The organism is Venenivibrio stagnispumantis (genome assembly GCF_900182795.1).
In the GTDB taxonomy this organism is placed as follows: Bacteria; Aquificota; Aquificia; order Aquificales; family Hydrogenothermaceae; genus Venenivibrio; species Venenivibrio stagnispumantis.
Genome location: NZ_FXTX01000001.1, coordinates 57672 through 173014, shown reverse-complemented (window position 1 = coordinate 173014; position 115343 = coordinate 57672). Strand labels below are relative to the sequence as shown.

116 protein-coding genes and 1 tRNA gene (2 of these 117 cut by a window edge) are annotated in these 115343 nt (G+C 28.8%); 63 read left to right on the top strand and 54 right to left on the bottom strand.

The features are described from left to right. The 11 genes from QOR43_RS00850 to QOR43_RS00805 form a co-directional block, all read right to left on the bottom strand. Positions 1 to 463: the 5' portion of a citryl-CoA lyase gene (locus QOR43_RS00850; RefSeq protein WP_265133626.1), read on the bottom strand. It extends 323 nt beyond the left edge of the window; only the first 463 of its 786 coding nucleotides appear in the window; it begins with the start codon at positions 461 to 463; its stop codon lies off the left edge, out of view. Next, positions 436 to 1101 (bottom strand): HAD family hydrolase, encoded by a 666-nt coding sequence (locus QOR43_RS00845; RefSeq protein ID WP_265133625.1) that lies wholly within the window; start codon positions 1099 to 1101, stop codon positions 436 to 438. Before QOR43_RS00845 ends, QOR43_RS00850 begins: the two co-directional genes overlap by 28 nt. A gap of 2 nt (positions 1102 to 1103) precedes the next feature. Continuing rightward, positions 1104 to 1523, bottom strand: a complete 420-nt coding sequence (locus QOR43_RS00840) for an FtsB family cell division protein (protein WP_265133623.1) — start codon at positions 1521 to 1523, stop codon at positions 1104 to 1106. Further along, a complete protein-coding gene (gene eno / locus QOR43_RS00835; RefSeq protein WP_265133622.1) occupies positions 1477 to 2754 on the bottom strand; it encodes a phosphopyruvate hydratase in 1278 nt (425 codons plus the stop codon). The genes QOR43_RS00840 and eno overlap by 47 nt, the downstream gene beginning before the upstream one ends. Positions 2755 to 2767: 13 nt before the next feature. Beyond that, positions 2768 to 4189, bottom strand: a complete 1422-nt coding sequence (gene accC / locus QOR43_RS00830; RefSeq protein WP_265133621.1) for an acetyl-CoA carboxylase biotin carboxylase subunit — start codon at positions 4187 to 4189, stop codon at positions 2768 to 2770. Beyond that, a complete protein-coding gene (locus QOR43_RS00825; RefSeq protein WP_265133620.1) occupies positions 4182 to 5417 on the bottom strand; it encodes an aspartate kinase in 1236 nt (411 codons plus the stop codon). Before QOR43_RS00825 ends, accC begins: the two co-directional genes overlap by 8 nt. A 53-nt stretch (positions 5418 to 5470) precedes the next feature. Further along, positions 5471 to 6883 (bottom strand): amidophosphoribosyltransferase, encoded by a 1413-nt coding sequence (gene purF / locus QOR43_RS00820; RefSeq protein WP_265133619.1) that lies wholly within the window; start codon positions 6881 to 6883, stop codon positions 5471 to 5473. A 355-nt stretch (positions 6884 to 7238) separates the two neighbouring features. Then, positions 7239 to 7364: a zinc ribbon domain-containing protein gene (locus tag QOR43_RS08585; protein ID WP_425609129.1), complete on the bottom strand. Its 126-nt coding sequence runs from the start codon at positions 7362 to 7364 to the stop codon at positions 7239 to 7241. A 97-nt stretch (positions 7365 to 7461) separates the two neighbouring features. Beyond that, entirely contained in the window at positions 7462 to 8247 is a 786-nt protein-coding gene (locus QOR43_RS00815; RefSeq protein WP_425609128.1) for an inositol monophosphatase family protein, read from the bottom strand. A 1-nt stretch (position 8248) separates the two neighbouring features. Further along, positions 8249 to 9448, bottom strand: coding sequence for a phosphoglycerate kinase (locus tag QOR43_RS00810; protein WP_265133618.1), 1200 nt, complete (start codon positions 9446 to 9448; stop codon positions 8249 to 8251). A gap of 12 nt (positions 9449 to 9460) precedes the next feature. Continuing rightward, the gene (locus tag QOR43_RS00805; protein WP_265133617.1) at positions 9461 to 9808 is read right to left on the bottom strand and encodes a hypothetical protein; all 348 of its coding nucleotides are present in this window, start codon (positions 9806 to 9808) and stop codon (positions 9461 to 9463) included. A gap of 127 nt (positions 9809 to 9935) precedes the next feature. Between QOR43_RS00805 and dnaX the strand changes: the two genes are divergently transcribed. From dnaX to rodA, 29 genes are all read left to right on the top strand, one after another. Then, a complete protein-coding gene (gene dnaX, locus QOR43_RS00800; protein WP_265133616.1) occupies positions 9936 to 11372 on the top strand; it encodes a DNA polymerase III subunit gamma/tau in 1437 nt (478 codons plus the stop codon). 12 nt (positions 11373 to 11384) lie between these two features. Continuing rightward, positions 11385 to 11717 carry a YbaB/EbfC family nucleoid-associated protein gene (locus QOR43_RS00795; RefSeq protein ID WP_265133615.1) on the top strand — a complete coding sequence of 111 codons (333 nt, stop codon included), beginning with the start codon at positions 11385 to 11387 and terminating at the stop codon, positions 11715 to 11717. Next, on the top strand, positions 11717 to 12316 hold the full coding sequence (recR, locus tag QOR43_RS00790; RefSeq protein WP_265133613.1) for a recombination mediator RecR: 600 nt from the start codon (positions 11717 to 11719) through the stop codon (positions 12314 to 12316). Before QOR43_RS00795 ends, recR begins: the two co-directional genes overlap by 1 nt. Before the next feature lie 79 nt (positions 12317 to 12395). Next, positions 12396 to 12992, top strand: coding sequence for a 2-oxoacid:acceptor oxidoreductase family protein (locus QOR43_RS00785; RefSeq protein WP_265133612.1), 597 nt, complete (start codon positions 12396 to 12398; stop codon positions 12990 to 12992). Between the two features lie 20 nt (positions 12993 to 13012). Further along, positions 13013 to 13318 (top strand): 4Fe-4S binding protein, encoded by a 306-nt coding sequence (locus tag QOR43_RS00780; RefSeq protein ID WP_265133611.1) that lies wholly within the window; start codon positions 13013 to 13015, stop codon positions 13316 to 13318. A 17-nt stretch (positions 13319 to 13335) separates the two neighbouring features. After that, positions 13336 to 14526 carry a thiamine pyrophosphate-binding protein gene (locus QOR43_RS00775; protein ID WP_265133610.1) on the top strand — a complete coding sequence of 397 codons (1191 nt, stop codon included), beginning with the start codon at positions 13336 to 13338 and terminating at the stop codon, positions 14524 to 14526. A gap of 3 nt (positions 14527 to 14529) precedes the next feature. Then, on the top strand, positions 14530 to 15561 hold the full coding sequence (locus QOR43_RS00770) for a thiamine pyrophosphate-dependent enzyme (RefSeq protein WP_265133609.1): 1032 nt from the start codon (positions 14530 to 14532) through the stop codon (positions 15559 to 15561). A gap of 88 nt (positions 15562 to 15649) precedes the next feature. Continuing rightward, positions 15650 to 16276, top strand: a complete 627-nt coding sequence (locus QOR43_RS00765; RefSeq protein ID WP_265133608.1) for a sigma-70 family RNA polymerase sigma factor — start codon at positions 15650 to 15652, stop codon at positions 16274 to 16276. A gap of 36 nt (positions 16277 to 16312) precedes the next feature. Continuing rightward, positions 16313 to 17905: a tetratricopeptide repeat protein gene (locus QOR43_RS00760; RefSeq protein WP_265133607.1), complete on the top strand. Its 1593-nt coding sequence runs from the start codon at positions 16313 to 16315 to the stop codon at positions 17903 to 17905. Then, on the top strand, positions 17902 to 18660 hold the full coding sequence (locus QOR43_RS00755) for a hypothetical protein (RefSeq protein ID WP_265133606.1): 759 nt from the start codon (positions 17902 to 17904) through the stop codon (positions 18658 to 18660). The genes QOR43_RS00760 and QOR43_RS00755 overlap by 4 nt, the downstream gene beginning before the upstream one ends. Continuing rightward, positions 18611 to 18970: a hypothetical protein gene (locus QOR43_RS00750; protein ID WP_265133605.1), complete on the top strand. Its 360-nt coding sequence runs from the start codon at positions 18611 to 18613 to the stop codon at positions 18968 to 18970. Before QOR43_RS00755 ends, QOR43_RS00750 begins: the two co-directional genes overlap by 50 nt. Beyond that, the gene (locus tag QOR43_RS00745) at positions 18971 to 19228 is read left to right on the top strand and encodes a hypothetical protein (protein WP_265133604.1); all 258 of its coding nucleotides are present in this window, start codon (positions 18971 to 18973) and stop codon (positions 19226 to 19228) included. Next, positions 19219 to 20646 (top strand): hypothetical protein, encoded by a 1428-nt coding sequence (locus tag QOR43_RS00740; RefSeq protein ID WP_265133603.1) that lies wholly within the window; start codon positions 19219 to 19221, stop codon positions 20644 to 20646. The genes QOR43_RS00745 and QOR43_RS00740 overlap by 10 nt, the downstream gene beginning before the upstream one ends. Positions 20647 to 20677: 31 nt before the next feature. Further along, on the top strand, positions 20678 to 22531 hold the full coding sequence (locus tag QOR43_RS00735; RefSeq protein WP_283571397.1) for a tetratricopeptide repeat protein: 1854 nt from the start codon (positions 20678 to 20680) through the stop codon (positions 22529 to 22531). After that, positions 22531 to 22899, top strand: a complete 369-nt coding sequence (flgB, locus tag QOR43_RS00730; protein ID WP_265133600.1) for a flagellar basal body rod protein FlgB — start codon at positions 22531 to 22533, stop codon at positions 22897 to 22899. The genes QOR43_RS00735 and flgB overlap by 1 nt, the downstream gene beginning before the upstream one ends. Positions 22900 to 22913: 14 nt before the next feature. Further along, positions 22914 to 23312, top strand: a complete 399-nt coding sequence (flgC, locus tag QOR43_RS00725; protein ID WP_265133598.1) for a flagellar basal body rod protein FlgC — start codon at positions 22914 to 22916, stop codon at positions 23310 to 23312. A gap of 14 nt (positions 23313 to 23326) precedes the next feature. Next, positions 23327 to 23623 carry a flagellar hook-basal body complex protein FliE gene (fliE, locus tag QOR43_RS00720; RefSeq protein WP_265133597.1) on the top strand — a complete coding sequence of 99 codons (297 nt, stop codon included), beginning with the start codon at positions 23327 to 23329 and terminating at the stop codon, positions 23621 to 23623. A gap of 16 nt (positions 23624 to 23639) precedes the next feature. Continuing rightward, complete coding sequence (gene fliF / locus QOR43_RS00715; RefSeq protein WP_265133596.1) at positions 23640 to 25265, top strand: flagellar basal-body MS-ring/collar protein FliF; 1626 nt, start codon at positions 23640 to 23642, stop codon at positions 25263 to 25265. Position 25266: 1 nt separating this feature from the next. After that, entirely contained in the window at positions 25267 to 25944 is a 678-nt protein-coding gene (locus QOR43_RS00710) for a V-type ATP synthase subunit I domain-containing protein (RefSeq protein WP_265133595.1), read from the top strand. Next, positions 25904 to 27205, top strand: coding sequence for a FliI/YscN family ATPase (locus QOR43_RS00705; RefSeq protein WP_265133594.1), 1302 nt, complete (start codon positions 25904 to 25906; stop codon positions 27203 to 27205). Before QOR43_RS00710 ends, QOR43_RS00705 begins: the two co-directional genes overlap by 41 nt. A 36-nt stretch (positions 27206 to 27241) precedes the next feature. After that, entirely contained in the window at positions 27242 to 27901 is a 660-nt protein-coding gene (locus tag QOR43_RS00700; RefSeq protein WP_265133593.1) for a flagellar hook assembly protein FlgD, read from the top strand. Between the two features lie 5 nt (positions 27902 to 27906). Beyond that, positions 27907 to 29766 carry a flagellar hook protein FlgE gene (locus tag QOR43_RS00695; protein WP_265133592.1) on the top strand — a complete coding sequence of 620 codons (1860 nt, stop codon included), beginning with the start codon at positions 27907 to 27909 and terminating at the stop codon, positions 29764 to 29766. A 20-nt stretch (positions 29767 to 29786) separates the two neighbouring features. Further along, a complete protein-coding gene (locus QOR43_RS00690; protein WP_265133591.1) occupies positions 29787 to 30290 on the top strand; it encodes a flagellar basal body-associated FliL family protein in 504 nt (167 codons plus the stop codon). Between the two features lie 6 nt (positions 30291 to 30296). Then, a complete protein-coding gene (locus QOR43_RS00685; RefSeq protein WP_283571396.1) occupies positions 30297 to 30572 on the top strand; it encodes a FliM/FliN family flagellar motor switch protein in 276 nt (91 codons plus the stop codon). After that, the gene (locus QOR43_RS00680; protein ID WP_265133589.1) at positions 30569 to 30832 is read left to right on the top strand and encodes a hypothetical protein; all 264 of its coding nucleotides are present in this window, start codon (positions 30569 to 30571) and stop codon (positions 30830 to 30832) included. Before QOR43_RS00685 ends, QOR43_RS00680 begins: the two co-directional genes overlap by 4 nt. After that, on the top strand, positions 30822 to 31538 hold the full coding sequence (gene fliP, locus QOR43_RS00675) for a flagellar type III secretion system pore protein FliP (RefSeq protein ID WP_265133588.1): 717 nt from the start codon (positions 30822 to 30824) through the stop codon (positions 31536 to 31538). The genes QOR43_RS00680 and fliP overlap by 11 nt, the downstream gene beginning before the upstream one ends. Before the next feature lie 14 nt (positions 31539 to 31552). Beyond that, the gene (gene fliQ, locus QOR43_RS00670) at positions 31553 to 31822 is read left to right on the top strand and encodes a flagellar biosynthesis protein FliQ (protein WP_265133587.1); all 270 of its coding nucleotides are present in this window, start codon (positions 31553 to 31555) and stop codon (positions 31820 to 31822) included. Positions 31823 to 32290: 468 nt separating this feature from the next. Continuing rightward, positions 32291 to 34084: a penicillin-binding protein 2 gene (gene mrdA / locus QOR43_RS00665; RefSeq protein ID WP_265133585.1), complete on the top strand. Its 1794-nt coding sequence runs from the start codon at positions 32291 to 32293 to the stop codon at positions 34082 to 34084. Beyond that, positions 34081 to 35178, top strand: coding sequence for a rod shape-determining protein RodA (rodA, locus tag QOR43_RS00660; RefSeq protein WP_265133584.1), 1098 nt, complete (start codon positions 34081 to 34083; stop codon positions 35176 to 35178). The genes mrdA and rodA overlap by 4 nt, the downstream gene beginning before the upstream one ends. On the opposite strand, the gene QOR43_RS00655 is transcribed toward rodA, so the two are convergent. Both QOR43_RS00655 and QOR43_RS00650 read right to left on the bottom strand, forming a co-directional pair. Continuing rightward, complete coding sequence (locus QOR43_RS00655; protein WP_265133583.1) at positions 35179 to 36966, bottom strand: putative Ig domain-containing protein; 1788 nt, start codon at positions 36964 to 36966, stop codon at positions 35179 to 35181. Between the two features lie 50 nt (positions 36967 to 37016). Continuing rightward, positions 37017 to 37688 carry a prepilin-type N-terminal cleavage/methylation domain-containing protein gene (locus QOR43_RS00650; RefSeq protein WP_265133582.1) on the bottom strand — a complete coding sequence of 224 codons (672 nt, stop codon included), beginning with the start codon at positions 37686 to 37688 and terminating at the stop codon, positions 37017 to 37019. A gap of 74 nt (positions 37689 to 37762) precedes the next feature. Between QOR43_RS00650 and QOR43_RS00645 the strand changes: the two genes are divergently transcribed. The 6 genes from QOR43_RS00645 to QOR43_RS00620 are packed head-to-tail and all read left to right on the top strand — an operon-like array spanning position 37763 to position 44487. Continuing rightward, positions 37763 to 39073, top strand: coding sequence for a hypothetical protein (locus QOR43_RS00645; protein WP_265133581.1), 1311 nt, complete (start codon positions 37763 to 37765; stop codon positions 39071 to 39073). Continuing rightward, entirely contained in the window at positions 39054 to 39533 is a 480-nt protein-coding gene (locus QOR43_RS00640) for a hypothetical protein (protein ID WP_265133580.1), read from the top strand. The genes QOR43_RS00645 and QOR43_RS00640 overlap by 20 nt, the downstream gene beginning before the upstream one ends. Beyond that, positions 39533 to 40069, top strand: a complete 537-nt coding sequence (locus tag QOR43_RS00635; protein ID WP_265133579.1) for a hypothetical protein — start codon at positions 39533 to 39535, stop codon at positions 40067 to 40069. The genes QOR43_RS00640 and QOR43_RS00635 overlap by 1 nt, the downstream gene beginning before the upstream one ends. Next, entirely contained in the window at positions 40048 to 41565 is a 1518-nt protein-coding gene (locus QOR43_RS00630; RefSeq protein ID WP_265133578.1) for a secretin and TonB N-terminal domain-containing protein, read from the top strand. Before QOR43_RS00635 ends, QOR43_RS00630 begins: the two co-directional genes overlap by 22 nt. A gap of 5 nt (positions 41566 to 41570) precedes the next feature. Next, entirely contained in the window at positions 41571 to 43241 is a 1671-nt protein-coding gene (locus QOR43_RS00625; RefSeq protein ID WP_283571395.1) for a GspE/PulE family protein, read from the top strand. Between the two features lie 19 nt (positions 43242 to 43260). Next, positions 43261 to 44487, top strand: a complete 1227-nt coding sequence (locus QOR43_RS00620) for a type II secretion system F family protein (protein ID WP_265133576.1) — start codon at positions 43261 to 43263, stop codon at positions 44485 to 44487. Here the strand turns inward: QOR43_RS00620 and coaBC are convergent. From coaBC to bcp, 9 genes are all read right to left on the bottom strand, one after another. Beyond that, positions 44462 to 45640, bottom strand: a complete 1179-nt coding sequence (coaBC, locus tag QOR43_RS00615; protein ID WP_265133575.1) for a bifunctional phosphopantothenoylcysteine decarboxylase/phosphopantothenate--cysteine ligase CoaBC — start codon at positions 45638 to 45640, stop codon at positions 44462 to 44464. The two genes, QOR43_RS00620 and coaBC, sit on opposite strands and share 26 nt — an antisense overlap. Before the next feature lies 1 nt (position 45641). Continuing rightward, complete coding sequence (gene amrS, locus QOR43_RS00610) at positions 45642 to 46664, bottom strand: AmmeMemoRadiSam system radical SAM enzyme (protein WP_265133574.1); 1023 nt, start codon at positions 46662 to 46664, stop codon at positions 45642 to 45644. Between the two features lie 165 nt (positions 46665 to 46829). Continuing rightward, positions 46830 to 47129, bottom strand: a complete 300-nt coding sequence (locus tag QOR43_RS00605; protein WP_265133573.1) for an HU family DNA-binding protein — start codon at positions 47127 to 47129, stop codon at positions 46830 to 46832. Continuing rightward, positions 47116 to 47277, bottom strand: coding sequence for a hypothetical protein (locus QOR43_RS00600; protein ID WP_265133572.1), 162 nt, complete (start codon positions 47275 to 47277; stop codon positions 47116 to 47118). Before QOR43_RS00600 ends, QOR43_RS00605 begins: the two co-directional genes overlap by 14 nt. After that, on the bottom strand, positions 47270 to 47794 hold the full coding sequence (locus QOR43_RS00595; protein ID WP_265133571.1) for a gamma carbonic anhydrase family protein: 525 nt from the start codon (positions 47792 to 47794) through the stop codon (positions 47270 to 47272). The genes QOR43_RS00600 and QOR43_RS00595 overlap by 8 nt, the downstream gene beginning before the upstream one ends. Continuing rightward, positions 47772 to 47897, bottom strand: a complete 126-nt coding sequence (locus QOR43_RS00590; protein ID WP_265133570.1) for a hypothetical protein — start codon at positions 47895 to 47897, stop codon at positions 47772 to 47774. Before QOR43_RS00590 ends, QOR43_RS00595 begins: the two co-directional genes overlap by 23 nt. Continuing rightward, positions 47890 to 48375 (bottom strand): 6-pyruvoyl trahydropterin synthase family protein, encoded by a 486-nt coding sequence (locus QOR43_RS00585; protein ID WP_265133569.1) that lies wholly within the window; start codon positions 48373 to 48375, stop codon positions 47890 to 47892. The genes QOR43_RS00590 and QOR43_RS00585 overlap by 8 nt, the downstream gene beginning before the upstream one ends. A gap of 10 nt (positions 48376 to 48385) precedes the next feature. Further along, the gene (locus QOR43_RS00580) at positions 48386 to 49174 is read right to left on the bottom strand and encodes a dihydroorotate dehydrogenase electron transfer subunit (RefSeq protein WP_265133567.1); all 789 of its coding nucleotides are present in this window, start codon (positions 49172 to 49174) and stop codon (positions 48386 to 48388) included. A 4-nt stretch (positions 49175 to 49178) separates the two neighbouring features. Further along, positions 49179 to 49658, bottom strand: a complete 480-nt coding sequence (gene bcp, locus QOR43_RS00575) for a thioredoxin-dependent thiol peroxidase (protein WP_265133566.1) — start codon at positions 49656 to 49658, stop codon at positions 49179 to 49181. A gap of 61 nt (positions 49659 to 49719) precedes the next feature. Here bcp and trpS point away from each other — a divergent pair, with 61 nt between their 5' ends. The 4 genes from trpS to QOR43_RS00555 all read left to right on the top strand — a co-directional run bounded on the left by trpS (position 49720) and on the right by QOR43_RS00555 (position 55202). After that, positions 49720 to 50895, top strand: a complete 1176-nt coding sequence (trpS, locus tag QOR43_RS00570) for a tryptophan--tRNA ligase (RefSeq protein ID WP_265133565.1) — start codon at positions 49720 to 49722, stop codon at positions 50893 to 50895. Further along, a complete protein-coding gene (locus QOR43_RS00565) occupies positions 50883 to 52415 on the top strand; it encodes an ion transporter (protein WP_265133564.1) in 1533 nt (510 codons plus the stop codon). The genes trpS and QOR43_RS00565 overlap by 13 nt, the downstream gene beginning before the upstream one ends. Beyond that, positions 52412 to 53101: a uroporphyrinogen-III synthase gene (locus QOR43_RS00560; protein WP_265133563.1), complete on the top strand. Its 690-nt coding sequence runs from the start codon at positions 52412 to 52414 to the stop codon at positions 53099 to 53101. Before QOR43_RS00565 ends, QOR43_RS00560 begins: the two co-directional genes overlap by 4 nt. A 148-nt stretch (positions 53102 to 53249) precedes the next feature. Then, on the top strand, positions 53250 to 55202 hold the full coding sequence (locus tag QOR43_RS00555; RefSeq protein ID WP_265133562.1) for a DUF505 domain-containing protein: 1953 nt from the start codon (positions 53250 to 53252) through the stop codon (positions 55200 to 55202). 157 nt (positions 55203 to 55359) lie between these two features. On the opposite strand, the gene QOR43_RS00550 is transcribed toward QOR43_RS00555, so the two are convergent. The 6 genes from QOR43_RS00550 to QOR43_RS00525 all read right to left on the bottom strand — a co-directional run bounded on the left by QOR43_RS00550 (position 55360) and on the right by QOR43_RS00525 (position 60741). After that, complete coding sequence (locus QOR43_RS00550; RefSeq protein ID WP_265133561.1) at positions 55360 to 55602, bottom strand: type II toxin-antitoxin system PemK/MazF family toxin; 243 nt, start codon at positions 55600 to 55602, stop codon at positions 55360 to 55362. Further along, complete coding sequence (locus tag QOR43_RS00545; protein WP_265133560.1) at positions 55596 to 55835, bottom strand: AbrB/MazE/SpoVT family DNA-binding domain-containing protein; 240 nt, start codon at positions 55833 to 55835, stop codon at positions 55596 to 55598. The genes QOR43_RS00550 and QOR43_RS00545 overlap by 7 nt, the downstream gene beginning before the upstream one ends. A 93-nt stretch (positions 55836 to 55928) precedes the next feature. Beyond that, positions 55929 to 58307: an ATP-dependent DNA helicase RecG gene (gene recG, locus QOR43_RS00540; RefSeq protein ID WP_265133559.1), complete on the bottom strand. Its 2379-nt coding sequence runs from the start codon at positions 58305 to 58307 to the stop codon at positions 55929 to 55931. Beyond that, positions 58285 to 58503: a DUF1858 domain-containing protein gene (locus tag QOR43_RS00535; RefSeq protein WP_265133558.1), complete on the bottom strand. Its 219-nt coding sequence runs from the start codon at positions 58501 to 58503 to the stop codon at positions 58285 to 58287. Before QOR43_RS00535 ends, recG begins: the two co-directional genes overlap by 23 nt. A gap of 1 nt (position 58504) precedes the next feature. Beyond that, positions 58505 to 58984: a 2-C-methyl-D-erythritol 2,4-cyclodiphosphate synthase gene (ispF, locus tag QOR43_RS00530; RefSeq protein WP_265133557.1), complete on the bottom strand. Its 480-nt coding sequence runs from the start codon at positions 58982 to 58984 to the stop codon at positions 58505 to 58507. A gap of 86 nt (positions 58985 to 59070) precedes the next feature. Then, positions 59071 to 60741, bottom strand: a complete 1671-nt coding sequence (locus tag QOR43_RS00525; protein WP_265133556.1) for a transposase — start codon at positions 60739 to 60741, stop codon at positions 59071 to 59073. Positions 60742 to 60872: 131 nt separating this feature from the next. Here QOR43_RS00525 and QOR43_RS00520 point away from each other — a divergent pair, with 131 nt between their 5' ends. The 5 genes from QOR43_RS00520 (at position 60873) to mqnE (ending at position 67055) form a co-directional block, all read left to right on the top strand. Beyond that, on the top strand, positions 60873 to 61331 hold the full coding sequence (locus QOR43_RS00520) for a DnaJ domain-containing protein (RefSeq protein ID WP_283571394.1): 459 nt from the start codon (positions 60873 to 60875) through the stop codon (positions 61329 to 61331). Beyond that, on the top strand, positions 61328 to 62203 hold the full coding sequence (metF, locus tag QOR43_RS00515; protein WP_265133554.1) for a methylenetetrahydrofolate reductase [NAD(P)H]: 876 nt from the start codon (positions 61328 to 61330) through the stop codon (positions 62201 to 62203). The genes QOR43_RS00520 and metF overlap by 4 nt, the downstream gene beginning before the upstream one ends. 26 nt (positions 62204 to 62229) lie before the next feature. Then, complete coding sequence (smc, locus tag QOR43_RS00510) at positions 62230 to 65745, top strand: chromosome segregation protein SMC (protein WP_265133553.1); 3516 nt, start codon at positions 62230 to 62232, stop codon at positions 65743 to 65745. Beyond that, positions 65736 to 65808, top strand: a tRNA-Ala gene (locus tag QOR43_RS00505). The genes smc and QOR43_RS00505 overlap by 10 nt, the downstream gene beginning before the upstream one ends. Before the next feature lie 128 nt (positions 65809 to 65936). Beyond that, a complete protein-coding gene (mqnE, locus tag QOR43_RS00500) occupies positions 65937 to 67055 on the top strand; it encodes an aminofutalosine synthase MqnE (RefSeq protein WP_265133552.1) in 1119 nt (372 codons plus the stop codon). A gap of 4 nt (positions 67056 to 67059) precedes the next feature. Here mqnE and der read toward each other — a convergent pair whose 3' ends face one another. After that, entirely contained in the window at positions 67060 to 68409 is a 1350-nt protein-coding gene (der, locus tag QOR43_RS00495) for a ribosome biogenesis GTPase Der (protein WP_265133551.1), read from the bottom strand. 51 nt (positions 68410 to 68460) lie between these two features. On the opposite strand from der, the gene QOR43_RS00490 reads away from it, so the two are divergent. Both QOR43_RS00490 and QOR43_RS00485 read left to right on the top strand, forming a co-directional pair. Continuing rightward, on the top strand, positions 68461 to 69117 hold the full coding sequence (locus QOR43_RS00490) for an alpha/beta fold hydrolase (RefSeq protein WP_265133550.1): 657 nt from the start codon (positions 68461 to 68463) through the stop codon (positions 69115 to 69117). Then, complete coding sequence (locus QOR43_RS00485) at positions 69110 to 69817, top strand: methyltransferase domain-containing protein (RefSeq protein ID WP_265133549.1); 708 nt, start codon at positions 69110 to 69112, stop codon at positions 69815 to 69817. Before QOR43_RS00490 ends, QOR43_RS00485 begins: the two co-directional genes overlap by 8 nt. On the opposite strand, the gene QOR43_RS00480 is transcribed toward QOR43_RS00485, so the two are convergent. After that, entirely contained in the window at positions 69798 to 70223 is a 426-nt protein-coding gene (locus QOR43_RS00480) for a DUF2203 domain-containing protein (protein WP_265133548.1), read from the bottom strand. The genes QOR43_RS00485 and QOR43_RS00480 overlap by 20 nt on opposite strands. Before the next feature lie 226 nt (positions 70224 to 70449). Between QOR43_RS00480 and QOR43_RS00475 the strand changes: the two genes are divergently transcribed. From QOR43_RS00475 to QOR43_RS00455, 5 genes are all read left to right on the top strand, one after another. After that, positions 70450 to 70596, top strand: coding sequence for a hypothetical protein (locus tag QOR43_RS00475; RefSeq protein ID WP_265133547.1), 147 nt, complete (start codon positions 70450 to 70452; stop codon positions 70594 to 70596). A gap of 84 nt (positions 70597 to 70680) precedes the next feature. Then, positions 70681 to 71445 (top strand): flagellar motor stator protein MotA, encoded by a 765-nt coding sequence (gene motA / locus QOR43_RS00470; protein WP_265133546.1) that lies wholly within the window; start codon positions 70681 to 70683, stop codon positions 71443 to 71445. Between the two features lies 1 nt (position 71446). Next, on the top strand, positions 71447 to 72211 hold the full coding sequence (locus QOR43_RS00465; RefSeq protein ID WP_265133545.1) for an OmpA/MotB family protein: 765 nt from the start codon (positions 71447 to 71449) through the stop codon (positions 72209 to 72211). Then, positions 72189 to 72599, top strand: a complete 411-nt coding sequence (locus QOR43_RS00460; protein ID WP_265133544.1) for a hypothetical protein — start codon at positions 72189 to 72191, stop codon at positions 72597 to 72599. Before QOR43_RS00465 ends, QOR43_RS00460 begins: the two co-directional genes overlap by 23 nt. Beyond that, positions 72565 to 73002: a MotE family protein gene (locus QOR43_RS00455; RefSeq protein WP_265133543.1), complete on the top strand. Its 438-nt coding sequence runs from the start codon at positions 72565 to 72567 to the stop codon at positions 73000 to 73002. Before QOR43_RS00460 ends, QOR43_RS00455 begins: the two co-directional genes overlap by 35 nt. Here the strand turns inward: QOR43_RS00455 and QOR43_RS00450 are convergent. Next, on the bottom strand, positions 72999 to 74516 hold the full coding sequence (locus QOR43_RS00450; RefSeq protein ID WP_265133542.1) for a YifB family Mg chelatase-like AAA ATPase: 1518 nt from the start codon (positions 74514 to 74516) through the stop codon (positions 72999 to 73001). The two genes, QOR43_RS00455 and QOR43_RS00450, sit on opposite strands and share 4 nt — an antisense overlap. A gap of 92 nt (positions 74517 to 74608) precedes the next feature. Here QOR43_RS00450 and QOR43_RS00445 point away from each other — a divergent pair, with 92 nt between their 5' ends. Further along, positions 74609 to 75391, top strand: coding sequence for a cytochrome c biogenesis protein (locus tag QOR43_RS00445; protein WP_265133541.1), 783 nt, complete (start codon positions 74609 to 74611; stop codon positions 75389 to 75391). On the opposite strand, the gene pyrE is transcribed toward QOR43_RS00445, so the two are convergent. From pyrE to QOR43_RS00425, 4 genes are read right to left on the bottom strand one after another with little or no spacing between them, the layout of a single operon-like run. After that, on the bottom strand, positions 75381 to 75932 hold the full coding sequence (gene pyrE / locus QOR43_RS00440) for an orotate phosphoribosyltransferase (RefSeq protein WP_265133540.1): 552 nt from the start codon (positions 75930 to 75932) through the stop codon (positions 75381 to 75383). The genes QOR43_RS00445 and pyrE overlap by 11 nt on opposite strands. Position 75933: 1 nt before the next feature. After that, positions 75934 to 76677: a nitrilase-related carbon-nitrogen hydrolase gene (locus tag QOR43_RS00435; protein ID WP_265133539.1), complete on the bottom strand. Its 744-nt coding sequence runs from the start codon at positions 76675 to 76677 to the stop codon at positions 75934 to 75936. Continuing rightward, on the bottom strand, positions 76674 to 77468 hold the full coding sequence (locus QOR43_RS00430; RefSeq protein WP_345782834.1) for an ABC transporter ATP-binding protein: 795 nt from the start codon (positions 77466 to 77468) through the stop codon (positions 76674 to 76676). Before QOR43_RS00430 ends, QOR43_RS00435 begins: the two co-directional genes overlap by 4 nt. 3 nt (positions 77469 to 77471) lie before the next feature. Further along, positions 77472 to 78359 (bottom strand): DsbC family protein, encoded by an 888-nt coding sequence (locus QOR43_RS00425; RefSeq protein WP_265133538.1) that lies wholly within the window; start codon positions 78357 to 78359, stop codon positions 77472 to 77474. A 162-nt stretch (positions 78360 to 78521) separates the two neighbouring features. On the opposite strand from QOR43_RS00425, the gene speD reads away from it, so the two are divergent. Beyond that, a complete protein-coding gene (speD, locus tag QOR43_RS00420; protein ID WP_265133537.1) occupies positions 78522 to 78947 on the top strand; it encodes an adenosylmethionine decarboxylase in 426 nt (141 codons plus the stop codon). 23 nt (positions 78948 to 78970) lie between these two features. Here speD and QOR43_RS00415 read toward each other — a convergent pair whose 3' ends face one another. The 4 genes from QOR43_RS00415 to QOR43_RS00400 are packed head-to-tail and all read right to left on the bottom strand — an operon-like array spanning position 78971 to position 83926. Beyond that, the gene (locus QOR43_RS00415; protein ID WP_265133536.1) at positions 78971 to 79366 is read right to left on the bottom strand and encodes a CdaR family protein; all 396 of its coding nucleotides are present in this window, start codon (positions 79364 to 79366) and stop codon (positions 78971 to 78973) included. Beyond that, positions 79335 to 80174 carry a diadenylate cyclase CdaA gene (gene cdaA, locus QOR43_RS00410; RefSeq protein ID WP_265133535.1) on the bottom strand — a complete coding sequence of 280 codons (840 nt, stop codon included), beginning with the start codon at positions 80172 to 80174 and terminating at the stop codon, positions 79335 to 79337. Before cdaA ends, QOR43_RS00415 begins: the two co-directional genes overlap by 32 nt. Continuing rightward, positions 80167 to 81243 carry a dihydropteroate synthase gene (gene folP, locus QOR43_RS00405; RefSeq protein WP_265133534.1) on the bottom strand — a complete coding sequence of 359 codons (1077 nt, stop codon included), beginning with the start codon at positions 81241 to 81243 and terminating at the stop codon, positions 80167 to 80169. The genes cdaA and folP overlap by 8 nt, the downstream gene beginning before the upstream one ends. A 16-nt stretch (positions 81244 to 81259) precedes the next feature. Then, entirely contained in the window at positions 81260 to 83926 is a 2667-nt protein-coding gene (locus tag QOR43_RS00400; RefSeq protein ID WP_283571393.1) for an AAA family ATPase, read from the bottom strand. A 103-nt stretch (positions 83927 to 84029) separates the two neighbouring features. On the opposite strand from QOR43_RS00400, the gene QOR43_RS00395 reads away from it, so the two are divergent. The 4 genes from QOR43_RS00395 to QOR43_RS00380 all read left to right on the top strand — a co-directional run bounded on the left by QOR43_RS00395 (position 84030) and on the right by QOR43_RS00380 (position 89296). Then, on the top strand, positions 84030 to 84569 hold the full coding sequence (locus QOR43_RS00395; protein WP_265133533.1) for a Uma2 family endonuclease: 540 nt from the start codon (positions 84030 to 84032) through the stop codon (positions 84567 to 84569). Between the two features lie 85 nt (positions 84570 to 84654). Beyond that, the gene (gene mnmG, locus QOR43_RS00390) at positions 84655 to 86514 is read left to right on the top strand and encodes a tRNA uridine-5-carboxymethylaminomethyl(34) synthesis enzyme MnmG (protein ID WP_265133532.1); all 1860 of its coding nucleotides are present in this window, start codon (positions 84655 to 84657) and stop codon (positions 86512 to 86514) included. 108 nt (positions 86515 to 86622) lie between these two features. Further along, a complete protein-coding gene (locus QOR43_RS00385) occupies positions 86623 to 88680 on the top strand; it encodes an EAL domain-containing protein (protein WP_265133531.1) in 2058 nt (685 codons plus the stop codon). 79 nt (positions 88681 to 88759) lie between these two features. Then, complete coding sequence (locus QOR43_RS00380; RefSeq protein ID WP_265133529.1) at positions 88760 to 89296, top strand: hypothetical protein; 537 nt, start codon at positions 88760 to 88762, stop codon at positions 89294 to 89296. A gap of 142 nt (positions 89297 to 89438) precedes the next feature. On the opposite strand, the gene QOR43_RS00375 is transcribed toward QOR43_RS00380, so the two are convergent. The 10 genes from QOR43_RS00375 to QOR43_RS00330 all read right to left on the bottom strand — a co-directional run bounded on the left by QOR43_RS00375 (position 89439) and on the right by QOR43_RS00330 (position 103300). Beyond that, positions 89439 to 92690, bottom strand: a complete 3252-nt coding sequence (locus QOR43_RS00375; protein WP_265133528.1) for an efflux RND transporter permease subunit — start codon at positions 92688 to 92690, stop codon at positions 89439 to 89441. A gap of 3 nt (positions 92691 to 92693) precedes the next feature. Next, on the bottom strand, positions 92694 to 93869 hold the full coding sequence (locus tag QOR43_RS00370; RefSeq protein ID WP_265133527.1) for an efflux RND transporter periplasmic adaptor subunit: 1176 nt from the start codon (positions 93867 to 93869) through the stop codon (positions 92694 to 92696). Beyond that, on the bottom strand, positions 93866 to 95254 hold the full coding sequence (locus tag QOR43_RS00365; protein WP_265133526.1) for a TolC family protein: 1389 nt from the start codon (positions 95252 to 95254) through the stop codon (positions 93866 to 93868). The genes QOR43_RS00370 and QOR43_RS00365 overlap by 4 nt, the downstream gene beginning before the upstream one ends. An 88-nt stretch (positions 95255 to 95342) precedes the next feature. Next, entirely contained in the window at positions 95343 to 96026 is a 684-nt protein-coding gene (locus QOR43_RS00360; protein WP_265133525.1) for a Crp/Fnr family transcriptional regulator, read from the bottom strand. Positions 96027 to 96036: 10 nt separating this feature from the next. Continuing rightward, positions 96037 to 97584, bottom strand: coding sequence for an MlaD family protein (locus tag QOR43_RS00355; RefSeq protein WP_265133524.1), 1548 nt, complete (start codon positions 97582 to 97584; stop codon positions 96037 to 96039). A 1-nt stretch (position 97585) separates the two neighbouring features. Continuing rightward, positions 97586 to 98581 carry a 3-dehydroquinate synthase II gene (locus QOR43_RS00350; protein ID WP_265133523.1) on the bottom strand — a complete coding sequence of 332 codons (996 nt, stop codon included), beginning with the start codon at positions 98579 to 98581 and terminating at the stop codon, positions 97586 to 97588. A gap of 62 nt (positions 98582 to 98643) precedes the next feature. Then, on the bottom strand, positions 98644 to 100116 hold the full coding sequence (locus tag QOR43_RS00345) for an RNA-guided endonuclease InsQ/TnpB family protein (RefSeq protein ID WP_283571392.1): 1473 nt from the start codon (positions 100114 to 100116) through the stop codon (positions 98644 to 98646). Positions 100117 to 100236: 120 nt separating this feature from the next. Next, positions 100237 to 100902 carry a class I SAM-dependent methyltransferase gene (locus QOR43_RS00340; protein ID WP_265133759.1) on the bottom strand — a complete coding sequence of 222 codons (666 nt, stop codon included), beginning with the start codon at positions 100900 to 100902 and terminating at the stop codon, positions 100237 to 100239. Next, on the bottom strand, positions 100887 to 102350 hold the full coding sequence (gene cysS / locus QOR43_RS00335; protein ID WP_265133758.1) for a cysteine--tRNA ligase: 1464 nt from the start codon (positions 102348 to 102350) through the stop codon (positions 100887 to 100889). The genes QOR43_RS00340 and cysS overlap by 16 nt, the downstream gene beginning before the upstream one ends. After that, a complete protein-coding gene (locus QOR43_RS00330) occupies positions 102347 to 103300 on the bottom strand; it encodes a dihydroorotate dehydrogenase (RefSeq protein WP_265133757.1) in 954 nt (317 codons plus the stop codon). Before QOR43_RS00330 ends, cysS begins: the two co-directional genes overlap by 4 nt. A 67-nt stretch (positions 103301 to 103367) precedes the next feature. Here QOR43_RS00330 and QOR43_RS00325 point away from each other — a divergent pair, with 67 nt between their 5' ends. Next, entirely contained in the window at positions 103368 to 104339 is a 972-nt protein-coding gene (locus QOR43_RS00325) for a GDP-mannose 4,6-dehydratase (protein ID WP_265133756.1), read from the top strand. Here QOR43_RS00325 and QOR43_RS00320 read toward each other — a convergent pair. Both QOR43_RS00320 and QOR43_RS00315 read right to left on the bottom strand, forming a co-directional pair. Continuing rightward, positions 104336 to 105262, bottom strand: a complete 927-nt coding sequence (locus QOR43_RS00320) for a cytochrome c family protein (protein ID WP_265133755.1) — start codon at positions 105260 to 105262, stop codon at positions 104336 to 104338. The genes QOR43_RS00325 and QOR43_RS00320 overlap by 4 nt on opposite strands. After that, the gene (locus tag QOR43_RS00315) at positions 105235 to 106488 is read right to left on the bottom strand and encodes a bifunctional 3,4-dihydroxy-2-butanone-4-phosphate synthase/GTP cyclohydrolase II (protein ID WP_265133754.1); all 1254 of its coding nucleotides are present in this window, start codon (positions 106486 to 106488) and stop codon (positions 105235 to 105237) included. Before QOR43_RS00315 ends, QOR43_RS00320 begins: the two co-directional genes overlap by 28 nt. A 118-nt stretch (positions 106489 to 106606) precedes the next feature. Here QOR43_RS00315 and QOR43_RS00310 point away from each other — a divergent pair, with 118 nt between their 5' ends. The 5 genes from QOR43_RS00310 (at position 106607) to purD (ending at position 111120) form a co-directional block, all read left to right on the top strand. Beyond that, positions 106607 to 107983, top strand: coding sequence for an amino acid permease (locus tag QOR43_RS00310; RefSeq protein WP_265133753.1), 1377 nt, complete (start codon positions 106607 to 106609; stop codon positions 107981 to 107983). A 3-nt stretch (positions 107984 to 107986) separates the two neighbouring features. Continuing rightward, positions 107987 to 108121, top strand: coding sequence for a hypothetical protein (locus tag QOR43_RS00305; RefSeq protein WP_265133752.1), 135 nt, complete (start codon positions 107987 to 107989; stop codon positions 108119 to 108121). 32 nt (positions 108122 to 108153) lie between these two features. Next, positions 108154 to 108312: a hypothetical protein gene (locus QOR43_RS00300; RefSeq protein WP_265133751.1), complete on the top strand. Its 159-nt coding sequence runs from the start codon at positions 108154 to 108156 to the stop codon at positions 108310 to 108312. Positions 108313 to 108577: 265 nt separating this feature from the next. Next, entirely contained in the window at positions 108578 to 109849 is a 1272-nt protein-coding gene (lysA, locus tag QOR43_RS00295; RefSeq protein ID WP_265133750.1) for a diaminopimelate decarboxylase, read from the top strand. Then, positions 109846 to 111120: a phosphoribosylamine--glycine ligase gene (purD, locus tag QOR43_RS00290; RefSeq protein WP_265133749.1), complete on the top strand. Its 1275-nt coding sequence runs from the start codon at positions 109846 to 109848 to the stop codon at positions 111118 to 111120. Before lysA ends, purD begins: the two co-directional genes overlap by 4 nt. Before the next feature lie 34 nt (positions 111121 to 111154). On the opposite strand, the gene QOR43_RS00285 is transcribed toward purD, so the two are convergent. The 3 genes from QOR43_RS00285 to QOR43_RS00275 all read right to left on the bottom strand — a co-directional run. Next, positions 111155 to 111481 carry a (2Fe-2S) ferredoxin domain-containing protein gene (locus QOR43_RS00285; RefSeq protein WP_265133748.1) on the bottom strand — a complete coding sequence of 109 codons (327 nt, stop codon included), beginning with the start codon at positions 111479 to 111481 and terminating at the stop codon, positions 111155 to 111157. An 85-nt stretch (positions 111482 to 111566) separates the two neighbouring features. Continuing rightward, positions 111567 to 114428, bottom strand: a complete 2862-nt coding sequence (locus QOR43_RS00280; RefSeq protein WP_283571391.1) for a tetratricopeptide repeat protein — start codon at positions 114426 to 114428, stop codon at positions 111567 to 111569. Beyond that, a protein-coding gene (locus QOR43_RS00275) for a tetratricopeptide repeat protein (protein ID WP_265133746.1) crosses the window boundary here: on the bottom strand, positions 114425 to 115343 show its 3' portion. The gene runs 41 nt beyond the window's last position; 919 of the gene's 960 nt are visible here — the last part of the coding sequence; its start codon lies off the right edge, out of view; it ends in the stop codon at positions 114425 to 114427. Before QOR43_RS00275 ends, QOR43_RS00280 begins: the two co-directional genes overlap by 4 nt.

Genomic DNA, 115343 nt, shown 5'->3' with positions numbered 1-115343 from the left:
TTAATCTTTTTGCTCTTGGGTCAAAATCTTTATAGTATCTATGTCCAAAACCTGCAAGCAACATTTTTTCTTTTATTGCTTTTTCTACCAACTCTTTTGCAGTTTCCCTTAAATTATCCGATTTATTAGCCCATTCCTGTAATAATCTCATTGCATCTTCCAAAGCTCCGCCGTGATAATCACCAAAAGTTAAAACTCCTGCAGCCACACCAACATGAAGTTTATTACCACCGGATATAACATTTCTTAAAGCCATTACTGAAGGCACTGCTATACCATGGTCTACAATAGATGTAAATATAGCATCAAGCATTTTAACTTCTTTTTCTGAAGGAAACTCTCCTTTTAATGTTAAATATATTGCCTCTGTAAAAGATATTTTTCCAACAAGCTCCAATAAATTATATCCTCTAAGATATATCTCATTTCCTTTGTTTAAAGTGATAGCTGTTTTCCATTCCATTTTTTCACCTCACTTAATAAATCTTTAAAATCTTTAAATATATAATCAGGATTTAGATTTTTAGCTAACTCTTTATTTCCATATCCGTGAAGTAATAAAGCAGTTTTTATTCCGGCATTTTTTCCGGTTAAAACATCTACTTCACTATCTCCTATCAAGATACTTTCTTCTTTATTTTTTTCTAAAACTTTTAATATAAAATAAACACCATCAGGCTCAGGTTTTCTTGTATCTAAGGTATCTGCTCCTACAACTAAATCTATATATTCCCAAAGCCCTATATCTTTTAGTATATCTTTTGATATTTTTTCATATTTATTTGTTAAAACTGCTATATTTTTATTATTTTCTTTAAGATATTCAAGAACTTCTTTAACATAAGGATATGGTTTAGTATGGACGGAAGGATTTTGGTTATAATACTCTCTGAATAAATTTAAACTTTCTTCCCAATAATCCTGTTTGTCAGGGATTAAATCTTCAATTAATTTTCTTGCTCCGTATCCTACATATTTTACAATTTCTTCTTCCGGAAATTTGTTTAATCTTAATTTTTCAAAAGCATAATTTACTGCTTTTGCTATATCTTTTGAAGAATCAATAATTGTTCCGTCTAAATCAAAAATATAAAGTTCCATTTTTATTCCCTGACGGCTTTATATAGCTTGATTATTTTATCTATCCATCTTTCTTCTGTTTTTTGCTGAGAAATATTATTTTTTTGATTTTGGTTTTTATCTACTATAACATAAATATCTTCATTATCCATAGCAAGTCCTAAATCTTCTCTTGCTTTTTTTTCTATATAAAATGGGTCTGTTTCAAGGTAATATTTTTGATTACTCAGTAATCTGTTTTCTTCTTTTAATGCTTTTACATCTTTTTCAAGGGATTCTTTAACCTGTAATTTTTGAAAAATAGATTGGATATTATTTTCACTGAATAAAACAATATAAACACCATAAATAAAAAAAATGCCGGTAATTACCGGCAAAAATTTTTCAATATTTATATCAAACTTTAAATGCTTGTTTTCCTTTAAAGATTGCTGTTTCTTCAAGTTCTTCCTCTATTCTCAGTAATTGGTTATATTTTGCAGTTCTATCTGTTCTTGATGCAGAACCGGTTTTAATCTGTCCTGCATTTACTGCAACTGCCAAATCTGCTATAAATGTATCTTCAGTTTCACCTGACCTATGGGATATTATAGTTGTATATCCTGCATTTTTTGCCATTTCTATTGCATCTAAGGTTTCGGTCAATGTGCCTATTTGGTTTAATTTAATTAAAACGGAATTTGCAATATTTTCTTTTATGCCCCTTTCTATTATTTTCGGATTTGTTGTAAATAAATCATCTCCTACAAGCTGAACTTTTTTTCCAATTGCCTCTGTTAATTTTTTCCAACCTTCCCAATCATTTTCTGCAAGTCCATCTTCTATGGATATAACAGGATATGTTCCGATAATTTCTTCATATAAAATTATCATATCTTCAGAAGATAATTTTCTACCTTCAAAGGTATATAATTTTTCTTCTTCATCATAAAGCTCAGAAGATGCACAATCAAGGGCTATTAATATATCTTCTCCTGGTGTATAACCTGCTTTATCTATTGCAAGCATCAATAAATCTAATGCTTCTTTTGTAGAGTTTAATGCAGGAGCAAATCCACCTTCATCGCCTACATTTGTTGCAAGCCCTTTTTCTTGTAAAACTTTTTTCAATGTATGGAATGTTTCAACACCAGCTCTCAATGCTTCTTTAAATGAACCACCGCAAACAGGCACAATCATAAACTCTTGGAAATCAAGACCATTGTCTGCATGGGCACCACCATTTATAACATTCATTAACGGAACCGGTAAAACTTTTGCATTTATGCCACCGATATATCTATAAAGAGGTATCCCAAGCTCTAATGCTGTTGCTCTTGCTACTGCTAAACTTACTGCAAGGATTGCATTTGCTCCAAGATTTGATTTATTTTCTGTTCCGTCTGCTTCTATCATTAATTTATCTATTCTTACTTGATTTTCAGAATCTTCACCGATTAATAAATCTGCAATTTTTTCATTAATATTATTTACAGCTTTTAAAACTCCTTTTCCGAGAAATCTTTTTTTATCTCCATCTCTTAATTCAAGGGCTTCATTTTCTCCGGTTGAAGCACCGCTTGGAACGATTGCAGAAGCAACTACTCCACTTTCAAGTAAAACCTCTGCTTCTACTGTAGGATTTCCTCTTGAATCTAAGACTTCTCTTGCTCTAATATCTACTATTGTAGACATAACTACCTCCTTTTTATAATTTATGATAAGCTGCCAATGCAGCTGATATTGCTACTGCTAAATCTTCTAAATTTTTTTCTTCTGCTAATATTTTAAACGTAGGTAATTTTTCATCTAAATATTTTGTTGTAAATTTACCTTCCCTGAAATCTTTGTCTCTTACTATAGCTCTAAGTAATGGTAAATTAGTAGGTACACCCCTTACAATAAATTCATCTAATGCTCTTTGGGCTCTGTTTACCACCTGATCCCATGTTAAAGCCCAAACTACAAGTTTTGCTATCATTGAATCATAATAAGGTGGAATTACATAATCTTTATAAACTGCTCCATCTATTCTTACTCCAGGTCCTCCAGGTGAATAGTATGAGGTTATCTTTCCAACAGATGGTGCAAAATTTTTGGTAGGGTCTTCTGCATTTATTCTAAATTCTATTGCATATCCTCTTGTTGTTATATCTTCTTGTAAAAATCCAAGCTTTTCACCTTCTGCTATCTCAATCATTCTCTGAACTATATCTACTCCGGTTATCATCTCTGTAACCGTATGCTCAACCTGAATCCTTGTATTCATTTCTATAAAATAAAAATTATTGTTTTCATCAACTATATACTCTATGGTTCCGACATTTTCGTATCCTATCTTAAACATTGCTTTAACCGATGTCCTGAGTATCTCTCTTCTTAAATCAGAATCAAGATTTGGAGATGGAGCTATCTCTACAACTTTTTGATGTCTTCTTTGGATTGAGCAATCTCTTTCACCAAGATGTATAACATTTCCATATTTATCTGCCATTATCTGAACTTCTATATGTCTTGGATTTTCTATATATTTTTCTATAAATACATCACCTTTGCCGAAAAATTTTTTAGCTTCTCCATAAGCAGATTTAAATGCATCTTCAAAATCTTTTTCTTCTCTTACAATTCTCATTCCTCTACCGCCACCACCATAGGCAGCTTTTATAATAACCGGATAACCTATATCTTTTGCTATTTTTTTTGCTTCGTTTAAATCAGAAATTGGACCATCACTTCCTGGCAAAACTGGAACACCAAGCTTTTTCATGGCTTTTTTAGAAGCCATTTTATCACCGAATAAAGCAATATGTTCCGGTTTTGGCCCTACAAGGATTATTCCTTGTTTCTGACAATATCTTGCAAAATCTGGATTTTCTGATAAAAATCCATATCCGGGATGTATAGCATCACATTTTGTTGCTTTTGCTATATCTACTATTCTAAAATAATTTAGATATGCCTGAATAGGGTCTCCAGGTATAAGATAAGATTCATCTGCTTTTTTTACATAGATACTTTTTGCATCTGCTTCCGAGTATATAGCAACTGTTTTTATACCAAGCTCTTTGCATGCTCTTATTATTCTTGTTGCTATCTCTCCCCTATTTGCAATAAGTAGCTTTCTAATCATACTGTATCTCCGTTTCCATATTCTCTATAAATGCTTCATGTAATGCTCTTACTGCAAGCTCTGCATATTTTTCATCTATTAAGCAAGAAATTTTTATCTCTGATGTAGATATTGCATATATATTTATTCCTTCTTTATATAATGTTTCAAACATTTTTGCAGCTACACCGGCATGGGTTTTCATACCAAGTCCTACAACGGAGATTTTTGCAATTTTATCATTTCTTTCAACATCTTTTGCACCTACTTCTTTTGCAACTTCCCTTGCTATCTCTTCTGCATAATCAGCATCAGTTTTATTTACCGTAAAAGATATATCTGTAAAGCCTTGATGGGATACATTCTGAACAATCATATCCACAACAATATTTTTATCTCCAAGAGCTTTAAATAATTTGGCAGCTATTCCCGGCTTATCCGGAACACCTACCACTGTTATTTTAGATTCTTTTAATTCATGGCTTATTCCTCTAACTGCAACTCTTTCCATCTCTTCATTTTCCTCCATTATCCAAGTTCCTTCTTCATCTACAAAAGAAGACCTTACATGTATTTTAACACCATATTTAGCTCCAAACTCAACAGAGCGTATCTGCATTACTTTGGAGCCAAGGGATGCCATTTCCATCATCTCTTCATAAGAGATAACCGGTATTTTTTTTGCTGATGAAACAATTCTCGGGTCTGCTGTAAATACACCGGTAACATCTGTATAGATTTCACAAACATCTGCTTTTAATGCAGCAGCAAGTGCTACTGCCGTAGTATCAGAACCACCTCTTCCAAGGGTTGTTATATCACCATATTCTGTAACACCTTGAAATCCGGCTACTATTACAACTTTACCTTCATCAAGCTCTTTATGTATTCTATGGGTATCTATTTTTAATATTCTTGCTTTTGTGTAAGCATTATCTGTAATTATAGGCACCTGCCATCCTGTTAAACTTACTGCATTTATCCCAAGTTCTTTTAAAGCTATTGCAAGTAATCCTATTGCCACCTGTTCTCCGGTAGATACAACCATATCCTGTTCTCTTGGGTCTGGTCTGTTTGATAACTCCCTTGTAAGTGATATTAATCTATCTGTTTCCCCTGTCATTGCAGAAGAAACTACAACAACTTTATTTCCTTCATCTACTGCTTTTTTCACTTTTTTAGCAACATTTTTTATTCTTTCTATATTTCCAACTGATGTTCCACCGAATTTTTGAACAATTAAAGGCAATGCTTCCTCCTTTTAACAATTCCAATTTTTATAATAAAAATTTTAACATATATTTAAATATCTTTTTTCTCAGATAAAACTAACTCTTCTTCATCTAAAACAGGATAAATACCGGTAAAACATGCGGTGCAGTAGCCTTTTGTTTTATCTGCTGCATCAAGCATTCCTTCTAAGGATAGATAATTTAGGCCATCTGCTCCTATGAAATTTTTTATCTCTTCTATACTCATATTATTTGCAATGAGCTCTTCTTTTGTTGGTGTGTCTATACCATAATAACATGGACTTATAACAGGTGGTGAGCTAATTAACATATGGATTTCTTTTGCTCCGGCTCTTCGTAGCATATTAACTATTTTTTTACTTGTAGTTCCTCTAACAAGTGAATCATCTATAACTATTATTCTTTTTCCCTCTATTGCCTGTCTAACCGGATTTAATTTTAATTTAACACTTAAATCCCTTATTTCTTGAGTAGGTTGGATAAAGCTTCTTCCTACATAATGATTTCTGATTATTCCTATCTCAAGTGGAATGCCACTTTCTTCTGAATATCCCATTGCTGCAACTAAACCTGAATCCAATACAGGTACTACACAATCAGCATCTATTGGATATTCTTTTGCAAGATTTCTTCCCATATTTTTTCTTATTTCATATACATAATCTTTAAATATTATGCTATCAGGTCTTGCAAAATATACAAACTCAAATATACATTTTTTAAGATTTTGTGGATATTCAAAAGGATAATAAGAGCGAATACCTGCATCATCTATAACAACCACTTCTCCCGGATTAATATCTCTTAGATATTCTGCATCTACTATATCAAATGCACAACTTTCAGAAGCAAAAAAATAACTTCCTGATTTATTTTTTCCAAGAGAAAGAGGTCTAAATCCAAAAGGGTCCCTTACTGCTATAAGTTGTTTTTCTCTTAAAATAAGTAAAGAGTATGCTCCTTTAACTTTTCCCATTGCTTCAAATACAAGAGGTAAAAATTCTGTATCATTTTTATGAAGATTAATATGGGATGGTGGTGGATTCTTAGAGCGAGCGATGAGATGAACAAATATCTCTGTATCCGATGTAGACCTGAAAATTGCTCCCTCTTTTTCTAACTTTGTCCTTAAACTATTTGCATTAACAAGATTGCCGTTATGGGCTATGGCAAAACTTCCGCCGTAAAAATGAGCAAAAAATGGTTGGATATTCTTAGGATTAGAACCACCGGCTGTTGAATATCTAACATGACCGATAGCAATATCTCCTTTTAACTCTTTTAAATCTTCATCTGATATTGCTTTTGTAACAAGACCCTGTCCAAGTCTAACATTTATATCATATCCATCTGATACAGCTATTCCGGCAGATTCCTGTCCTCTGTGTTGTAATGCATGAAGACCAAGGAATGTAAGCTCTGCTGCAGATTTATTATTAAAAACTCCAAATATTCCACACATTTTTAAAATACCTCATAAAAAAATAAGTTTTGATAATAAATAATATAAAATAAAAAAGAGAAAAAAGGTAGGCTTTTAAACCTACCTGCTATATTATTCTATTATTATTCTATTGTTTGAACCCAGACAACAACTTTAACAGGATTTTTCATATCTTTATATTTGTAAGCTAATGCTTTTATTGGTTTTATACCGGCTGCAAAATTTCCATCGTGGTGTCAACAGTTGCCAAAAAACATATTCAAGCATTAACAACTGCTGACTTTCGGGAACTCCCCTTAGATTTTGTCCATCTTTTTGAAGAACTTTTCAGGGAAACTCCCAACGGCACCACTGAGCCGTCTTCCCTACCTGCTTATTGACACCCAAATAATGCAGTAGAGCTATTAGGCGAAAACATTTCACAGATAGCTCCACATTTACTGCATCTTTGTGATGTGTATCGTGGATATATATCATCTACAGCATATCCTTTCTTTATTTTGAACCTCTATAAAAAGGGGAAACTATTTGCTAACATATTTATATCACAAATATTATGAGCTTTATCAGATTTAATTTAACATTAATTTAACGAATTAATAATATTTTTTTATGATTTCCATTAATTGATTATAAATCATAGGATTTCCGGCTATAACATCTCCATCTGTCATATCTTTTGTCCCTTGAAAATTAGAATATATTCCCCCTGCCTCTTCTATAAGAAGCAAACCGGCAGATATATCCCATGTGGATAATTTCATCTCAAAAAATCCATCAAAAACTCCTTCTGCTACTAAAGCTAAATCAATAGCAGCAGCTCCCGGTCTTCGGACTCCTGAAAAGGTTATCATAGCTTCCTTAAGAGCAAGTAGATAATTATCAAGCTCTGCCACAGACCTATAAGGAAATCCTGTTGCTACTATTGCAGATTCAATATCTCTATTTGAAACATATATCTTTTCACCGTTTAGATAAGCACCTTTTCCTTTTTCTGCCCAATATAATTTATCAAGCATCGGAATATATATTGCTCCGACTATAATCTCTTCATTTTTTTTTAGGGCAACAGATACAGCAAAAATTTCAAACCCTGCAATATAATTTTTAGTTCCATCTAATGGGTCTACTATCCATATATACTCACTATTTGGATTACCTACTTTTCCGTCCTCTTCTCCAAGAAATGCATGTTCCGGAAAACAAGATAATATAAAAGTTCTTATTCTTTCTTCAGAGTATTTATCAACATATGTAACAAAATCTTTTATTCCTTTTTCTTGTATATCAGATTTTTTTATCTTTTTAAAATTTTCCTTTAAAACTAATCCTCCGATGATTGCAGCTTCTTTTGCAACATCTAAAAAATTATTTTGTATCAATTTATTTCTCCATTTTTGTGATTGCTTGTAAGCAAGGAAGCTCTTTTCCTTCTAAGAGTTCTAAGAAAGCTCCTCCACCGGTAGATATATAACTTATCTTATCTACAACACCCGCTTTATGAATTGCATAATCTGTATCACCACCACCGGCTATTGATAATGCCGGAGATTCTGCAATTGCATGGGCAAGTGAAAATGTTCCCATTTTAAATTTATCTATCTCAAAAACACCCATTGGCCCATTCCATACAATTGTTTGGGCATCTTTTATTATCTCTTTTATTAATATTATTGAAGCATGTCCTATATCTAATCCCATCCAACCTTTTGGTATTTCTTGCCAAGCAACTTCAATAACAGCTGTTTGGTCAGATATTGCCTGACCACATACAAAATCAACAGGTAGATAAAATTTAACTCCTTTTTCTTTTGCTTTTTCTATTATAGAAACGGCTTCTTCAATCATCTCTTCTTCAACAAGAGAACTACCAACATTGTATCCAAGGGCTTTTATAAAGGTAAAAGCCATAGCTCCGCCGATAAATATTTTATCTACTTTATCTATAAGATATTTTATAACTCCAAGTTTTGATGAAACCTTAGAACCACCCAAAAATGCTACTACCGGTCTTTGAGGATTAAGTAAGGCTTTTTCAAAATATTCAAGTTCTCTTTCAAGTAAAAATCCCATAACTATTGGCTGTATAAAATCTTTTACACCATAAACAGAAGCATGTTTTCTATGACAGGTGCCAAAAGCATCTATAACATATATTTCCGCTAATTTTGCTAACTGTTTTGAAAATTCAGGGTCGTTATTTTCTTCTTCCGGATGAAATCTTAAATTTTCTAAAAGAATAATATCTCCTTCTTTCATATTAAAAACTTCTTCTTCTACTGCACTACCTACACAATCCGGCAAAAATTTTACTTCTTTGTTTAACAATCTTTCTAATCTTTTTGCTACAGGAAGTAAAGAATATTTTGGATTTGGCTTTCCTTTTGGTCTTCCAAGATGTGATGCAAGAATAATTTTTGCCTTTTTATCAAGAAGATAATTTATCGTTGGTATGGTTTCTCTTATTCTTATATCATCTTCTATATTCCCATACTCATCAAGTGGAACATTATAATCAACCCTTACAAAAACTCTTTTTCCTGTAACATCAACATCTTTCAAAGTAAGAAAGCCGTTAAACATCTCTACCTCCTCTTAAAATTCTATTTCATCATCATCTTCAATACTATCAAAAATATCCCAGTTATCTGACGATACTCCTTTTAATCTTAAAGCAGTTTCTCTAAGCAGTTCTAAATAAGATGCTATCTCTCTATAACTGTCAAGAACAGCCTGCAATTTAGCTATCTCTTCTTCCGGTAATTTTCCTTTATATATTTTTAATGCTTTTTTTATGGCTGCTTTTGTAATAACTATCTGACCGGCTTTTTCTTGCCACTGACTCCAAAACTCATTTGTTCCAAGAGGTGCTTTGATGATAAATCTGTCTAAATTTGTGATTTCTTGTGTTAATAACATTTGAAAATCATTTATTTTTTTCATTTAAACCTCTCAATGAAAAATTTTCATATATTATTATAACATCATTATCAATGGACAATTTTAATTTGAATATTAAATCAAAACTGCTTATAATATAGATAATTAATTAAATTTTGAGGATAAGTATTTGGCATATCAAGCCCTTTCAAGAAAATATAGACCGCAAAAATTTAGTCAGGTTATAGGGCAGGATTTTGTTGTTAAAACATTAAAAAATGCAATAAAGCTAAATAGAATTTCCCATGCATATATATTTGCCGGTTCAAGGGGAATAGGTAAAACAACCATTGCAAGAATATTGACAAAAGTATTAAACTGTAAAAATCCCCAAGATTTTGAACCTTGCAATGAATGTGAAAACTGTATTCAAATAAATAAAGGAGCATTTCCGGATTTATATGAGATAGATGCAGCATCAAACAGAGGTATAGATGATATAAGAAATATAAAAGAAAATATCAATTATGCACCGGTAAAAGGCAATTATAAAGTTTATATAATAGATGAAGCTCATATGCTTACAAGAGAAGCATTTAATGCCCTTTTAAAAACCTTGGAAGAACCACCGCCAAGAAATATATTTATACTTGCAACAACAGAACTTCACAAAATACCCGAAACAATAAAATCAAGATGCCAGATATTTTTATTCAAACCACCTACAATAAATCAAATAAAAGATTATCTGAGAAAAATCTTAGAAAATGAAAATATACCTTATGAAGAAGAAGCATTAAATATAATTGCTCAGGCAAGTGAAGGTGGTGTAAGGGATTCTGCAAGCTTATTAGACCAAGCAATAACATTTTCCGAAGGAAAATTAACAACAAAAGCAGTAGAACAGATGCTCGGTATCATTCCAACCAATATATTAAATGAGGTTGTAGAAAATTTACATAATCTAAAAGCAGAAGAAGTTATAAAAACCATAGAAAATCTTGATAGAGAAGGATATGATTTAAACTTATTTTTTAAACAACTTATATCAAAATTTGAAGAAATATTGATAGATATTGCTACCAGAAAAGAAACAAACTTTAATATTGATACTGTTATATATATTCAAAATATCTTAACACGGGCATATATAGAAGCAAGAAATTTTATAAATCCAAAGCCAATTTATAATTTGAATATAGCAAAACTAAAATATATCAATAACCTAAAGAGCATATCAGAGGTTATAGATAAAGGTATAGATAAAACCGTTGAAAAACAGAAAATAAATCAAGAGATAAATCAAGTAGAAACTAAACCGGAAGAAAAATTTAATCTACAAGCAGTTTTAACAAAAATAGCAAAAGAAGAACCTGTAATAGGGCATCTGATAAAGAAAATAAATATTGAAGAAAAAGAAGACAGATTTATCTTTCATTTAGATGAGACAACAGATTTAATTAAAGAAAAATTAGACAAGATTCAAACATATTTTCCTAAGAAAATAGAGATTATTTATAAAAAAGAAGAAAAGAAAGAAAAAAAGAAAAAAGAAGAAAGAGATGAAGCAGTTAGTAAAATACTTAATTTATTTCCCGGTTCAAAAATAATAAAAGAAGATAGATAGGAGGTTTTTCAGGTGTTTAATTTTGGAAATATTGCAGAGATGATGAAACAACTTAAGACGATGCAGGAAAATATAGAAAAAGCAAAAGAAGAATTAAAGAAAGAAAATATTGAGGTAGAAGTAGGAACCGGAATGGTAAAAGTTATTGCTAATGGTATAGGAGAAGTTGTAGATATTAATATAGACAAATCTCTTTTAAATGAAGAAAATGCAGAAGTCCTAAAAGATTTACTTATATCTGCTATCAATGAAGCTCAAGAAAGAGCAAGAGAAATGATGACTAAAAAAATGGCAGAAGCTTCCGGACTTGGTTTTGATATATCAAAACTCGGTGGTCTGTTTTAATGGATGTTATTCCGGAAATTTTAAAAAATGTAATTGAAGATATATCATCTTTACCGGGATATGGAGAAAAATCAGCTCAAAGGTTTGCCGTAAACCTTCTTAAAATGCCAAGAAAAGATGCAATCAATATAATAAAAGATTTATCCTTAATGCTTGAAAAAATACATCCCTGTAAAGAATGCGGTATCTTTTCAGAAGAAGAGATATGCCCTATATGTAACTCTGAAGAAAGAGATAAGAGTATAATTTGTGTTGTTGAAGAATCTTTTGATGCTTTTGCTATAGAAAAAACAGGCAAATATAATGGACTTTATCATATCCTTGGTGGAAGATTATCACCACTTGAAGGAATTACAGAAGAAGATTTAAATATCAGCTCTTTATTACAAAGGGTAGAAAAATTAAAAATAAAAGAAATTTTACTTGCCACCAATCCAACAGTAGAAGGCGAAGCAACAGCTTTATATATTGCCAATTTATTAAAGAATAAAGATATAACTATCTCAAGATTAGCTTATGGACTTCCTTTCGGTGCTATCTTAGAGAATGCAGATGAATTTACCTTAACAAAAGCAATTGAGCTTAAAGTTAAGATTTAACTTGTTTTTTTATTAATTTAGTGTTATATTTATATAACAATGTTTTAATATTTTTTAATATTTTAGGAGGTAAAATCTCATGGCAGTAGCATCAGAAAAGGCTCAAAAAGAAATTAGATGGCATGGTAGAGGTGGTCAAGGTACAGTTACAGCAGCGAAGATGTTAGCATCTGCTGCTATTATCCGTGGAAAATACGGTCAGGCTATGCCGGAATTTGGATTGGAAAGGTCAGGAACTCCGGTTAAAGTATCTACAAGAATTTCAGATAAAGAAATACATACAAGGGCTCCGGTAGAACATCCGGAAATAGTAATTATAACAGACCCATCACTTATGTTTACTATAAGGGATATCATAGTAAAAGGAACAGATGAAAATACAATATTTATAGTTAATACAAATTTCCCACCTGAAAAGGTAAGAAAAATACTTGGCATACCCAGTAATGAGCTTTGGATAGTAGATGCTTCTAAAATAGCTATGGAAGAATTTGGAAGAAATATTCCAAATACAGCTGTTCTCGGTGCTGTAGCTAAAGCAACAGGAGTTGTTGATTTAGAAGCCCTTGAACAAGAAATTACGGAAGCTTTCGGAGCAAGCTCTAAATTAAGAGCTGTTTTAGAGCAAAATTTAAAAGCATTAAGAAGAGGATATGAAGAAGTTTATAAAGCTTAATTTAATAGGAGGTAATATATATGTATGAGTTAAAAAAATGGTTTGAGATTCCTATAGGTTCAATAGTGCCGGAAGCCGGTTCCAGTATGATAAATAATACAGGTTCTTGGAGAATGCTTAGACCTGTATTAAATACTGATAAATGTACAAATTGTTTAATCTGCTGGATTTTCTGCCCTGATGATTCTATTCCGGTAAATAGGGAGCAAAGATTTGAAACAGATTTCCATTATTGTAAAGGATGCGGTATCTGTGCCGTAGAATGTCCATACGACGCATTAGAAATGGTTCCTGAAATGGAAATCAAATTAAAAGAGATTGAATAAATTAGGAGGTTTAAAATATGGCCGGTAAAGTTATTGCATTAACAGGTAATCAAGCAGCTGCAGAAGCAATGAGACAGATAAATTTTGATGTTGCAGCTGTATATCCTATATCTCCACAAACAGAATTAATGGGATTTTTTGCAGAATATGTTGCAAATGGTGAAGTTGATACAGATATGGTTTCGGTGGAAGGTGAGCATTCTGCTATGGCGGCATGTATCGGAGCAGCAGCTGCCGGTGCAAGAGTTATTACTGCATCTGCAGGTCCAGGTATAGCATATATGGTAGAAAATTTATATGTTGCTTCCGGTATGAGACTTCCAATCGTTTTATTAGATGTTAATAGAGCATTATCTGCTCCTTTAAATATACATTGTGACCATAGCGATTCTATGCTGACAAGAGATTCTGGCTGGATATCTTTATTTTCAGAAAATGCTCAAGAAGCTTATCATAACATTATCCAAGCAGTAAAGATTTCAGAAAAAGCTCTTATTCCGGTTATGGTAAATTATGATGGATATATTGTTTCCCACTCCATAGAAAATGTTGAGATTTTAGATGACCAAGTTGTTAGAGATTTTGTAGGTCCTTCTGGAATTCATAGAATACCTTATCCATTACTTGATTTCAAAAAACCTGTTACTTACGGTGCTACTGCTCAACCGGATTATTATACAGAATGTAGATATCAACAACATGTTGATATGTTAAAAGCTTATGATATTGTAAGAGAAGTAGCAGAAGAATTTGAAGCTATTTCAGGAAAACTTTATGGATTTATAGAAGAATACAAAACAGATGATGCAGAATATATAGCAATCTCAATGGGTTCATCTTTTGGGACATTGAGAGAAGCAGTTGATATTATGAGAGAACAAGGAAGAAAATTTGGAGCAATAAAAATAAGATTATACAGACCTTTCCCTCTAAAAGAAATAGCTCAGGCATTATCAAAAGCAAAAGGTGTTGTTGTCCTTGATAGAGCTGATTCTTTTGATGGAATCGGTGGTCCATTATTTAAAGATGTTGCAACAGCTTTATTCAATAATCCAAACAGACCATATATTCACAACTTTATCTATGGTCTTGGTGGAAGAGAGATTTTAACAGAAGAATTTGTTAGAGCCTTAGATAGATTAGAAAGATTAGAAAAAGGTATTGAAACAAGAGAAAATTTAGTAGAATACTTACAAGTGAGGTCATAAGCCATGGCAAAAAAAGTAACTATTCAAGTATTAGCAGATTTAGCTCAAGAAAGAGAAGAAAAGTTCCATTCACACAACCCACTTGCTCCAGGACATAGAATGTGTATTGGTTGTGGAATACCACCTATTGTTAATGAAGTATTACTTGCTATAGATAAGCCAACTGTTGTAGCAACTGGTACAGGCTGTCTTGAAGTTACAACCGGTGTTTATCCTTACACTGCTTGGAATACTCCATGGATTCATGTAAATTTCCAATCAACAGGTGCAGTAATAAGTGGAGTAGAAGCTGCTTATAAAGTATTAAAGAAAAAAGGATTATATAATGAAGATGTGGCATTCGTAGCTTTTGCTGGTGATGGTGGTAGTTATGATATTGGACTTCAAGCATTATCAGCAGCAGTAGAAAGAGGACATGATTTCCTTTATGTATGCTATAACAATGAAGGATATCAAAATACAGGTTATCAAAGGTCATCTGCTACTCCACTTGGAGTTTATACTAAAACAACACCGGTAGGCTCTGCCCATATAGGAAAAGAAGAACCAAGAAAAGACTTAACAATGATAATGGCAGCCCATGGAATACCATATGTAGCTCAGGCTTCTCCTCATATATACAGAGATTTAACAAGAAAAGTTAAAAAAGCAATGACCTTTAAAGGACCTAAATTTATAAATGCTCTTCAACCTTGCACTCTTTCTTGGAGATTTGCACCGGAAGATACAATGAGACTTGCTAAACTTGCAGTTGAAACAAGATACTGGCCGGTTTATGAAGTTATAAATGGAAAATATTGGAAAGTTAATGTTAAACCAAAAAGACCAAAACCAATAGAAGAATATATTTCAGCCCAGCCAAGATGGAAACATGTATTAAAATACCCTGAAATTGTTGCAAAAATTCAGAAAGAAGTTGATGACAGATGGAATTATCTCTTAGCTCTTGAAGAAATGTCTAAAAAGTTGGCAGAACAAGAAGGAATAGATTACGAAGCACTCTTTGCACTCCCTAAAGGCGAAGATAAAGAATAAATTCATACAAGAGGTGGCTTAAACCACCTCTCCTTTATTTTCTTAAATCTCAATTTTATTCTCTTTTTTTCTTGTTATAATATTCTCTATGGATAAGAAAGAAAAAGAAAAAATTGTATTGGAAAATTTTCCTTTAATAAAAAAAGTGGCAAGTAAGATTTATTATAAATTGCCAGATAGTTGTGATGTAGAATTTGATGACCTTGTAAATGTTGGAGTTATTGGTCTACTTAAAGCAATAGAAAATTATGATGAAAAAAAAGCAAAATTTTCCACTTATGCATATATAAGGATAAGAGGGGAGATATTAGATTATCTTCGCTCACTTCAAATAGTGCCCAGAACTATGAAAGATTATATAACAGAAGAAGAAAATCAGGAATTAGATATACCAATATCCAACTCAGCTATACTACTAAGTATAGACAGGGCTATTTCTGAGAATGAAGAAGACGGAAGTTTTGCAGATTATCTTATTTCTTATGAAAAAACACCGGAAGAACATTTTTTTATAAAATATCAGAAAGAATATTTAGAAAAGATATTGGATACTTTAAACGAATCCGAAAAAACGATAATACATATGCTATATTTTGAAGAGAAAGAACCAAAGGAGATAGCTGAAAAATTAGGTATTTCCTTAGGAAGAATATCACAAATAAAAGCTAATGCATTAAAAAAATTAAAAGAAATTCTGATTAAAATTGATTTATAATAATTTAAAAATTTCAACAGATTGATGGAGGAAAAAATGGATACAAAAAAATTAATATTCTCTACAATGTTAGCTGTAAATTTTGCTTTTGCTTCAGAAGTAGACCAATATATAAAATCCGGTTTAAGAAATTATCAAATAGGTAATTTAAAACAGGCTGCTTCAGATTTCCAAAAAGTATTAGAAAAAGACCCTAATAATCCTTTGGCTTTATCAAACATAGGATTTATTTATTACAAAATGGGAGAATATGACAAAGCAGAAGAATATTTTGACAAGTTATTAAAAGTAGATGCAGAAGATAAAGATATAAGAGCATTAACTTATTATGCATTAGCATCTATTTCCAAAAAGAAAAAAGATTTTGCAAAATATGAAGATTATCTAAATAAAACCTTAGAAACCGATCCGGAATTTAAAGATGCTTTTGAAGAGTTATTTACATATTACAAAGAAAACAAAAATTATCAGGCAATTGTTAAATTATTAGAAAATAGAAAAAATCTTTCTGAAGATAAACTTTTGGTTTTAGCAGAAAGCTATATCCATTTAGATGAAAAAAATCCAAATGAAAGATATAGACAAAATGCTATAAATCTACTTACAGAATTGAAAAAATCTAAAAACAAACATATAACCAAAGAGGCAGAAAAATTACTTGCATCCTTAGAAAAAAATAAATCTGAAGTTAAGGGAACAAAAGATAATAAAAAAGTTGCTTTAGAAAACCCTGAAAAGAAAATAGCTGCAAAGAAAATATCAAATATTCAAGGAAATGCAGAAAATATAACGTTAGCAACTTCTGAAAATATTGAAGTCTTGGAGAAAAAACAGCCAAAAGATGTGAAAATATATAATGAGCTTGGAATTTTATATCTTAAAGAAGGAAAAATAGATAAAGCAAAAGAAAATCTTTTAAAAGCTATCAAATTAGATCCGGATTATGCAGAAAGCTATAACAATCTTGGTGTGCTCTATTTTAATTTAAAAGATTATGAAAATGCTATAAAATTCTTTAATGAAGCAATAAAAAGAGACCCTGATTTAGAAAAAGCATATTACAATCTTGCTAATACTTATTTTGAACTTGGAAAAATCTACAAAAATAGGGAATATTTTACTAAAGCTATACAAAACTATCAAAAAGCTATAAAACTTAATCCAAATAATAAATATGCTTATTATAACTTAGCAAATAGCTATTTTTATATAGAAGATTATGAAAATGCTATAAATAATTATAAAAAAGCATTACCTGTAGAAGATAAAGATTTAGAAAATAAAATAAAACAAAATATATCGGTTGCATATTATAATCTTGCTGTTATAACCACTGATGATAACCAAGCTATATCTTTCCTAAAAGAAGCATTATCTTATAATCCAAGTTTAAAAGAAGCTAATTTATTACTTGGTAAAAAATTATACGAAGTTGGAAAAATAGATGAAGCAATTACATATTTAGAAAAAGTATTAACTTTTGAACCAAACAATGCAGAAAGCATCTATCTTCTTGGTTTAGCTTATGCATACAAAGGGAATGCAGATAAAGCATTGAGCTATTATAAAACTTTAAAAACTATATCCCCTGAACTTGCAGATAAATTATTTGAATCTATTTATAGATGAAAAAACGGATAATTTTTAAAGAAAAATTTTATGCCGGAAAGATAAAGATAGATGAAGATAGATTATTAGAATATTTAGAAGGAATAGCCTATACAGAACTTGGTGCTAAAAATAAAGATTTTTATTATTGTTATTTTAAGCAAAAAGATACTATTTTTTATTTTATAGTTTTGTCTGATGATTATATAGACGGTTCTTTATTTATTTTCTTTCCGGCTTTATTTTCAGAAGGCAAATATTTTTACAAAAAAGATGATGAGTTTTATATCATAATTAGGGATGCAGAAAATATTTATATAGAAAAATCTCAAAATATAGAGCCGGATTATCAGGATATTCAGCAGATTGCTATAAAACTATCTCAAAACAAATCTTTGCCATCTTCTTTATATCTTAAATGGGCTTTAAAAAAAGATAGAAATTTATTATTAAAAATTTCTTTTATTATCTTTTCTTTCTCTCTTTTAATTTTTACAATAAAAAAAATATTTTTTCCTCAGCAAAAAAATGATACTAAGCTGATTTATATTAAATCCGAAAATAAATTACCAAATTTAGCTATAATTCTAAAAGATGTATCAAAATTAATAAAAGATAAAGGTTTGGTAGAAAAGGTTGAGTTAATAAATGATAAATTACAATTTATTATACAATTTGAAAATAAGAAAGATGCAGAAGAATTTGTAAAAAAATACGGGGGACAGTATGAAAATAATAAGGTTATATATTCTACCAATATTTTTATTGGTAATTAGTTCATTTTTATTAATAAAAAGTTTTGAAACACCCAAAAATAATAAAATAATATGCACATATAAAATAGAGGAAATAGAAAATAATATAAAAGAGATAATAAATTTTTTAAATTTACAAAATGATATTTATATTAACCATAATAAAAACCAAATCTCTATATATTCAAAAGATTACACCGTATTAGCTAAAATAGACAGTATTTATATTCTGCTTGCTACATTATCTTTTTTACATTATAATTTAGAATATAAAGAATTCTATATAGGAAAAAGTTGTAATGGTTTAAGAATTATAGTGGAGGCTAAATAGATGAGATTTTTTGTATTAATATTGCTGATATTATTTTCATTTAGTTTTGCTTCGGATGGTGGTAATCCTTTTCTTAAAATCAATAAACAAACAGAAAAAGTAGAAAAGAAAAATCATAAATCTAAGTATCAAAAGTATGATAGAAAATATAGCAAAAAATTAGATATAAAACAGATTGACTATAATGACAAAAATATGTATCTTATTTATAGAGAATATAAGAAACATAAAAGAAGATATCATAAATCATGGAAATAATTGAAGCAAAAATTCAGCTTCTTAATAAGATAGGTAATTCCAAAAAAAATAAAAATAAATCTTCTGCTTTGTCTATTTTTGATGAAATATTTAAGCAATTTGATTTAAAAGATAAATCTAAAAAAGAGCGAAAAAACTCTAATATTATTTCAGATGCTAACACTATAAATAATTTATTTAATTTACAAAATATGATAGTTTTAGATAATAAACTTCAATTAAATTCAAACATTAAAAAACAAAAATTAGAAAATGTCTCTATATCTTCAGAAAAACCTGAAAAAAAATCAAAATATTTATTAAAGCAAAATACAGAAAACGATAAAATTAATTTTCAAAATACACCCGATATCTTAAAGAAAGATATTAAATTATCAAAAGCTAATTCTAATAATAGTTTAGAGGGAAGTCAAAATCTAAACGTTAAAAATAAGCAAACATTAAAATCTTTACAGGAAAATGAGAGTTTTCATAATATAGATATCAAAAGTTTAAAAGATGTAAAATCAGCTAATAAAACAGATTTATATTTCGTTGAGAAAACGCTACAAAATATAGAAAATCAAAGTCTTGATATTAAAAATGGACAGATATTAAAATCTCTACCGGAAAATGATAAAATTAATTTTCAAAATATACCTGATAGCTTAAAGAAAGATATAAAATTATCAAAAGTTAATGCTAATAATAATTTATCAAGTTTTGTATCAAACTTTAAGGAAGGAAATCTTAATAATTTAGAAAATATAACAGATAATATAGGAAAAATCAAAAATTTAAAACAAAATGAAAATAAAAATATTAACCATATTTTTAATAGTAATCAAAACCAAAAATTAATAACTCATAATATTAATGTTAGTGAAGCATATAAGGAAACAGAAATAAAGCAAAATATAAATGATAAAAATAAAATAATCGAAAATGGTTTAATTTTTAAATCTTATTTTTCTGATAAATTAGAATATAATGATGGGTCAAGAAATTTTATGGCTTTAAATTCAGATAGTTCAAATAATAGTAGTAGTATTGATAATATTGGAACAAACTCTTACCTTTACAATTATCAAAATATTAATAATATTTCTGACAGTAGTTCGTATAATTCAAACAATCAAAATCAGCAAAATCATACTGATTTAGAAAATAATAACAACAATAATTATTTAGTAAAATTTGAAATGGAAAATATAAATATAAATGCTTCATTGAAAAATCAAGTTGTAAATCTTTATATAGGTTTAAATGATATCGCTATTTCTGATGCTTTATCTAACCAAATTAGAAATATTTTAATAGAAAATGGTTTTGATAGGTTCAATATAGTCATAAAAGATAAAGATAAAAAAACAGTAATAAATTCTTATAAACAAAATTTTGTAGAAAAAGATGAGAGAAAAATTAGCATTGCGATATAAAAATCTTTTTGTTTTTATAATATCTTTTTTTTTGCTTTTTTTAACATCTTATGCTGTTAATAAACCGGAAAATGAAGATTTAAAATTATTAAAAGAAGGTATAGAAGATTATAAAAATGGAGATTACTATACAGCTGTAGATGTTTTCTCAAAACTGACTACCAACACAAATTCTCCATATTATAAAGATGCTTTATTTATGCTTTCCAAGACATATTTACAAATAGGGAAGAAAACCGGATTAAAAAAATATTTATGGGCAGCTGTTTATTCAATTAATTATTATGTTGGAGCCGGTGGAAAAAGAGATTGGGATTTTTATTATACTAAAGCTTCTATTTATGAAGCACTTGGATTTTTTGAAAGAGCCCAGCCTTTATATAAAATAGCTTCTTTTGAGGCTAAAAATGAAGAAGAATATAATAAATCATTAATTGGATTGCTAAGAGTTTCAGCTTTAAATGGTAAAATGGATGAAATATCTAAAAATCTTATTTATATTGCTTCTTCAAATCCAGAAATTCGTAAAGAACAGGATATACTTAATGGAATGATTGCTTTTCAAAAGGGAGATTATGAAGAAGCTTTTAAATATTTTTCTGAAAATTACAGAAAATTTGAATCTTATTTTATAGAAAATCCTTATTATTATTATCTTGTAGGAGAAACAGCTTATAGGTTAAAAAATTATGAATTTGCTAAAAATATTTTTAGAAAAATTGTATCTACTGTAAAAGATGATGAGATTATAAGGAAGGCAATACTTAGACTTGCAGATATAGAAGTTATTGAAAAGAATAAAAAATTAGCTTTTGATAATTATTATTATATAATAATAAAATATCCGGATAGCGATGAGGCGACAATAGCAAAGCTTAAAATAATATCTTTATCAAGAGAATATGCAGAAAAAGCCGGCATTGATGACATTATATCCTTTACTGTAAAAACATTGATATCAAACAGGACTAATAATATAGGTAGATATGCCCTTGCTAATTTTGGAGCTTTAATATTTGAAAATCCAACACCATATTTGATAGATAGGTTATCTTGGGAAATATCCTTATTTTCTCCTTCCGGATTTAATTTTGAGCAAAGAGAGTATATAAATAATTTATGGAAACCATATCTTTTAAAAGTAAAGACGGATAATCTTTGTAAATTATATAATGCAAATCCAAATTTTTTTAATGAGCTTTTTGAAAAAGATGTTTTAGAACATATCTTAAATAACTGTAAAGATATAAATATCCAGATAGAGTTAATCAAATATCTTGTCCAAAAATATAATCAAGACCAAGATAAAATTAAATTAGTTAATTTATTAATAAACAAAAAAGATTTCAAAAAAGCAGAAGAGATATTACAAACTATTTCTAATAAAGATTGTGATTATTATCTTTTATTATTCAAAATAAAATTACTTTCTAAGCAGGATTATAAAGGATTATTTCAAAATATCAAAAATTCTTGTAAAGAAAATAAAGATACAGCATCTATCTTGGCTTATGAATATCTAATAAAAAATCAGCCTTTAAAAGCTTATGAAACAATTATTCCATGGATGAGAGATTTGGCTATGGAATATAATGAAAATCCATTCTCCAAGGAAATTTTAAATCAGCTGATTGATAAACTGATGCTTAAAGATGAGTATAATAAAGTGATAAAAATAACTGAGCTGATTATAAAAAATAAAGAAATTGAAGAAAAAGATTACTGTTATATAAATGCAATATCTTTAATAAGTTATGTAAGATTAAATAATCTATCTAATGCAGAAATCAGTTATAATAATATAGTAAAATGTAAAGATGATTTTTCAGAATTTGCAAAAAAAGTATATGAAAATGAAAAGATAATCAAGGAGGTGAAGAAATAATGTTTGAAGATATTAACCTTCTAAATAAGATGGCTTCTTTTTTCTTTCAAAGAACAAAAACTATACAAAGTAATATAGCTAATGCAGATACACCTTTTTACAAACCTATGGATTTAAAATTTGAAAAAGTTTTAAAAGATAAAATTAATATGAAATTAACCGACCCGAAACATATAAATCCAAATCCGGAAGAAGATATAAAAATAGAAAGTTATGAAACAGGATATATAAATGGATATGATTTAAATAAAGTAAATATAGAAGAAGAAATGGCAAAACTTGCAGAAAGTAGTATCATGCATCAGGCAATTGTAGAGATGATGAAAAAAGAGATGGCAAAATTAAAATATGCAATCAGTGGTAAATAAAGGAGGGAAAAGTCATGATTTTTGAAGGATTAGAAATATCAGTTACAGGAATGCAAGCCCAAAGGGTTAGAATGGATTTATCTGCTTCAAATCTTGCAAATATAAATTCAAAAGAAAATGGAGAGCCTTACAGAAGAAAAGTTCCTTTATTTGAAGCTATTTTAAATAATGAAACAAAAACAGCAAAAGTAAAAGTAAAAGATATACTTACAGATAATTCACCTTTTAAAATGAAATATGACCCTACAAATCCGGATGCAGACCAAAATGGTTATGTCAGGATGTCAAATGTTGACCCGATTAGAGAAATGGTAGATATGATGTCTGCAATGAGAACTTACGAAGCCAACCTTACTGCATTTAATACCCATAAAAGCATGATACTAAAAACAATAGAAATGATTAAAGTATAAACAAGGAGGTAACGATGGAAATAAAAAATATATCCGGTATTAATGGATTACCTTTAAAAATAGATAATGAAGAAAGTATAAAAACATCAAAGAAAAATTTTTCCGATATTTTGAAAGAGTTTATAGCAGATGTAAATAATGATTTAATTACTGCAAAAGATGCAGAAAAAGCATTAGCTATGGGTGAAACAAATGATATTCAGCAAGTAATGTATCTGATAGAAAAAGCAGATATATCATTTAGATTAATTACAGAAATAAGAAATAAAGCATTAGAAGCTTACCAAGAAATAATGAGAATGCAAGTTTAAAGGAGATATTTAAGAAGTGAATGGAGAGGAACAGATAGAAAAACAGAATTATATAGAAAAAATAAAAGCTTTTTTTCAAGATAAGCAGAAAGTTAAATATCTTTTAATTGGACTTGGTGGTTTATTTTTGGCAGTTATTTTATTTATAGTTGCATCAAATTTTATAAAAAATAAAGATTATGCCGTATTATATTCCAATTTATCACCGGATGATGCAGGAAATGTTTTAACAGTATTATCGCAAGAAAATATTCCTTACAAATTAGAGGGAAATGGAACAATTATATTAGTCCCAAAAGATAAAGTTTATGACACAAGATTAAAACTTGCAGCAAAAGGATTGCCATCAGGAAAAGTTGTTGGTTTTGAGATATTTGAAGAACCAAAAATGGGAACAACCCAATTTCAGGAAAATGTAAATTATATCAGAGCCATAGAAGGAGAACTTGTTAGAACAATCAAACAAATAGATGCAGTAATGGATGCAAAAGTAAATATAGCAATGCCTAAGGATTCAATCTTTGTAAGAGAAGAAGACCAACCAAAAGCATCTGTGATTATAAAATTATATCCGGATAAAGATTTAACAAAAGAGCAAGTTAAAGCAATAGTTTTTCTCGTATCTCATGCTGTTCCAAAACTCACACCTGAAAATGTAACCGTTGTAGACAATAGAGGAAGAGTTCTTTCTGATTTAATAGATGAAAATAAAGATATAGAATCCGGAAACAGTATAGCAGATATTAAAAGAAAATTAGAAAAACAGATAGAAAAAGATATCCAATCTATGCTTGCAAAAGCAGTAGGACCGGAAAGAGTAGTAGTCAAAGCATCTGTAGAGCTTGAAACCGGAAAAATGGCTCAAAAAGATGAAATATACGATCCGGATAAAGTAGCAGTTGTAAGTGAAAGAAAGATAAAAGAGTCAGAAACAGAAAATCCACAAACTATAAATGCACCACCCGGGACACCTACAAATGTTCCGCCTGTTATGAATGTGCCGGTATTTTCAGGAGGAACAAAACAAAAGGAAAAAAGTGATATAACAACAAATTATGATGTATCAAAATCTGTAATAGAATCAAAAAAGCCTATTTTTAATATAAAGAAAATTAGTGTTGGAGTAATGATAGATGGAAGATATAAAGAAGTAAAAGACCAGAATGGAAATATAACTTTACAATTTGAACCAAGAACTCAGCAAGAATTACAATCTTACGAAAATCTTATAAAAAGTGCAATAGGATTTGACCAAAACAGAGGAGACCAAGTAACAGTAATATCAGTTCCTTTTGAAGCAGAAAAACCTGCCATTGTAAAAGAAGAAACATCAAAAACATTATGGTTTTTATTAGCTGGCGTAGGATTATTATTCTTAGTTTTAATTGGTTTAATTATATTCTTACTTAGAGCTAAAAAGAAAAAAGAACAACCAACAACAATATTAGCACAACAACAACTTTTAGAAGAACAGCTTGAAACTCTAAGAAAAGAAGAAAAAGAAATAGTATCTTTTGAAACAGAGCCTAACTATATTAAATTAATAGAAGTTGCAAAAGAAAATCCACAACTAATAGCAAATTTAATATCTAAATGGCTAAAAGAAGAACCAAAACCGGCAACAGAAAGAGGTAAAAAATAAAATGAAACTTGATATAGAAGATTTTTCATTTCTTTTATACAAAGAAGAAAAAAAAGAAGAAGAAAAAGATAAAGAAAAAGATTTTGAAAATCAAATAAAATCTCTTATCCAAAAATATGAAAATCAGATTAAAGAATTGGTAAATCAATTTAATCAAGAAAAAGAAAATATATATAAAACAGCATTTGAAGAAGGATATAAAAAAGCAGAAAATGAGCTAAAAAAACAATATGAAGAGAAATTAAATCAATTAATATCAGAAGAAAGAGAAAGGGAAAAACAAGAGATTGAACAAATCAATCAATTTGTAAAAAATTTTGAAGAAAAATTAAAAATGGAATACAAGGAAAAGATAGATAAAATCAATCAAACAATAGTGGATAGTATAAATGAGATATTTCAGTTTTTATATCTAAAAGATACAGATATAGAAAAAATCAAGCATGATATACAGGAATATATAAGAAGTTTTGAAAATATAAATTATCAGTTAAAAGTAGGAAAAGGATTAAAAATTTTAGAAAATTATTTTGAAAAAGTTGTAATAGATGAAAATTTACAGGATTTTGATTTTATTATAGATTTTTCTGATTTTAAAATAGAAAGTTTAGCAAAAGATAAATTGGAAGTGATAAAAGATGAGATTGAAAGAGAGATTAAAAAAATTACCGAAGATTAATATTGAAGGAAGAATATTATCTATAAAAGGAAATATAATAGAAGCTGTTTTACCTATAGAAACTGCAATATCTGATATGTTTATAACACCAAATGGTGCTATTGCAGAAGTTATAGGCTTTAAAAATAACAAAGCAATACTTATGAGTTATCAAGATTTATCTGATATAAAAATAGGAAGTTTTTTGAAAAAACTTTATAAATCTGCAACTGTAGGTGTAGGGGAAGAGCTTCTTGGAACAGTATTAGACCCATTTGGAAATCCATTAAATAAAGAAAAAATAGTATATTCTAATTATTACTATCTTAAAAATGATTATATAAACCCATTAAAAAGAGGAAGGATTAAAGATGTATTTGATACAGGCATAAGGGCTATAAATGCTTTATTTACCATAGGAAAAGGACAAAAAATAGGTATATTAGCCGGTGCAGGTGTTGGCAAAAGCACATTGCTTGGTATGATTGCAAGATTTTCTAATGCAGATGTAAATGTAATTGCATTAATAGGTGAAAGGGGAAGAGAAGTTAGGGAGTTTATAGAAGATAATTTGTCAGAAGAAGGGCTGAAAAAATCTGTTGTTATAACTGCAACATCTGATATGCCCGCCCTTACCAAATTAAGAGCTATATATTCTGCTATAGCTATTGCGAAATATTTTTCCAATAGAGGTAAAGATGTTTTATTTTTAGTAGATTCTCTTACCAGGATAGCAATGGCTCAAAGGGAGATAGGATTATCTGCCGGAGAACCCCCAACATCAAAAGGCTATACACCATCTGTTTTTACATTGCTACCTAAGATTACTGAAGCATCAGGAGTTTTTGAAGGTAAAGGAAGCATTACCGGAATATTTACCGTTTTAATAGAAGGAGATGATATATCTTTAGATCCGGTAGCAGATGCAGCAGTATCTTTCTTAGATGGTCATATAGTATTATCAAGAGAGCAAGCTAATAAAAGAATATATCCGGCAATAGATATATTAAAAAGCATAAGCAGATTAATGCCCCAATTACTTTCTCAAGAATATATAGATTATGCATCAAAAATAATATATCTTTATTCAAAATATAAAGAAGCAGAAGATATGATAAATCTCGGATTGTACAAAGAAGGAAACTCAAAAGAGATAGATTTGGCTATTGAACTAGCTCCATATATAGAAGAATTTATAAAACAAGGAATAGATGAAAAAATAGATTTTAAAAAGAGTTTAGAGGATGTAAAAAAACTTGCTTTATTGACGAAAAAGGTTTAAAATTATTTTTGAATTTAAAAATATGAGGGGAAAATCATGATAGATAATAGATATGAGTATGCATCTTCTATATATAATACAACTCCAAAACCTACTGTTGTAGATGCAAATTATGACAACGCTCAAATGAGCAATTCAGATTTTCTGAAAGTCTTACTTGCAGATTTACAATGGCAAAATCCCTTAGATGCAAAAGATATTACAGATACAATTAATAATACTATTAAATTAAGAGAAATAGAATTAATGGATAAATTTTCAAAAGCTCTTGATAGCTTATCTAATGGTGGAAACTCTCTTTTATCAGCAGCAAATCTAATAGGTAAAAAAATTATGTATGAAGGTAATCAAACATATTTTCAAAATGGAAAATCGGATATTCAGATTAATTTAGACTCTCCGGCTTCTTCTATATCTATAAATATTTTAGACCAAAATGGAAATTTGGTAGATAGTAAAGAATTGACAAATATAGGTAATCAGACAAATATAAATTATACTTTACAAAATAGCTCACTTCCTGATGGATATTATACAGTTAAGATAACAGCAAAAGATAGCAATGGAAATAATATAAATGCAAATTTATTATCATCAGCAGTTGTAGAAAAAATTTCAAAACAAAATAATACTATTATGATAGGATTTAATAACAATTTCATATCCTTAGATAAAATAATGGAAATAGGAGGTTAAAAACCATGATTCAGGCGATGTGGACAGGTAATACGGGACTTAATGCAGACCAATATTGGCTATCAGTAATTTCCGATAATATTGCTAATGTAAATACAATTGGTTATAAATATGAAAGGGCTTCTTTTGAAGATATGATAACAAGTAGTTTAACAACATTTAGTAATAATGTTCCTAAGAATATGGAAATAGGCGGTGGTGCAATCGTTGCAAATACACAGAAAATATTCACACAAGGAAATTTTTCACAAACAAATGTGCCAACTGACCTTGCATTAGAAGGACAGGGCTTTTTTATGGTTGCAGATAATAATGGTACAATATATTACACAAGAAATGGACAATTTAGATTAAATGCAGATGGAGATTTAGTTAATACTCTTGGATTAAAATTGCAAGGTTGGACACTTGATGATAATGGTAATATGGTAGGAGCTATAGGAAGTATAAATATTCCATATTCACAACCACCTAAGACAACAACAAAAATATCTGTTGACTCACCATCTAATTTAGACTCAAGGTCAAATATTATAACAGCCACTTTTAACCCTGCAGACTCAACTACATTTAACTATGTCAATACTATGACTGTTTATGATTCTCTTGGAAATCCTCATAAAGCACAGTTTTATTTCGTCCGTACAGGTGGAAATCAATGGAGAGTTTTCGGACTCTTAGATGATGAACCAATTCAATTTACAGTTCCAGGTGATACTAACACTTATGACGCTTTGTTATTAGAATTTAATGGAACTGGGCAAATAAGTTCTATAAAGGGATATGGTAAGGATATGAACTGTTTAGATAATTGTCATGGAACAACTTTAAATGAGGATAGTGGGGATGCTGGAGAGTATCAACTTCCCTATTATCCAGTAATTCCAGGTTCTGTATTAATTTCAAATTATAATGGTACAACTGTAAATTGGATTGATGATGGAAATGGTAATATAATTGATTTAATTACTAACAATTCAATTGGAACTATTGATTATAATACTGGGAAAATAACTATAAATCAATCTGCAGGAACTTCAAGTTCTGAAAATATACAAGTTGCTTATAGAACAAAAGTTTACGAAAGTGGAGATACCGGAGAGTATACACTTGTTAATACACCAATACTTCCTGGTTCTGTATCAATTTCACAATATAATGGTACAACTGTAAATTGGATAGATGACGGAGCCGGTAATATAATTGATTTAAAAAATAACAATCAAATAGTAGGAAGTATTAATTATACTACTGGAAAAATAACTATAAATCAGTCTGCAGGGACTTCAAGTTCTGAAAATATACAAGTTGCTTATAAAATATACTTTACTACTATATCTACAAATACTATCCAACCGGATCAAATTTCCATTTTGCCAATCTCTGCAAATAACCCTAACTCAGTCGGATTAAATACAGGTGCTAATCCAATTCAATTTAGTTTAAATTTACAAAATCTCAGACAATTAGCATCAGATTTCTTATTTACTGGCAATCAAGACGGATATTCAAAAGGTGATTTATTATCTGTATTTATCTCAGAAGACGGAGTTATAAAAGGATCTTATTCTAATGGAACTACAAAAAATATAGCAAGACTTGCTACAGCAGTATTTAAAGATACAGAAATGCTTGTTAGAAAAGGGACATTCCTCTATTTACCTAATCAACAAACACCTACACCTATAGTGGCTCCGGGAGGAGTTTTAAACAAAATAAGAAGTGGAATGCTTGAGATGTCTAATGTAGATATAAGTAGAGAATTTATAAATCTTATAGTAGCCCAAAGGGCATATCAAGCAAATGCAAGAGTTATAACAACATCTGACCAAGTACTTCAAGAAGCTATGAATATTAAAAGATAATAAAAAATAAGGAGAAGGTAGTGGCTGAAGAAAAAGAGATACAGGAAGGTCAGGAAGAGAAAAAAGGTAGTAAATTAAAATTACTTTTGATTATAGTTATTGCTTTACTTATAGCAGCTATAGTTGGATTTTTTGTATATACAAAATTTTTCCATAAAGAAGAGGAAAAATCTCCATCAGAAAAAATTACAAAAGAGATAAAATCAGTAGAAGAAAAAGGTGTAGAAGTAGAAGCAGGCACTTATATTGTAAATTTAGCAGACAAAGATGCAGATAGATATATTAAAGTTACTATAGTTCTTGAAGTTCAGGATGATAAAGTAAAAGAAGAAGCTACACAAAGAATGCCACAAATAAAAGATACAATAAATACTTTACTTTTTACCAAAACATCTACAGAACTTAAATCTCCTGAGGGTGTAGAAAAGTTAAAAGAAGATATAATAAGAAGAGTAAATGCCATATTACCAATTGGTGGTGTGAAAAATGTTTATTTCACAGAGTTTGTAATACAAACATCTTAGAAGAGCATGTTAAAAGGTAAGGTTATTATGACAGATAATGAAAATTTTGATATAGATTTAAGATTTTTAGCAGATGTAAATCTTAATATTACAGTAGAAATTGGAAAAATAACTAAATTGTTTAAATATATTTATAATTTAAAAGAAGGAGATATAATTGATTTAAAAAAACCAACAGAAAGTTTAGTAGATATTTATCTAAATAAAGAACCTTTTGCACAAGGTGAAATTGTAGTAATAAATGAAAAATATGGAGTAAGGATTATATCTTTGGCAGGATGATAGATTTTTTTTATATTATAAAGCTTTTAATCTCTCTTGGAATAGTTGTAGCATTAATATATGGTTTATATTTTTTCTTAAATAGATATGGTAGAAATTTTTTGCAACAAAGTTCTGATAATATCAAAATAGAAGAAATAAAATTTATAACAAAAAATAAAGGCTTTATTTTGGTAAAATTTGAAAAATCAAAATTTTTTATTGCTTTTGATGAATCCGGATTTAAAATATTAAAAGAGATTAACGAAAATGAAGATTAAGATAATTTTTATCTTATTATTTTTACCATTTTTTGCTTATGCTGATGCTCTTTCAGATACTTTATCGGCTTTTAATAGATTAGATACAGCTTTAAAAATATTGCTCCTTATAACAGTTTTAAGCATTGCTCCTTCTATATTGCTAACTTTAACATCTTTTACAAGAATAGTAATTGTCTTATCTTTGCTCAGACAGGCTATAGGAACACCTACAGCACCACCAAATCAGGTCATTATAGCCCTTTCTTTGTTTTTAACATTCTTTATAATGAAACCGGTTTTTGAAAAAATAAATGATACAAGTATTCAACCTTATCTGAGAAAAGAGATAACAGATGTTCAGGCAATAGAAAGAGCAAAAGAGCCGATAAAAGAATTTATGATTAGAAATACCAGAAAAGAAGATTTAAAATTATTTTTAGATATAGCAAAAGAAAAACCTGTTTCTGTAAATGATATATCAATGACAACTTTAATACCGGCATTTATGATAAGTGAAATAAAAACTGCATTTGAGATAGTATTTATCATCTATCTACCTTTTTTAGTAATAGATTTTATAATTGCAAGTATATTAATGTCTATGGGTATGATGATGATACCACCTATGATAATCTCTTTACCTTTCAAATTGATACTTTTTATATTAGCTGACGGATGGGAACTTCTTGCTAAAGCATTGATAGAAAGCTATAAATATCAATAAGAGGTAAAAATCAAATGAATATAGATACGGCTATTAATCTGATGAGCCAGATGTTTATGACAACTTTATTTGTAGGTGGGCCGGTAATATTGATAACATTCATAGTAGGGTTAATTATAAGTATTTTTCAAGCAGCTACCCAGATAAATGAGATGACACTTACATTTATTCCTAAGATTGTAGCTACCGTTATAGGATTGATTATTCTTGGTTCATGGATGTTTACAAAACTTGTTGATTATACCAAAGAAACTCTCACCATAATTCTTAGCTTAATTCAATGAAAAAAGAATATAAAATTTTTATTTTTGGTTTATTTTTGCTTTTTATACAATCTTCTTTTATTTTGAGAGATATAACCTTTATAATACCGGATTTTATAACTGTATATATTATTGCTTTATTTTTCTGGATTTACCAACAAGATTTGAAAAAAGCATTAATATTTTCATTTATTTTTTCCATTCTCCAAGATATGATGCTTCCGAACATAAATTTTTTTAACTTTTTCTCAAAAACTCTTATAATATTATTCATTCTTTCTATAAAGAATAAATTTTTGTTTAAGAATATATATTTAAAATCCTTAGTTGCTTTGGTTTGCTTTATTATAGAAATTGTAGCAAAGGATATATTTATATTTTTTAGAACATCACTATTTGAGTTTCCATTTACAGAGCATATTTTATATATTCTGCTTAATTTATTGGTTTTTTATGCTTTTTATATTTTTAACAAAGGTTTAGGAGAAATTGGAAAGGGTTAGATTAGTTATTGTTTTAGCATTTTTTATAATATTTAGTATTGTAATTATTGGCAGGCTTGCATATTTACAGATTTATAAAGGTGAGTATTTTAAAGAGTTGTCAGATAGAAATTATATAAAGATATTTGTAATAAACCCACCAAGAGGGAGAATTTTTGATAGAAATGGAGTTCTCCTTGCTTATGATGTACCTACATTTAATTTAGTTGCTTTTCCATATATTGTAAAACAAAATGAGGATATTAACCGGCTTAGTATAAGATTAAAAGAAATTTTAGGTATTGATTTAGATGAAAAAACAAAAGAGATTATAGAAAAAAATATTTATCAAAAAGTGGTTATAAAAAAGATGCTTACAGAAGAACAGATTCAAAAATTTTATAACTACTCTTATTTATTTAAAGGATTCTATATAGATGTAGTTCCAAGAAGAAAATATACAGAGTATGCAAATTATTTATCTCATATTATAGGTTATGTTGGTTATCCTACTAAAAAAGATTTAGAAGAGGATAAAAGATTATCACCGGATATGCTTGTAGGAAAAACCGGTGTTGAAAAGATATATGATAAATATCTTCGTGGTAAAGCCGGAATAAAAGCTGTTTTGGTTGATGCATTTGGAAGACAAAAAGAAGTGCTATGGGAAATAGAGCCGGAAAAAGGTAATGATATTTACCTAACGGTAGATATAAGAATGCAAAAAATAGCTTATGATGTTATTAAGATGCACAATAAAGAGTCGGCAGCAGTAGTAATATTAAATCCATCTAATTTTGATATATTAACAATTTTAAGTTATCCTACTTATGATTTACAAAAATTTAATGATGGATATACACAGGAAGAATGGAAAGCTTTACATGAAGATAAATATAAGCCTCTTTTTAATAAAGCTTTGAATGGACTTTATCCTCCCGGTTCTATTTTTAAGCCTTTGGTAGGTATAGCAGCGATAAATGAAAATGTTATAACCTCTGACACGAGAATATCAAGTGGTGCAGAGTTTTCTATAGGCAGTTATACATACAGGAACTGGGATCCAAGGGGTTGTGGATATATTAATTTGGCTCAGGCTCTTGAAATGTCTTGTGATACATTTTTTTATCAAGTTGGTTTAAAACTCGGTGTTGATAATATATATAAATATGCTAAATTATTCGGATTGGGTGAAAAATTAAATCCGGATATAGAACAAAAAGTTTCGGTTATACCAAATAGAGAATGGAAAAGAAAACGATTAAAACAAGGATGGTATCATGGAGATACTGTAAACCTAAGTATAGGACAGGGTTTTTTAAATATGACTCCATTTGATGCAGTAAAGATACCGGCAGTAATAGCAAATGGTGGATATGTTTATAAACCAAATCTTTTAAAAGGATATTTTGATACAAAACAACAAAAAATAATACATATACAGCCAGAGCTTATAAGAAAGATTAAAATTAAAAAAGATGCATTAGATGCTGTTAGATATGGAATGTATCTTGTTGTTTATGGTGGATATGGAACTGCCCAAGTTTGTAGAGAGGCAGGTGTAGTTAATGCCGGAAAAACCGGAACAGCACAGGTTTATAGATATCTTGAAAGACATAAAAAACATGCAAAATGGGAACTTAGAGACCATGCATGGTTTATAGATTTTGCTCCGTATGATAATCCTAAAATTGCTATGGTTGTATTTATAGAGCATGGAGAAAGTGGTGGTAAAGTAGCTGCACCGGTAGCAAAAGATATTTTAAAATTAATGAAAATACAAGGAATGTTTGAAGAATGATAGATATAAAAAGTAGTTTGAAAAATATTGATTATATAATACTTGGATTAGTTTTGATTTTAATGTTTTGGGGAGTTTTAAATATATATAGTGCATCTTTTCATGAATATAAAAATCTTTATTTAAAACAGCTTTTTTATGTCTTTCTTTCTATCTTTATTATGTTATCTATCTCATTTTTAGATTATAGAAAATTTATCCATTTCTCAATTGTTTTTTATGTTATTGGTTTGCTATTACTTATCGCAGTTAAATTATTTGGTGTTACTATACTTGGTGCTAAAAGATGGATTAATATTGGATTTATGGTTTTGCAACCTTCCGAATTTTTTAAATTTATAATGATTGCTCTTGTGTCGGAATACTTAGGAAATAAAGAATTACCCATAAAATTGAAAGATATATTTATAATATTGATACTTTTAGCCATACCTTTTATTTTAATAAAATCTCAACCGGATTTGGGAACTGCTTTATCTGTTGCTTTTCCAGTTTTGTTTATTTTATTTTTAGCCGGAATAAATAGATGGATTATTATCGTTGGAATATTATCTATTATCATTCTTTCACCATTTGTCTGGTTTCATCTTGCCGATTATCAAAAAGATAGAATTAAAGCTTTCTTAAATCCTGAAAGTGACCCACTTGGCAGTGCTTATCATATTATCCAATCCAAAATAGCTGTTGGCTCAGGACAATTATTCGGTAAAGGATTTTTAGAAGGAACCCAATCAAAATATTATTTTTTACCGGAGCAACATACAGATTTTATATTTGCAACCATAGGTGAAGAATGGGGATTTGTTATTTCTTCTATTTTAGTTTTAATTTATCTTATCCTTGGGCTTAGAATTTTTTATTTTGGATATTTGGTTAAAGATAAAACTGCTAAATTTTTCTGTTATGGAACGGCTTCTCTTATATTAATGCAAAGTTTTATAAATATAGCTATGAATACCGGATTAGCTCCGGTTGTTGGAATACCTCTTCCTTTTGTAAGCTATGGTGGTAGCTCACTTTTAACTTTTTCAATTTTAATAGGAACGGTTTTAAGTATAATCAGGATTTATAAAAAGGAAAAACTACATTTTTAATTATCTATCAGATGTGGTGCCATCACTATTAAAATTAATTTGTCTATCGCCATCATCATCAGTGCATACAGCCCATGAAAAATCTACATATCCAATTTGGTTTTGACAGCTTCTATTATTTGATGAATAGAAATATACAGTTTGACCTGAAGAAATATTTACTGATCTATTATTATTTACTCTATTACAATTACCATTACCTATTTTATAATCTATTCTTGCACCCGTATTGTTGAAAATTCGATATTGATTATATTTTATTACACAAATTTTTATATTACAGGTTCCACTTCCTACAGCATTAGTTACTGTCAAGTTTAGATTAGTATTAGAAGTTAGATTAGCTGTATTACAGTTCCAAGAATTGGATACATTGTTAAACGATGTGCATGTACCTGTCTGTGGATTAAAACTCCCATTTGCAGGTCCATTTGATATATTGGCAGTAATATTAGCAAAATTACCACTATTTATAATATTTTGTGAAGCAGTTAGACTACAACTTGGTGGATTTAGATTGCCACCACCTCCACCACTACCGCCTCCACTACCTCCACCGCCTCCGGCAACCGATTCTGAAATTACTACTGAATAATTAGCATTTATTGTATAGCTACTACATGTGTCATCTATAAATGTTACACCAAAATCACATGTACCTGCTACATTAGGTGTACCACTTATTGTTATAATATCATTATTTGCCAAGCAGGATAATCCATTGCAAGAATTAGGATTACATGATGAGGTAAAGCTATTACTTAAACCGGAAGCTTTCACTTGAATATTTGCATTAAAATTTTGACCTTTTACAGCAGTCCATGTATATCCATTCATCGGTGATAATGTATAATTAGGATAAATTGTTAATGCAAAATTTTTTGAAACAGATGTATTTTTAGAATCAGTAACTGAAACTGCTACATTATAATTTCCCGGACAAGAAGGAGTTCCTGAAATTGTTAAATAATCACTTTGGTTGCCATTTGTAGGATTAGGAGATAAACCTGTTGCTAATCCGCTACTAATCCATTTATATTTTCCACCGGAATTAAATGGCTCTCCACCATCTGCAGTGATTATTGCATTATAGCTTTCTCCCTGCTTTCCGGTAGGAATATAATCCGTGATTATTCTAAGAGGTCCCTTCCCGCTTTCCCTTTGATAAACACAGCCTATTTTTACCTTTAGCTCATTTAAAGTTACCCAACTTGCTATATCATCATAATCTTCTAGTCTGTTTATATCTGTTGGATAATCATCTATATTCGGCGTTCCGGGAACATATATCTTTACTACACCACTATTATCTTTATTTGTTTGAATATTATGATTTTCTCCGCCGGATACAATAACAAAAGCAATATTTTGTATATCATCGTAGTTGTTGCAATTTATATCATTACATTTTCTAACTGTTAAATTGGTTATATTTTGGTCACATATTTTATTTTGTGTTAAATCAGGATTATCAGGATTAGATGGAACAATATAAAGAAAATCCTTACCGTAAGCATCTTTAATGTTTACTACTTTTTGAAAACAATCGCTACTTGTAGGACAGCTGGAATCTGTTTGAGAAAGTGGAAGTTTTTCCTTGTATGCTGTATATCCGATGATGGTTTCTACCGCAGATTTTATATTATCTTTAGTTTCTTCATTTTTAGCCCTTTTTGTTAACACACCAAAAAGAGAAATACCCATTACCAAAAGCATCCCTATAATAACAAGAACAATAGCCATCTCTATAAGGGTAAATGCTTTTGAAAATGGATATTCCCGTTTCATCGTTTTTCCTTTAAAAATAAAAAAGCCGGCTTAAGGCCGGCTCTTACATATTAGTTAGGTCTTTTATCAAAGAAGTATACTAAACTTACTAATTGTTGTTCATTATTATTAGCATCACAGCTCCAAGTATTATTACCTGTTAATGCTCCTGTATTATCAATTTCCCTTACATATCCCACATTTGCACCAATAGAGCCATCAATATTTGAATCTATCACTTTAGCAGCAAAACAAGGAATATTTTTTACCGCAATAACATTAAATGTTCCAACATTATCAATATATACACTTGCAGGATAAGTTATACCGTTAAATGCATTCGTTACATTTGTTCTTCTTTGAGGTGCATTTTGAGCTGCAGGTAATAACTGTGCAGCCTCAAGTGTAGCGACAGGAGCATCAAAATCACTGTTCTGATATGCAGTAGTAGGGGTTAATAATGCAGATGTTGGTGGGATATAATTTGCTCCGAAATTAGCTTGACTTGTAGCAAATGCTCCGGCATCTATTAATCCATCACCGTCTCCATCTCCTGCAAATCGTCCGTATCTGTCATAGAATGTATACTCCAGTGTAGCCCATCCTTTTACATCATTAAGCAACCTTTTTGCTTTGGCATTGTTGATGAGCTCCTGCCCTTTTAAAATAGCACCGAGAATGATACCGATGATAGCCAGTACAATTGCCAGTTCAATGAGTGTGAAACCCTTTTGTTGTTTCATTACACAACCTCCTTCAAAATTTATGGTTTATAATTAAATATGATATCATAAAGAAAAAAGTCAAGAGGTTTTTTATGAAAAAAATTTTAGCATTAACCGAAAAGATAGATGGAAGCTTTTTGGCAGTTTTTGTTAATAAAAAAGGAGATAAATTTAGATTTATAAAAAAAGATAATTTATCAGGAGAAGATATAAAGAAGATTCATCATAATATTTATGTGAGTTTTATAAATGATGATATTATAAATGATGTTGTATCTATCCCGAAAGTAAAAAATAAAAAAGTAATACCTGTATTAATCAAAAATAAATTAAAAGAGCAATTAAATCCTACTATTAAATATACCATTAAATTTTCTAAAATAGAAGATAAAGAAAAAGAGAGTATTTATTCCGTTTTTGCCTTAGATGAAAATTTTATTAGGAATAAATTAAAAGATTTACCAATTGGTAAAATAAATTTCGTTTCAATTTTTGCTTTTTCTTTATTACCTTTTTCTTATTTTATATACGGTGAAGAAGTTGTATTACATTTTTATATTTATGAAAATTATTTCATAGCTTTGCTGTCAAAAGGTAAAAATATCAAGTTTTTAAGAATTACCAAATTAGATAATCTGTCAGAAGTTGTAATTTATGAAAATATATCATTAACTTATCTCTATGTATCAAATAATATAGAAAAACCTAAAAACATTATATTTAGCAGTAGACATTTTAATGAAGGTATGATTTTTGAAAATTTTTTTAATACTTTTAAAACTCCATTTTGCATCATATATCCACCGAGATTTATTGAAAATATTTCTTATGAAGATTTTAATGATTTAACTTTAAATATAGGAACTCTCTATTTATCAAAAGATTATAATTTTCTACCGGAAAACATAAAGAAAGAAAGAAATTTTTTAAATCTATTAAGGAAACTATCTGTAGTTGGTATATCAATTTTATTACCACTTATATATATAGATTTCTTACAGATTCAAAAGATTTTAGATTTATATTTCAATATTCAGGAGAAAGAAAGAAGTATTAAATTAAAATTAAATATTGTAGAAGAAAAATCAAAAAATATTAATTTTGATTATATTTATAAATTAAGCCAGATTGAGGAAAAATATGAAAAACAGATAGAAAAAATAAATAAAGTTTTTCTTTTAGAAGAACTTATAAAAAAATACGGATATGATGAGATTAATATAGATATGGAAAAGTCAGAAATATCTTTAACAAAAAAACTTAAATTTAACAAATTAACAGAGTTTTATAATTTCAAACAAGAAATTGAGAACTTTAAACAAAACAATAAAAATCTGGATATTCAAATATCCGAAAACTTAGAAAATAAAGAGGTAAATTTAAATGTTAAAATTAAAAAGTAATATAAATCTTATCCTTTATTATTTAATCTTCATATTTGTAGGATTTGGATTATTAACATACAATATAACAGAAAACATAAATTCTGAGCTTGAAAATAGGTATCAATATTTAGAAGATACAGAAAGAAAAATAAGGGAAATAGATAAGAAAAAAGAGATTTTTGAAACAAAAATATTATACAAAACTAAGGATATAGCAATGAGAGATTTATTAGAAAAAGTAGATTTCTTTCAAAACAAATACAATGCTAAAATCAATGGTAATATAAAAGATAAAGACAAAATATTATCGGCAACCTTAACAATACAGGATTATAAATTTAAAAGTAAAGAAGATATAAATCAATTTTTCAAAGCAATTAATCAAAAATATATCTTTATCAATAAACTTAATATTAAAAATTCCGAAAAAGAAAGTAGTCTGTCAACAGAGATTAAAATTGAAGAGGTTTATAAGTAGTGAAATTGAAATTAAACAAAAAAAGATATTACTCTTTAATCGAGAAAAATTATTTAGAGAATATATTGGATAGCTTAAATCTGGAAAAAAATGATTATATAAAATTAATATCCGGATTTATAATAGTGGGAATTTTTTATTTTTCTTCAAATAAAATATATGATTTAATTAAAGATAGATTGATACCTTCTTCTAACTTAGATATAACTAAATATGAAACCATAATAAATATAAAGCCCTTTAAAGAAATATCATTTAATTACGAAAGATTTATAAAAATGGTAGATATTAAACCTGCTGAGCAAAAAGAAATAAATTTACCGCCTTTAACTGATTTGAAAAAACCAAATACCGGTTTTGTAGAAAAAAAATTGGAAGCTATATATATAGCTGAAGATAGTAAATTTGTAATAATTAATGGAAAAATTATGAAGGAAGGAGATAAATATATGGATTTTAAAGTTATTAAAATAATGAAAGATAGAGTATTAATAGAACAAAACGGAGAAACCAAATGGTTAAATTTAATAGATTAATCCTTGTTATCTTATTAGTTTCGTATATAGCATATGGGAAAGAAGAAGATGTTCTTGAAAATAAAATAATGTTATTGAATATACTAACGGAGTTAAAAGAAACAAAAGAAAAAAATAAAAAATTGGAAGAGAAACTTGAAGAACAAAAAAAAGCAGAAAAGCCTGTTCTGCCCAAGAAAAAATTATATACATTATCATTAGAAGATGCTCCTTTAAAAACCATTTTATATGCACTTACAAAAGATACAAATATAAATGTTATATTAGCTCCCGATATAGACCCTAATATTAAGATTACTGCAAATTTTAAAAATGTAACCTTTGAAGATGCTCTTGAAACAATATTAAAAATAGCAAATCTAAGCTATGAACAAAAAAATAATTTAATTTACATAAAATCAACAATGACAAAAACATTCAAAATACCTTATGTAAAATCCATATCAAATTATAGCTCAGATTTAGGTGGTGATGTTTTAGGTGGAACAGGAGGATCCGGTGGAGGAACTGGCGGTGGAACAGGAAGTGGAACAGGAACAACCAATTTAAAAGGAAAATTTTCTATTAACTATAAAGCAGAGGAAGATGTAAATGATTTATACAAACAGATAGAAGATAATCTATCATCTATCCTATCTGAAAAAGGTAAATATACATTAAATAAATTTTCAGGTATATTGATAGTAGAAGACAGAAGAGATAGAATAGAACTTATTGAAAAATTTTTGGAAAGTTTGAAAAAAGAGATAGAAAAACAAGTTCAGATAGAAGCAAAAATAGTAGAAGTATCTTTATCTGATTCTTATGCTTTTGGTATAGATTGGTCAGTTTTAACTAAAAATTTTCTCGGTACAGGAGCACAGGTTGTAGTATCACAAACACTTTCCCTTCCAAATTCAAATGCTTCTATAAATGTTGTTTCTTCTGACTTTAATGCTCTTTTAACTGCCTTAGCTCAGGTAGGAAAAGTTGAAACATTATCAAACCCAAGAATAAGAGTTATAAATGGACAATCTGCTCTCATATCCTCCGGAACCATAATTCCTTTCTGGGAGAAGGAGCTGAATGCAGTAGGTGGTACAGCAACAACCCAACCGATTACTACAGTAACATATACAAGAACAAATATATTAAGCGGTATTATGCTCGGAGTTACACCATACATAGATGATGATGGAGAAATCACATTAAATGTTGTTCCTGTTGCTACTAATATACAGGGAACAAAACAATTAACAGAAAATGGTCAAGTGGTAGCAGAGGCTCCTATTATAGCTGTAAAAGAAACCGGAACTGTAATTAAAGTAAAGGATGGAGATATAGTTATTATAGGAGGATTAATATCCAAAGAAAACAATGATACGGAAAACAAAGTGCCTGTGTTAGGAGATGTCCCTGGATTTGGAAATTTATTTAAACAAAAATCTGTTTCAAAGACAAGAAAAGAGCTTATAATTTTCTTAAAACCTACAATTATAAATAAAAAATCAGAGTAATAATGATGGAAAAAAAGCCAATAGGTGAATTATTAAAAGAATTCGGTTATATAAACGACGAACAAATAGCCATAGCATTAAAGGTTAAAGAGGTAGTTCCGAATAAACTTTTTGGTGAAATACTAAAAGAGTTATCTTTTGTATCATCTGCAGAAGTATCACAGGCTTTAGCATTACAAACAAAAAAAGAATTTATTAATCTTTTGGATGTTACTCCTCCTAAAGAAGTTTTAAAGTTAGTTCCAAAAGATATTGCTTTACAATTTGAAATTTTGCCAATTGATATTAAAGATAATAAACTTGTTTTAGCTGTAGCAGACCCGTTTAATTTAATAGCTTTTGATTTAATAAAAAGAAGAACAAATCTTGAACTTCAAATTTATGTTGCAGATAGAGATATGCTTTTAAAGAATATACAGTTATATTATTTCTTATTGGAAAATCCTATAGAAGATGAATTTAAAAAATTATTAAATCAAATTAAAGCCGGACAAATAAATATAGCTTTACCTAACTTGGTAGATAATATAATAAATGCAGGGATAATAAACAAAGCTTCTGATATACATATAGTACCGGAAAATTTAGCCACACATGTATTTTACAGAATAGATGGTGTATTACAACATTATTTTACTTTACCTTCTAATATACATCAAGGTGTAATATCAAGAATAAAAATACTTGCAGGATTAGATATAGCAGAACAAAGGCTTCCTCAAGATGGTTCTTTTAGCCATAAATTTTTAGATGAATACATTGATTTAAGGGTATCTACTGTTCCTACCGAATTCGGTGAGAATGCAGTACTTAGAATATTATCTAAGAATCTCTCCCTATTTAATTTAAGAAATTTAGGTTTGGAAGAATGGCAAGTTAGGATAATAGAAAGAAATCTTGAAAAACCCCAAGGTATATTTTTGCTTACCGGACCAACAGGCTCAGGTAAAACAACAACATTATATTCTTCTTTAAGAAAAATTAATGCTTTAAAAAGAAATATTATCACCGTAGAAGACCCAATTGAATACAAATTCCCATTTATCAAGCAAACAGAAGTAAATGAAAAAGCCGGTTATACATTTTCAAAAGCATTAAGAGCTTTTTTAAGACAGGATCCGGATGTTATTCTTCTTGGGGAGATGAGAGATGAAGAAACTGCAGAAATGGCAATAAGGGCAGCTATTACAGGACATTTAGTTCTATCCACAATACATACAAACAGTGCCGTCATGACCATTCCAAGATTACTTGATATGAAAATTAAACCTTATATGATTGCTTCTGCATTAAATATAATTATATCTCAAAGATTGGCAAGAAAAGTATGTAATTTTTGTAAAGAAAGAAAAGAAATAACAAAAAATGATTTAATAACCTTAGGATTTAATGAAGATGAAGTAAGCCGTATTATAGGTAATGTGGAAAGAGTTATATACTATGAAGGTAAAGGATGCGAGCATTGTAGAAATACGGGTTATTCCGGAAGAATTGTTGTTGCCGAAATTCTTGAAATTGATAGAGATTTAGCAGAAATGATAGAAAAAGAAGATACAATTTATGATATACAAAATAAAGCAATACAAAAAGGAATGAAAACCATAAGAGAAGTAGGATTATTAAAAGTTCTGAAAGGGATAACTACACCTCAAGAAATTATAAGGGTTACAGGTTAAAAAATTTAATGAGGCAAATATGAAAATATATATAGTAGAGGCTGTAGATACAGAAGGAAATATTATAAAAAAGATGGTGAAAGTAAACGATGAAACTGAAATAGAGCTTATATTAAAAGCTCAAAATCTTGAGATAATAGATATTAAACCGGTTCCTGTTTTTATTGAATATTTGATAAATTTTAATCCTTTTAAAAAGAAAAAAATCAAAAAACAGGAAATAATTGAGTTTTTGGAAAATCTTCATCTTGTTGTAAAATCTGGTATGCCTGTGGGAAGCGGAATAATGGATTTGGCAGAAACAAATGAAAATCCGGCTTTTAAAGATATTCTATTAGATATACATAGCAGAGTATTGAGCGGAACAGCTTTATCCGAAGCTTTTAAAGTTTATGAAAATATCTTTGGAAATGTTATTATTACCCTTATAAGAATAGGTGAAGAAACAGGTAATCTTGAAAAGGTTTTAAAAGATGGTGCAGAATATTTAAAAAGAATTGAGGATATAAAAGCTAAAACAAAACAGGCTTTAATTTATCCTACTTTTACATTTGTTGCTATGTCTTCTGCGATGATTTTCTGGCTTGTTTATGTTTTACCTAAATTGACAGAAGCTTTTAAAAATTTTAATATAGAACTTCCGGTTACTACTTTATTTTTAATCTGGCTTTCTGAAAAAACTCAAAAATATATATTAGATATAATAGCTTTTTTATTTTTCAGTTTTATTTTCCTAAAAATCGGCAGAAAGAGAAATGAGAAAATAAAATATATAACCGATAAAATTTTATTAAAACTTCCGATTTTTGGAATTATAATAACATATTTTAATTTTGCATTTATAGCTGAATATTTAAGACTTATGATAAAATCAGGAGTAAATATCACCCAATCTTTAAATATTTTAGGCGAATCCCTAAATAATGCAATCTTTAAAAAAGCTATAAAAGATGCTTCTGAAGACATTTATAACGGAGAGAGCATATCAAATGCATTTCAAAAACAACAGATGTTTTCTCCCATGATTATAAGAATGATATACATCGGTGAAAATACAGGACAATTAGAAGAACAGCTAAATTATATTTCTGATTATTACTATGGGAAAGTAAATTATATATCACAAAATATAGCAAAAATGATAGAGCCTATTTTAATCAGTATGATGGGTATTTTTATGTTAATAATAATACTTGGTCTATTGGGACCTATTTATAATCTTATATCTGTTGTAGGAAAAGGTTAAAAATTCTATAAGCTGCTTCTTCTTTTGAGTTTTCTTTTATCTCTATTTTTTTTCCATCTTTTGATATTAATATACCTTCATAAAAATCTCGTGAAAAGTTGGATAAATCATTTGCCACTATAAAATCAAGATTTTTTCTTTTTAATTTATCTATCGAATTTTGTAATATATTTTCACTTTCTGCTGCAAAACCTATCAATATTTGATTTTCTTTTTTTAATTTGCCTGTTTCTTTTAATATATCCGGATTTGGCTCTAAATTTAATGTAGTGCTTTCTTTATCTTTTTTTAATTTTTGATTTGATTTAATAGCTGGTCTAAAATCGGCTACCGCTGCATTCATTATGATTATATCAAAATTATTTATATTTTCCATAACTTTATTATACATCTCCAATGCAGATATAACATTAATTAAATTCACTCCATAAGGTTTTTTTAGATTTGTAGGTGCAGAAATAAGTAAAACTTCATCTGCTCCGAGTATATATGCCATTCTTGCAAGAGAGTAGCCCATCTGTCCGGAAGAAGCATTAGAAATATATCTAATTGGGTCAAAAAATTCTCTTGTTGCTCCGGCAGTTATTAATACTTTTTTTCCTTTTAATGGTTTTGGCATTATGCTATATAATATTACCGTTTCAATATCTTCTATATCTGCAAGTTTTCCTATTCCTTCTTCTTTGCAGGCAAGTAATCCTTCTGCCGGTTCTACAAATAGATGTCCCCTTTCTTTTAAAACTATAATATTTTCTTCCGTTGCTTTATTTTGATACATTTTTGTATTCATAGCCGGTGCTATTACAAGATTTTTGTCATAAGCCAAAGCGGTAGATGTTAAAAAATTATCAGTTAATCCGTATCTTATTTTGGCTATTGTGTTTGCAGAAGCAGGGGCTATAACGAAACTATCAGCCCACTTTGCATAACTGATATGTTCTAATCCGGTTTTTCCATCTTTCCAATCGGATAAAACCTCTTCACCGGTTAAAGCTCTAAATGTTAATTCTCCGACAAATTCTTTTGCAGAAGGAGTCATTATTACTTTTATATTTGCACCTTTCTTTTGAAGATACCTGACCAACTCACAAGCTTTATAAGAAGCTATAGAGCCAGATACTCCTACTAATATATTTTTTCCGTTTAATAACACTTTATTTCCAAACTCCTTTTATTTCGGTATTACATTTAGGGCATTTTCCATCTACAAGATGATTTTTTACATACTGTCCAACATAACCGGTTCTATCTATCACTTTAAATTTACAATTTGGACAATAAGTTGATTCTCTATCTTCATCAATAATGTTTCCTACATAAACATAATTTAATCCTTCTTCTTTACCTATTTCATAAGCTTCTTTCAGTTTTTCTATAGGTGTTGGTGGTTTATCAAGCATTTTATACATCGGGAAGAATCTTGATATATGCCAAGGAATATTTTTATCTATTGATGCTATAAATTTAGCTATATCTCTTAACTCTTCTTTTGAATCATTCTCTTCCGGAATAATCAAAGTAGTTATTTCTATCCATATTCCTTTTTTATAAGCATACTCTATAGCTTCCAATACAGGTTTCAATCTTGCCCCACATATTTCCCTATAAAATCTATCTGTAAAGGCTTTTAAATCTATATTTGAAGCATCTAAATAAGGAGCAATAATATCCAATGCTTCTTTTGTTTCATATCCACTACTTACAAAAACAGTTTTTATACCATTTTCCTTTGCTAATTTAAATGTATCATAAGCATATTCAAAAAGTATCACCGGTTCATTATAAGTAAATGCAATAGAAGGAATATTTTTTGTTTTTGCTATATTTACAATAGTTTCAGGCATTAATTCTATTCCAAATACTTTATAATTATGCTCCTTTGGATATTGTGAAATTTCCCAGTTTTGGCAAAATTTACAACTGAGATTGCATCCAACTGTTCCAACTGAAAATATTTCTGTTCCCGGTAAAAAATGAAATAGAGGCTTTTTTTCAACAGGGTCTATATTATATGCAGCTGCCGTTCCATAAACTGTTAAATATAAATTCCCATCTTTATTTACTCTTACACCACATTTTCCATACTCATTAATATCTAATACACATCTTTGAGAACATGCTTTACAAAGTATTTTATTTTCTTTTCTTTTTTCTGATAACCAAGCTAATGCTTCCACTTTTATAATAACCTATTTATTTTTAATGTATGTATAAAAATTGTGCAAAAATAGAAAAAAATCAACAATTCATTGATAATAATATAAATAAACATTAAAAATGAAGCTTTTAAAGAACAACCTCTCTTTAATCCACTATCACTAACCACTAACTATCAAACTATCTTACTTCTTACCTTTTTTCAATGCTTCTTTGAGATTTTTACCGGCTTTAAAAGATAATCCATATCTTTCCGGAATAACTTTTTCTTCTTTTGTTTTAGGATTTCTTCCTATTTTAGATTTTCTTTTTTTAATAATAAATGCTCCGAAACCGGAAATCATAACTTTTTTATTTTCTTCTGGCTCTGAAAGATACTCAGAAATTATATCAAAAGTGGCATTTACTAACTGGGAAATCTGTCTTTTTGATAAATCTACTTTTCCACTTTTATGGATAGCTTCAACTATATCAGCTCTTGTCATCTAAATTCTCCTTTTTTTCATAATATTTTTTATCTCTTTCATCAACAACAACATTATTCTTACTCCAATAAACCATAAGCCCTACAATCAATAAAGCAGCAATCCCAAAAATCACTATTGCTAATATTAATTCGGTGTTTTCATTCATCTTTATTCTCCAAATAGATGTTTTTATATTTTATATAATTTTGATAAGATTTTTCAAGATGCTTTATCTCTTCTTCTGTTAAATTTCTTACAAATTTTGCCGGAACTCCTGCCCATAAAGAATGGGGCTCTATCTTTTTATTTGGTGGGACTAATGCACCGGCTGCGACAATAGATTCTTTTCCAACAATTACTCCATCCATCACGGTAGCAGACATACCTATTAAAACCCTATCCTCAATTACGCATCCATGTAGCATAACATTATGTCCCACTGTTACTTCATTTCCTATGATTGTAGGATGTGTATCATGGGTAACATGTATAATCGTTCCATCTTGAATATTTGTTCTATCTCCTATCCTAATATAATTAACATCTCCTCTTATAACCACATTATACCAAATACTTGCATCTTTACCTATTTCCACATCTCCTATGATTACTGCATTTTCTGCTATAAAAGCTGTCTGGTCTATTTTCGGGTATTTTCCTTTATAACCTTTTATTATTGGCATTTTTCTTCCTCTTTTTTAAAAAGTTATATCCTATGAAAAAATATAAACCGGTTGCAAATCCCATAATTGATGCAACTGCTATAATTTCTATTATCTTACTCACCTCTGTATGTAGCTTTTCCGGTGGCAGTTTCCCAAAGGGTGACAGATACAACTTTTATATCTTCTTCCAGATTAGCTTCTTTTAGCTTTTGGGTGAGATAATCATAAAAATATTTTGCAAGGGCTTCGGCAGTAGGACAAAAATCAACTACCGTAAGTTTATAACATCCAAATAATTTTTGAAATTCCGGAAAAATAGGGTCATTTCTATCTATTATAAATGAATGGTCAAAAACATCATCTATAAGAGATTTTAGAGCCGATTTTATATGGTAAAAATCTACAACCATTTCTTGCTCATTCAAACTATCTGAACCAACAGTAACTTCTAAAACATAACTATGTCCGTGAAGGTTTATACATTTATTTTCAGGTATTTTTTCACCTGATAATTTTGCTCCTTTACCTCTTGATAAATCTTGCTTCCAGACCCTATGTCCTGCTTCAAATCTAAATATTTTAGTTATTTCATATTTCATTTTTAACCTCTTATAATAGCTCTATTTTATTTGCTTCAAAAACGGGTCCTTCGTAGCAAACCCTTATGTATGTGTCATTTTCTTTATCTTTTATAACGCAACCTATGCATATTCCTATACCGCAAGCCATTCTACTTTCAAGGGATAGATAACAAGGAATATTTAACTCTTTTGCTATCTTAGATACTGCTTTCATCATAGGAGTTGGTCCGCATACTGCAAAGGCTACATTTTCCATCCCTTCTGCAATCTCTTTCAAATCCTGTGTAACAAATCCCTTTTTTCCAAAACTTCCATCATCTGTATAATATTTAACATCAAAACTATTTTTATTAATCCATTCCATCATAGAAAGCTCTTCTTTTGTTCTTGCTCCGTATAAAGATATAAAATTTTTGCCTTTTTTTCTTAATTCTTTCATTAATAATGATAATCCGGCAAATCCTATTCCACCACCGACTATTATATAGTTATCATAATTTTCCGGAAAAAAGTTATTTCCAAGTGGTGCTAATATTGATATTTCTTCATTTTCTTTTCTTGATGTTAAAAAGGAAGTACCTTTTCCGTGGATATCATAAAATAATAAAATACTTTTATTTTCTATATCTGCTATTGCAAAAGCCCTTCTAAGTAATGGGTCAAAATAGTTGTTCGGTGTTGGTTTAATCATTGCAAAAGAAGCCGGTTTTGTGTTTTTTATAACTTCTTCTGGAACTTCTACCCTTAATAACCAAGTTTTACCGGATATATATCTATTTTCTAAAATCCTGCCTTGAATTTCAAATTTTTTTGCCATTATCTTATTTCTCATTTTCAAGATATTTGATAATCTGGGCTACATGTCCTTTTGCTTTTACATTTCTCCATGCTTTTTTTATTGTTCCATCTTTGGATATTAAAAATGTAGAGCGAATAACTCCTTCTGTTTCTTTTCCATACATCTTTTTCTTTCCGTAAGCCCCAAACATCTTCATCACTTCTTTATCTTTGTCAGATAAAAGTATAAAATTTAAATTATATTTTTCCTTAAATTTTTTATGGCTTTCTATACTATCCGGACTAACTCCTACAACTAAAACCTTATCAGATAAAATATTAAAATTATCCCTAAAATCACAGGCTTCTGTGGTACATCCGGGGGTATCATCTTTTGGATAAAAATACAGTATTATATCCTTGCCATTTTTTAATAAATCTTCAAGACAAAATCTTTTTTCATCTCCTTTTTCATCTATACCATCAAGGCAAAAATTTGGAACTTTATCTCCTTCATTTAGCATGATTAACTACCTCAAAAATTAGTTTATAATAATTATATAACAAAATAGAGGTTAAGAAAGGATGAAAATAGTTAGTGGAATGAGACCTACCGGCAAGCTTCATCTTGGACATTATTTAGGTGTTATTAAAAATTGGCTAATTTTACAAGAAAATAATGAATGTATGTTTTTTATAGCAGATTGGCATGCATTAACCAATAAATATAAAGATACTTCTGATTTAAAAGAAAATATATTTCAGATGATGATAGATTGGTTATCCTGTGGAATTGACCCACAAAAAGCGACAGTTTTTATCCAATCTGCAATAAAAGAGCATTCTGAACTTGCATTATTACTTGGAATGATTACACCAAAAAGCTGGCTTGAACTAAATCCTTCTTACAAAGATTTAAAATTTAATTTATTTTTCCAATATATCAGGGATTTTTTATATGGAAAAAATATAAAAATACAGGAAGAACAACTAAGAGAAATTGTTTATAAAGCGTTTTATCATAAAAAAGATGTAGATTTTGGATTAATGGAAGAAGAGCTAAAAAAAATCTCAAATGAAAAAGTTGCAAAAGAGATTGTAAATAATTTAGCAGAAGGTGAAATAGGAAAAGAGATAGATACTTTTGGATTTTTTGGTTATCCAGTATTGATGGCAGCAGATATTCTAATTTATAAGGCAGAAGCTGTGCCGGTTGGAGAAGACCAACTTCCTCATATAGAGATAACAAGAGAGATAGCAAGAAGATTTAATAGATTTTATAAAGAAGTATTTCCCGAGCCGAAAGCTTTACTTACACCACAATCAAAACTGCTCGGTATAGATGGAAGAAAAATGTCAAAATCTTACAATAATGCAATTTATCTTGCAGATACAGAAGAAGAACTTAATAAAAAAGTTTTATCAATGAAAACAGACCCAAGCAGAATAAGAAAAACCGATAAAGGAAATCCGGATATATGTAATGTATTTTCTTATCATAAATTATTTACCGATGAAGATATAGTAAAAGAGATAGATACATCTTGTAGAAATGCCCAAATAGGATGTATAGATTGCAAAAAAATCCTTGCAAAAAATTTAAATAAATTCTTAGAACCAATCAGAGAAAAAAGGGCTTTTTATGAAAAAAATAAAGAAGATTTGATAGATATATTTAAAGAAGGAAATAATAAAGCAAAAAAAGAAGCTTCTGAAAATATGCATCAAATCAGGAATGCTATGAATCTATGGATAGATTAAGTAGAAACAAAAGATATTTACATATTTTAAAGCTTTATTTGTATAACATTTTAGAAAATGAAAATAGCCCTTATAAACATATATATGATGTATTTGCTATAATTATAGTTATAACTTCTTCTTTATCTGTTATTACAAAAACGTTTTTTTCCCATATAGAAAGATTGCCACCGGATTTGGATAGATATTTGGATATTTATGAAGATTTTGCTTTATTTTTCTTTTTAATAGAGTATATTTTAAGATGGTGGGTTATTTCTGATTTTCTTACAGATTTTCAGGAAGAACTAAAAAATCATAAAAGGCATAATATAAGCGTATATTTATTAGCTTTTAAGAAAGCAATAATGCCGAAAATATTATGGATGATAAAACCTTCATCTATTATAGATTTATTAGCAATTTTACCGATACTAAGACCACTTCGTGCTTTTAGATTATTACTTGCCATAAGAATATTAAAGCTATTCAGATATTCTTCTGTATTTAAAAGTTTATTTCTTGCAATAAAAGAAGGTGGATTTTTAATATTTTTTATATTTAGCTTAATATTTTTGTTAATATTTGTATCTGCTATCTTTGCATATATTTTTGAGTATGATGCAGGAAATAAAGATTTTTCATCTTTTGCAGATGCAATATACTGGGCTATAATAACTTCAATGACCGTAGGATACGGAGATATTGTTCCTCAAACAGTCGAAGGAAGATTTATAGCTTCTTTTTTATCTATATCTGTTGTTATATTTGTATCTGGATTAACTGCTACATTTTCTGCTACATTTGTCCAAAGATTATTAATGCTTAAAGAAGGAGTAGTAAAGATGAGAGATTTAAAAAATCATATAGTGATATGTGGTTATAACGAAACATCAGAGGAGATATTAGAGCTTATACAACAATCTAAAATAGATAGGGAAAAAACGGTAGTATTGATAACAAATTATGATAAATCCCAGCTTGATATTGATTTATCAGGTTTTATCCTTTATAAAAAAGGAGATTTTGTAAATGAAAATATATTAATGGATGTTGCCATAGATAAAGCTTCCGATGTGGTTATTATCGCTGAAAAAGTGGAAAATCTATCAGATAGAAGTATAGATGCAAGAACTGCCCTTACTGCAATGTTGGTAAAAGATATAAATCCTACTGCAAGATTATATGTAGAAGTTTTACTTGATGAGAATGCAGAAATCTTTAAAAATAGATTGACAACAAAAGATATTCTTATTCATGGTCAGATAATAGGAAAAATGATGTTTGCAACATTATTAAATCCTGGGGCCACAACTTTAATAAAAACATTGATAGACCAAGAACTTGGAATAAAGAAAATAAAATTATCAGAAATAGGCAGTTTTGAAAAATTCAAAGAGCTTTTGGATTATGTAAGAACAAAAAATTATCTACCTATAGCAGTAGAAAGAAAAAAGAAAATAATATTAAATCCGCAAGATGATTTTATCCTTGAAAAAAATGATTATATATTTTTAATTCAAGGAGTTGAAACTGAGTGAAAAATATAATTATAACAAGGGCAAAAGAGCAGTTTGAAGAGATAAAGGATTTATTTTTAAAAAATGGTTTAAATCCTATTCCTTTTCCTACTATAAAGATAACACCTGCGGATTTTTCAATAAATGAAGATTTTGATATTTATATATTTACAAGTGCTAATGCAGTTAAATTTTTTCATAAAAAAATGCCTATCATAAAAAACAAAATGATAATAGCCGTTGGTTCTAAAACAGCAGAAAAGTTAAAAGAGCTTGGATATAAAGATATAATAATACCGGATTTATTTAGTGCAGAAGGTATTTTAGAATATATAAAAAATAACTATCTTGAAGATAAAAAAATTGCATTAATAAGAGCTTTAGAAGGCATAAATACCCTTACAGAAAATATAAAAAATATAAAATTAATACCGGTATATCAAACATCTTTAAATAAACCGGAAAATGCCAATCAAATAAAAGATATGATTTTAAATTCAAAAATAGATTATATTTTATTCACAAGCCCATCCACAATTGATGGATTTTTTTATACATTTGAAAATGAATCAATTGATTTATTAAAAAAAGTTAAAATAGCCGTAATCGGCAAAACCACAGAAAAAGCTTTAAACAAAAAAGGCTTAAAAGCAGATATAATACCGGAAAAATATACAATAGAAGAAGTTATAAAGAAAATGATTTAACGGAATATTAAGATTGGTGTAAGAATCTTAGTAAGATTTTATAAATTAAATTTATAATATTTTTATAAAGTATAAAATAATTTGATAATTTTAGTAAAATACTTTATATTATTTTACAATAAAAAACTAAAATTTTGGAGGATGTAAAATGTTAATCAAAAAAGAACATGCACTTGCCCTTTTAAATGTAAAATCTCAGGAAGAGAAAGGTCTTGCCTGCCAAATAGCAGTAAAAGCAGAAAGCGACCCCTATGTTGAGCTTGAACTTCAAAACTTACTTGAGCAAGGGAACAGTCCGGTTGAATTTGTATTAACATACTGGGGAAGAAATCTTGTTTATTTATTAGAAGAAATGATACAAAAAGGTTTAATCAGCCACCCTTCCCAATGGGATGAAAGATTTAGATGGATAGGTTCTGAAGTTATTGCAATGATAGAAGCATCTGTAAAAAGTGGAAATCTAACAGGCAATAAAGTGTTTAATGCATTAAAAGAAAGAGGATTTGCTCAAGAAGTTCACGAAGAGAAAAAAGGCTGGTTTAAAGAGCTAAATGAATATGGAAAATCTATTTATGAAATTTATAAAAATGCAAAACCAAGACTTGAAATTTCTAAAGAATTAGCTGAATATATCTCATCAATGGCTCCTGGTCCTGCAGAAACTAAATTTTTACCGGTTCACGGTAGAAATGTAGAAATAATGGAATCTATGAGATTAATATCTTTTTCTGTTCCAAATTCTGATGTTTATAACTTATCCGGACTTGGAGTTGCCGTTCAAAAAACAGTTCAAACTATGGTACCTGCATTAGATACTGTAATAAATGAAGATTATATGTATGCACTTATAAAGCTTTTAGATAGAGGAATGGATAGTTTAACAGACCAAGAAAAAGAAGTATTGGAAGAACTTGCTTTTATAGATAATGAAGGCAATATTTTACCTGCCGGAGAGCATTTAGTTGAAGTTTATAAGCTATGGAAAGAAGGAGATTATAAACCTATAAAAACATTTAACCTTGAAACTTTAGATGAAGAATTACTCCTTGGAATAGAAAAAATATGGCAAAAAAATAAAGAAAATTCTGAAATAGTTCCAACAGATAAAGAAATAGTCCACTATTTAATGGAAAAACCTTTAAAAGATTATAAACATTTAAAAGAATGGTATGGCAGAATGATAAATCAATCTATGGGCTATCAAAAGAAAGAAGAGCTTAAGAAAAAATGGGCTGAGCTTTTCACAATTGAAGACCTATTTAAACATTTCTGGGAAAAAGGAAATGAATGGTATGAAAAACTTTTTGATACCGTAAAAGAATCTTTATATTCATTGGAAGCATTTAATCTTATAAAATCAGAAATTGATGAAAAAACAGGAAAAACAGTTTATAAATTTACTCCTTACGGAGAGCAAGTTTTAAAAGATATTAAAGAAAAAGGAGTTAGAGAAATTACCTCTACTGCTGTTAAGGCTATTAGCATATCTGAAACAGAGTTTGGTGCTCCAAATTATGAGTGGTATCAGCAGGCAGTAAATAAACATCTTGTAGGTGAAGGATATCCTACAAAATCAGGACAGCTTTATAAAGACCTTGCTTATAACATTAAAAGAATTCCTCATGTTTCAAGATTTGAGCTTATGGTTCTTCACAAAATACCTGAATATGGAATGTTTTTAGATGAGCTTTTTAATGAGTTTGATGAAACATTAAAAGAAGAAGTTCAGTATGCAGTAAATAAATTAGAAGCAAGATATATACTTGATATATTGCCAAATGATGGAATTATTTTAACAGAAGCAGGGAAATTAATTAAAAAAGCTCTTTCTGGAGTTCCGGAAGGTATAGCAAATCCAATCAACCCTGCAATAGTTAAAATACTTGAAGCTATTAAACAGGTAGGAAATCTTTATGTAAAAGAGAAAAGAGTTAGAACTCTTCCTAAAAACTGGGAAGAAGCAATAAGACTTTCAGGTTTTGATAAAGAAACATTTGAGAAGGAAATTGCCGTTGCAAGACTTGCAGGATTCATTGGAAGAACTTCACTCCATGAATCTGCTCTTGAAATACTTGAAGCTTATGAACTTTTAAATAAATAAAAATAAGGGGGCTTTATGCCCCTACTTAATAAAAGTAAGTATTTATGGTTATCAGAAAATGGCAAAAATCAAAATTAAAGTTTAGTTGTTACTGAAAAAACAATAACAATTAAATTTTATATTCTGTACAATATGTTTTTTTGTTTTTGAAATGAATTTAAGAAAAAATTATAGTTTCAATTATATCAAGGATTTTTTCTAACTGATTTTTGGGAAGTTTCCCTTTGAAAACTACCTGACATTTTGAGGTAATAGGAACTGCATAACACATTCCGGTATTTTTATTAAAAACGTAATGGCTTACTACAATAGCGTATCTGTTTCCTTTTTGCTCATGCCTTAATGAAGGATCAAAGTTAAGGTAGATTATATCACCTTTTTCCGGAATATAATCTACCATATCTCTTTTCCTACTTGTCCCCAGTTGTATTCTTCATTTTCTTCATATTTTTCCTTAAATAATTTGTTTATGTCTAATTTAGATTTTCTTTTTTTCTTTACCGGAACAATTATCAGTTTTTCATCTTCAATCCTAATTTCAACTTCATCTCCTATATCTAAACCTAATTTTTTTAGATAATTCTTAGGTATTCTTATTCCTTGTGAATTTCCCCATTTATTAATTGTAATCATATACTAAACTCCTAAATTTGAAATTTGTATATATAAGTATATATATAAATTTTTTATTTTCAAACGCTAATTCGGAAATTTAGAAATGCTATACTATGCAATATTTACAATATCTAATTTATCTTTATATTTTTCAAGCATATATTGTTTTAGAAGTGGGAAGTTTGTTAATTCAGGGTCTTGTTTTATTAGATTTTCTGCTTCTTTTATGGCATCTTCCATTAAGATTAAATCAATAGGTCTTTCTAAATCAACTATTGAAAAATCTATATTTTTACCGGATTGGGCTGTGCCGGCTATATCACCTGCACCTCTTAATCTTAAATCTTCTTCTGCTATTTTAAATCCATCATTAGTTCTAACTAATATCTTTAATCTTTCTAAGGTTTTTAATCTTGATGGTTCAGTAGCATTTTTAAATTCATCAGGAACCATTAAAAAACAAAATCCCTCATACTGACCTCTCCCTACCCTACCTCTTAGCTGGTGAATTTGAGATAATCCAAATCTGTGAGCTTCTTCAATAACCATTACAGAAGCATTTGGAACATCTACTCCTACCTCTATTACTGTTGTGGATACAAGAATATGGGCTTCTTTTGCCAAGAAAGCTCTCATTATCCTATCTTTTTCTTCCTGTTTCATCTTTCCGTGAAGTAAAAAAGCTTCTTTATCAGGAAAAGCCTCTTTCCAATGTTTATATCCTTCCATTGCAGATTTTAAATCTGATTTTTCTGATTCTTCTATAAGTGGATATATTACAAATACCTGTCTTCCTTTTTCTATCTCTTCCCTTACTTTTTTATAAAGATAATTTCTTTCACTTTCAAATAATATTGCTGTTTTTACCGGTTTTCTTCCTTTTGGAAGTTCATCTATTATTGATTTATCAAGGTCTCCAAAATATGCAAGAGCCATTGTCCTTGGTATAGGGGTAGCAGTCATAACCATTGTATGTGGATATTTATGGCTTTTATCTGTTAGTCTTTTTCTTTGTTCTACACCAAATCTATGTTGTTCATCTATTATTACAAATGCAAGATTTTTAAATTCTACATCATCTTCTATTAATGCATGGGTTCCTATAACAATATCAACCTTTCCATCTTTTATATCTTGATATATCTCTTTTTTTTCTTTTTGAGATAAGCTTCCTGTAAGTAATTTTATATTTAAATTAAATTTCTGTAAAAAATTTACAAAATTTTTATAATGCTGATTTGCAAGAATTTCTGTAGGTGCCATTACAGCTACTTGATAACCATTTTTTGCTACCATCAATGCAGATAAAGCAGCAATAACGGTTTTTCCGCTTCCAACATCTCCCTGCACCAATCTATTCATAGGAAAATCTCTTGATAAATCATCAAGAATTTCTTTTAATACTCTCTTTTGGGCATTTGTTAGCTCAAATGGTAAAGATTTTATAGCCTCTTCCAATAAATCCAAATCTATCTTTATTTTATAAGAAGGCTCTTTTTGGATATGGTATTTTTTATATTTTTGTGCAAGTTGAAGTATAAATAATTCTTGAAAAATTAACCTTTTCTGATAATCTGTTTCAAAATCATTTAGTTTATCTATATTTTCATTTTCAGGTGGTTTATGTATATTTTTTATACTTTCTGAAATATCCGGAAAACCATATTTTTCTAATATATAAGATGGTAAAATATCAGGATAGTAATCAGCATATTTTTGTGAAATTTTTATTAAAGCTCTTCTTAGATGATTTAAAGTTTGGGAAGTTATTTTTATATTGCTATCTCCTCTTAAAGAATATACCCCAAATATTCCTTCAAAATCTTCATTTAAAAGCTCCGGTTGAAGTATAGATTTTTCTTTGCCATAAACCTTAACTTTTCCGAAAATTTTTACTACTTTATCTTTTCTGAAAAAAGTAAATAAAAATGGTTTATCATGGAAAAAATATAAAGAAAATCTATTTCCTTTTTGTTCTACAACTACCTCAACCTTTATTTTTCCTTTGTTTATCTTTTTTGTTTCTATTACTTTACATTCAAATGTTCCGGTTTCTCCATCTTTTACTTTTTGAATATCTTTTAATCTTCTATCTTCATATCTTTTTGGAATATAGAAAAAAGCATCTTCTGCATTTTTTATTCCAACTTTTTTTAATGCTCTTTTTTCAATTGGTTTTAACTCTTTAAATTCTGTTATCTGTCTAAATCTTTCTATCGGCAGTTTTTTTATATCTTTTTTTTCTTGCTGTTTTAGAGTTTTTTTATTTAAGATTAAATCTATGTAATCATTTACCATTTTTAAAATGGCTCTTTTTTTTGCCGGAGATAAACCATCAATATATTGCAAATCTTCATATAAATCTTTTGGCAAAACTCCATAAATCAAATCATTTAATGTATTTGATAGACCTTTTACCCTTGAAAGTAAAATATCATCATAAGATAAAGTTTTTTCTATTATTTGCTTAGCTTTCTGAAGATTTTCCATGTTGGTTTATAAACTCTTTTAGCTCTTCTACAAATTGGACAGGGTCATGTCCGTAATTTATTGCAGCAATTTGCAATCTTTCGTGGGTTTTACATTGGCATATATTACAATACATATTTTTTGATTCAAAAAATTTTCTCGTAAAAGGATATTTTCTCAAAACAGCTCCAATTGTTGTATCTAAATCAATATTCATTTCAATCCTCCTTCTTTAATAAAACTACTGCCATACAGGATGCCCCTTTATTTTCTCCGATGGCATCAAGCTTTTCATTTGTTTTTGCTTTTAAAAATATCTGATTTTTAGATATATTTAATATCTTTGCCGTATTCTCTCTGATTTTTTCCCTATAAGGAAGTAGCTTAGGTTTTTCTATAACTATAACTGCATCTATATTTAATATATTATATTTCTCTTTTTTCATTAGTCTATATGCTTCTTGTAGAAATATTTTACTATCTGCATTTTTCCATCTTTCATCTTTATCCGGAAATAGTTCTCCTATATCACCTAAGCATAATGCTCCAAGAATTGCATCTGTTAAAGCATGAAAAAATATATCACCATCTGAATGGGCTAAAAAACCTTTTTCTGATGGTATCTCTATACCGCCTATTATTAACTTTCTTCCTTCTTCTAACCGGTGTATATCAAACCCAATGCCTATCCTAAGCACCTATAAAACCTGCTAATTTTGTTTATGTTATAATTTTATCAGGTACCCTTATAGATAGTAAAAGGTAATCAAATGTAATCAAAAGATTATAAAAAGTTATATCCTTCTACTATCTTGCAGAGTACCCGATTTTGCCTACTACCCGTTATTTGCAGTATTTCCACTACAAAATCACGGGATACTTGTAATAAATCTTTTAATTTTAATTTAACCGGTCTTGATAATTTATCAATTAATAGTTTAGTGTTATTTATTAGTGGCATAGCCACTTTTCTTAATATGTTATAACTTCCTACTGCATCTGCATTAAATACTTTGTTTGTTATAAAATCCTTAAATAATCCCCTTTTTATTCTTTTACCATTATAAAGAGTATTTAATTGTTCCTTTAACTCTTTTTCCTTTTCTTTTAACTGATTTAATTCTTCTTCTGATAAATCGGTATTCTTTAGTTCTCTTTTTACCTTTAAATATTCCTCTCCAATTTCTAAAACTTCATTTAAATTAGCAAATGGTGATGTTTTGCTTGTGAATTCTTCTGATATTTCTTCAACTTCTATTCCATACTCTTCAAGTTTGTATTTTAGCATATCTATTATTTTTCTAAATGGTATACTAACAAAATGTTGATTTGTTTTATTCCCTAAATCTATGCCATCTTTACTACTCATTGCTCCATTGCCTATTATTACCTTTTTATGTCCGGTTTCATATAGATAATCTGCTATTTTTCTTGTTATTTGATGGAAAATATTATTTAAATATCTTTCTCTGAATGCCGATAGTTGTTTTTGTTTATTTATTAGTGTTTTTATCTGTAATTTTAGATTATCTATATTTAAACCATCTTTTGATAGTTTATTTATTTGATTTTGCAGTAAATCTATTTCTGATTGTATTTTTGCTTTTTCTTTGTTAAACCATTGATTGAACGATTTTATTTCTTTACCACCGACTATTAGAGTTCTTAAACTTGGATTATTGCTAAATATTGTTAATAGATTATTTAATCCTAAATCTATTCCTGCTATATATTGTTTTTCTGTTTCAGGAATTTTTATTTTCTTTGTATAAACTACATCAATATATGCATCAGTTCCTATGGTTTTTATTCTTATTGATTTTATTTTTTCTCTATCTATATATTCAGGTAATTTAACTTTTATATATCTTGAATTCTCATCATCAAATGTTAATCTAACTAAGATATATCTACCATCTATAATTTCAAATGAATTAGAGTTAAGTTCAACAGTAAAAGATATAATATCCTTTAATTTCTTAGCTTTTGGTGGTCTTGGTTTTCCTCTGAATTTGTTAGGTTTTTTAGTATATTCATTCAAAGACTTAAAATAACTATTGTAATCACTTATATATTGCCTGATTACCGATTGAATTACATGGACATTTTTTACACTGTCTTTTTGTTGTTTTAGTTTAACTATAAACTCTTTTAATTCTTGAACTTTATCAATGTTTTGTAAAATATCATTATATTCCTGCAATTTTTCTTCTTTAGATTTTTTAATATTACCATTTTCATCTTTTGTATCTCTCGGTCTATACGGTTTATCGGATAGCAGATTAAATAAATAGCTTTCGTTTAAAACAATGTATCCATAGTTTTTATAATAAATTTGGTTAAATATGATAAGTAGATTTCTAAATTGCATCAACTTATATTGTAAATCTGATATTCTCTCTTTTTTCTGTTTTCCACTTATCCTAATGCTTAATGCTCTTTTATAGGATTTCATTTATAATATTATACAATCTTTTGTTATAATTTGATATAAATTTTATAAAAATAAGGACTATAACTATGAGGCTATTCTTCTATAAAGTTATAGATTATATATACAGCAAACAGATGGAGTTGTTCCAAAGTATGTTTTTTAAACTTTACAGGGAGTATAACTCTGATATTGATAAATTTTATAATGCATGGTTTGAAAATTATACATTAAATCTAATGCTTAAATTTTTCAGGAAAGAAGAGTTTTATGAAAGTTATGTTTTGTATAATTTAAGAAAGAAAAGCATAATAAAAAGTTATATAAAAGCTTACTGGAGTTTCTGTAAAAATCCGGAAAAATATCCTTACTATATAAAAGAAGCTATGGATTATTTTGGATTAAAAAAATTAACAAAAAATGAATTAAAGAAAAAATACAGAGAATTTGCAAAAAAATATCATCCGGATTTAAATAAAAATAAAAAAGAAGCAACCTTAAAAATGCTTGAAATAAACCATTATTATCAAATACTTAAATCTTATGTAGAGAGTGAAGATTTTTATGAAGATTATCAGCAGGAAAGTAAAGATTATGCTAAAATATCATCATGAAAATTTCGGAAAAGTTAAAGCAGGTTAATAGGTCTATCTCTTTTGAATTTTTCCCACCTAAAACAGAAGAAGCAGAAAAATCTTTATTTGAAACAATAAAAGAGCTTGAATATATAAAACCTACATTTGTATCTATAACTTACGGAGCCGGTGGTAGCACAAGAGACAGAACTATAAATATTGTTAAAAAAATCCATGAAGAAACCGGATTAACCGTAATGGCACATCTTACCTGTATAGGTCATACAAAAAAAGAGATTTTAGATATCCTTAATGATTATAAAAATATCGGAATACAAAATATATTAGCATTAAGGGGAGATATTCCTTTAAATTTTGAAAATTTTAAAATTCCGGAAGATAGTTGTAAATATGCAAATGAACTTGTTGCATTAATAAGGGAAAATTTCGGTGATTATTTTAGTATCGGAGTAGCGGCTTATCCGGAAGGGCATCCTGAAAGTCCAAATATAGAAAGGGATATTTATTATTTCAAAAAAAAGGTAGATGCCGGAGCGGATTTTGCAATTACCCAGATGTTTTTTGATAACAGATATTTTTATAAATATTTATCTCTACTTGAAAAAGAAAATATAAATATACCTGTTATTCCCGGAATAATGCCTATTACTAATTTTGGTCAGATAAGAAAGTTTGCATCGTTATGCGGGGCAACAATACCGGAAGAAATTGTTAAAAAATTTGAAAAATATATAGATAATCCGGAAGAAACAAAAAAAATAGGCATAGAAATAGCGACAAAACAATGCGAAGATTTATTAAAAAATAATGTAAAAGGATTACATTTTTACACATTAAATAAATCAGATGCAACTATAAAAATTTATGAAAATATAAAACATTTGTTATAATGTACACCAAAGTAGGTGGGAAAAAATTGAAAACCTATATAGATAGAATAAATGTATATGGTTTTAAATCTTATGGAGATAGAAGATTAACCATTCCAATCGGTGAAGGTTTTATCGGAATAGTTGGTCCAAATGGAGCCGGTAAAAGTAATATAGGAGATAGTATTGTTTTTGCCCTTGGAATAGCCTCTGCAAAAGCTATGAGAGCTATAAAACTTACAGATTTAATATTTTCTTCTAAAAATAAATCTGCCGAGTATGCAGAGGTAGAAATAATATTTAAAAATCTTGGAGCTTTTCCTCTAAATGATGAAGAAGTATCAATTTACAGAAAAATAGACCATAGCGGAAAATCTACATATAAAATAAATGGTAGAGTAGCAAAACAACAAGAAGTAGAAGAATTACTTGCATCTGCCGGCATACCTATACAAGGATATAATATAGTAACTCAGGGAGATATATTTAGATTTATAAAAATGACACCGGCAGAAAGAAGAGAACTTCTCAGCGAGATAGCCGGAATAACAGAATACGAAGAAAAAAAAGAAAAAGCATTAAAAGACCTACAAGAAACAGAAGAAAAAATAAATAATGTAAAAATCATTTTAAAAGAGATACAAACCAATTTAAAAAGATTAGAAGAAGAAAAAGAAAATGCCTTAATTGCAATTTCTATTGAAAATCAGATTAATCAGTTAAAGCAAAAAATTTTATCTGCAAAATTATTCAATCTATTAAAAGAAGAAGAAGAAAGTTATAATCAGTTTACCCAAATAGAAAATATGATTTCTAAACTATATACAGAAAAAGAAAACCTGATAGAAAAACAAAAAGAAATAATATCAATTATCAAAAATTTAGAAGATAAATTTAATGAAATACAACAATCTTTATTGCCAATAAAAGAAAAAGAAGGGGGTATAACAGCCCAGATTAGACTTGCCAATGAAAAGAAAAATGAATTGGAAAAAGAGATAGAGGCATTAAAACAAAAAGAAAGTAGTTTATTACTTGAAAAAGAAGAAAAAATAAAAGAGATATTGAGTATAGAACAGCAGATAAAAACCCTTGAAAAAGAGCTTCCGGATTTAGAAAAACAGCTTGAAATAGCAAATAAAAATTTAGAAGAAAAAAATAACCAATTAAAACAGATAGAAATAGGAGGAAGCAAAGCAAAATTAGACCTTGGAGAAGTAGAAAAAGAGGAAAAAAGATTAAAAGATGAGATTTTATCTATCCAAAACCAAAAATTACAATTAGAAAACAATTTAGAAAAAATAAATGACAAAATAAATCTTTATAAAGAAGAAATAGAAAATCTTGAAAAAGAAATTAAAAACTTAGAACAATCCCTTGAAAATATCAAATCATATACCCAAGAATCCCAAAAAAGATATAATTCATTATCAAATCAGATAAATATGCTAAAAATTAGAAAAGAAAGTCTTGAAAAAAGATTAAAAGAAAATAGAGAAAAGATAGAACAAAACTTTAAAAAACTAGCCCAAATTCTTGCAAATCTTGCCAATATGAGAGAAGATAGAGTTATCTTGGCAATATCAAATATAAAAGGTGTATACGGACAGGTAGCTGATTTAATAACCATAAAAGATAATCAAGTAGTTCAGGCAATAGAAAGTGCTGCCGGAAATAGATTAAGAAATATAGTTGTAGAAAATGAGGATGTGGCAAAAGAGTGCATAGAGATATTAAAAAGAGAAAAACTCGGAAAAGCAACATTTATTCCTTTAAACAAAATAAAAGTTCAGGATTTACCAAGACTTCCAAATATAAAAGGAGTAAAAGGATTTTTAATAGATTTTGTTAATTATGATAAATCCATAGAGAAAGCAATAAAATATGTATTTGCAGATACAATTCTTGTAGAAAATTTTGATGTAGCAAAAGCAGTAGGTATCGGAAATTATAGAATGGTTACCTTAGATGGTTCTTTATTTGAAAAATCCGGTGTAATATCCGGTGGAACAACAAACCAATCAATATCCATAGGAAGAACTGCCTTAGAGCAAGAAAGAGAAATCTTAGAAAAAGAAGATGATAAATTAAAACAAGAAGAAGAAAAAATATCAAAAGAACTAAATGATATAATCTTGCAAATAACAGAAAAAGAAAAAGAGTTATCAAAAATACAGGTTGAAGCCGTCAGCTTCTCCCAAAGAAAGGAAGATATACAAAACCAGATAATAGCAAAAAATAACAGATTAGAAGCTATAAATAAAGAAATATTTACATTAAAAAAACAATCCCTTGAAATAGAAGCACAGATAGAAAAAATAAATGAAAATCTAAATATTTTACAAAAAGAGCTATCGGTTGTAGAAAATAGAAAAAAAACAATACTTGAAAAAATGGAAACCGAAGGCCTACATACACTCAGAAAAGAATGGGAAGAAGCAACAAATCTTGTATATGCATTAAGAGAAAAAAAGAAAAATATAGAATCCCAAATAGAAAGATTAAAAGATAGATTAGAAAACAATCTAAAAGGAAGAATATTCCAAATAGAAACAGAAAAAGAAGAAATAGCGAACCTGATAAAAAATAAATTAAAAGAAGTAGAAAATTTACATAAACAGATAGAAGAGTTATCAAAAGATTTATCAAACTTATGGAAAGAGTTAAAAGATACAGAACAAGAAAGGGAAAATATATTAAATGAATTGTCTTCCCAGAAAGAAAAATTAAAAATTTTAAGATATGAAGAAGAAAATATAAATAATCAAATAACAAAAACCCTTGAAGATAAAGGAAAGTTAGAACAAAAATTATCTGATATAAAACAAAGAATTGTTGCATTGAAAGAAGAATTTCAGGGAGAGCCGGAAGAAGGAGATATTATAGCCTTAGAAAAAAGTTTAAAAACCCTTGAAGAAAAAAGAAAAAATCTCGGTGCTATAAATGAAAAGGCAATAGAAGATTATGAAGAAACATTAAAAAGATTTAATGAAATAAATGAAAAACTATCGGTCTTAATTGAAGAAAAAAACAGAGTGCTTGAATTAATAGAATATATAGAAAACAAAAAAGTGGAAGCATTTATGGAAGTTTTTAATGAAGTAAATAAAAATTTAGGTAAAATCTTTAAAAGATTATCTCCCGGTGGAAAGGCTTACTTAGAACTGGAAAATACAGAAGAGCCTTTAAATGGTGGTGTATTACTAAAATCTAAACCAAGGGGCAAAGAAGTTAAAAGAATTGAGATAATTTCCGGTGGTGAAAAAACATTAACAGCCCTTTCTTTCTTGCTTGCTATTCAGCAATATAAACCGGCACCTTTTTATTATTTTGATGAGATAGATGCTCATCTGGATGATGCCAATGCAAGAAAAATAGCAGAACTATTTAAAGAGTTTTCAAAAGAAGCCCAATTTATAGTTGTTACCCTCAGAGATACAATGGCAACTTATGCAGATAGATTAATTGGTGTTTCTGCAAAAGATGGCATTTCTAATGTTTATACCCTTGATATTAATCAGATTTTGGGTAATAATATTAATACAGAAGAGTTGGGGTCGTAGCTCAGCTGGGAGAGCGTTGCCTCGGCATGGCAAAGGTCACGGGTTCGAATCCCGTCGACTCCATTAAAATTAATCTTCATTCCTATCTAAAAATTACAATTTTATTACAAAAAAATTACAAATCATTAATTTTTAATTGTGATAAAATTTTTTTTTGCATAAAATTTTTTATAAAAAAGGAGCAAAGAAAAATGTTAGAGATTGAAAAAGTTTTAGCATTAGCTGATGATAGAGAGATATTTCCTATTATAGATAAAGTTTTATCCGGTGAAAGATTATCTTTTGAAGATGGGGTTAAATTATTCAAAAGTCATGATTTACTTACTATCGGATGGCTTGCTAATTATGTATCAGAAAAGAAAAATGGTAAATATGCTTATTTTGTAATAAATAGACAGATAAATCCAACAAATGTATGTGTATTAGATTGTAAATTTTGTGCATTTGCAGATATGGATAAAAACAGCCCAAAAGCCTATGAAATGAGTATTGAGCAGATTTTAGAAAAAGTAAGATATGCAGTTGAGAATGAAGCCTGTGAAGTTCATATTGTTGGGGGGCTTCATCCTGATTGGAAATTTGAAAAATATCTTGAAATCGTATCTGCTATAAAAAGAAATTTTCCTGATTTACATATAAAAGCATTTACTGCCGTGGAAATTGATTATTTTTCAAAAATATCCGGTTTAAGTTATGAAGAAGTATTAATAAAATTAAAAGAAGCAGGTTTAGATAGCTTGCCCGGTGGAGGAGCAGAAATATTTTCTCCAAGGGTAAGACAGATTATAGCTCCTAAGAAGATAGGTTATAAAAAATATCTACAGATACACAAATTAGCTCACAAGATGGGGTTGAAATCCACAACAACAATGCTTTATGGACATGTAGAAAATATAGAAGACAGAATAGACCATATGATAAAAATAAGAGAAGCCCAAGATGAAACAGGTGGTTTTACCTGTTTTATTCCTCTTGCATATCAGCCTGAAAATAATGAGCTTCCTGTTTTTGAAGATACATCCGGAATAGATGATTTAAAAACAATAGCCATTTCAAGATTAATGCTTGATAACATAGACCATATTAAAGCTTACTGGGTTATGATAGGAGAAAAAGTTGCTCAGGTGGCTCTAAATTTTGGTGCAGATGATATGGATGGAACAGTTATGGAAGAAAAAATAGCTCATTTTGCCGGTGCAAAATCTCCAACCCAGCAACAAAAGGAAAGATTAATCAGATTAATAAAAGAAGCCGGAAAAATTCCGGTTCAAAGAGATACATTATATAATCCTGTTAAGATTTATGAATAATACATTATTTTTTCTTCTCTTCTTCTTTTCCTCTAAATATAAGTTTTATAGGTGTATTTTCAAATCCAAGTATCTGTCTAATACTATTTTCAAGGAATTTTACATAATTTGGTTTAAAACCTTCCGGATTATTTACAAAAAGTAAGAAAGCCGGAGGTTTTCCTTCAAGCTGAGTAGCATAATAGATTTTTAAAGGTTTTCCTTGATAAGATGGAGGTTGTCTTATTGAAAGTATCTGTTTTATGGCTCTGTTAAGTTGTCCTGTGCCTACCCTTTTCCAGCTTTGATTATAAACATCTATTATAGTTTCAATTAATTTTTTAATTCCTTTTCTTTCTTTTGCAGAAGTTAGTATTATAGGAGCATAAGGGATGAAATATAACTTTTCTTTTACCTGATTTACTACTTTATTTATCTCATTTTCATTTTTAAGCATATCTATTTTATTTATTACGATAATAGCCGGTTTATATCTTCTTTGTATCAATCCTGCAATTTTTGTATCTTGCTCTGTAGCCCCTTCTGTTGCATCTATAACAAGAATAACGACATCTGCTTTTTCTATTGCTTCCAAGGTTCTACCAACAGAGTAAAACTCTAAACCATATTCTACTTTTGATTTTTTTCTCATACCGGCAGTATCAAGGAATAATATTTTATTATCTTTCCATTCAAATAATGTATCTACCGTATCTCTTGTTGTTCCGGGAATATCAGAAACTAATGCCCTTTCTTCTCCTACTATTGCATTTAAAAGAGAAGATTTACCGGCATTAGGCTTTCCAACAATTGCAACTTTTATAACTTCTTCCTTTTCCTCTTCTTCTTCCTTTTCTGATATCCTTGATATCTCTTTTTCATATTCAGGCATATTATTTATGATTTCATCAAGTATTTCGGCTATACCGAATTTTTGGATAGAAGAAACCGGATATATTTTCTCAAATCCAAGTTCATAAAATTCATATATATTTTTTTCATCATTAGGATTATCTATTTTATTTACTGCAACTATTACCGGTTTTTTGGTTCTTCTTAATATTTCTGCTATCTCTTTATCAAGAGCTGTAAGTCCTTCTTTCCCATCTACAACAAATATAAACATATCAGATAGTTCAAGCTCTTTTTCTATCTGTCTTCTTATATAAGGTGCAAATTTATCTTCTTCATCGGTTGTAAATCCACCTGTATCTACAATCTCAAATTTATAACCTCTCCAATCTGCCGTGCTTATAATTCTATCTCTTGTTACTCCCGGAATATCTTCAACAATAGCTTTTCTCTTTCTTATAATTTTATTAAAAAGAGAAGATTTTCCAACATTAGGTCTTCCAACAATTGCTACTCTAAACATTTTCTCTCCTAAGAATTTATTTTATTTATATTTTATGATAAAATTAATCGGATGGAAATAAAGCATATTTTTATACACGGATGGAGCTTTGATAAAAATATATGGAAAGATTATTTTAACATAAAAAATGCCTTATTTTTAGATTTACCATCCCATGGGGAAAATAGAGAGTATCAATCTTTACAGGATTTTAGCTTACAAATTGCAAATATAATAAACTCTCAAAAAGAAAAAGTAAATCTGATAGGATGGTCAATAGGGGCTACCGTATCTTTTTTAACTGCTTTACAGACAGAAAATATAGATAAATTAATCCTTATAGGTTTTTCTCCTAAATTTAATGATATAAATCTTGGCTCAAATCCAAAATTTATAAAAGCATTCTTAATAAATCTTCAAAAAGATTTTGAAAATACTATCTATAACTTTAGAAAAAATGCCACTTCTGATGAGTTTAGAGATATTAAACTTCCGGAAAAAGAAGGAAGTATTAAATTACTTAAAGATTTTATAAATATTGATTTAACAGAAAAATTTTTGAACAAAAAAGCTTTTATAATTCATGGAAAGGATGATATAATTGTTAATCCATATGCTACTTTATTTTGTAAAAATATTATTAAAGAGCCGGTAATTTATCTAACAAATTCTAATCATGCTCCATTTTTAGAAAATAAAGATTTGATAAAGGATTTAATCGTTGAATAAAATTATTAAATTATCTTTTTCAAGAGCAGCAGATATTTATGAGAAAGAGGCAGTAATTCAAAAACATTCTGCAAAAATTTTATCAGAGATAGCAAAAGATATTAAAGGAAAAGGTATAGACCTTGGTTGTGGAACCGGTTTTTTATATGAATATATAAAAAAAGATATTATTGGTATAGATATATCATTTAATATGGCAAATCATTATAAAAGAAAAAATAAAAAAGTAGTTGTTGCAGATATTGAAAATCTACCATTTAAAAATAATATCTTTGATTTTGCTTTATCCAATTTTAGCTTACACTGGACAGATTTAAAAAAATCAGTAGCAGAGATAAAAAGAGTTTTAAAAGAAAATGGCTATTTTATATTTAATATGCCCGTAAAAGGTTCATTAAAAATAGTAGAAACTATAATCGGAGAGGAAAATTTTGATTTCTTAGACAAAAATCAACTGCTTAAAATATTAAAAGAAAATGATTTTATTATTAAGCAATCTTTTGAAAAAGAGTTTTTTATATCTTTTAAAGATGGAATATCTTTATTAGAGCATCTGCATAAAACCGGCTCTGCCGTAGGAAAAAAAGGTAAAACCGTAGGAGAAAAGAAAAAAATTGTTGATAAATTTAAAAACTATACAAAGCCGGCTTTTTTAAATTACAAATTAATCTTTATTAGTGCTATTTATAAAAAAATTTAGTAGGATTATCTTTATTTAGTTCCGATATATGTTTTCTTCCGGCAAATCCTTCATGAATTTTATGCCACCATTCTATTCTTTCTTCACCTTCTTTCCAACAAAGGAAGATAGCTTCTCCATTATGTTCAGAAGGAAAATCTATCAAAAATGGGTCTAATCCTTTTACATACACTCCAAAACTTTCAATAATTTCAATAAGTTCTCTAATTTCTGCATCTAAGGTATTAATCTGTGTTTTTGTATACATTAGCTCTAATATATTATCTTTATCTTCCTCTTCTAATAATTCATGTCTTTCTATTTCATTATATAATAGTTCTCTTTTTTCTTTTATTTCTTCAACAAGAGCTTTAAGTTGTGGTAATATTTTATTTGCTTCATTTACACTATAATATTTTATAATCATCTTTTATTTACCTTTCTTACCAAAGCAGTAAGTAGCTTTGGACCGGGTATTTATAATCCGCCTTATTTATTTGTGGATATCTCCCGGCAGGCGGTATTTATCCACACTTACCTCCTGACAATAAATTATATAATATTTTCTAAATAATGCAAATAGTTTAAAATAAAGTTGCACTAAGATTTTATTTAATCTAAAATTTAATATATTTAAATAGGAGGTTGCAATTATGGATATTTTTTTACATGGTAGGGAGATGTTAAAAAATCCTGTTTTACTTATAGAGTATTCAGCATTACTTTTGACATGGTTATTTTTAGTTTTTATAGCCATTTATGGATTAATTAAGTATATGAAAAATAATAAAGAAGAGTAAAAAAATTTGAAGTTGTATTAATTTTGGATTGTATATTATAATAAATCACAATAAATTTTGGGCAATTAAGAAGGAGGCTATATAGTGGATTTAACAGTTATAGGGGGAATAATTGCAGCTTTAGTTCTTTTTGCAGTTGGGGATATATTAGAAGGAGGAAATCCCCTTGGGCTAATTCATATATCATCTATAATCATAGTTGTGCCTACAACATTATCAGCAGCAGCAGTTGCAACTAAACAAAAATATGTTGTAGCAGCTTATAAAGAGCTAAAAATTGTTTTTGGAAATCCTAATTTAAATCCAATGGAAACATTAAACAAAATAATATCTCTGGCAGAAAAAGCAAGAAAAGAAGGAATATTATCCATAGAAACAGAAATTGCAAATATTGATGACCCATTTTTTAGAAAAGGTCTTCAAATGCTTGTTGATGGTGTAGAACCGGAAGCTATAAGAGAAAGGTTAGAGTTAGAAATAGGAGAAATAGAAGAATATTATGAAGGAGCTGCTAAATATTGGATAACTGCCGGAGAAACAACTCCTGTTTTTGGACTTGTTGGTGCAGTTATGGGATTGATTTTAGCTTTAAAAAGACTTGAAAATCCGGTTGAAATGGCAGAAGGTATTGCAGGAGCTTTTACAGCAACAGTTACAGGTATAGTTTCTTCTTATCTTTTATTTGGACCATTCGGGCATAAAATGAAAGCAAAGGCTAAAGATATAATAAAAACAAGAGAGATGATACTGGAAGGAATTATTGGTATAGCTTTATCTAAAAATCCTAAAATGTTAAAAGAGCAACTTATGATTTATACAGGACAAGAAGCAGAAGAAGGTAAAGAATAAAATGGCAAGAAAGAAAAAACATGAAGAGCATGGTGCAGGAGAACGCTGGGCAGTTCCTTATGCAGATTTCTTGAGTTTATTACTTGCTTTGTTTATAGCTCTTTTTGCAATATCTACAATAGATAAAAAGAAACTTGCATCTTTTGTTGAGGCAATTTCTGCAGCTTTTTCATTTAAACCTATATCCACAACTGCTCCGCCTTCTATAATTGAAGGGATTGGAGTAAAAAAATCAAAATCTGAAGAAAAGAAAAAATTAAAAGAAAAAGCAGAAAAAATAATAAAACAGCTTGGACTTGAAGGAAAGGTATCTGTTGAGTATGTACCGGAAGGAGTAAAGATAAAAATATTGGATTATATACTTTTTGATAGTTGCAGTGCAGTGATAAAACCTGAATATAAAAATTTATTAGAGCAACTTGCAAAAGCATTTAAAGAATTTAGTTATCCTATAAGTGTAGAAGGACATACAGATAATATACCACCAAGTGATAGTTGTATTTATCCATCTAATTGGGAGCTATCTGCAGCACGGGCAGCAGCAGTAGCTAGATTTTTAATAGAAAGTGGAAAAATTGATCCAAAACTTTTTGTTGTTTCCGGATATGCAGATACAAGACCATTAGTACCTAATACTACTCCTCAAGGAAGGGCAATGAATAGAAGAATAGAAATAACAATAATAACCGGAACAGATAAGGAACCACAGTTAGAAGAATTAAAGCAAAAAGAGGTTAATAAAAATGAGGGTAATAAATCTGATTAAAAGGTATCAGGAATTTATGTTAAACCAGCTAAGATTAGAATTAGACCAGCTTAGAAGTAAATTTTTAGACCTTGAATTAAAAAAAGAAGTTTTAAATGAGGAATACAAAAAAATAAAAAATATAGAACCTAAAACTGTTTATGAAGCACAAAATCTGATAGCTTACGGACTGTATATATTAAAACAGATGGAAGAGTTGGAAAAACAGGTGGAAGAGTTAGAAAAACAGCTTGAAAAATTAGAAGAAAAAATGAAAAAAATAAAGGCTGAAAATAAAGCAGTATCTTTATATCAGGAATATCTTATGAAGGTCTTACAAAAATCAGAGATAGAGAAGGAGAATAGGCTTGCTAATGAGATTTTTAATAATAAGCTTATTAATATGTAATATAACTTTTGCCCAGATAGAAGAAAAAGAAACCAAAAAAGAACTAAAAAGGATAGAAGAAGCAAGAGAATCTTTAAGAAAGGAGATAGAAAAAAATCAGGCATTATTAGAACAAATTAAGAAAGAAAAAGAAGCTCTTGAAGCTTTAAAAACTCAGATAGAAAATGAAAAAAAAGCTATGCAACAAGAAAGATATAAAAATTTAGCAAAAATATTTGAAAAAATGGATCCAGAACTTGCCGGACAAAAATTATCTAAAATAGATGACCCAAAAATAGCAGCATATATCATATACAATATGAATGAAAAAAAAGCCGGTGCTGTACTACAAAATACAGACCCTCAAATGGTGAACAAAATAGTTAAAGCCTTAACAGAAATTAAGAATGAAAATAAACCTTAAAATAGATTCTCATTAACTTTATAATTTATAGCTTCCATAATATGTGTAGCTTCTATTTTTTCATTATTTGATAGGTCAGCTATGGTTCTTGCTACTTTTATAATTCTGTGATAACTTCTTGCTGTAAGATTAAATTTTTTTGTTGAAAGATTAAGTATATTTTCTGCTTCTTTTGAAAGGTTTGCATATTTTTCTATTAATGTTGGTGTCATTTCACTATTAAAATTTATCTTTTCTTTTTTAAATCTTTCTTTTTGGATTTCAACTGCTTTTATCACTCTTTCTCTTATTTGGGTAGAACTTTCACCAACAGGTTTTTTTGATAAATCTTCCGGATTAACAGGCAAAACGGTTATAGAGATATCTATTCTATCAAGTAATGGACCTGATAATTTTCCTAAGTATCTTTTTATCTCTATTGGAGTGCATTTGCATTCTTTATTTGGGTCAAATCTATAACCACAAGGACATGGATTTGCAGCTGCTATTAATTGAAATTTTGCCGGAAATGTTATTTTCATTGAAGCTCTTGAAATTGTTACTACTCTGTCTTCAAGGGGCTGTCTTAATGCTTCAAGGGCAGACCTTTTAAATTCCGGAAGTTCATCAAGAAATAATGTTCCATTATGGGCAAGGGATAATTCTCCCGGTTTTGGATAACTTCCACCACCTACAAGTGCTATATCAGAGGTTGTGGAATGGGGCGAACGGATAGTCCTTTCATTTACAATAAATCCTTCTAATATACCTGCAACACTATGGATTTTTGTTGTTTCTATTGCTTCTTCAAAGCTCATTGGTGGCAGTATAGAGTTAAAAGCTTTTGCAAGCATACTTTTACCTGAACCTGGGGAACCAATTAATAAAACATTATGAAATCCGGCAGCTGCTATTTCCAAAGCTCTTTTTGCAGTTTGTTGTCCTTTAATCTCTGAAAAATCAATATAACTTCTTTTACTTTCTTTAAAATCTTCTTCTGTAATGGTAGCAGGCTCTATTTTTAAATCCCCATTAAGAAAATCAATTATCTCCCTTAGATTGTTAAATCCGTAAACATTTAATCCTTTTACAAGGGCTGCTTCTTTTTCATTTGCTTTTGGAAGTATAAACTCTTCAAAACCTTCTTCTTTTAATTTAATAGCAATAGGAAGTATTCCTTTTACACCTCTTAAATCTCCATTTAAAGCAAGCTCACCTATAAAAGCTGTTTTTTCTAATCTTTCTTGTTTTATTATTCCACTATTTGCCAATATCCCAATTGCAATAGGTAAATCATATAATGTTCCTTGTTTTAAAATATCAGCCGGTGCTAAATTTACAACAACTTTTTTAAGGGGAAATTTTATTCCTATATTTTCTATTGCTGTTTTTACCCTTTCTTTACTTTCTTTTACTGCTGTATCCGGAAGTCCTACAATAATAAATTGGGGAAGTCCCTGAGATATACTTACCTCAACATAGGCTATATATCCATCTATACCTATATTCCCACCACTTTTTATGATAGATAACATTCATTTCTCCTACTTTTTTATCTAAAATTTTGTTATATTTATTATAACGAAAAAAAATTTTTAAGGGTTTAAAAGTGCTAAAAATTTTTATTTTGATTAGTTTAATATTTTATTTTGTGTCTTCTATTGGTTTTTGGATATATATATATGGGAAAAGAGATTTAGGGCAAAAGATAGGATATAGTTTTTTTGGGCTTGGATTTTTATCGCAGATTTTATATATAACCGTAAAATCTTTTATAACGAAGAGTTTTGCTATTGTTTCCTCAGAAGATTTAATATTTTTTCTTGCATTTTTAATTGCTATGTTATTTTATCTTTTTTCTTTAAAATATAGAAGACAACTTCAAGATTTTGGTTCTATAATTGCTCCTGTCATAGTATTTTTGACTGCTTTATCTTTACAAAGCTTAGAGACAAATGCAAATCAATACAATAATATATGGTTTTATCTGCATATTGGTTTTTCTATTCTTACGTATGCATTGATATTAATAGCAACAATATCTGCTGTTTTGTATATACTAACAGATAAAGATTTAAAGGGAAAAAAATTAAACTCTTTTTTTGTTGTTAGATTTTCTTCTTCTATAAAATTACTGCAAGATATAGAGTATAAATCAACATTATTTGCTTTTATTTCACTTAGTCTTGCTTTAATATCTTCATCTATATGGACAGCACTTTATATAGGTAAACATTGGATTTGGGAGCCAAAGCAGATATTGTTATCTTTACTTTGGTTATTTTATGCATTTATTTTACACACAAGAATTATAAAACATCTCAAAGGAAGAAAAGCTTCATACCTAACATTGATAGGAAGCTTAATGGCATTTATTATATTCTGGCTTGTTAGACATCCTACTTTTTAAGAAAATATGATACTTTAAATATAGGGTAAAAATTAAATCCTTCTTTTTTTATATTTTCTTCTCCGCCTTCTTCTCTATCCACTATTGCAATTATTCCAAGAATATTTGCTCCAAACTCTTTTACTACTTTTGCTGCTTTTAAAGATGAACCGGCTGTTGTAACAACATCTTCAACTATAAATACATTCTCTCCCGGTTTTAAATTTCCTTCTATCTGTTTTCCGGTGCCGTGTCCTTTTGGTTCTTTTCTTACAACAAAAGGTTTTATTGGCTTATTCTTTATAAAAGATATTATAGATGTTGCATAGGCTATTGGGTCTGCTCCAAGGGTAAGTCCCCCAATAGCATCCGGATTTTTATCTTTTATCATATCAAAAATAATATTACCTATAACAAAGCCACCTTCCGGGTCAAGGGTTATTGTTCTTAAATCAAGATAATAATTACTCATTTTTCCGGAAGATAATTTAAAAATCGGTTCATCTGCTACTTTTAAAGCTCTTTCTCTTATAAGTTCTTCCAATCTTTTTTTATAATCCATCTTACAACTCCATTTTTATTTTATTTCTAACTTTATATATTTCTTCCAAATCTATATCAGCAAAAAATAATCCTTCTTCCTCTTTTGCAGATACAAGCTCTTCTCCCCAAGGGGAATATATACCGGAATATCCGGCATACTCAATATCTCCTATTTTTCCTACAGTATTGGAAACTACTAAAAATGATTGGGTTTCTATTGCTCTTGCTTTTGAAAGGGTTGTTAAATGTTCTTTTCTTTCCTTTCCCCATTGGGCAGGGACTGCCAATATTTCTACCCCTTTTTTTCTAAGTAAATAAGCAATATTACAAAATCTAAGTTCAAAGCATATTAAAAATCCTATATTTCCGGTAGAGCTTTCTGCTATATCGTATAAAGGTTTTCCTTTTTTGAAAAATTTATCTTCACCGGTAGGTGTAAATAATTTAACTTTATCTCTTTTATAAATAATTTCTCCTTTATCAATTAAAAAAGCTGTGTTGTATATCCCTTTTTTTCTTTTTTCCGGCAATGTCCCGCCAATTGTTATATTTTTTCTTTTTGATATTTCAGAAAGTTTAATATATATATTTTCTGTTTTTTCGCAGTGGGTAGAAAGATTTAGATTATCAAATCCACTGCTAAACATTTCAGGAAGTAATAAAAATGAGTTTTGCTCTACTTTTTCAATATAAGAAAATATCTTTTCAAGATTTGCCTCTACATCACCAAGTTTTAGATTTATCTGTAATGTATATAATCTCAATTTCTACTCCTGATTGAAAATCTTGAATTTAAAAGCATTTTTGTATATTCCGAAATTGGGTTTTCAAATATCTGATAAACATCTCCCTGCTCTAATATCTCTCCTCTATACATAACAATAACCCTGTCAGCAACCTGAGCTACAACTCCCAAATCATGGGTTATTATCAATATACTCATTTTATAATCTTCTTTTAGTTTTAAGAATAAATCCAAAATTTTTGCAGAAGTAGTTACATCCAAAGCCGTAGTAGGCTCATCTGCCAACAATAATACAGGATTATTTACTATTGCTATGGCTATTACAACTCTTTGTTTTAAACCACCGGATAACTCGTGTGGATATTGATAAAACCTTTTTTCCGGCTGAGGTATTTCTACCTTTTTTAATGTCTGTATTGCTATATCTTTTGCTTCTTTATCTGAAACATTATTATGAGCTTTTATTGTTTCAACAATCTGCTCTCCTACTGTTAATAGGGGATTTAAAACAGCAGAAGGCTCTTGAAAAACCATTGATATTTTATTTCCTCTTATCTGTCTTTTTTCTTCCTTAGATAAATTTTTTATATTTTTATTTTGAAATAAAATATTGCCTTCCACTTTTGCATAAGAAGGCAATATATCTAAAATTGCCTGACAGGTTACACTTTTTCCTGAACCGGACTCTCCAACAATAGCTACTATCTCATTTGAAAAAAGGGAAAAAGATATCCCTTTTACTGCTTCTATCTTTTGCTCTCCTATATAAAAATCAACTTTAAGATTATCTACTTTTAAAATCTCTTTCATTAATTAAAAAATAATATCAATTAATTTCTTTAAATCATCTTTTGACATAGCACCGGAGATTGCAAGTCCATTAGGGAATATTATTGTAGGTGTTCCGTTTATTCCATTAGCCTGTCCATATTTTATATTTGCTTCAATTGTAGAATTTGCTTTATTACAAGTTTTTGCCAATTTAGATAAAGAAGCTTCATCATTTTTTAAAACTGCTTCAAAAGATTTATCTAATAGAGATTTATCATTGCTACATATAACATTTTCCGAAACAGCTTTTGCATATTTATGAAAAGGTAATGGATAGAATATCATTTTAAATGCTATATCATTTCTTTCTTTAAGTAATTCTGTTATAGATTGATGTAATTTAGCACAGAAAGGACATTGTGGGTCTGTAACAACATAAACAACTTTTTTAGCTTGTGGATTGCCAAAAATAATATTTGTTTGTGGTATATTTTTTGCATCTACTATTGATGCTCTTTCTAATATACCAGGAAATGCCTTTTTTAGCTCCTGTAGCTTTTTATCACCAAGAATTTTTACAAATTCTTTTTCTTTTTCCTGATTAGCTTCCTGAGATAACTGCATAAATCTTTCTCTTGTTATGCTTTTTTTATTTTTAATATCTATAATCTCTCCATTAACTAAATATTTTAATGAACAATCAATATAAACCGGAACTTTTTTACCATTAGTTTGAATAACTACTTCATAAAGACCATCTATTGGAGCATCAGATACTGATACAACTTTTGCATTGCCGAGTATAGGTGATAAAGCTTTTTCTACATCTGATTTGTTTATTTTGCTATTTCCTAAGCAAGAATTACCGGCAGCAAAAATAGATGTAGAAATAGATAAAACAGCTACTCCTAAAAATATCAATTTTTTCATAAAATTTCCTCCTTTGAAAATAACTTAATTGTTTAATATCATATCATAAGATTTAAATTTTAATTTGCACATTTTTTGTGCAAACATATATTTACATTTAGGGAAAAATGCATTATCTTTGTTTTTCATTAAATTTAATTAAATTTTGGAGGTATTGAAGAATTGATAGGATTTGGACCCCATTTAATGGTTGATGGTTATGAGGGGAGTTTTGAAACTCTCGCAAGTATTGAAAGTATAACAAAATTTTTGGATGAGCTACCTGCTCAAATCGGAATGACAAAGATAATGCCACCTTATGTATTTAAATATGATGGTGGTGAGAAACCGGAAGATTGGGGTATTTCAGGATTTGTTATCATAGCAGAGAGTCATATAAGCATACATACTTTTCCTGAAAAAGGATATTTCTCAATAGATATATTCTCTTGTAAAGATTTTAATATAAAAGAAGCCATAGATATAATTAAAGAATTTTTCCAAACAGATAAACTTGAGATACAAACAACTTCAAGAGGAACAGAATTTCCAAGAGATATTGGCTTGGCTACTACTATAACAAATAGCCAAAGAGAAAGATTAATCTAACTAAAAAGCCCCTAAAAGGGGCTTTATTTTATTTTTTTTGCATAAACTATAACTTCTGCCGGTTTTATATCTAAAATTTCAAAATCATCTGGTGCTATTACTTTTACCTTTAATTGATTTCTACCTTCTTTTATATTAGATGCATCTACATAAACTTGGATTTGGGATATATTTATATCTTTTATAAATGTTTTTTTCTCTCTTACTGTTATAGAAACTCTTTCCGGTTTTACCTTTTCTATTACAAAATTATCTTTTATATTTATAACATCTACATAGCTGTAAAATTGAAATTTTGCTTTTGTGGTAGAATTTATATTCAGCCATAGAAGAAAAGCCACAAATATAGATATTAATTTATACCAAAAATTAGAAAATATCATATCTTTAATCAGTATTAATCTTCTCTTTAATTTCATCTTTTTCCTTTTTTAATTTTTCTCTTAATATTGTAAATTTTGATGGTTTTTCTACTCCAAGTAATTTATTTAATTTTTTTCTAACTGTTAATATATCAAGATTTTTATATAATTTTCCATCTACTGCAATAGATATTTCTCCTCTTTCTTCAGATACTATTATTGCAACTGCATCTGTCTCTTCTGTTATTCCGGCTGCTGCTCTATGCCTTGTTCCTACATCTTCGGCTATTTCCGGATTAATGGTAAGTGGTAAAAAAGCTCTTGCATAAGCTATCCTTTTATTTCTTATTATAACTGCTCCATCATGTAAAGGTGTTTGTGGAGTAAATATGGTAATTATTAGCTCTAAGCTTGGTTGTGCATCTATTATAACCTGTCCTTCTATATAATGGGTTAAATCAACATTTCTTTCAAAAACTATTAATGCTCCTATTTTTCTTTCTGCCATAAAGCTACATGCTCTGATAATATCATCTATTATCTTTTTTTGAGGAATTGTTATACCTGCAAATATACCTTTTTCTCCAAGTTTTGCAAGACCTCTTCTAAGTTCCGGTTGAAATATTACTATTAATAAAAACATACCTATGGATAAAATATTATCAAATATCCATTCAAGAGTTGAAAGTTCTAAAACCTTGGCTATTATCCAGATTATTAAAAGTATTGATAATCCAGTAATAATTTGCCAAGCTCTTGTTCCTACGGCAAATTTTATCGCAAAATAAATTAAAATAGAAACTATAATAATATCTAAAATATCCGTTAGCTTTATTGATAATATTGTGTTTATATAATCATACAATTTTGTATCCTCTTATGATATCCAAGATTGTTAAAAACTCAACCGTTTCTTTAATATCATGGGTTCTTACAATATGTGCTCCATTTAATACTGCATAAGCAGTAGCTCCAAGAGTTGCATTTAATCTTTCTTTCGGTGATGGCATCTTTTCAAGATTTAATAAATTTTTAAGTATTATTCCAAGAAATGATTTTCTTGATATTCCTATCATTATTGGAAAGCCAAGGATTTTAAATTCATTTAATCTTTTTATTATTTCTACATTATGTTCAACTTTTTTTCCAAATCCTATACCAGGGTCAATAATAAATCTATCTTTTCTAACTCCTTTTTCCATAGCAAAAGATATCTGTTTATGCAAAAATTTTGATATATCCATAACTACATCATCATAATAAATATCTCCTTGTTGCATTGTTTGTGGATTTCCTCTTATATGATTCACGATTACCGGACAATCATATTTTGCTACTACCGATGGCATCTCTCTATCAAGGGTAAAACCGCTAATATCATTTATTATGTCTGCCCCTTCTTCTATTGCATACTGGGCAACTTTGGACTTGTAAGTATCTATGGAGATAAAGAATTTATCGCCAAGTTCTTTCCTTGCTGCTTTTATAACCGGTAAAACCCTTTCCAGCTCTTCTTCTACCGGTACAGGTGTTGCTCCCGGTCTTGTAGATTCCCCACCTATATCTATAATATCTGCTCCTTCTTCAAGCATCTTGGCTATTCTTTCTACTGCTTTTTCTACATTTTTATAATAAGGATTTGTATCTCCATTTGAGAAAGAATCCGGTGTTAGATTCAAAACCCCCATTATTACCGTTTTTGTTCCAAGATTTATAAATTTGCCTTTATAATTAATTTTAAAATGCTCCTTTTTCAGATTTACCCATTGTTCTGTAAGTTCCTGTGCTTCCTGATTTTTTCCTTCATTTTTCAATTTATATATTAACTCTTTAAACTGGTCTTCATTTTCTACCACTACCGGCTCAATAAATGGATTTTCAAAAATTATTTTGTAAGCTTTTTTTTGGATAGGTTGGATAAATGCTTTATTCATTTTTCTTCTCCAGATTTTATAATGGTTTTACTGAGCCGTTTTCTACACGATAAACAATATCGGCTCTATCTTCTATTTCTTGGTCGTGGGTTACCACTATAAGCTGTTTTATAAAATTTTTCTCTTTTATACTACCGAGTAAATCTACAAGTTCCTGTCTTCTTTCTGTGTCAAGATGTATTGTTGGCTCATCAAGTATTAAGAAATTTGCTTTACTACCAAGATACCTTGCTATTGCAAGTCTTAAAGCAAGGCTAAGGGCTACCCTCTGTCCTCCACTTAATGCTTCTACGCTTATCTTTCTTTCTTGTCTTTCTAAGGTTTCCGGATATAAGATTATATCAAAATCTTCATCAAATGTTATTTTTGAAAAATAATCTTTAAAGAAAAATAGATGAGAAACAACTTTTGGAAGCTCATATAAAGCCCTATTTCTTATATTTTTTTGTAATTCAAATAATGCATTTTCTACTTCTTCATATTTTTTCACAGAAATTTTTAAATTTTCCATTTTGTTATTTAAATCTTTTATCTCTTCTATCTGTTTTTCTAAAGCATTTATATATCCGGATAACTCTCCTATCTGAGCCATTAATCCGGAAAGTTTATTATTTAAATATGTTAAATTTTGTTCTATCTGAGAAAGCTGTAATTCTTTTGAGTTTATATCTTGCTGGATTAAATTTTCATCTCTTTTATTTGATAAATCAATTTTTTCAAGCTCTTCTTGTAGATTTTTAATCTCTTCTTTTATTTTTAAAGATAATTTTTCTTGTTCTTTTTTTTGCTCTATTAGATTTTTTACTTTTATAAATTCTCTTTCTTTTTCTTTTAGATTTTGTATTTCCTGCTTTAACTTATTTTCTTCTACTTTTCCTATTTGAGAATAGATTTTATCTATCTTCGCTCTTAAATCATTGAGCTGTTTTTGTAGAGTTTGAATATTTAGGTTTTCTCTTAAAATTGTTTTATATTTTGAATAATCATCTTTTTGATTTTGTAGGAATATCTCTATTTCTTTTATCTGATTTTCTATCTCTTCTTTTTTGCTTATCTCTCTTTTAGCTACTTCAAATTTAGCTTTTTTTTCGTTTAGTTCTTTATATATTGTTTTATAAATTTCATATTGATTTTTATACTCTTCCAATAACTTCCTTATCTCTTCTTCAAAATCTATCTGCTGAGTTATTTGTTTTAATTTATCAGATATTTCTTTATATTCTGCTGTTTTTTGTTGTAGTTGTAGATTTAAATCTTTTATAACTTCTTCTTTTGAGTGTTGGTCTAATGGTCTAAGGCAGGTAGGACAACTTCCTTTTAGATTATTTATATTTTCAAGCTGTTTTTTTAATATTTTTATCTGAGATTCTACTGCTCCTTTTTCTGCGGTTAGTTCTTCAAGTTGCTTTCTTAATTGATTTATTTTATCTTGATTATTTTTTATCATTTCATTTCTCACTTCCGGATTTTGTTCAAGCATTTTATAAATCTGTTTTTTTGATGAAAGTATTTTTGCTACATTTATAACTTTATCTCTTTGTTCTTTTAGTTGTTTTTCTTTCTGATTTATTTCTGATTGTAATTGTCTTAACTCTCCTTCTTTTTTATTTATCTGTGATAAATGTTGTTCTAACTCTTTTTTTTGTTTTTCTTTTTCTTCATACTCTTTGGCTATTTTTTCAAATTTCTTTATAAATTCTTCATTTTCTTTTGCTTTGTTATATTTTTCTTCTAAATTTTTTCTCTCTATTTCAAGTTTTTTAACTTCTTGATAAAGTGATAAAATTTCTTCCTTTTCTTTTAACTCTTTAACTGCTTGAGTAAGTTCAGGTAATTTCTTTTCTTCATTTTCTACATTTTTTATAAATTCTTCTATCTCTTTTAATCTTTTTTTATTATTTTCTATTTTTATATTTATTGTTTCTATTCGGTTTTTCAGCTGGATTATTTCTTCTTTTTCTTTTCTTAAATTATTTAAAATTTGTAGTATCTCTTTTTTATGGTTTTCTATTTTTCTTTTTTCTTCTTCTACTTTTGATTTTTCTGCTTCTTTTTCTTCTTTTTCTGATAATAATTTCTCCATATTTGCAATTAAATTATCTAAATCCTGAATTCTTACTTCTATATCTTTGATTAATCTTTCTTTTTCTCTTCTTTTTTCTGCATATTTTTCTGACAATAGCTGGAATACTTTTAAATCAAGTAGTTCTTCTAAAACTTCTTTTCTTTTTGATGGTGTTAATTTTATTAATCCTTCTATATCTCCTTGTTTTACAAGGACTGAGTTTATAAATGTTTTTAATGTTAAACCGGTTAATTTTGGTAATTCTTTATCTATATTTTTTTGAATATAAGGAATTTCCTGTTCTCCTCTTAGCTGATATACCAAAGAGGTTGTGTTTGCTCTTCCTCTTGTTGCTGTTATTTCTCTTTTTATAACAAAATCTTTATTATCTTTTGTAAAATAAAGCTTTACTACTGCTCTATTTCTTCCCCATTTTATTAAATCTATCAGATTTCCCTTGTCTGATTTTCCAAATAATGCAAAGCTAACTGCTTCAACAATAGAACTTTTTCCGGCTCCATTATTTCCTATAAAAGCAGTTATTCCATTATCTGCAAACTCTATTTCTGTGTTATCATGGATAAGAAAATTATTTAAAACAATGCCTTTTAATCTCAACTTTAAGCCTCTTTGTAGATTTTTTTGTTATAAAATTTTATCATAGTTGATTTCGTCATTAAATTGAAATAATATTAAGTTAAAAACATTTTTGAGGTAAAAAATGGATATAGTTTTAAAATATCTTCCTAAGTATACAATTGAGGATTATAAAAAATGGGAAGGTGATTGGGAACTTATAGAAGGCATTCCTTATGCTATGGCTCCTTCACCTTTTGGAAAACATCAAGAAATTATTTCTAATTTGATAATACAAATTTTTGAATCTATTAAAAATTGTCCTGAAAAATGTAAAATTTATCCAGAACTTGATTGGATAATATCAGAAAATACTGTCCTAAGACCGGATTTGATAGTTATCTGTAAGAAGATAGAGTTTTATTTAAAAGAAGCACCGGAGGTAGTTATTGAAGTAGTTTCAAAATCTACTGCCGAAAAAGATGAGTATATAAAATATGATATATACCAAAGGGAAAAAGTTCCTTACTATATTCTTGCTTATCCGGATATTGAAAAAGTAAGAGTTTTTAACCTTGTTAATAATAAATATGAAAAATATTTTGATTCTGATGAAGAAATCCTTAAAATAACATTAAAAAATGGTTGTGATATCAATATTGAGGTAAAGGCTTTATTTAGCTAACCAGATTTCAAATTTGATTTGTTTAAATCTGTAAAAAAATATATATTATATAAGCAAAATTTTTAAAAAATGGAGTGAAAAATAAATGGTATATGATATTGAGTTTGATGTTGTTGTAGTAGGTGGCGGACATGCCGGTATAGAAGCAGCATTGGCTGCTGCAAAGCTTGGAGCAAAAACTGCTTTGATAACTCTTGATAAAGAAAAGATAGGATTGATGCCCTGTAATCCGGCTATTGGTGGAATAGCAAAAGGAATAGTTGTAAGAGAGATAGATGCTCTTGGTGGAGAGATGGGAAAAGCAATAGACCAGACAGGTATTCAGTTTAAAGTTTTAAACACAAGAAAAGGTCCGGCAGTAAGGTCTCCAAGAGCCCAAGCAGATAAAGAAGAATATAGAAAATATATGGTAAATAAAACTCAAAATACAGAAAATTTAACCGTAATAGAAGATGAAGTTACAGATATATTTATAGATGAGATAAAAAAAGAAGTAAAAGGAGTCCAAACAGATAAAGGCTTAAAAATAGCAACAAAATCAGTAGTAATTACAACCGGCACATTTTTAAATGGTCTTATTCATATAGGAGATAAAAGATTTCCTGCCGGTAGAATGGAAGAAAAACCTGCAAACAAATTACCTGAATTTTATAAAAAAGCCGGATTTGAACTTGTTAGATTTAAAACAGGAACACCTGCAAGATTAGATAAAAGAACAATAGATTTCTCAATCCTTGAAAAAGCCCCCGGAGATTATCCACCACCTAAATTTTCATTCTGGACTCAGCCAAAAGGAAGTTATTGGTTTAAAGAAAAAGAGCAGATAGATTGTTATATAACTTACACAACACCTGAAACCCACAGAATAATAAAAGAAAATCTACATAGAACAGCTTTATATGGTGGAGCTATAACCGGCATAGGTCCAAGATATTGCCCTTCCATAGAAGATAAAATTGTAAAATTTGAAGGAAAAGAAAGACATACAATATGGTTAGAACCGGAAACAAAAGATGGAATAAGCATATATCCAAATGGAATGAGCACTTCTTTGCCGGAAGAGATACAATGGCAGATGTATAGGTCTATTCCCGGATTAGAAAATGTAGTATTACTAAAACCGGCTTATGCAATAGAGTATGATGTAGTCCCACCAACAGAGTTATATCCTACTCTTGAAACAAAAAGAATAAAAGGATTATATCATGCAGGTAATTTTAATGGAACAACCGGATATGAAGAAGCAGCAGGACAGGGAATAGTTGCCGGAATAAATGCAGCATTAAGAGCTTTTGGAAAAGAACCATTTTATATAAGAAGAGATGAAGCCTATATCGGAGTTATGATAGATGATTTAACAACAAAAGGAGTTATAGAGCCTTACAGATTATTTACTTCAAGGTCAGAATACAGATTACATTTAAGACAAGATAATGCAATACTCAGACTTTACAAAAAAGCATACAATATAGGAATGCTTTCAGAAGAAGAATATAAATTCGTAAAAGAGATAGAAGATGAAATATCAAGATGGATAGAAGATTATAAAAATAGATTTATAAAGGAAGAAAATAAAAAAATCTCAGTATTTTCAGTTTTACAAAAACCTGAGATAAATATGGAAAATATTACAGATTATGATGTTCCGGTTCCACAATCTGATTATATTAAAGAAGAAATTGAGATAAATATAAAATATGATGGCTATCTTGAAAGAGAGATAAAAATGAATGAAAAATTAAGATACTTAGAAAATATAAAAATACCACCGGATATAGATTATTCAAAAGTAGCAGGACTTACAAAAGAGGCAGTTCAGAAATTAACAAAGGCAAAGCCTATAACCCTCGGGCAAGCTTCCAGACTTGAAGGCATAACACCGGCTGCCATAACTGCTATTTTAGTCCATATTGAAAAAATGAAAGAAAATAAAAAAGCAGTGTAAAATTTGTAAAAGTTTTAAATACACTTGTTAGATGAATAGCAATTTATTAAATATGATATAATTTTTCCACAATTATACTGAAAAAATAAATGAATAAGGTGATTACCTATGACAAAAAAGAATGAAAACAGAGAAGCGGAAATTTTGGATACTCTTAAAAATGTTTTTGTAGAATTTTATAATTTCATTCATGAAGATGAACATGCATCATCTTTTTTTTCATCTTTTAATCAGATAGAATTTTTAATAGAAAGACAAAGTTTTTTTCTACTTAATGCGATAGAAGCCCTTGAAGAAAGTAAAAATGAAGAAGTCAAAAGAGAATTATATAAATTAGCAGAAAGACATTTTAAATTGGGAATATCTCCAAAAAGTATATTTGATTTCATAAATCTTTATATAAATTTACTTAATGAAAAAAAAATAAATGTTGATGAATCTGTAATAAATACAATGGAAAATATGTTAAAAGAAACTACTGCAAAAACTTATATAAAAGAATATATAAATGAAATAATAGATTTTCTTAATAAAGAAAAAGAATTAAAAAATACAAATAAATATGATGATTATTTTTATGAAAATGTTTTAAATTATTTAAAACAAATAAAAGAATTAGTAGATGAAACTAATAAAAACTTTGATAAACTTTCATTATTTACACACACAATTTGTAATGTTTTTAAGCTTGAAAACAGTATTGCTTTTAAAGTAATGTTTTATGGCAAAGAAGAGCAACTTTTGGAATTTAAATCTATCCACAAAAAAATTCACGAATATACAAGAGATATAATTTCTTATCTTGTAAACGGTAAGTATAAAGAGTCTGTAATTTTAACATCTGAAATGTTGTTTTACCTATATAAGCTTATTTATACTTATTCAGATATTTCTTTAAGATGGAGAGATAATAAAAAATCAATTTTATCTGAGTATATTTATTCCCAAAAAAATAATTTAAAAACATACTTACTTATTATAGAAACTAAAAAGGATATTTTGATAGGAAATGACATAAAAAAAGTTATATTTAACTATTTAGAAAATTATTTTATAGATTTCCAATTTATAATTTTTGATGAAATAGACGGAAATATTAATATATTAATCAATCAGGAAGATTATTATTTTAATCTAAAATTAGATAATTTATTGAAAGGATTTAAGAATATTGCTGATTATTTGAAAGAAAAATATATTTCTATCACTGAAAAACCTATTATAAGAATTGGAAGAATCGATTTATCTACTTTAAAAATGTATTCTTTAAATAAAGAAGAAATATCCGAAATTATTAACTTAATTAGAGATATTTTAGAAAAAGAAAAAAGTGATGATATTATATTAATAGTAGATTATAATACACAGATAAATAAGATAATAAGTGCAGTTTATGAAAATTTAGAGATTAAAAGAATTGCACTTAATCAACTGAAAAAAGAGGAAATAGATTTGTTTGTCCATAAAATTTTTGATTTAACCGGAAAAGAATTTGCACTTGAGATACTTGCAAGGATAAAAAATCCCTCTGATAAAAAATATATACCTGCCGGTAAGTTTTTAAGGGTATTTGAAGAAAAAGGACTTATGGGTGAGTTTGATAGGGTTATTCTAAAAAAATTAAGAGAAAACATAAAAGATATAAAAAAGATATCTAAAAATATCTTTGTAAATATTTATCCAACATCTCTTTCGTATGAGCCTGTAGTTAAAGAAATAGAACAAGTAGTAAATGTTTTTAAAGAAGAAAATCTTAATCTCTTCCTTGAAATAACTGAATATGCTATCGTATCAAACAAAGAAATTTTTAACCATTTAGAAAACAAAGATCTTTTCATTGCTTTTGATGATTTTGGCACAGGATATACAAATTATGAGATAGTAGGAGAACTTGGAGAGAAAAATAGGGCAAAAGTAATAAAAATAGATGGGTCAATAGTAAAAAGAATGGTAGAATCTAAAATCTATGAATCAATGGTTGAATCAATAACTTTATTTTCCAATAAAGTAGGTATGAGTACCGTATATGAATTTATAGAAAATGAAGAAATACTTAATAAGATTAAAGAGATTGCTAAATATCTAAAATTAAATCCGGAAAACTTGTTATTACAGGGGTTTTATCTTCATGTTCCTACTTATTATAAAGATGAGATAAAGGCATAAGATAGAAGGAATTAAAATGGAAAATTCAAGTAGTTTAGAATATATTTTTTGTATGTAATTTTGATTTTGGAGAATTGAAATGGCTACAGTAGAAGAAAGAGTTGAAAGGCTTGAAAATTTAATGGAAGAATTAATAAAATTGAATGAAAGATTGTCCAAAGAGATGAACAAAAGATGGGGTGAGTTAGCTAATAAACTTGGGACAATTGTTGAAGATATAATAGCTCCGGCTGTTTCTCCGGTTATAAAACAATACTTTAATTGTGAAATAGATGATTTACAGGTTAACAGAAAGAAAAAAGATAAAAAAACCGGATTAAAAGATGAGTTTGATGTTATAGCAGTTAGTGATGATTGTAAGACTGTATTTTTAGTGGAAGTTAAATCTACACCAAAAATTGATTATATAAATGAGTTTAAAGATAAAAAGATAGATAGATTTTTAACTTTATTTCCGGAATATAGGGAATATAAACTAATTCCTATCTTTGCAAGCTTAAGATTAGAAGAAGATATAATAAACTATCTAACAAAACAAAAAATATATGCAATGGCTTATAAAGAATGGGAATATATGGATATCCTTAATTTTGATAAAATAAATCAATTAAATTGATTCAAAGAAATCAGAAGGAGTTCAAAATAAACCGTATAAATATATTCTGCCATATCTAAATTTTTCAAAAATTTAAATTTACCAAATATATATATTTTCCCTCCCCACCTATAAGATGATGGAGAGGATTAATCTTTTTTATTTACATTTCACATTTATCTTCTTTGTCTGTGATAGGCACTTCTGGGCAAAGATGTAATTTTCTTTCTTCACCTACTATCATATAGTATAATACCGGAACAACAACAAGGGTTAATAATGTTGATGCAACTGTTCCAAATATTAATGCAATAGCAAGTCCATTGAAAATAGGGTCAAAGATTATAACAAATGCACCTACTACAATAGCTGCTGCAGTTAATAATATAGGTCTTGTTCTTACTATACCGGCTTCAAGTAATGCCTCTTCCAAAGAATATCCTTCTTTTAATTTTTGTTCTGCAAATTCAACAAGCAATATAGAGTTTCTTAATATAATACCGGCAAGAGCTATAAATCCTATCATAGATGTTGCTGTAAAGAAAGCACCCATTATAAAATGCCCCGGAATAATACCAACGAGAGTAAAAGGTATAGGGGACATTATAACAGCAGGCATTTTGAAAGATTTAAACCATCCTACAAGTAAGATATAAAGAACAACTATTGCCACACCAAAAGCTATTCCCATATCTCTAAATGTTTCATAAGTAACCTGCCATTCTCCATCCCATTTTACATAATATCTATCTGTAAGCTCAGGTTGGTGAGTTAATAGCTCTTCTACTCCTTTTCCATCAGGAGTTTTGATATTCTTTATTTTATCCCATAAATCTAAAATAGGATAAACCGGACTACCAACTTTATCATTTACATTAGCTATTACATAAACAACAGATTGGAGATTCTTTCTATATATATCTCTTTCTGTAGAGCTTTGTTCTACTGAAACAAGAGAACCAAGTGGAACACCGCCCTGTGGTGTTGGAAGTTTCATAGATAATATATCTTCAATGGAAGTTCTATATTTTTCATCTAATCTAACAACTATACTTACCGGATGTAAATCATCAGAGGTATGCATTAATCCTACTTTATGTCCTGCAAGGGCTATTCTTACGGTTTTTACTATCATATCTTCTGTAAAGCCATATCTTTTGGCTTTTTCCGAATCTACTTTAATAAGATACTCTTTTTGAGGGTTATTATCATATATTCCTACATCTATTATTCCCGGTGTATTTTCAAATATTTTCTTTATTTCATTTGCAACATATAACTGCCCTTTATGGTCTGGCCCATAAACTTCTGCAACAATAGGAGATAAAACCGGCGGTCCTGGTGGTGGCTCTACTACTGCTATATATTTAGCTCCATTGGATTTAGCTATTTTTGCTATATCATCTCTTATTCTTTCTGCTATTTCATGGCTTTGGGCTTTTCTATCGTGTTTGCTTATTAAATTTATCTGTATTTGAGCAAGGTTTGGAGCCTCTCTTAGATAATAATGTCTAACAAGCCCGTTAAAGTCAAAAGGTGCCGGTTGTCCTACGTATATTACATAATTTTTAACTTCATTTATATTTTTTACATAATCTGCTATCTGTTTTGCAACCCTGTATGTTTCTTGAAGTGGTGTTCCTTCTGGCATATCTAACACAACCTGCAACTCACTTTTATTATCATAAGGAAGCATTTTTACAAGCACTGCCCTTGAAACTAATAATAAGATAGATATAACAAGAAGCATACCGGCAAATCCGAGGAAAAGCCATCTTTTTGTTCTACTTTGGAATAAAGGCATATATATTTTGTTAAATAATTTAACTAATATATCAGCTTTTGCTTCATCTTCTTTTGCAAGGGCTTCCGGTGATTTATGCTCTTCATCATGTTTCATCCATCTTATTGCAAGATAAGGTGTCAATATGAAAGCAAGAAGCATAGAGAAAAACATTGCTACCGATGAATTAATCGGTATAGGTCTCATATATGGGCCCATTAAACCTGTTACAAAAGCCATAGGTAAAAGAGCTACAATAACAGCAAATGTAGCAAGTATTGTAGGATTACCTACTTCATCTGTTGCAACAACGGCAGCATCTTCCATTGATAATTTTTTCATAGAAAACCATCTATGAATATTTTCAAGAACAACAATAGAGTTATCAACTAAAATACCTATGGAGAATATAAGTGCAAATAAAGTAACCCTGTTTAAAGAATATCCATACATCTCGCTAAGGAATAATGCTATTGCAAGGGTTACCGGTATTGTAACTGCAACAATTAATGATTCTCTCCATCCAAGAGTTACTGCTATAAGTAAAACAATTGAGAATGTTGCTATGAGTAGGTGTTCTATTAGCTCATTTGCTTTTTCGGAAGCAGTTTCTCCATAATTTCTTGTAATGGTAATATCTACATTGGAAGGTATAATTCTACCTTTCATTTCATTTAATTTTTCTATTACATTTTCTGCAACTACTACTGCATTACTTCCAGTTTTTTTAGCTACTGCTATTGTAACTGCATTATCTATCTGATTTCTATCTTTGCCACTTTGAACTCCATATCCAAATTGGACATAATTTTCAATCTCTCCTTCTCCTTCTTCTACCCTTGCAACATCTTTTATAAAGATAGGTTTTCCTTGATATACCGTAATAACTACATTTTCCACATCTTCCTTAGATTTGAAAAATTGACCTGTTCTTACTTTATATCTATAATTATCTTTATCAAATTCTCCGGAAGGTAAAGAGAAATTAGCATTTTGAAGTGCCTGAACTACCTGAGGTAAAAATATGTTATAAGCATTTAATTTTGCAGGGTCAAAATATATATCTATCTCTTTTGGTTTTGAACCTATTATTGTTGTTTCTGATATATTTTGAAGCTGTTTTATCTCATCTTCTACAACTTCGGCTATTCTTCTTAAATCATAAGAAGATAACTCCTTTGAATGTAATGTTATTGCAAGGATAGGCACATCATCTATGGATTTTGGTTTGATAATAGGGTTCATTGCCCCTTCCGGCATTCTGTAATAGTTAGACATTACTTTGCTGTATAGTTTTACAAGGCTATCTTCCGGACTTGCTCCAACTTTAAATCTTACGGTAGTAATTCCAAAACCATCTCCGGCATAAGAATATACATACTCTACATCAGGAATTTCCCACATTAATTTTTCAAGGGGCTTTACTATAAGATTATTTACCTCATCTGATTTGGCTCCGGGAAATGGAACCATTATATCTATCATAGGGACAACTATTTGAGGCTCTTCATCTCTTGGGGTAGTAAATACTGCAAAAAATCCAAGTAATAAAGAAGCAACAACCAATAAAGGTGTTAATTTTGAATTTATAAAAGCCTTTGCTATTTTTCCTGCTAATCCAAGATTATTCATCCCTTAACCTCCAATCTTACAGCCATCACATGCTTTTTCTACATTATCTTTTACTATAACTTCCCCTGAGGTTAAGCCGGATAGGACTTCTACTTTATCTCCATAATCTTCACCGAGTTTAACATATCTTAAATTCATTGTTCCATCCTTAGATACTACATAAACAGCATTAAGCTGACCCCATTTAACAACTGCTGATTTTGGAATAAGTATTTTTTCTTTCTTTGCTATAGGCAATAACATTTTTCCATACATTCCGGAAGATAATCCTTCTTCATAAGGAATTTCTACTTTTATCATAAAACTTCTGTTCATAGGGTCTATATTTGGATTTTTTTGAATAACTTTTCCTTTTACAACTTTGTTAAGAGTATCTATTTTTATTTCTACTTCATCGCCTACTTTTATTTTATCCACAAGAGATTCATCTAAATTTGCAACAAATTGTAATGTTTTATCACCGATGATGAATATTGGCATTCCCGGTGCTACCATATCTCCTTCATCATTCATCTTTTTAAGTATATATCCATCAAAAGGTGCTGTAATTGTTGCATAAGATTTCATAACTTTAATCTGTCCTATTTTCGCATTAACCTGTTTCTCTTTTGCATCTATTTGAGAGATTTTTGCATTTATCTGGTCAACCATAGATTTTGCTGCTATCATTTTAGTTTCTATCTCTTCCAATTGTTGTTTTGATACTGCATTATCTTGATAAAGATTTTTAAATCTTTCATAAGTTCTTTTTGCAAATTCATAATTTTCAAGTGCTGCTTTTTTTCCGGCAAGGGCTTCTTCTCTTGCTTTTTTAACTTCTTCTAAACCTGCAAAAGCTTCTGCCTCTTGCTGTCTTATTTCAGAATCATCAAGAACTGCAAGAACCTGTCCTCTTTTTACATAATCTCCTTCTTTAACATTTATTTTTAAAACTCTTCCCATCCATTTTGTAGCAACTTTTGCATTGTTTTCTGCAGAAAGTGTTCCATCTGTTTTGTAATATTCATCAACCTGCTCCGGTGTGATCTGTAAAGTTGACAATCCGGATACAACCTTTTTTTCTTCTTTTGCCGTTCCCGGTTCTACCCTGTGGGATAAAAATCCACCAAGCCATAGTATAAATATAGCAATAGGAACTACAAAAAAGAGTATAAATTTTAACACCTTATTTTTCATCATTGCTTAATCTCCTCCAAAAGTTTTCCTGATTGATATTTAAGCTCCAAGATAGATAATTGGCAGTTGTATGTTGCCTGTGCTTTATCAAATTTTATCTTATCATACATTGTTTGAGTGTCAAGTAAATCTATCATTGAAGCAAGCTGATTTTTATATCTTATCTCTGTTGTTCTTAAAACCTCTTCTGCATATTTAAGATTTTCTTCTGCTGTTTTTAATTTATCTTGCTGGGTTAATGCTTCTTTATATGCTTTATATACATTGAATTTAATAAACTCTTCAAATCCTTTTTCCTGTTGTTTATATTGATTATACATCTCTTTTGAAGCTTTATATCTGTTTATATTTTGCATACCATCAAATAATTTCCAGTTTAAAGCAACTCCTACAGTAAACCAATTTCCTTTTGCACCGGCAAAATTTTTATCATTCATTTCATAAGAAGCAAATGCTCCTATGGTTGGGAGAAAATCCGATTTTGAAAAATCTACCATATTTTTTGCTATATTTACTTTTTCTTTAACTGCTATTAAATCTAATCTTTTAGAAAGGGCTTCCTGCTCATAGCTTTCTAAATCTGTTTTTAAATCTTCACAATATAAATCTCCAACTATCTCAATATCTGCTGGATTTTGATTTTCTTCTCCCATTGCTGTTAAAAGACCTTTTTTAGCAATAAGATAGTTATTTTCTGCTTCTTTTATTTTAGATTTCATATCAGAAAGATAAACTTTTGCTCTTAGTAAATCTGCATTTATTGCAAGACCATTTTCTACCATAACTTTTGCAGTGTTATAATGTTTTTCTGCATCTTTATATGCTTGATTTGCCAATTTTATAGCTTCTTTTGCAAGAAGGGCTCCGTAATATGCTTTTGATATATCGTATATAACTTTTTCTTTTGTTCTTTCTGTTTCATATTTTGTAGCAGTAAAATCTTTTTCTTGCATCTTTATTCCGGTTGTTATTTTACCACCGGTATAAATAGGAAGCTGTATATCTATTTTTGTTTGCCAGTTATTTACATAAGGATAATCCGGTTTGTTAAAATTTATTCCCATTGAACCAAACATTGGGTTTAAGGCAGTCATATCAACAAATTTTGATGAAGTTATAAAATCAAGCCTTTTTTGATTTAAAGTATTCATTATAGCATAACCGGGGTTATCTGTTCTATAAAATATCTCATTTAAAGATACAGTAGGAAATCTCATACCTTTTGAAGATTCATATTGGTATTTTTTTGATTGTAAAAGATTTTTTTGGGCTTTTAACTCATAACTATTTTCCAGTCCTGTATTTATAGCTTCTTGCAGTGTTAATTCTTTTGCAAAAACTGCAGAAGATATTAAAGTAAGCATAAACAAACTATATCTGAATCTCATTTTCTCCTCCGTATTTATGGAATATTAGAATATTAGAATATTAATATATTATAATAAAATCGCCAAAATTTCAATATTAGCTATCCCATCAGGATATTATATCTTTCAAGTAATCAATATCGTATATTTCTATTTTTCCCCTTTCTGTATCAATTATTCCTTCTTTTTTCCATCTACTTATTATTCTAATTGCTGTTTCTACGGTGGTGCCGGTCATTTCTGCTATATCCTGTCTTGTTATAGGTGCATTTATAACTACTTTATCTTTTTCTTTTTTTCCTATTTTTTCTGCAAGTTCTAATAATAATGTGGCTATTCTTCCTTCAACTTTTTCAACGGCTAAACTTTTTAATCTATCATAAGCTTCTAATATCCTTTTGGATATATCACAGGTTATTCTAACTGCCAATGCAGGATACATAACAAGCAGTTTTAGAAAATTTGAGTTTGATATATACAATAATTTAGAATCTATAAGTGCTCTTGCTGTATAAGTGCTTGTTGGTTTAGAATCTTTTAATACAGGCCAACCTATAATATCATAAGGTGTTGCAAGCCTTAAAATTACTGTTTTTCCTTCTAAGGTTTCTTTTTCAAGTTTTACTATCCCTTCTAATACTATATATATTCCCGGTTCTTCATCTCCTTCTGTAAAGATATAATCTCCTTTTTTGTATTCTTTTATATAAAAAAATTTGGCTATCTCTTTAATCTGGTCATCTTTCAACTCTTTAAATATATCTATTTTCCTCAAAATCTCTTCTCTTTCCATGCTTTACCTCTTATCTTCTTATTGGAATTGAGCTAAACAGATATTTCAAGTAATCGTCTGTGAATAATAAACCTCCACCTATATAAAAACCTCTTACAGAGCGATTTGCAAGGTCTGAACCCCCTGCTCTGATAAAGAAAGGTGTATCTCCAAATTTATATTGGAAACCTATATCAAGTTGTGGATTGTTTGGTTGGTTTACTAAATCTTTTCTGTTAAATCTGTATAAATCAGAATATAATTTTAGATTATCAGATAGAACTAAGTCAGCCCCTATATCAGCAGAAGAATCTTTTATACCGGCTCTTATCCAAAACTGGGTAGCTCCAAATGTTAATAATCTTCTTGCATATTGTAAATCAAATAATATTCCGTAAGATTTTGTCACATAAGTTGTTGTTGTTCCACCGGCAGTCACTTCTTCTTTCTTAGATACAGTTCCATTTGAATTTGATAATATTCCTACATAATAATATCTATCATCAGATGGGATAAATGCTGCACCAAAACCTGCCTTAGAATCTTTATTACCGGTATGTTTTTCTCCATACATCTGAATATCAAGTCTTGAATCATTTACTATTTTAAATGGTTTAGCAAAAGATTTTACACCTTCATTTGTATTGTTATATAAACTATCGTCATTTACAAGTTTTCCAAGGGTTCCTCTTCCTTCATTTACTTTTGCAAGTATTTCATGAAGCTGTTTTGTTGATTCTCTTAACTGTTCTATGGATACTTTTATATCTCCTCTATTTTCAGATAAAACTACATCTACCTGATTTGCTGCTTTTTCTACAGAATCAAGAACCTTTGGAGTTTTTTCTTTTAAAGCAGCCGATGTTTCTTTTAGATTTGCTATTAATGCTCTTATATCTTCCCTGTTTTCTGATGTTATTTTTTCTACATTATCAACGGTTTTATCTATTTTAGCTATTAAAGGTGGTAATGTTTCTCTTAAAGAAGCTGTAATTGCCTTTATATTTTCTATGGATGCTTTTATATTTTCTCTATTTTCTGAAACTGTATCTGCAGTTGTAGCAGCAAATCTATCAAAATCTTCCAATAATTTTTTTAATCTATCATCTCCGGTTGCCTGATTTAATGTTTCCGAAAGGTTTCCGAATTTATTTGCAGCTTCTTTGACTGCTTGCATTGTATCTTCTGTAGTTGCTACCATCTGAACATTTTGGATAACATTACCTTCTGCAAGCTCCCCTGCCGATGGATTTCCCGGGTCAACATATATATATTTGTCTCCCATTAAACCATAAGTTCTAATATATATTTTTGCATCTTTGTATATTGGTATATCTTTGTTTATAGAGAATTTTACTTTCACTTTTGAATTTTCAAAGGTGATATCATCAACCATCCCGGCTTTTACACCTCTTACCTGAACATCTGCTCCTTTTGATAATCCGCCGGCATCATCAAAATATACATAATAATATTTTGTTGCTACTCCAAAATTTTTATTTCCAAAGGTTATTATTAAATAGCCGGCAATTAATGCAATTATTGTTACAAATATCCCTACTTTTAACTGGGTTTTCATTTTATTTCTCCATAATTGTTTCTTCTACTTTCATACCAAAATGTCTTCCTGCTTCTTCTATATATCCTATGATTTCATCACCTATTTGTAAATCTACTACTGATATTGGCGTCCCATCTCCTTTTACTACTCTTATTGTTTCGGCATTTTGTAATACTGCTGATAATTTTTTACCTTGATATTCTGCCTCTATTAAAATCATAGGTCTTCTTTCTATTTTTGACCTACCTACATTTACAACTCTACCATTTCCATTAATATCATAAATCATAACCTCTTTTCCTGCTGATAATTCACAGAGATAAACAGTTTTTCCACCGGGAACCCTTGTATACATATGAACTGCTCCGGCATTTACCCTAAATGGTCTTGATGCAACATATTCTGATTCTTCTGTTTCGGCATGGACAAGAATCATTCCGGCAGAAGAATTACCAACAAGCATTCCTTCCCCTTTCTTTAATAAGGAAGTTGTATCTACTGCTACCCTATCTCCCATTCCAAGAAGTTGGATATTTACTACTTTTGCTTTTACAAGATTTAATTTTTCACTATCTTCTTTTATAATTTTTGCAACTTTTTTTATCTGGTTTAAATCATTTGTTTTTAAAACAATGCCTTTTACACCTTTTTCAAGGATTCCAACAGCTGTTTTTGCTTCTTCTGCATCTTTTACAAAAGAATATATATTCTCCGACTGGGCTATTAGGTTTTCAAGTGGAATGATTGTCCAGTCTGTTGTTTGGACAATAACTTTTTTCCCAAATTTTGCAAGCTGGGCAGCTTTTTCTTCATCTGATTTGCTTTCTATCTTCACTATCACGAAATCATCAGATAAATTTCCTTCTTTATCTACAATTATTGTTTTAATTCTCCCGAGTTTTTTTATCTCTCCAGCTTTTTCTTCATCTATTAATATATAATCAACACCGGATTCTATAGCAGTTGTAATTGCATTTTTATCTGCATTTCTTGCATCAAAGATAAACTCTTTCATTTCCTCTCCTTGATAAATTTTTTATTAATATAATAACATGGTATACAGAAATATAAAAAATATCAAAAAACATATAAAAATTTATATATTTCTGCATTTAAACCACTACAACTATTACTAATCCCTGCCGGCATAGATAATAACCTATGCAGGAACAGGTTTGCATTTTGTAACTGATAAATATTAAATTTAATTGGTCTGCAAAGTTTTCTCTTTAATACCTTAAATAGTTCCCTGCTTTTAAAATAAAAATCAATAACTTTAAGTTTAATTCTTTTAACAATGTTTACGGCACCGTTGATATCTGCATTAAATTTTAATCCATAAACAAAATCCTTGTATAATCCTCTTTCTACTCTTTCACCTGACAATTCAATGTTCTTATTTCTCATAACTTTCCTAATATCATTGGTTAAACAATTTGCTTGACTTGTAAAATATTCTTTTTCTTTATCTTTTACAACTATACCATATTTTTTTGCTTTATATTTTATCATATCAATTAACAATGCAAATGGTATACTGACAAAATTTTGATTATTTGTTTTACCTAAATTTATACCATTTTTAGAGCCTAAAATATCTCTGGAAATGATAATATGTTTTGCTTTTGACAATATTGCATATTCTACTATTCTTGTAGATATTAAATGAAACCATATTTTTATTTTTTTATTTCTATATCTAAATAACTTCCTGATTAAGTAATCGTATTTTGCTTTCTCTTCAATATCTTTTGATTTATCTTTCAATGATTGTAATTCTGATTTTTTCTTATTAAACCATTGATTAAATGATTTTATTTGTTTTCCATTTATTATTAGGCTTTCAATAGATGGATTATTGGTAAATATACTTGCTAAATTATCTAATCCTAAATCAATACCTACATAAATGTTTTCATTTAATAATAAATTTTCCTTTAATATCTTTTCTTTATATATGATATGTAGTTCATATTCATCTAATCTTTTGACTAATCTAATAGATGATATTTCTTTTCTTAATATATGTTTTGGCAGTTTAAATTTTAGTTTTAGGTTATTATTAAGTGTAAGAACTAATCCTTTATCCTTAATTACAAAATTGTTTTTAACAAAACTTATTGAGAAATTATTTATTCTACTTAATTTCTTTGGTTTAGGTGGATTAGGTTTATTTTTGTATTTACGAGGATTTTCCTTATAATCTTTTAAAGCATTGAAATAACTTTTATACTCATTCATTACCTGTTCTATTAGTTTTTGAACTGTGACTGATGATAGGTTTTTAGACATTTCTTTTAAAGATGGAAAATAACTTGATGATTGAATTTTATCAATTATTTCAATCTCTTTAACCGATAATTGTTTTCTGTTTCTTTCTACTAATGATTTTTTAAAGGCAGATATATTTAAAATAGAATATCCTTTTTCTTTAATTATCAGATACACTAAATTCTTAAAATGCTGACAGGTTTTAATAAATTTATTTGATATATCAATCTTTGTTTTATTTCTTATATGTAAGACTAATACTCTATTTTCTATTAGCATTTACAAACTATTTTACATTTTTTATAGTACAATTATAACATAATTGTTTTTTAAATATAAAATTTTTGTATATTTTGTATATTTCTTTACAATATCAATTATATAAAGCTTCTGAAAAGCTTATATTTTTTCTACTACAATAATATGTATTAATTTAAAAAATCTTTCTTTGGTGTATTTTATTTTAAATTGGTTTTCTTCAAATATTTTTACGAGCTCCGGAACTGTTTTTGAGTTTTCTACTGATTCAACAAAATAATCATACTCTTCTTTTGAAAAAATCAATCTTCCTATTGGTCTAAATATTTTATCTGCAAAAAAATAAACTGCATTATAAAATATTTTAGATTTTGGTTTTGATATATCAAGGATAGAGATTTCTCCACCGGTTTTTAATACTCTTTTAAATTCTTTTATAGCTAAATCGGTAGGAAAATGCCTAAATGATAAAGAGCAGAAGATATTATCAATAGAGTTATCTTTAAATGGCATATTTAATGCATTTGCTTTTATAAATGTGGCTTTTATGCCTTTTTCTTTTGCTTTTTTTAGCATCTGAAAAGATATATCTAATCCAATAGGTTTTGCATAAGGAAATTTTTCAGATATATATTTTATAACTTCACCGGTTCCGGTTCCTATATCTACTGCATATTTTCCTATTTTTGAGTTTTCTATCAACTCTTTTTGCCATTTTTTTATCTGTCCAAAAGTGGTGCTATTTAAAAATTTATCATAGCTATGAACTATACTATCAAATATATTTTGGGCTATATTTTTTTCCATTTTGTTCCTACCGGTGTATCTTCAATAATAATACCTTTTTCTGATAATTTATCCCTTATAAAATCAGCAATGGCATACTGTTTTTCTTTTCTTGCTTTTTCCCTGACTTCAATTAATGTTTGTATTAATTCTTCATCTAATTTTTCTTCTTTTTGCTCTATCTCTATTTTTTCTTCTTTTATACATGGCTTTAAGCTATCAAATAAACCAAATATATCTCTACAAAGATTATGTATAGTGTCTGCTGCTTCTTTATAAGAAGCCAATGCTTTTTTGGAGATACCACCTTCTTTTACTGCTTTATCTTTTAATATATTCATCTCTCTTACAAGGGTAAATATTGAAGCAAGGGCTTCCGGTGTATTAAAATCATCACTCATTGCTGCGTAAAATTGGGATTGGATTTTTTGGATAGTTTGGTATAAATCTATATTGAAATCATTATTTATCGGAAGTTTTTCCAGTATAGAGTATTCATCTATAGCATTTTTTAATCTCTCATAGGCTTTTTTTGTTTCTTCCATTTTATCCCAAGAGAAATCAAGTGGGCTTCTGTAATGGACAGATAAAACTAATAATCTGAGTATATCCGGATTATATTTTGCATATATCTCTTTTAAAGTTATATAATTACCAAGAGATTTAGACATCTTTTGTCCATTTACAGTAACAAGTCCATTATGAACCCAGTATCTTGCAAATGGTTTTTCTGATAAGCTTTCTGCCTGTGCAATCTCATTTTCGTGATGTGGAAATATTAAATCAAGTCCGCCACCGTGTATATCTATAGTTTCTCCAAGATGTTTAAATATCATTGCACAGCATTCTGTATGCCATCCGGGTCTTCCTTTCCCCCAAGGTGAATCCCAAGCCGGTTCTCCAGCTTTTGATGCTTTCCATAAAGCAAAATCAAGCGGGTCTTTTTTCTTTTCCGATGCTTCTATTCTTGCACCGATAAGCAGTTCATCTATGCTTCTTTTTGATAATTTTCCATAATCTTTATATTTTCTTACAGAAAAATAAACATCTCCATCAACTTCGTAAGCATATCCTTTATCTATCAATTTTTGTATAAAATCTATAATATCCGGTATATGGGTTGTTACTCTTGGCTCTATATCTGCCGGCTCTATTCTGAATTTCTCTGCATCATCAAAATATTCTTTTATATATCTGTCAGATATAACATTAAATGGAAGGCATTCATTTTTTGCTCTATTTATAATCTTATCATCAACATCTGTAAAATTCCTTACAAAGATTACATTGTATCCAAGATACCTTAAATATCTTCTTATCATATCAAAAACTATTAAACTTCTTCCGTGTCCTACATGGTTATAATCATAAGTGGTTACACCACAGGTATATATTTTTACTTCTCCCGGTTTAATAGGTGCAAAATCTTCTTTTTTTCCGGTTAATGTGTTATAGATTTTTAAACTCATCTTCCTTCTCCTACGATTTCTTTTATTATCATTTTATGGGCTTTTCCTACTAAATCAAGAAAATGTTTATATCCTTTTTTATTTATATGTTTAATTAATCCTTCTTTTATTTTTAAAGGTGAAAATGGGTCATAAAAATTAGCGGTGCCAACTTGGATTGCAATGGCTCCTGCAAGTATATGTTGCAGGGCATCTTGATAAGTTGTTATTCCACCTACGCCTATTATAGGCACTTTATCTCCATACTTAGAATATACTTGCCAAATCATTCTAACTGCAATAGGAAGGATAGCAGGTCCGGATAATCCACCGGTTATTGTTGATAATATCGGTTTTTCTTTTTCTACATCTATGGCTACTCCAAGTAATGTATTTATAAGAACAAGACCATCTGCTTTTGCAGAAACGCATGCATCGGCAGTATCCAAAATATTTGTTATATTTGGGCTTAATTTTACAATTAAAGGTTTTTTTGTTAATTTTCTTAATTTATAAACAAGATTATATAATGTTTCTGGGTCATTTCCGAATGCAAGTCCTCCTTTTTTTACATTAGGACAGGATACATTAAGTTCAAGACCATCTACCCCATCTGCTTTATCAAGTTTTTCAGTTACTGCCATATATTCTTCTTCATCTTCTCCGAAAACATTGGCAAATATTCTTGTATCATATTTTTTTAGTTTTGGAAGGATATTTTCAATAAAATAATCAACTCCCGGATTTTGAAGACCGATAGAGTTAAGCATTCCGGCAGGTGTTTCTACTATTCTTTCCGGCGGATTACCTTTTCTTGGCTTTAATGATAATCCTTTTACAACAATTGCTCCAAGCTCAGATAAATCATAAAGCTCTGCTACTTCAAGTCCATAACTGAATGTGCCGGAAGCTGTCCAAACCGGATTCTTAAATTTAACTCCAAAAAGCTCATAAGATAAAATATCTTCCATCTAAACCTCTAAGGAATTATCAATTATGCTATAATTTTACCATAATTTAAAACTGATGGAGGTTGTTATGGAAAATATTTTATTAACGGGAGTAGCTGGATTTATAGGTTGGAAAACAGCAGAATTTTTATTAAAAGAAGGTATAAATGTTATCGGAATAGATAATATGAATGATTATTATGATGTTAGATTAAAAGAATACAGAATAAATCAGCTTAAAGATTTTAAAAATTTTAAATTTTATAAAGCCGATATAGAGAATTTAGAAGCGATGGATATTATATTTCAAGATAATAAAATAGATGCTGTTATAAATTTGGCAGCAAGGGCAGGAGTTAGATATAGTATAGAAAATCCTTTTGTTTATCTTTCTACAAATGCAGAAGGAACATTAAATCTATTAGAACTTAGTAGAAAATACGGTATAAATAAATTTGTTTTGGCTTCAACATCTTCTTTATATGCAGGGCAACCCATGCCTTTTAAGGAAGATTTACCGGTAAATACACCTATCTCTCCTTATGCTGCTTCAAAAAAAGCTGCAGAAGTTTTATGTTATACATACCATTATCTTTATGGAATAGATGTTTCCGTCGTTAGATATTTTACCGTTTATGGGCCGGCAGGAAGACCTGATATGAGTATATTTAGATTTATAAAATGGATAGATGAGGAAAAACCTATAGAACTTTTTGGAGATGGCTCCCAATCCAGAGATTTTACCTATGTAGATGATATAGCAAGAGGAACAATTAAAGCATTAAAACCGGTAGGATATGAAATTATAAACCTCGGTGGTGGGAAAAATCCTATATCATTAAAAGAAGTGATTTCTACCATAGAAAAATATCTTGGTAAAAAAGCGGTTATTTCTCAAAAAGAGTTTCATAAAGCAGATTTAAAAGAAACATGGGCAGATATTACAAAAGCAGAAAAGTTATTAGGTTGGAAACCGGAAATACCATTTGAAGAAGGCATAAAAAGAACCATAGAATGGTATCTCCAAAATAGAGATTGGCTTAAAGATATAAAGCTTTAAAAGGATTTCTTTATATCAAAGATTTTTTCCGGCTTATCTTGCCATGATAATTTTCTGCTAAATGTTATTTTAACTTCATCAAAATCAGCTGGAGAGTAAAAGCTAATTTCTCTTGGTTGATTGTAAGGTATTGCCTCGTTTTCCTTTTTTGTAATCATGGCACTATCCGTATAAACAATCTGCTTATCTTTTAAGAAAGATACATCTATATAATATTTTGGATTTCCATTATCTCCGGTTGGAATATTATGAGGAATTTTCTTATTAATAACTACAAGATTTAAATTTTTATCTTGCTTTGTTATCTGTATATCAAAAAAATCTTTTTTTGGTGTAGGCACTTTAAAAGAATGGTCATGAACCGGCTTAGATGCATGCATTAGATTAAATGGAAATTTTTGTATCAATTTTCCTTCTTTTGCCGGCATGTGGCATTCTTGGCATGATCTTTCTACAGAAGCAGTTTTCCATTGTTTAAATGTTTCTTGATGACAGCCGGAGCATATATCTGCTTTTGTATAAAGCTCATCTTTTGTGGAAGGATGAGGTGGTGAAAAAACATCATAAGGACCATGCATAGATTTTGTAGAATCTTTAAAATGGCAGGAAGCACAATTTATTCCATCTTCTCTATGGAAATCTCTGCTTTTGGGTTTTTCATAAGCAGTTATCTCATAAGGGACGTGGCAGGATATACATACTTCTGTATAATTTCCTGAGGCTTTTTTATAATGCTCGCTTATCCAAGATACTGCATGTCTCGATTCTTTCCATTGGTTGTATATTTCTGTATGGCAGTCAGAACATCTTTTAGCAACAGGTCTTTGTAATAAATCTTTTTCTTGAAAAATATTTCCAATCTTATCACAGGAAGATAATAAAGAAGAAGCCAATATTAAGAAGATAAATCTTCTAAACTGCATGATTGCCCCTCAAATTCTTCAATAAGATGTCCTAATTTATCCTTTTTTGTATTTAGATATTTTACATTATGTGGATTTGGTTTTGTCAAAATAGGAACTCTATCAACAACCTCAAGTCCAAATCCTTCCAATGCTACTATTTTTCTTGGATTGTTTGTCATCAGTTTCATTTTTCTAACACCAAGGTCAAGGAGTATCTGGGCTCCGGTGCCAAAATCCCTTAAATCTGCATTAAATCCGAGTTTTTGATTTGCTTCTACCGTATCATATCCTTGGTCTTGTAGATTATATGCTTTTATTTTATTTATTATTCCTATTCCTCTTCCTTCATGTCCTCTCATATAAACAAGCACACCTTTCCCATTTTCTGAAATCATTTTTAATGCTTTATGTAATTGGGATTGACAATCACATCTTAATGAGCCAAAAATATCACCTGTTAAACATTCTGAATGGACTCTTACGAGAACCGGTTCATCTTCTTTAATCTCTCCCATTACAAGGGCAACATGTTCTGAATTATCAACAAGGCTCCTGTATCCATAAATTTTAAATACACCATATTTTGTAGGAAGCATAGCTTCCGCTTCTCTCTGGACAAGTTTTTCTCTTTTTAATCTATATTGAACTAAATCTGCTATTGTTATTATTTTTAGATTATATTTTTCTGCAAATTTTACCAAATCAGGCAGTCTTGCCATTGTCCCATCTTCTTTCATTATTTCGCAAATTACCCCTGCAGGATACAATCCGGCCAATCTTGCTAAATCTACAGAAGCTTCTGTATGTCCTGTTCTTTCCAATACTCCACCTTTTTTAGCCATAAGTGGAAATACATGCCCCGGTCTTACAAAATCAGATGGTTTAGCATCAGGGCTTACTGCAAGTTTTATGGTTATAGCTCTATCAAAAGCTGATATACCGGTAGTAGTTCCATACTTAGGATGGGCATCTATTGAAACACAAAAAGCTGTTCCTTTCGGGTCTGTATTATTTTGTGTCATAAGTGGAATATCAAGCTCTTTTAATCTTTCAGGAAGCATTGAAAGGCATATTAATCCCCTTCCTTCTTTTGCCATAAAGTTAATAGCCTCAGGCGTAACCTTTTCAGCAGCCATAACCAAATCCCCTTCATTTTCCCTATCAGGGTCATCAACCACAATTATCATTTTCCCTTCCTGTATATCTTTTATAGCATCCTCTATTTTGCTAAATTTTATCTCCATATTTTTTCACCTCGGATAAATTATTTAGTTAGCTTATTAATATAATCTTAAAAATATAAATTTTCAATCAAAAAAGGTAATGATATAATTTATAAAAAAATAATGAGGTAAGGTCAGGATGAATGGCATATTTAGAAAAAAAATATATCAAAAGGACAAAACCGGTTTGCCGAGAAAAATTGGTGTTTTAGATTTAGTTTTACTTGGAATAGGTGGTATTATAGGAGCAGGTATATTTGTTATTACCGGTCAGGCTGCGGCTTTATATGCAGGTCCAGGTATTGTTTTATCATTTTTGCTTGGAGCAATAACAATAGGTATATCAGCCTTAGTATATGCAGAGCTTGCATCTGCTTATCCGGTAGCCGGTGGAGCTTATAGCTATACTTATGCATCTTTGGGAGAGATAATAGCTTGGCTTGTAGGATGGAATATATTACTTGAATATGGAATTGCAGCATCGGCAGTTGCTACCGGATGGTCAGGATATTTTAGAAGATTTTTAGAAGAGAGCTTAGGTATTCATATACCAAAAGAGATATCCGGTTCTTTTAACTTAGAAGCAGGAACATATATAGATTTATTTGCTTTCTTGGCATTGGTTTTTGTTTTTATTCTTCTTACCATAGGAATAAAAGAAAGTGCAACTTTTAATAACTTTATTGTAGCTTTAAAGCTTTTAGTATTAATTGTTTTTGTAATATTTGGATTACCTCATATAAATTTTGCAAATTTTTCAGATTTTTTACCTTATGGATGGGAAGGTGTATGGAGAGCAGCAGCTTTAATAGTATTTGCATATCTTGGTTTTGATGCAATAGCCACAGTTGCAGAAGAAGCAAAAAATCCAAATAAAACAGTTCCACTTGGTTTAATATTATCTCTTGCAATAAGCACTTTGTTTTATATGGTTGTTTCTTTTGTTCTTGTTGGTATGGTTTCTTATAAAGAGTTAAATGTGCCTGATGCTCTTGCCTTTGCTATGTATAAAGTAAATGAACCTATTATTGCATCTTTTATATCCATAGGTGCAGTAATAACTATAATTTCAGTTTTGCTTGTAATGGGTCTTGGATTTACAAGGGTTATATTTGCTATTTCAAGAGATGGATTATTTTTTAAACAATTTGCAGATATTCATCCAAGATTTAAAACACCATATAAAGCTACTATCTTAGGTGGAATATTACTGAGCACATTAGCCGGATTAATACCTCTTAAAATTCTTGCAGAGCTTGTTAATATCGGAACTTTATTTTCTTATCTTATAGTAGCAATAGCAGTTTTATATTTAAGAAAAACAGAAAAAGATTATAATCCTTCCTTTAAAGTGCCTTTTGGAAATATACTCCTGTATATAAATATAATTTTACTTATGGTAGTAATGGCAGGTCTTCCTCATGAAACATGGATTAGATTTATAGTATGGTGCATCATAGGTCTTTTAATATACTTTTTATATGGATATAAAAATAGCCGTAGAATTGAAAGTTGAAAAATGAATAACAGGTTAAGATTATCAGATTTTGAAATAGAAGCTATAAAATCTCTGGCAAAAGATATCTTTGGGGAAGATGTAAAACTTTGGATATTTGGTTCAAGGGCAGATGTAAATAAAAAAGTGGAGATATAGATATATATATTGAAATCTGGAGTAAGATTGTTATGAACCATAAAATCATATATAAAAAAGCATATGAGGAAACCCAAAAACATTTAGAAAGATTAAAAACAGCTTTTATAGTTATTAATAGATATATCTTTACAAATACTCTAAAAAGCTTTACATTTATACACTATGAAGAAAAAAAGGAATATCTCTAAGAGAAGTTCTCTTGGAGAGATAACACCATACACATCAAAAAAGCAAGTCCTTCAAATATTGGTAAAACAATATTTGGAGAGATACAAAGGGAACTATTTATATAACCTAAATTTTTCAGTTTCTGTTTCTGCCAATTCCGCCACTTCGGCATTGGTTGATATTACTAAGTTATTATTATATAATAATTACCTGCTTTTTGCAAATTGGTAAGACCGTAATCAGTTATTGTATCCAAAAGATTTTTAGGAGGTAAGCAATTATAAGATGATAGATAGTAATGATTTTAATTCTTATTTTAGATATAAGGATGGAGTATTACATTGTGAAGATGTAAGTATTGAAACAATAGCCAAAAAAGTAGGAACTCCATTTTATTTATATAGTAAAAAAGCCATTATAGATAAAATAAATGAATATAAGGAAGCTTTTAAAGATTATCCTACAATAATCTGTTATGCAGCAAAAGCAAATTCCAATTTATCCATCTTAAAAATTTTTCAAGAAAATGATATAGGTTGTGATATTGTCTCCGGTGGTGAGCTTTATAAAGCAAAAAAAGCCGGAATACCATCAAATAAAATTGTGTATGCCGGAGTAGGTAAAACAGATTTTGAGATAGAGTTTGCAATAAGAGAAAATATACTTTCTTTTAATGTTGAAAGCTATCAAGAGATAGAAGTAATAAACAGCATTGCAGAAAAAGTTGGCAAGGTTGCAAGAATATCTATAAGAGTTAATCCTGATGTAGACCCAAAGACCCATCCATATATTTCTACAGGTATGAAAAAAAGTAAATTCGGTATAGATATAGATGAAGCATTAAATATTTATAAAAAAGCTATGCAGTTTAAAAATATAGAAATTATAGGTGTTCATTGTCATATTGGCTCACAGATAATGAGTATATCTCCTTATATTGAAGCAGTTTCAAAAGTGGCAGAACTTGTAGATAAATTAAAAAAAGAAGGAATAGAGCTGAAATATTTTGATATAGGTGGAGGAATAGGAATAAAGTATAAAATAACAGATGAACCACCAAATATAAAAGATTTTGCCAATGCAATAATACCAATAGTTAAACAAACTGGATTAAATCTGATAATAGAACCGGGAAGGTCATTAATAGGAGAAGCAGGAGCATTAATAACCAAAGTTTTATTTCTTAAAGATAAAAAAGAAAAACATTTTGTTATAGTAGATTCCGGAATGAATGATTTAGTTAGACCTTCTATATATGACGCTTACCATCATATTATGGCAGTAAAAATTAAAGATAAAACAATAAAAGCAGATATAGTTGGGCCTATCTGTGAATCCGGAGATTTTCTTGGAATTGATAGAGAAATCTGTCAGGTGGAAAGAGGAGATTTAGTAGCAGTTATGTCTGCCGGAGCTTATGGAGCATCTATGTCTTCAAATTATAATGTAAGACCAAGAGCATTAGAAGTATTAGTTGATAATAATAATTTCAAAATAATAAGAGAAAGAGAAGATTATAACTATTTAATAAAACTTGAAGAAGAGGTTATTCAATGAAAGTTTTGGTAGTAGGAAACGGCGGAAGAGAGCATGCATTAGCTTGGAAGATTAAACAAAGCCCATTGGTAAAAGAGCTATATTGTGCAAAAGGAAATGCCGGTATATGGAAAATAGCAAAAAAAGTTGATATAGAACCTACAGATATAGAAAATCTTGTAAAATTTGCAAAAGAAAACAAAATAGATTTAACAGTTGTAGGTCCTGAACAGCCATTATCTGAAGGAATAGCAGATAGATTTTTGCAGGAAGGGTTAAAAATATTCGGACATAAAAAAGCATCTGCAATGCTTGAATCAAGTAAAGTTTTTGCAAAAAATTTCATGAAAAAATATGGAATACCTACTGCTTTTTATGAAACATTTGAAGAAGAAGATAAAGCTATAGATTTTATAAAAAAGATGGGAGCTCCTATTGTAATAAAAGCAGATGGACTTGCAGCCGGTAAAGGTGTAATAGTTGCAATGACAGAAGAAGAAGCAATAAATGCAGTAAAAGATATGTTTTCCGGTAAATTCGGAAAAGCAAGCCAAAGAATAGTTATAGAAGAATATTTAGATGGTGAAGAAGCTTCATATATAGCTATGGTAAAAGGTGATAAACTTGTCCCTATGGCTACATCACAAGACCACAAAAGAGTTTATGATAACGATAAAGGACCAAATACAGGTGGAATGGGTGCTTACTCACCAACATCTGTTATAACTCCGGAGATAGAAAAACAGATTTTAGAAAAAATTATGTATCCTACATTAAAAGGAATGATACAAGAAGGAAGAGAAATGTCCGGTTTTCTTTATGCCGGATTGATGATAGGTTCCAAAGGTATAAATGTGCTTGAGTTTAATGTAAGAATGGGAGACCCTGAAACCCAACCAATAATGAGAAGATTACAATCAGATTTAGTAGAGCATATTTTACAAATTCTTGAAGGTGATATAGATAATGTAAAACCGCAGTGGATAGATAAATATTCAGTTGGAGTAGTAATGGCATCAAAAGGATATCCGGATAAATATGAAAAAGGAAAAGAAATAACAGGCATAGAAGAAGCAGAAAAAGACCCAGATGTTGTAGTTTTTCATGCCGGAACAAACATAAAAGATGGAAAATTGGTAACAGATGGTGGTAGGGTTTTAACAGTTACAGCAACAGGAAAAAATATAAAAGAAGCTGTAGAAAAAGTATATAATGCAACTTCTAAGATACATTTTGAAGGAGCACATTACAGAAAAGATATAGGATATAGAGAATTAAATAGAAAAAAATAAGAATAAAGAGGGCTATAAAGCCCTCTCTTTTATATTAGAACATTCCCGGTGGTTTTCCTCTTGAAACAATCAATCTCTCAACAGGCTGTCCTTCTATTATATGTTTTTGAATAATCTCTTCAACATCTGCCGGAGTTACATTTCCATACCAGATTGCATCCGGATAAACAACAACATTTGGTCCAAACATACAAGGTCCAAGACAACCGGTAGGAGTAACGGCCATTTTGTTAAATAAACCTTTCATCATCAAAGCTTCTTGGAATTTCATAAATATCTGGTCTGAACCTTTATCACCACAGGAAGGCATTCCAGGTGGTTTTCTTTGCATACATACAAATACATGTTTAAATTCAGACATAACTTAACTTACCTCCTAATCTCAAATTTTTGATAAATAGCTTATAAAAAAGCAAAGAAAAGAAAAATGATTTTTGTTAGGTTTTTTAGTAGAAAAGATTATAAATTTCAAATATTTCATAAATGTAATCTTTTGCAGATTTAAATCCTCTACCTATGTTAAATCCAATAGAAAGATGGTCTTGCTTAAATATATGCCCTCCTATCCCTGCCCCAAAATTATATCCTATACCATATTTATTATTATACGATGCCGTTAAATGTCCAAAAGGTCTAACTACCCTTGTATAACCTAATCTATTAACTTCTCCAATTATAATTCCAGCTCCATATTCATAAAATGTTTGTGGCAAAAATTGTGTATTTAAATAAGGTGATAATTGATTTATAATGCAATCTCGGCAATTTTTCTCATCATAAATACCATAACTAAAATAATTTCTTAATGTAATATCCGGATAACCACGTCTTAAATAGTAAGCATACTCTAAGTATAAATTTTTACCACTACCTAATAATTTTTTATCTTGGGAGTAAAATCTTTGATATGCTAAACTTCCGTATACTGTATTTTTAGAAGTTAAATTATTAGTAATTGATAATTTATATTCTTCCTTAAATCCACCTATTAATAGATAAGTAGTTTCATCAGCTTTTTTTCCATAATTATACGATAGACCTAACATTGAGTTATTAAGAATATAATAATCAAATCCAAAACCATAAATAGCCATAGATTTTAAAGAATCAATTAAACCGAGTGAAAAATATATTTTTGAGTTTAAATCTAATCTTTTTATAAATTCTATATCTAATCTTTTTGCCAAGGAAGGGAGGTTTATAAGTGTGTTTTTATTTGAAGATTTAAAATAATACCAATCTAAATTTAAATCAATATAAAAAGATTTAGCTATATGCTGATATAAATTAATATTGGTATTTGATGTATCTAATACATCTCTTCTTTGAAATGTTTGTATAAGTGTAAGATTATTACTATTTTCTTTTATTAAATCTAAATATTGTTTATATAACTGATAATCTTCTGACCTTTGGGAAGGTAATTTTATTTTAGATTGGGTTTCTTCTTCAAGTCCTTCATAAGCAAGTTCAAAAGCTTCTTGAATATTTCCGACTCTTCTTGCTGCTTCTACTCTATCCCTTGTTGGTAATGAATTTATATATTTATAAAGTAAATCTTCCATCATATCTTTATCATTAAAAGTTAAAGCAACATTAAGAAGCATCCAGGGCTGGCTATAACTATACTTTCTCATCAAATAATTCGCTCTTTCTTGCTCATTATTTTGCAAATAATATAAAATTTCTAAATCTTTTCTTTCCTGTTCTTCTAATTTATCTTTGTATTTTATAAATAATTTTTTAAACTCTTCCGGTGTTTTGTAATATATAGATAATCTAAGATATGTTGATATATTTTCTCTTTTTTCAAAAAAATCTTTTTCTTTATTCAATTTTTCAATAATCAAGGTATAAGCTTGCTTTCTTATATTTTCTGCTTCTTCATCTCTACCGGCTGCTTGTAAGATATCTGCATAAAGAGATAGTAAATCCGGTGTTGCACCTTTAAATTTTATATATTCCTTCAAATATGCAACTGCAACATTATATTTCTGTTTTTGAAAATATGCAGAAGCATAAACTAAAGCCAAATTTTTATTCTTAGCAACATCATTTTCAAAAGCTTTTAAATAATAATCCAAATCTTTATCTTTTATTTCCATTAAGAGCCATAATAAACTTTCTTTAACGGATAAACTACTTGTCTTAGCAATCAAATATAGATAAATATCCTTAGTTTTTTCATAATCTTTCAAAGTGTAGTATAAATTTGCAAGAGAAAGATAAAAAATCATATCATTTTTTAAAGTAATATCATCTTTTGTTTTTTCGGCAAAAGCTAATGCCTTTTCATACTGTTTTGTTTCCATTAAAAAATTGATATATAAAATTGCATAATAAGGTTTTTTAAATTTTTCCCACCCTTTTAATAATATTTCTTCTTTTTCTTTATTATCCTTAGAATATAAATATATTCTTTCTATATCTACATCTCTGAATTTATCTATCTTATAAAGATGTTTTGAGGCTTCATATGCTGTTTCATAATCTTTTATAAAAACAGCCATATCACTTAATGTTTTCCAGTAATCTAAATTATTATCTTTTGCTTTTGGCATTGCTATTTTCAATATATTTAATGCTTTTTTATACTCTTTTTGAACAAAATATATATCAGAAGCAAGCATAGCAAAATCATCATCAACAAATCCAAGATAATTTTCTTCTTCTATTTTATTTAAAATTAGATTTGCATTTTTAATATCTTCTAATCCGTAATATATCTTAAAAAGAGCCTTTAATATATTGAATTTTTGCTGTTTATCATCAATTTTTTGATAAATATTATTTAAAAAATCTATTGTTTCATTAATATTGCCAAGTATTTCTGTATTTATATAAACAAATTCATCTAATTTTTTCAGGTTGCCTCTTTCTATATCTTTTTTTAGAATTTCAGAAATAGTGAAATAATCTCCTTTGTATATAGATAGAGAATATACAGTTTTTTCTAAATCTTTTATATCTTTTACCTTTTTTCTAAATAAAAATATTGCAGATTCGTAAGCATCATCTAAATGCTGTGTCCAAAGGGAAACCATAAAAAGATTTTTTCTCCAATATATGCTATCAGGAAATTTTTCTACTGCAAATTTAGCTAATTTATATGCATTTTCTAAATCTCTTGTTTGTAAAAATATTTGAAAAGAAAGTTTTAATAAATTTTCATCTATCGGAAGTTTTATATTTTCTTCAGTTTTTTTTATTTCTTTGAAAGATGGATTATTTTTTATATCTTCGGCATATATACTACAATTTAAAATTGCCATTAATAATAGAGTATATTTAATATTCTTCATTTTCATTTTAATGCCCCTACGCTCTTTCCATACATTATAGCAAGTTCTTTTGCATATTCTAATTTACCAGTTGCAATATAAAGTTTCATCAAAAATTCAAAATCGGCTTTATTGTGAATTAATAATTTTTCATTTCTTTTTGCCAATTCTGCTGCATCTGATAACATATTTCCTGATTGTAATGTTTTTATAGCTTTTATTATATATATTTTTCTTTTTGTAATATCTTTTTCGGCTAATTGTAAGTATATATTTGATGCTTCTTTATACTCCTTTTTTGCAATATATATTTTTGCAAGATTTTCATAATAAGTGATATTTGTCGGTTCAATTGATATTAATGCTTTTAGAGCTTTTAAAGCTTCGTCAAAATTAGATGTGGCTAATGCTTGTTTATAAACATTTTCAAGCCATATTTTTGCATTTTTAAAATCTTTTTCTTTTAAATACAATATTGCTAATTCTTTTGCAAAGAATAATGCTTTATCTGGCATTGCTAGTGATAAATAATCTTTATAAAGCTCTGCTAATCTTATTTTATCATCTTTAAATCCTTCTAATAAATTTTCAGCCATATTTGATAATATCAATCTATATTTTTGATTATTTGTTGCATAATATAAATTTTTATTTAATATGAATCTTAATAATACAGCTTTTGATGAAATATCTTCCTTAGGATAATTTCCCATCTTTTCTATTAAATCGTTTGCTTTATTGTAATCTCCTTTTCTTATGTAAAGTTCTAATAATCTTTCCCATATTGATATATCAGCAGGATTTGTTTTTTGTATCTTTTCAAGATAAGTTATTGTTAAATCTATATTGCTTTCTTCTTTTTGTACTAATTCTAATATTTTATCTGCCGGATATAATAAATATAAGATTATGATAAATATTACAAATAAAGCAACTATTTCC

What these genes read in the sequence shown, in the direction of transcription:
- QOR43_RS00845 (WP_265133625.1), bottom strand. Translation starts at nt 1,101, where the DNA reads ATGGAACTTTATATTTTTGATTTAGACGGAACAATTATTGATTCTTCA.
- eno (WP_265133622.1), bottom strand. Translation starts at nt 2,754, where the DNA reads ATGTCTACAATAGTAGATATTAGAGCAAGAGAAGTCTTAGATTCAAGA.
- accC (WP_265133621.1), bottom strand. Translation starts at nt 4,189, where the DNA reads ATGATTAGAAAGCTACTTATTGCAAATAGGGGAGAGATAGCAACAAGA.
- purF (WP_265133619.1), bottom strand. Translation starts at nt 6,883, where the DNA reads ATGTGTGGAATATTTGGAGTTTTTAATAATAAATCTGCAGCAGAGCTT.
- QOR43_RS00810 (WP_265133618.1), bottom strand. Translation starts at nt 9,448, where the DNA reads ATGTTTAACGGCTTTCTTACTTTGAAAGATGTTGATGTTACAGGAAAA.
- QOR43_RS00805 (WP_265133617.1), bottom strand. Translation starts at nt 9,808, where the DNA reads ATGAAAAAAATAAATGATTTTCAAATGTTATTAACACAAGAAATCACA.
- recR (WP_265133613.1), top strand. Translation starts at nt 11,717, where the DNA reads ATGGATGTTATTCCGGAAATTTTAAAAAATGTAATTGAAGATATATCA.
- QOR43_RS00785 (WP_265133612.1), top strand. Translation starts at nt 12,396, where the DNA reads ATGGCAGTAGCATCAGAAAAGGCTCAAAAAGAAATTAGATGGCATGGT.
- QOR43_RS00780 (WP_265133611.1), top strand. Translation starts at nt 13,013, where the DNA reads ATGTATGAGTTAAAAAAATGGTTTGAGATTCCTATAGGTTCAATAGTG.
- QOR43_RS00775 (WP_265133610.1), top strand. Translation starts at nt 13,336, where the DNA reads ATGGCCGGTAAAGTTATTGCATTAACAGGTAATCAAGCAGCTGCAGAA.
- QOR43_RS00770 (WP_265133609.1), top strand. Translation starts at nt 14,530, where the DNA reads ATGGCAAAAAAAGTAACTATTCAAGTATTAGCAGATTTAGCTCAAGAA.
- QOR43_RS00765 (WP_265133608.1), top strand. Translation starts at nt 15,650, where the DNA reads ATGGATAAGAAAGAAAAAGAAAAAATTGTATTGGAAAATTTTCCTTTA.
- QOR43_RS00760 (WP_265133607.1), top strand. Translation starts at nt 16,313, where the DNA reads ATGGATACAAAAAAATTAATATTCTCTACAATGTTAGCTGTAAATTTT.
- QOR43_RS00755 (WP_265133606.1), top strand. Translation starts at nt 17,902, where the DNA reads ATGAAAAAACGGATAATTTTTAAAGAAAAATTTTATGCCGGAAAGATA.
- QOR43_RS00750 (WP_265133605.1), top strand. Translation starts at nt 18,611, where the DNA reads ATGAAAATAATAAGGTTATATATTCTACCAATATTTTTATTGGTAATT.
- QOR43_RS00745 (WP_265133604.1), top strand. Translation starts at nt 18,971, where the DNA reads ATGAGATTTTTTGTATTAATATTGCTGATATTATTTTCATTTAGTTTT.
- QOR43_RS00740 (WP_265133603.1), top strand. Translation starts at nt 19,219, where the DNA reads ATGGAAATAATTGAAGCAAAAATTCAGCTTCTTAATAAGATAGGTAAT.
- flgB (WP_265133600.1), top strand. Translation starts at nt 22,531, where the DNA reads ATGTTTGAAGATATTAACCTTCTAAATAAGATGGCTTCTTTTTTCTTT.
- flgC (WP_265133598.1), top strand. Translation starts at nt 22,914, where the DNA reads ATGATTTTTGAAGGATTAGAAATATCAGTTACAGGAATGCAAGCCCAA.
- fliE (WP_265133597.1), top strand. Translation starts at nt 23,327, where the DNA reads ATGGAAATAAAAAATATATCCGGTATTAATGGATTACCTTTAAAAATA.
- QOR43_RS00710 (WP_265133595.1), top strand. Translation starts at nt 25,267, where the DNA reads ATGAAACTTGATATAGAAGATTTTTCATTTCTTTTATACAAAGAAGAA.
- QOR43_RS00705 (WP_265133594.1), top strand. Translation starts at nt 25,904, where the DNA reads ATGAGATTGAAAGAGAGATTAAAAAAATTACCGAAGATTAATATTGAA.
- QOR43_RS00700 (WP_265133593.1), top strand. Translation starts at nt 27,242, where the DNA reads ATGATAGATAATAGATATGAGTATGCATCTTCTATATATAATACAACT.
- QOR43_RS00695 (WP_265133592.1), top strand. Translation starts at nt 27,907, where the DNA reads ATGATTCAGGCGATGTGGACAGGTAATACGGGACTTAATGCAGACCAA.
- QOR43_RS00685 (WP_283571396.1), top strand. Translation starts at nt 30,297, where the DNA reads ATGTTAAAAGGTAAGGTTATTATGACAGATAATGAAAATTTTGATATA.
- QOR43_RS00680 (WP_265133589.1), top strand. Translation starts at nt 30,569, where the DNA reads ATGATAGATTTTTTTTATATTATAAAGCTTTTAATCTCTCTTGGAATA.
- fliP (WP_265133588.1), top strand. Translation starts at nt 30,822, where the DNA reads ATGAAGATTAAGATAATTTTTATCTTATTATTTTTACCATTTTTTGCT.
- fliQ (WP_265133587.1), top strand. Translation starts at nt 31,553, where the DNA reads ATGAATATAGATACGGCTATTAATCTGATGAGCCAGATGTTTATGACA.
- rodA (WP_265133584.1), top strand. Translation starts at nt 34,081, where the DNA reads ATGATAGATATAAAAAGTAGTTTGAAAAATATTGATTATATAATACTT.
- QOR43_RS00655 (WP_265133583.1), bottom strand. Translation starts at nt 36,966, where the DNA reads ATGAAACGGGAATATCCATTTTCAAAAGCATTTACCCTTATAGAGATG.
- QOR43_RS00650 (WP_265133582.1), bottom strand. Translation starts at nt 37,688, where the DNA reads ATGAAACAACAAAAGGGTTTCACACTCATTGAACTGGCAATTGTACTG.
- QOR43_RS00645 (WP_265133581.1), top strand. Translation starts at nt 37,763, where the DNA reads ATGAAAAAAATTTTAGCATTAACCGAAAAGATAGATGGAAGCTTTTTG.
- QOR43_RS00640 (WP_265133580.1), top strand. Translation starts at nt 39,054, where the DNA reads ATGTTAAAATTAAAAAGTAATATAAATCTTATCCTTTATTATTTAATC.
- QOR43_RS00630 (WP_265133578.1), top strand. Translation starts at nt 40,048, where the DNA reads ATGGTTAAATTTAATAGATTAATCCTTGTTATCTTATTAGTTTCGTAT.
- QOR43_RS00625 (WP_283571395.1), top strand. Translation starts at nt 41,571, where the DNA reads ATGGAAAAAAAGCCAATAGGTGAATTATTAAAAGAATTCGGTTATATA.
- QOR43_RS00620 (WP_265133576.1), top strand. Translation starts at nt 43,261, where the DNA reads ATGAAAATATATATAGTAGAGGCTGTAGATACAGAAGGAAATATTATA.
- QOR43_RS00605 (WP_265133573.1), bottom strand. Translation starts at nt 47,129, where the DNA reads ATGACAAGAGCTGATATAGTTGAAGCTATCCATAAAAGTGGAAAAGTA.
- QOR43_RS00600 (WP_265133572.1), bottom strand. Translation starts at nt 47,277, where the DNA reads ATGAATGAAAACACCGAATTAATATTAGCAATAGTGATTTTTGGGATT.
- QOR43_RS00595 (WP_265133571.1), bottom strand. Translation starts at nt 47,794, where the DNA reads ATGCCAATAATAAAAGGTTATAAAGGAAAATACCCGAAAATAGACCAG.
- QOR43_RS00585 (WP_265133569.1), bottom strand. Translation starts at nt 48,375, where the DNA reads ATGAAATATGAAATAACTAAAATATTTAGATTTGAAGCAGGACATAGG.
- QOR43_RS00580 (WP_265133567.1), bottom strand. Translation starts at nt 49,174, where the DNA reads ATGGCAAAAAAATTTGAAATTCAAGGCAGGATTTTAGAAAATAGATAT.
- bcp (WP_265133566.1), bottom strand. Translation starts at nt 49,658, where the DNA reads ATGCTAAATGAAGGAGATAAAGTTCCAAATTTTTGCCTTGATGGTATA.
- trpS (WP_265133565.1), top strand. Translation starts at nt 49,720, where the DNA reads ATGAAAATAGTTAGTGGAATGAGACCTACCGGCAAGCTTCATCTTGGA.
- QOR43_RS00565 (WP_265133564.1), top strand. Translation starts at nt 50,883, where the DNA reads ATGGATAGATTAAGTAGAAACAAAAGATATTTACATATTTTAAAGCTT.
- QOR43_RS00555 (WP_265133562.1), top strand. Translation starts at nt 53,250, where the DNA reads ATGTTAATCAAAAAAGAACATGCACTTGCCCTTTTAAATGTAAAATCT.
- QOR43_RS00550 (WP_265133561.1), bottom strand. Translation starts at nt 55,602, where the DNA reads ATGGTAGATTATATTCCGGAAAAAGGTGATATAATCTACCTTAACTTT.
- QOR43_RS00545 (WP_265133560.1), bottom strand. Translation starts at nt 55,835, where the DNA reads ATGATTACAATTAATAAATGGGGAAATTCACAAGGAATAAGAATACCT.
- recG (WP_265133559.1), bottom strand. Translation starts at nt 58,307, where the DNA reads ATGGAAAATCTTCAGAAAGCTAAGCAAATAATAGAAAAAACTTTATCT.
- QOR43_RS00535 (WP_265133558.1), bottom strand. Translation starts at nt 58,503, where the DNA reads ATGAATATTGATTTAGATACAACAATTGGAGCTGTTTTGAGAAAATAT.
- QOR43_RS00525 (WP_265133556.1), bottom strand. Translation starts at nt 60,741, where the DNA reads ATGAAATCCTATAAAAGAGCATTAAGCATTAGGATAAGTGGAAAACAG.
- QOR43_RS00520 (WP_283571394.1), top strand. Translation starts at nt 60,873, where the DNA reads ATGTTTTTTAAACTTTACAGGGAGTATAACTCTGATATTGATAAATTT.
- metF (WP_265133554.1), top strand. Translation starts at nt 61,328, where the DNA reads ATGAAAATTTCGGAAAAGTTAAAGCAGGTTAATAGGTCTATCTCTTTT.
- mqnE (WP_265133552.1), top strand. Translation starts at nt 65,937, where the DNA reads ATGTTAGAGATTGAAAAAGTTTTAGCATTAGCTGATGATAGAGAGATA.
- der (WP_265133551.1), bottom strand. Translation starts at nt 68,409, where the DNA reads ATGTTTAGAGTAGCAATTGTTGGAAGACCTAATGTTGGAAAATCTTCT.
- QOR43_RS00490 (WP_265133550.1), top strand. Translation starts at nt 68,461, where the DNA reads ATGGAAATAAAGCATATTTTTATACACGGATGGAGCTTTGATAAAAAT.
- QOR43_RS00480 (WP_265133548.1), bottom strand. Translation starts at nt 70,223, where the DNA reads ATGATTATAAAATATTATAGTGTAAATGAAGCAAATAAAATATTACCA.
- QOR43_RS00475 (WP_265133547.1), top strand. Translation starts at nt 70,450, where the DNA reads ATGGATATTTTTTTACATGGTAGGGAGATGTTAAAAAATCCTGTTTTA.
- QOR43_RS00465 (WP_265133545.1), top strand. Translation starts at nt 71,447, where the DNA reads ATGGCAAGAAAGAAAAAACATGAAGAGCATGGTGCAGGAGAACGCTGG.
- QOR43_RS00460 (WP_265133544.1), top strand. Translation starts at nt 72,189, where the DNA reads ATGAGGGTAATAAATCTGATTAAAAGGTATCAGGAATTTATGTTAAAC.
- QOR43_RS00455 (WP_265133543.1), top strand. Translation starts at nt 72,565, where the DNA reads ATGAGATTTTTAATAATAAGCTTATTAATATGTAATATAACTTTTGCC.
- QOR43_RS00450 (WP_265133542.1), bottom strand. Translation starts at nt 74,516, where the DNA reads ATGTTATCTATCATAAAAAGTGGTGGGAATATAGGTATAGATGGATAT.
- pyrE (WP_265133540.1), bottom strand. Translation starts at nt 75,932, where the DNA reads ATGGATTATAAAAAAAGATTGGAAGAACTTATAAGAGAAAGAGCTTTA.
- QOR43_RS00430 (WP_345782834.1), bottom strand. Translation starts at nt 77,468, where the DNA reads ATGAAAGAGATTTTAAAAGTAGATAATCTTAAAGTTGATTTTTATATA.
- QOR43_RS00425 (WP_265133538.1), bottom strand. Translation starts at nt 78,359, where the DNA reads ATGAAAAAATTGATATTTTTAGGAGTAGCTGTTTTATCTATTTCTACA.
- QOR43_RS00415 (WP_265133536.1), bottom strand. Translation starts at nt 79,366, where the DNA reads ATGAAATTAAAGAGAAGATTAATACTGATTAAAGATATGATATTTTCT.
- folP (WP_265133534.1), bottom strand. Translation starts at nt 81,243, where the DNA reads ATGAATAAAGCATTTATCCAACCTATCCAAAAAAAAGCTTACAAAATA.
- QOR43_RS00395 (WP_265133533.1), top strand. Translation starts at nt 84,030, where the DNA reads ATGGATATAGTTTTAAAATATCTTCCTAAGTATACAATTGAGGATTAT.
- mnmG (WP_265133532.1), top strand. Translation starts at nt 84,655, where the DNA reads ATGGTATATGATATTGAGTTTGATGTTGTTGTAGTAGGTGGCGGACAT.
- QOR43_RS00385 (WP_265133531.1), top strand. Translation starts at nt 86,623, where the DNA reads ATGACAAAAAAGAATGAAAACAGAGAAGCGGAAATTTTGGATACTCTT.
- QOR43_RS00380 (WP_265133529.1), top strand. Translation starts at nt 88,760, where the DNA reads ATGGCTACAGTAGAAGAAAGAGTTGAAAGGCTTGAAAATTTAATGGAA.
- QOR43_RS00375 (WP_265133528.1), bottom strand. Translation starts at nt 92,690, where the DNA reads ATGAATAATCTTGGATTAGCAGGAAAAATAGCAAAGGCTTTTATAAAT.
- QOR43_RS00370 (WP_265133527.1), bottom strand. Translation starts at nt 93,869, where the DNA reads ATGATGAAAAATAAGGTGTTAAAATTTATACTCTTTTTTGTAGTTCCT.
- QOR43_RS00365 (WP_265133526.1), bottom strand. Translation starts at nt 95,254, where the DNA reads ATGAGATTCAGATATAGTTTGTTTATGCTTACTTTAATATCTTCTGCA.
- QOR43_RS00360 (WP_265133525.1), bottom strand. Translation starts at nt 96,026, where the DNA reads ATGGAAAGAGAAGAGATTTTGAGGAAAATAGATATATTTAAAGAGTTG.
- QOR43_RS00355 (WP_265133524.1), bottom strand. Translation starts at nt 97,584, where the DNA reads ATGAAAACCCAGTTAAAAGTAGGGATATTTGTAACAATAATTGCATTA.
- QOR43_RS00350 (WP_265133523.1), bottom strand. Translation starts at nt 98,581, where the DNA reads ATGAAAGAGTTTATCTTTGATGCAAGAAATGCAGATAAAAATGCAATT.
- QOR43_RS00345 (WP_283571392.1), bottom strand. Translation starts at nt 100,116, where the DNA reads ATGCTAATAGAAAATAGAGTATTAGTCTTACATATAAGAAATAAAACA.
- QOR43_RS00340 (WP_265133759.1), bottom strand. Translation starts at nt 100,902, where the DNA reads ATGGAAAAAAATATAGCCCAAAATATATTTGATAGTATAGTTCATAGC.
- cysS (WP_265133758.1), bottom strand. Translation starts at nt 102,350, where the DNA reads ATGAGTTTAAAAATCTATAACACATTAACCGGAAAAAAAGAAGATTTT.
- QOR43_RS00330 (WP_265133757.1), bottom strand. Translation starts at nt 103,300, where the DNA reads ATGGAAGATATTTTATCTTATGAGCTTTTTGGAGTTAAATTTAAGAAT.
- QOR43_RS00325 (WP_265133756.1), top strand. Translation starts at nt 103,368, where the DNA reads ATGGAAAATATTTTATTAACGGGAGTAGCTGGATTTATAGGTTGGAAA.
- QOR43_RS00320 (WP_265133755.1), bottom strand. Translation starts at nt 105,262, where the DNA reads ATGCAGTTTAGAAGATTTATCTTCTTAATATTGGCTTCTTCTTTATTA.
- QOR43_RS00315 (WP_265133754.1), bottom strand. Translation starts at nt 106,488, where the DNA reads ATGGAGATAAAATTTAGCAAAATAGAGGATGCTATAAAAGATATACAG.
- QOR43_RS00310 (WP_265133753.1), top strand. Translation starts at nt 106,607, where the DNA reads ATGAATGGCATATTTAGAAAAAAAATATATCAAAAGGACAAAACCGGT.
- QOR43_RS00305 (WP_265133752.1), top strand. Translation starts at nt 107,987, where the DNA reads ATGAATAACAGGTTAAGATTATCAGATTTTGAAATAGAAGCTATAAAA.
- QOR43_RS00300 (WP_265133751.1), top strand. Translation starts at nt 108,154, where the DNA reads ATGAACCATAAAATCATATATAAAAAAGCATATGAGGAAACCCAAAAA.
- lysA (WP_265133750.1), top strand. Translation starts at nt 108,578, where the DNA reads ATGATAGATAGTAATGATTTTAATTCTTATTTTAGATATAAGGATGGA.
- purD (WP_265133749.1), top strand. Translation starts at nt 109,846, where the DNA reads ATGAAAGTTTTGGTAGTAGGAAACGGCGGAAGAGAGCATGCATTAGCT.
- QOR43_RS00285 (WP_265133748.1), bottom strand. Translation starts at nt 111,481, where the DNA reads ATGTCTGAATTTAAACATGTATTTGTATGTATGCAAAGAAAACCACCT.
- QOR43_RS00280 (WP_283571391.1), bottom strand. Translation starts at nt 114,428, where the DNA reads ATGAAAATGAAGAATATTAAATATACTCTATTATTAATGGCAATTTTA.